This is a genomic window from Streptococcus sp. (assembly GCF_030825805.1).
In the GTDB taxonomy this organism is placed as follows: domain Bacteria; phylum Bacillota; class Bacilli; order Lactobacillales; family Streptococcaceae; genus Streptococcus.
The window spans coordinates 1-81,672 of sequence record NZ_JAPJPF010000002.1; the positions used below are offsets into that span (position 1 = coordinate 1).

Annotated in this window: 78 protein-coding genes and 3 pseudogenes; 71 read left to right on the forward strand and 10 right to left on the reverse strand. The window is 44.1% G+C overall.

Going from position 1 to position 81,672, the window contains the following annotated elements; genetic code table 11:
- Positions 1-217 precede the first annotated feature (217 nt).
- From truB (RCH62_RS00505) to RCH62_RS00605, 21 genes and pseudogenes are all read left to right on the forward strand, one after another.
- Positions 218-379: pseudogene (gene truB, locus RCH62_RS00505) on the forward strand (tRNA pseudouridine(55) synthase TruB); the annotation flags it as partial.
- Positions 357-644, forward strand: a complete 288-nt coding sequence (locus RCH62_RS00510; protein WP_306474370.1) for a hypothetical protein — start codon at positions 357-359, stop codon at positions 642-644. The pseudogene truB (RCH62_RS00505) and the gene RCH62_RS00510, both read left to right, overlap by 23 nt.
- Positions 644-757: a DUF4176 domain-containing protein gene (locus RCH62_RS00515; protein ID WP_306474371.1), complete on the forward strand. Its 114-nt coding sequence runs from the start codon at positions 644-646 to the stop codon at positions 755-757. Before RCH62_RS00510 ends, RCH62_RS00515 begins: the two co-directional genes overlap by 1 nt.
- A 44-nt stretch (positions 758-801) precedes the next feature.
- The gene (locus RCH62_RS00520) at positions 802-1,563 is read left to right on the forward strand and encodes a hypothetical protein (RefSeq protein WP_306474372.1); all 762 of its coding nucleotides are present in this window, start codon (positions 802-804) and stop codon (positions 1,561-1,563) included.
- A gap of 97 nt (positions 1,564-1,660) precedes the next feature.
- Positions 1,661-2,371, forward strand: coding sequence for a hypothetical protein (locus RCH62_RS00525; protein WP_306474373.1), 711 nt, complete (start codon positions 1,661-1,663; stop codon positions 2,369-2,371).
- Positions 2,372-2,401: 30 nt separating this feature from the next.
- Positions 2,402-2,935 (forward strand): hypothetical protein, encoded by a 534-nt coding sequence (locus RCH62_RS00530; protein WP_306474374.1) that lies wholly within the window; start codon positions 2,402-2,404, stop codon positions 2,933-2,935.
- 184 nt (positions 2,936-3,119) lie between these two features.
- The gene (locus RCH62_RS00535) at positions 3,120-3,548 is read left to right on the forward strand and encodes a hypothetical protein (protein ID WP_306474375.1); all 429 of its coding nucleotides are present in this window, start codon (positions 3,120-3,122) and stop codon (positions 3,546-3,548) included.
- A 1-nt stretch (position 3,549) separates the two neighbouring features.
- Entirely contained in the window at positions 3,550-4,026 is a 477-nt protein-coding gene (locus tag RCH62_RS00540; RefSeq protein WP_236128055.1) for a DUF5085 family protein, read from the forward strand.
- Between the two features lie 192 nt (positions 4,027-4,218).
- Positions 4,219-5,115 carry a tRNA pseudouridine(55) synthase TruB gene (truB, locus tag RCH62_RS00545; RefSeq protein WP_236128056.1) on the forward strand — a complete coding sequence of 299 codons (897 nt, stop codon included), beginning with the start codon at positions 4,219-4,221 and terminating at the stop codon, positions 5,113-5,115.
- 4 nt (positions 5,116-5,119) lie between these two features.
- A complete protein-coding gene (locus tag RCH62_RS00550; RefSeq protein WP_023022823.1) occupies positions 5,120-6,037 on the forward strand; it encodes a bifunctional riboflavin kinase/FAD synthetase in 918 nt (305 codons plus the stop codon).
- A gap of 127 nt (positions 6,038-6,164) precedes the next feature.
- A complete protein-coding gene (locus RCH62_RS00555) occupies positions 6,165-6,566 on the forward strand; it encodes a Spx/MgsR family RNA polymerase-binding regulatory protein (RefSeq protein ID WP_040803090.1) in 402 nt (133 codons plus the stop codon).
- 1 nt (position 6,567) lies between these two features.
- Positions 6,568-6,846, forward strand: a complete 279-nt coding sequence (locus RCH62_RS00560; protein ID WP_023026658.1) for a UPF0223 family protein — start codon at positions 6,568-6,570, stop codon at positions 6,844-6,846.
- Positions 6,836-7,609, forward strand: coding sequence for an inositol monophosphatase family protein (locus RCH62_RS00565; protein ID WP_023022828.1), 774 nt, complete (start codon positions 6,836-6,838; stop codon positions 7,607-7,609). The genes RCH62_RS00560 and RCH62_RS00565 overlap by 11 nt, the downstream gene beginning before the upstream one ends.
- Positions 7,606-8,910 (forward strand): RsmF rRNA methyltransferase first C-terminal domain-containing protein, encoded by a 1,305-nt coding sequence (locus tag RCH62_RS00570; RefSeq protein WP_129822186.1) that lies wholly within the window; start codon positions 7,606-7,608, stop codon positions 8,908-8,910. The genes RCH62_RS00565 and RCH62_RS00570 overlap by 4 nt, the downstream gene beginning before the upstream one ends.
- A 130-nt stretch (positions 8,911-9,040) precedes the next feature.
- Positions 9,041-9,907 carry a phosphate ABC transporter substrate-binding protein PstS family protein gene (locus RCH62_RS00575; protein ID WP_023022832.1) on the forward strand — a complete coding sequence of 289 codons (867 nt, stop codon included), beginning with the start codon at positions 9,041-9,043 and terminating at the stop codon, positions 9,905-9,907.
- Positions 9,908-9,924: 17 nt separating this feature from the next.
- Entirely contained in the window at positions 9,925-10,836 is a 912-nt protein-coding gene (gene pstC, locus RCH62_RS00580) for a phosphate ABC transporter permease subunit PstC (protein WP_048717261.1), read from the forward strand.
- Positions 10,826-11,710 carry a phosphate ABC transporter permease PstA gene (gene pstA, locus RCH62_RS00585; protein ID WP_233331654.1) on the forward strand — a complete coding sequence of 295 codons (885 nt, stop codon included), beginning with the start codon at positions 10,826-10,828 and terminating at the stop codon, positions 11,708-11,710. The genes pstC and pstA overlap by 11 nt, the downstream gene beginning before the upstream one ends.
- A gap of 11 nt (positions 11,711-11,721) precedes the next feature.
- On the forward strand, positions 11,722-12,525 hold the full coding sequence (gene pstB / locus RCH62_RS00590) for a phosphate ABC transporter ATP-binding protein PstB (RefSeq protein WP_048689960.1): 804 nt from the start codon (positions 11,722-11,724) through the stop codon (positions 12,523-12,525).
- Between the two features lie 36 nt (positions 12,526-12,561).
- On the forward strand, positions 12,562-13,320 hold the full coding sequence (gene pstB / locus RCH62_RS00595) for a phosphate ABC transporter ATP-binding protein PstB (protein WP_006597331.1): 759 nt from the start codon (positions 12,562-12,564) through the stop codon (positions 13,318-13,320).
- A 14-nt stretch (positions 13,321-13,334) separates the two neighbouring features.
- Entirely contained in the window at positions 13,335-13,988 is a 654-nt protein-coding gene (gene phoU, locus RCH62_RS00600; protein WP_006596567.1) for a phosphate signaling complex protein PhoU, read from the forward strand.
- A gap of 131 nt (positions 13,989-14,119) precedes the next feature.
- Complete coding sequence (locus tag RCH62_RS00605; protein ID WP_306474409.1) at positions 14,120-16,663, forward strand: M1 family metallopeptidase; 2,544 nt, start codon at positions 14,120-14,122, stop codon at positions 16,661-16,663.
- A 56-nt stretch (positions 16,664-16,719) separates the two neighbouring features.
- Here RCH62_RS00605 and RCH62_RS00610 read toward each other — a convergent pair whose 3' ends face one another.
- Positions 16,720-17,262: a biotin transporter BioY gene (locus tag RCH62_RS00610; protein ID WP_042361035.1), complete on the reverse strand. Its 543-nt coding sequence runs from the start codon at positions 17,260-17,262 to the stop codon at positions 16,720-16,722.
- A 205-nt stretch (positions 17,263-17,467) separates the two neighbouring features.
- On the opposite strand from RCH62_RS00610, the gene RCH62_RS00615 reads away from it, so the two are divergent.
- The 5 genes from RCH62_RS00615 (at position 17,468) to RCH62_RS00635 (ending at position 22,541) form a co-directional block, all read left to right on the forward strand.
- A complete protein-coding gene (locus RCH62_RS00615) occupies positions 17,468-18,058 on the forward strand; it encodes a hypothetical protein (protein WP_023022846.1) in 591 nt (196 codons plus the stop codon).
- Positions 18,059-18,171: 113 nt separating this feature from the next.
- Positions 18,172-18,846 carry a response regulator transcription factor gene (locus tag RCH62_RS00620; protein ID WP_023022847.1) on the forward strand — a complete coding sequence of 225 codons (675 nt, stop codon included), beginning with the start codon at positions 18,172-18,174 and terminating at the stop codon, positions 18,844-18,846.
- Positions 18,836-20,209 carry a cell wall metabolism sensor histidine kinase WalK gene (locus tag RCH62_RS00625; protein WP_154852490.1) on the forward strand — a complete coding sequence of 458 codons (1,374 nt, stop codon included), beginning with the start codon at positions 18,836-18,838 and terminating at the stop codon, positions 20,207-20,209. The genes RCH62_RS00620 and RCH62_RS00625 overlap by 11 nt, the downstream gene beginning before the upstream one ends.
- Before the next feature lie 365 nt (positions 20,210-20,574).
- Positions 20,575-20,961 carry a VOC family protein gene (locus tag RCH62_RS00630; RefSeq protein WP_023022851.1) on the forward strand — a complete coding sequence of 129 codons (387 nt, stop codon included), beginning with the start codon at positions 20,575-20,577 and terminating at the stop codon, positions 20,959-20,961.
- Positions 20,962-21,170: 209 nt separating this feature from the next.
- Positions 21,171-22,541: a polysaccharide deacetylase family protein gene (locus RCH62_RS00635; protein WP_306474377.1), complete on the forward strand. Its 1,371-nt coding sequence runs from the start codon at positions 21,171-21,173 to the stop codon at positions 22,539-22,541.
- A gap of 309 nt (positions 22,542-22,850) precedes the next feature.
- Here RCH62_RS00635 and RCH62_RS00640 read toward each other — a convergent pair whose 3' ends face one another.
- Together RCH62_RS00640 and RCH62_RS00645 are read right to left on the reverse strand one after the other, a co-directional pair.
- A complete protein-coding gene (locus RCH62_RS00640) occupies positions 22,851-23,939 on the reverse strand; it encodes a DEAD/DEAH box helicase (RefSeq protein ID WP_306474378.1) in 1,089 nt (362 codons plus the stop codon).
- A 1-nt stretch (position 23,940) separates the two neighbouring features.
- Complete coding sequence (locus RCH62_RS00645; RefSeq protein ID WP_306474379.1) at positions 23,941-24,918, reverse strand: Gfo/Idh/MocA family protein; 978 nt, start codon at positions 24,916-24,918, stop codon at positions 23,941-23,943.
- Positions 24,919-25,127: 209 nt separating this feature from the next.
- On the opposite strand from RCH62_RS00645, the gene udk reads away from it, so the two are divergent.
- The 5 genes from udk (at position 25,128) to RCH62_RS00670 (ending at position 29,238) form a co-directional block, all read left to right on the forward strand.
- Positions 25,128-25,763, forward strand: a complete 636-nt coding sequence (udk, locus tag RCH62_RS00650) for a uridine kinase (protein WP_048691384.1) — start codon at positions 25,128-25,130, stop codon at positions 25,761-25,763.
- Between the two features lie 66 nt (positions 25,764-25,829).
- Positions 25,830-26,501 (forward strand): YoaK family protein, encoded by a 672-nt coding sequence (locus RCH62_RS00655; protein WP_048788887.1) that lies wholly within the window; start codon positions 25,830-25,832, stop codon positions 26,499-26,501.
- A gap of 312 nt (positions 26,502-26,813) precedes the next feature.
- Positions 26,814-27,311: a GAF domain-containing protein gene (locus tag RCH62_RS00660; protein WP_306474380.1), complete on the forward strand. Its 498-nt coding sequence runs from the start codon at positions 26,814-26,816 to the stop codon at positions 27,309-27,311.
- Positions 27,311-28,987, forward strand: a complete 1,677-nt coding sequence (gene dnaX / locus RCH62_RS00665; protein WP_306474381.1) for a DNA polymerase III subunit gamma/tau — start codon at positions 27,311-27,313, stop codon at positions 28,985-28,987. Before RCH62_RS00660 ends, dnaX begins: the two co-directional genes overlap by 1 nt.
- 38 nt (positions 28,988-29,025) lie before the next feature.
- Positions 29,026-29,238, forward strand: coding sequence for a DUF3272 family protein (locus tag RCH62_RS00670; RefSeq protein ID WP_048690913.1), 213 nt, complete (start codon positions 29,026-29,028; stop codon positions 29,236-29,238).
- A gap of 40 nt (positions 29,239-29,278) precedes the next feature.
- On the opposite strand, the gene birA is transcribed toward RCH62_RS00670, so the two are convergent.
- A complete protein-coding gene (birA, locus tag RCH62_RS00675; RefSeq protein WP_129822176.1) occupies positions 29,279-30,220 on the reverse strand; it encodes a bifunctional biotin--[acetyl-CoA-carboxylase] ligase/biotin operon repressor BirA in 942 nt (313 codons plus the stop codon).
- Positions 30,221-30,249: 29 nt separating this feature from the next.
- Positions 30,250-31,251, reverse strand: a complete 1,002-nt coding sequence (locus tag RCH62_RS00680; RefSeq protein ID WP_129822175.1) for a LacI family DNA-binding transcriptional regulator — start codon at positions 31,249-31,251, stop codon at positions 30,250-30,252.
- 141 nt (positions 31,252-31,392) lie between these two features.
- Between RCH62_RS00680 and RCH62_RS00685 the strand changes: the two genes are divergently transcribed.
- The 11 genes and pseudogenes from RCH62_RS00685 to RCH62_RS00735 all read left to right on the forward strand — a co-directional run bounded on the left by RCH62_RS00685 (position 31,393) and on the right by RCH62_RS00735 (position 43,338).
- Positions 31,393-32,559, forward strand: coding sequence for a galactokinase (locus RCH62_RS00685; RefSeq protein WP_306474382.1), 1,167 nt, complete (start codon positions 31,393-31,395; stop codon positions 32,557-32,559).
- Positions 32,560-32,571: 12 nt separating this feature from the next.
- A complete protein-coding gene (galT, locus tag RCH62_RS00690; protein WP_306474383.1) occupies positions 32,572-34,044 on the forward strand; it encodes a UDP-glucose--hexose-1-phosphate uridylyltransferase in 1,473 nt (490 codons plus the stop codon).
- Between the two features lie 63 nt (positions 34,045-34,107).
- Positions 34,108-35,106 (forward strand): UDP-glucose 4-epimerase GalE, encoded by a 999-nt coding sequence (gene galE, locus RCH62_RS00695; protein ID WP_129268904.1) that lies wholly within the window; start codon positions 34,108-34,110, stop codon positions 35,104-35,106.
- Positions 35,107-35,234: 128 nt separating this feature from the next.
- Positions 35,235-35,819, forward strand: a complete 585-nt coding sequence (locus RCH62_RS00700; protein WP_129268906.1) for a DUF1307 domain-containing protein — start codon at positions 35,235-35,237, stop codon at positions 35,817-35,819.
- 112 nt (positions 35,820-35,931) lie between these two features.
- Complete coding sequence (locus tag RCH62_RS00705) at positions 35,932-36,225, forward strand: ABC transporter (RefSeq protein ID WP_306474384.1); 294 nt, start codon at positions 35,932-35,934, stop codon at positions 36,223-36,225.
- Between the two features lie 155 nt (positions 36,226-36,380).
- Positions 36,381-37,673, forward strand: a pseudogene (locus RCH62_RS00710) (PTS transporter subunit EIIC).
- Positions 37,660-38,520: an alpha/beta hydrolase gene (locus RCH62_RS00715; protein ID WP_306474385.1), complete on the forward strand. Its 861-nt coding sequence runs from the start codon at positions 37,660-37,662 to the stop codon at positions 38,518-38,520. Before RCH62_RS00710 ends, RCH62_RS00715 begins: the two are co-directional and overlap by 14 nt.
- 110 nt (positions 38,521-38,630) lie before the next feature.
- Entirely contained in the window at positions 38,631-39,776 is a 1,146-nt protein-coding gene (locus RCH62_RS00720) for a DUF4767 domain-containing protein (protein ID WP_306474386.1), read from the forward strand.
- A gap of 159 nt (positions 39,777-39,935) precedes the next feature.
- The gene (locus RCH62_RS00725) at positions 39,936-40,664 is read left to right on the forward strand and encodes an ABC transporter ATP-binding protein (RefSeq protein WP_306474387.1); all 729 of its coding nucleotides are present in this window, start codon (positions 39,936-39,938) and stop codon (positions 40,662-40,664) included.
- On the forward strand, positions 40,657-42,174 hold the full coding sequence (locus tag RCH62_RS00730) for an ABC transporter permease/substrate-binding protein (protein ID WP_129822168.1): 1,518 nt from the start codon (positions 40,657-40,659) through the stop codon (positions 42,172-42,174). The genes RCH62_RS00725 and RCH62_RS00730 overlap by 8 nt, the downstream gene beginning before the upstream one ends.
- 226 nt (positions 42,175-42,400) lie before the next feature.
- Positions 42,401-43,338: pseudogene (locus RCH62_RS00735) on the forward strand (AEC family transporter).
- A 48-nt stretch (positions 43,339-43,386) separates the two neighbouring features.
- Here RCH62_RS00735 and RCH62_RS00740 read toward each other — a convergent pair.
- Entirely contained in the window at positions 43,387-43,719 is a 333-nt protein-coding gene (locus tag RCH62_RS00740) for a glucuronide permease (RefSeq protein WP_287514823.1), read from the reverse strand.
- 31 nt (positions 43,720-43,750) lie between these two features.
- Complete coding sequence (locus RCH62_RS00745; RefSeq protein ID WP_287514825.1) at positions 43,751-44,296, reverse strand: TetR/AcrR family transcriptional regulator; 546 nt, start codon at positions 44,294-44,296, stop codon at positions 43,751-43,753.
- A 136-nt stretch (positions 44,297-44,432) separates the two neighbouring features.
- Between RCH62_RS00745 and RCH62_RS00750 the strand changes: the two genes are divergently transcribed.
- The 3 genes from RCH62_RS00750 to RCH62_RS00760 all read left to right on the forward strand — a co-directional run bounded on the left by RCH62_RS00750 (position 44,433) and on the right by RCH62_RS00760 (position 47,669).
- Positions 44,433-45,335, forward strand: a complete 903-nt coding sequence (locus RCH62_RS00750) for a cation diffusion facilitator family transporter (protein WP_129822166.1) — start codon at positions 44,433-44,435, stop codon at positions 45,333-45,335.
- A 112-nt stretch (positions 45,336-45,447) separates the two neighbouring features.
- Positions 45,448-46,542, forward strand: coding sequence for a ferrochelatase (gene hemH / locus RCH62_RS00755; RefSeq protein WP_129822165.1), 1,095 nt, complete (start codon positions 45,448-45,450; stop codon positions 46,540-46,542).
- An 89-nt stretch (positions 46,543-46,631) separates the two neighbouring features.
- Entirely contained in the window at positions 46,632-47,669 is a 1,038-nt protein-coding gene (locus RCH62_RS00760) for a zinc-binding dehydrogenase (RefSeq protein ID WP_306474388.1), read from the forward strand.
- 56 nt (positions 47,670-47,725) lie between these two features.
- On the opposite strand, the gene RCH62_RS00765 is transcribed toward RCH62_RS00760, so the two are convergent.
- The gene (locus RCH62_RS00765; protein ID WP_306474389.1) at positions 47,726-50,440 is read right to left on the reverse strand and encodes a DEAD/DEAH box helicase family protein; all 2,715 of its coding nucleotides are present in this window, start codon (positions 50,438-50,440) and stop codon (positions 47,726-47,728) included.
- Positions 50,441-50,597: 157 nt separating this feature from the next.
- Here RCH62_RS00765 and RCH62_RS00770 point away from each other — a divergent pair, with 157 nt between their 5' ends.
- From RCH62_RS00770 to RCH62_RS00805, 8 genes are all read left to right on the forward strand, one after another.
- A complete protein-coding gene (locus tag RCH62_RS00770; protein ID WP_306474390.1) occupies positions 50,598-51,362 on the forward strand; it encodes a nucleoside phosphorylase in 765 nt (254 codons plus the stop codon).
- Positions 51,363-51,393: 31 nt separating this feature from the next.
- Complete coding sequence (locus RCH62_RS00775; protein WP_306474391.1) at positions 51,394-52,776, forward strand: TrkH family potassium uptake protein; 1,383 nt, start codon at positions 51,394-51,396, stop codon at positions 52,774-52,776.
- 9 nt (positions 52,777-52,785) lie between these two features.
- Complete coding sequence (locus RCH62_RS00780) at positions 52,786-53,454, forward strand: TrkA family potassium uptake protein (RefSeq protein WP_120702035.1); 669 nt, start codon at positions 52,786-52,788, stop codon at positions 53,452-53,454.
- A gap of 137 nt (positions 53,455-53,591) precedes the next feature.
- Entirely contained in the window at positions 53,592-54,356 is a 765-nt protein-coding gene (locus tag RCH62_RS00785; RefSeq protein ID WP_306474410.1) for a CPBP family intramembrane glutamic endopeptidase, read from the forward strand.
- A 135-nt stretch (positions 54,357-54,491) separates the two neighbouring features.
- The gene (rexB, locus tag RCH62_RS00790; RefSeq protein WP_306474392.1) at positions 54,492-57,770 is read left to right on the forward strand and encodes an ATP-dependent nuclease subunit B; all 3,279 of its coding nucleotides are present in this window, start codon (positions 54,492-54,494) and stop codon (positions 57,768-57,770) included.
- Positions 57,767-61,447 (forward strand): helicase-exonuclease AddAB subunit AddA, encoded by a 3,681-nt coding sequence (gene addA, locus RCH62_RS00795; protein ID WP_306474393.1) that lies wholly within the window; start codon positions 57,767-57,769, stop codon positions 61,445-61,447. The genes rexB and addA overlap by 4 nt, the downstream gene beginning before the upstream one ends.
- Positions 61,444-61,749: a DUF4298 domain-containing protein gene (locus tag RCH62_RS00800; RefSeq protein WP_048717326.1), complete on the forward strand. Its 306-nt coding sequence runs from the start codon at positions 61,444-61,446 to the stop codon at positions 61,747-61,749. The genes addA and RCH62_RS00800 overlap by 4 nt, the downstream gene beginning before the upstream one ends.
- Before the next feature lie 504 nt (positions 61,750-62,253).
- On the forward strand, positions 62,254-64,179 hold the full coding sequence (locus tag RCH62_RS00805) for an LPXTG cell wall anchor domain-containing protein (protein ID WP_306474394.1): 1,926 nt from the start codon (positions 62,254-62,256) through the stop codon (positions 64,177-64,179).
- Between the two features lie 46 nt (positions 64,180-64,225).
- On the opposite strand, the gene RCH62_RS00810 is transcribed toward RCH62_RS00805, so the two are convergent.
- Positions 64,226-64,396 (reverse strand): DUF3042 family protein, encoded by a 171-nt coding sequence (locus tag RCH62_RS00810; protein ID WP_003002781.1) that lies wholly within the window; start codon positions 64,394-64,396, stop codon positions 64,226-64,228.
- Positions 64,397-64,479: 83 nt separating this feature from the next.
- Here RCH62_RS00810 and miaA point away from each other — a divergent pair, with 83 nt between their 5' ends.
- The 12 genes from miaA to RCH62_RS00870 all read left to right on the forward strand — a co-directional run bounded on the left by miaA (position 64,480) and on the right by RCH62_RS00870 (position 75,376).
- A complete protein-coding gene (miaA, locus tag RCH62_RS00815; protein WP_306474395.1) occupies positions 64,480-65,370 on the forward strand; it encodes a tRNA (adenosine(37)-N6)-dimethylallyltransferase MiaA in 891 nt (296 codons plus the stop codon).
- Complete coding sequence (gene hflX / locus RCH62_RS00820; RefSeq protein ID WP_048691349.1) at positions 65,357-66,607, forward strand: GTPase HflX; 1,251 nt, start codon at positions 65,357-65,359, stop codon at positions 66,605-66,607. The genes miaA and hflX overlap by 14 nt, the downstream gene beginning before the upstream one ends.
- On the forward strand, positions 66,591-67,211 hold the full coding sequence (locus tag RCH62_RS00825) for a cystathionine beta-lyase (protein ID WP_373689703.1): 621 nt from the start codon (positions 66,591-66,593) through the stop codon (positions 67,209-67,211). Before hflX ends, RCH62_RS00825 begins: the two co-directional genes overlap by 17 nt.
- Before the next feature lie 10 nt (positions 67,212-67,221).
- Positions 67,222-68,151, forward strand: a complete 930-nt coding sequence (rnz, locus tag RCH62_RS00830) for a ribonuclease Z (RefSeq protein ID WP_306474397.1) — start codon at positions 67,222-67,224, stop codon at positions 68,149-68,151.
- A gap of 1 nt (position 68,152) precedes the next feature.
- Positions 68,153-68,908: an SDR family oxidoreductase gene (locus tag RCH62_RS00835; RefSeq protein ID WP_306474398.1), complete on the forward strand. Its 756-nt coding sequence runs from the start codon at positions 68,153-68,155 to the stop codon at positions 68,906-68,908.
- A 10-nt stretch (positions 68,909-68,918) separates the two neighbouring features.
- Positions 68,919-69,629, forward strand: coding sequence for a class I SAM-dependent methyltransferase (locus tag RCH62_RS00840; RefSeq protein ID WP_306474399.1), 711 nt, complete (start codon positions 68,919-68,921; stop codon positions 69,627-69,629).
- A gap of 1 nt (position 69,630) precedes the next feature.
- The gene (locus RCH62_RS00845; RefSeq protein WP_306474400.1) at positions 69,631-70,035 is read left to right on the forward strand and encodes a GNAT family N-acetyltransferase; all 405 of its coding nucleotides are present in this window, start codon (positions 69,631-69,633) and stop codon (positions 70,033-70,035) included.
- A gap of 123 nt (positions 70,036-70,158) precedes the next feature.
- The gene (gene recJ / locus RCH62_RS00850) at positions 70,159-72,372 is read left to right on the forward strand and encodes a single-stranded-DNA-specific exonuclease RecJ (protein ID WP_306474411.1); all 2,214 of its coding nucleotides are present in this window, start codon (positions 70,159-70,161) and stop codon (positions 72,370-72,372) included.
- Positions 72,372-72,965, forward strand: a complete 594-nt coding sequence (locus RCH62_RS00855) for a TipC family immunity protein (RefSeq protein ID WP_306474401.1) — start codon at positions 72,372-72,374, stop codon at positions 72,963-72,965. Before recJ ends, RCH62_RS00855 begins: the two co-directional genes overlap by 1 nt.
- Positions 72,966-73,121: 156 nt before the next feature.
- A complete protein-coding gene (locus tag RCH62_RS00860; protein WP_003002788.1) occupies positions 73,122-73,634 on the forward strand; it encodes an adenine phosphoribosyltransferase in 513 nt (170 codons plus the stop codon).
- A 101-nt stretch (positions 73,635-73,735) separates the two neighbouring features.
- Positions 73,736-74,680 (forward strand): homoserine O-succinyltransferase, encoded by a 945-nt coding sequence (gene metA / locus RCH62_RS00865; protein WP_129268966.1) that lies wholly within the window; start codon positions 73,736-73,738, stop codon positions 74,678-74,680.
- Positions 74,681-74,689: 9 nt separating this feature from the next.
- Complete coding sequence (locus tag RCH62_RS00870) at positions 74,690-75,376, forward strand: DnaD domain-containing protein (RefSeq protein WP_129268968.1); 687 nt, start codon at positions 74,690-74,692, stop codon at positions 75,374-75,376.
- A gap of 35 nt (positions 75,377-75,411) precedes the next feature.
- Here the strand turns inward: RCH62_RS00870 and add are convergent, their stop codons facing one another.
- Entirely contained in the window at positions 75,412-76,431 is a 1,020-nt protein-coding gene (gene add / locus RCH62_RS00875; RefSeq protein WP_306474402.1) for an adenosine deaminase, read from the reverse strand.
- A 136-nt stretch (positions 76,432-76,567) separates the two neighbouring features.
- On the opposite strand from add, the gene yghU reads away from it, so the two are divergent.
- From yghU to RCH62_RS00905, 6 genes are all read left to right on the forward strand, one after another.
- Positions 76,568-77,359 carry a glutathione-dependent disulfide-bond oxidoreductase gene (gene yghU / locus RCH62_RS00880; protein WP_306474403.1) on the forward strand — a complete coding sequence of 264 codons (792 nt, stop codon included), beginning with the start codon at positions 76,568-76,570 and terminating at the stop codon, positions 77,357-77,359.
- Between the two features lie 81 nt (positions 77,360-77,440).
- On the forward strand, positions 77,441-78,130 hold the full coding sequence (locus RCH62_RS00885) for a tRNA (adenine(22)-N(1))-methyltransferase TrmK (protein ID WP_306474404.1): 690 nt from the start codon (positions 77,441-77,443) through the stop codon (positions 78,128-78,130).
- On the forward strand, positions 78,117-78,914 hold the full coding sequence (locus RCH62_RS00890; RefSeq protein ID WP_306474405.1) for a Nif3-like dinuclear metal center hexameric protein: 798 nt from the start codon (positions 78,117-78,119) through the stop codon (positions 78,912-78,914). The genes RCH62_RS00885 and RCH62_RS00890 overlap by 14 nt, the downstream gene beginning before the upstream one ends.
- A gap of 6 nt (positions 78,915-78,920) precedes the next feature.
- Entirely contained in the window at positions 78,921-80,030 is a 1,110-nt protein-coding gene (locus RCH62_RS00895; RefSeq protein WP_306474406.1) for an FAD-binding oxidoreductase, read from the forward strand.
- Between the two features lie 241 nt (positions 80,031-80,271).
- Complete coding sequence (gene rfbA / locus RCH62_RS00900) at positions 80,272-81,141, forward strand: glucose-1-phosphate thymidylyltransferase RfbA (RefSeq protein ID WP_306474407.1); 870 nt, start codon at positions 80,272-80,274, stop codon at positions 81,139-81,141.
- The coding region (locus RCH62_RS00905; RefSeq protein WP_306474408.1) for a dTDP-4-dehydrorhamnose 3,5-epimerase family protein at positions 81,141-81,672 on the forward strand (532 nt) is incomplete at its 3' end. The genes rfbA and RCH62_RS00905, both read left to right, overlap by 1 nt.

An 81,672-nucleotide genomic window follows, 5' to 3' on the forward strand; every position in this document is an offset into this window, starting at 1 on the left:
TACCAAATCCAATAACAATAACATCATACATTAACATATGTTACACCTTCTTTCGTTTTCTATTGTATCAAACCCATTTTAAAAAGTCTGAAATCTGCTACGGGTTTTTTTGGAAGCTCATGGGAAGTGGGAAAGAGGGACAAGAAGTCTCGTTTCATGGTATAATAAAGGGTCGGTGTCCCGGATGGTCACACATGAGTTAAAAAGAGTAAATCAGATGGACGGAATTACCAATGTAAAAAAAGAAACAGGCATGACTTCGCATGATGAGGTCTTTAAACTGCGAAAAATCCTAGGTACCAAGAAGATTGGCCATGGGGGAACGCTAGATCCTGATGTGGTGGGAGTTCTTCCGATTGCAGTTGTCCAAGGCGCCAGATGCGAAAGACGGTAAGGCAAAACTCGTTGCTCAAGCCCATGCCATAAAAGATATTTTGTTCAATAAAGAAGTGAATGACTACTTCGACACCACTGAACCAGAAAATAGGCTAGCTCGAATCATGTTTTCTTATTACGGGGCTCTCAATGCCCAATTAAAAGGAGATGAAGCTCGTACTCGCAGTTTGTTTGAAAGCATCTCCCATGAAAATCCAGAACTCTTTTATGTTCAGGAAGCGAAGAAATATTTAGAAGGAGAAAACTGATGTCAGAATGTACTACTTTACCGATTGGGAGTGTTGTTCGGGTGAGAGAAGGTGTGGAGCCTGTCATGATTGTTAATCATTGTCCAGATACTAAAAAGCAGAGGCAAAAATGAAACTAGGACCATTTGGATTGGGCTTATTAATAGGGGGATAAAACATGGAAATACAATTAAAATTACGTGGAAACTCAGAAGGATTTATCCTTGAGTCAAAATTACCTGATGATGAACATTGGACTGAAAGAATTGAAATCGTTCAAGAAGATGAAGGTTATCGTCTATATGCAAAAGATGTAGAAATTCTAGTCTTGAAAGTATCAGAATTCATTTCTAAGAAGAAAAGAATAGTCGCAAGAGGGTTAAATAAGGATTTGATTTATTATGAAGAAAAAAGATTTGAACATTTATGGGAACAAGCATACTGGCATGGAGTTTTTCAATTCAATTTAAATAACTATGAAATGACGAGTGTAGGTTCAGGTAGTAAAGGAGATATTTCACCTGTCACAAAAGATGGCATTCCGATTGCCGTTTATGCTGCAAGTAATATTGCAATTGCTGGAAAGAGAAACTTTTCTCTCTATACTGAAAATATTGACGAAATTGACAATTTACTGATGTTTTACGTAATTGATTATATTAGGGGATATGACTTTTTAGATATTGATTCTTTATCTGCAAGATATCGTTTCTTTTATCAATTCAATGATCGCTCAGCTATAACGAAGGAACATTTAGATATGCTTCCAGAGGCTAGAAGACCTTCTAAGTTAGAGGCGTTTATCGTCTATTTTTTATCAGCCTTCCTTGTTGTAGGTGTAAGCTTGGTATCATTACGCCCTTTGTTCGCATTTTTAGTAGCAATACTGATACATTTTATTTATACTATCATAAAGAATTGGAGAGATAGAGGTGAATAGTAGATTATTTACCTATTGATTTATTATTGATACTGCATTAAAAGAAATATTAAAAAGGTGCCAATAGCCTAATTAAAGGCATGAGAGGATGGTTTAAATGATTATTGAAAGAATCAAAAAATATTTTGACTTTCAAAGAAGTATAATAAAGGGGCCTGTTCCACTGTGGGGCGTATTAAACGGGATTTTTATTCTATATCCTATAGCCTTTTTTATATTTATGGCAGGAGGGTTAGAGGTTCTAAATAATGAGGACTTATATCAAGGGCTACTTATTACAGGGATTGTTGTTTGGGTTTTAAATCTAGTATTTTTACTGGATCTTAAGCGAGGGATTTTAACCAGTTTTGGAACCTATCTCATGTATTTGACTGGTCATGTTTATACCATTATTGGTTTTAGTAGTTTGAGTGGGGACCATAACTTTATTGTTCTAAAGTTATCTCTCCCCCTTATCTATGCCATTGTAATTATTATCGTCATGAGCTGTTTGGTTGACTTGGACTCTGAAGAAATTATCTCGGAGAAGACTGGAAAAATTATGCTTAATTTTGTAGTGGGACCGATAATACTTTTATCTCTTTGCTTTATTTTTCTAGCTATCATTGGATATGATTTTTTAATGGGATGGGGAGTATCCTTATTTTTAATGATTTTTGGCTCTGCTTTATATCAAACATGGTTTATAATTATCTATTCCTACCAACACCGCCATGATATAGAGAAAACAAGACCAATCAAGCATATAAAGGTAAACCCAGATATGATTTCAAATCGAGAATTTGACAGTGATAGATTTAAAAAGTAAAGTTCTCAAAGGCATGAGAGGATGGTTTAAATGATACTGGAACGAATTAAAAAAACGTTTGAATTTCAACGAAGCAAAATAAAAGGCCCTGTTCCACATTGGGGAGTGTTAAATGGGATTTTTATTTTATATCCTATAGCCTTTTTTATGTTTATGGCAGGAGGGTTAGAGGTTCTAAAAAATGAGGACTTATTTCAAGGGCTGCTTATTGCAGGGATTGTTGTTTGGGTTTTTAATCTAGTGTTTTTACTGGATCTTAAGCGAGGGATATTAACCAGTTTTGGAACCTATCTCATGTATCTGACTGGTCATATTTATATCATTATTGGTTTTGGTGCTATGAGTGGGGACCATAACTTTATTGGTCTAAAGCTATCCCTCCCTCTTATTCAATCCATTATTGTTATAGTCGTCATGAGCTGCTTGGTCAATTTGGACTCTGAAGAAATTATCTCGCAGAAAGCCAGCAAATTTATGCTTAACTTTGTATTCGCTCCCCCGCTTATTATATCGTGTGTCTGTATATTTTTAGCGATGATTGGATATGAATATTTTTGGGGATAGGGTGTATCCTTATTTTCGATGACCTTTGGACATTTGTTTTATGCTACGTGGTTTATAATTATCTATGCCTACCAACATCGTCATGATATTGAGGAAACAAGACCAATTAAGCATATAGAAGTTTCTTCGGATTTGATTCAAAATAAAGAATTTGATAAAAATAGATTTAAAAAGGAAAAGAAACATGATTAAAGAAATCCAGATTCATATGGAACATTTGATGACAGACCAGGTCCATATTCGTGGAGAAGAGTTATTGGAGTTGTTTGTCCATACAGAACTCTTACCCTATACCAATGGCATCTATAAAGATGGTCCGACCATTTTTGAAATGACTCCAACTCAGTTTGATGAAGAAGAACAGGACGTTACCATTTATATACCTGTCATTTCTGAAACAAATTCAACTAGCCAACTAAAATACCAAGCCAGTTTAAGTATTGAGGGTATCAGCAAACGTGTGCCATTTGAAGATGGTTTGGACCAGTCCATCTACGAGATGAAGGATTACATCAGAGACCACGGTTGGGAGTTGCAAGATAAGTTGTATCTGGTCTTGATACCTGTTTATGATGATTTGTTTGTAGATTTGATTATCCCAGTGGAGAAGTAAAATGGCAGAAATTACATATGGTATGAATCAATCATTAATGATGAGTAATGTCTTAAGTATCGATTACAACATTGCTGGTGATGAAATTGCAGTAGCCTTTCAAGATATGGTTCAAACAGCCGTAGCGGCTGGGTATACCCCAAAAAGCAATCCCTTTTACTCATGTCCTCATATCGGAGAGTTGGATGATGGGACATACAATATAACAGTCTATCTTCCCGTTCATGAGGATTATTTAGGAGAGAATGAATTACTTGAAGGGACTGCTTATAACAGTTATTTTTTAGTTCCTAGAATGGTAGGAACTAGAGTTACTGGGGAGGAAGCAGTTAACTTTGATAAGGCTATATACGGTTTAACCAATTTATTGATTGACAATGACTTAGAAGAATCTACACCCATATTTTATATTTCAAGTAAGATAAATGATGTTTTATATACAGATATCATGGTAGGGGTTCGAGATAAAATGAATTGAGTTTTGATAAATTAAATTCGGTTACATGGGAAATATGAAATAACAGAAATATAGTTAAAGCATTAAATGAAGCTTATTTCATTTTCAGTTTTGCTTATACTATTATTCATTATTTTGGTTTTTACTGGTATTTTAAAGAAATAATAATTACTTATTTACTACATGAGAAAAAGTGAAACTAGAAAGCAACACATGAACGGTATTATCAACTTAAAAAAAGAAGCAGGGATGACCTCGCATGATGCGGTTTTTAAACTGCGTAAGATATTAGGGACTAAGAAGATTGGCCATGGTGGGACCTTGGATCCAGATGTTGTGGGCGTTTTACCCATTGCTGTAGGGAAGGCGACTCGCATGGTAGAGTTTATGCAGGATGAGGGTAAGGTCTACGAGGGGGAAATCACTTTGGGATATTCTACAACGACCGAGGATGCTAGTGGGGAAGTCGTAGAGCGGACCCCAGTGGAAGCCCCTTTAGATGCAACAGAGGTGGACCGCATGATTGCCCAGATGGTGGGAGAAATGGAGCAGATACCGCCTATGTACTCAGCAGTCAAGGTCAACGGACGTAAGCTCTATGAATATGCGCGGGCAGGAGAAGTAGTGGAACGCCCTGTCCGACAGGTGACGATTTATGACTTTACGCGCATCGGTGAGATTAGCTACGAGGAAGGACTAGCCCGTTTTCGCTTCCGGGTCAAATGCAGCAAGGGGACCTATATCCGGACCTTGTCGGTGGATTTGGGCCAAAAGCTAGGCTATGCAGCCCATATGTCCCATCTGACCCGAACCAGTGCTGCCGGTTTGTCACTGGATGATGCCCTGACCCTGGAAGAAGTGGCTGAAAAAGTAGGGCAAGGAGATTTGAGCTTCCTTCATCCACTTGAGATTGGAACTGGGGATTTGGAAAAAGTAGAGCTGACAGCCCAAGAGGTTGGCGAAGTCCAAGTGGGACGCTTTATTCCAGTTGAGAGCGAAGCCAGAGAGTTAGCTGCGTTTTACCAAGGGAAATTGGTAGCCATTATGGAAAAAAGGGAAGAACTTTACAAACCTCGCAAGGTTTTTCTGACAGAAAGTGTGTTACAATAAATTTATGAACATTTGTTATGTAACTAGTGAAAAAGAAATAAAAGCTCAAGCAGATACCGTTCTTGTCTTGGGCTATTTTGACGGTCTTCACAGAGGGCATCAGGAGCTATTTCGGACAGCTCGCGCCATTGCGGATGAGCAAGGACTTCGAGTAGCTGTCTTGACCTTTCCAGAATCTCCAAAATTGGCCTTTGCCCGTTACCAACCAGAATTACTCCTCCACCTTCAAAATCCAGAGGAACGCTTTAAACGAATGGAAGAACTTGGAGTAGATGATCTTTATCTCATTGATTTTACCAGTGATTTTGCGGCTCATACTGCTGAAGAATTCGTTGCTACCTACCTAACATCACTTCGAGCGCGTGTCTTAGTGGCAGGATTTGATTATAGCTTTGGTAGTGACAAGAAAGTAGCTAGTGATTTGGAGACCTATTTTAAAGGCCAAGTCATAGTGGTTCCCCCTGTCCTAGACCAGGGAGAAAAAATCAGCTCGACCCGTATTCGGCAGGCTATTTCATCAGGCCAGGTCAAAGAAGCAGCCAATCTTTTAGGCTATCCCCTATCCAGTCGTGGTATTGTCGTTCATGGGGATGCAAGAGGTCGAACCATTGGTTTTCCAACAGCCAATCTTGCACCTATCGATCGGACACATCTTCCTCAAGATGGTGTTTATGTCGTCGAAGTAGAAGTGCTAGGGAAGCGTCATCGTGGGATGGCCTCTGTAGGTAAAAACTCGACCTTTGATGGGACGGAACTTCGCTTTGAAGCCAATATCTTTGATTTTTCAAAAGATATTTATGGACATACGATTCGGATTTTTTGGTTAGACAAGATTCGAGAAATGGTCAAATTTGACAGTGTAGAAGCGCTTGTGGAGCAACTGCGTCAGGATGAGATCATAGCTCGTCAATGGACCAGATAACTTTTGTTAGAAATTCTCCCTTAAGGGGAGAATTTTCTTTGTCTAAATTCAAAAATCACTATGCAAGCACCGAATAATTTTGTATAATAGAGTTAGCTAAGTGTGTCCAAAAAAAGAAGAGAAGAACATGATTACATTATTTTTGTCTCCGAGTTGTACATCCTGTCGGAAGGCCCGGGCTTGGTTAGAAAAACATGAGGTTCCTTTTAAGGAACACAATATTATGACGAGTCCTCTAACAACTGAGGAGTTGCGTAATATTTTAGCTCTAACTGAGAACGGTACAGACGATATTATTTCAACTCGTTCTAAAATTTTTCAGAAGTTAAATGTTGATGTAGAGGATTTATCGATTTCTGCTTTGATTAAGCTCATTGAGGAAAATCCTAGTCTTTTGCGTCGCCCAATTATTCTAGACAAGAAACGGATGCAAATTGGTTTCAATGAGGACGAAATCCGCGCATTTCTTCCTCGAGGATATCGTAAGGAAGAGTTAAGATCTGCTACATTAAGAGCGGAGATCCATTAATATGAATAAGAATTATAGTTACCCACTCGATTTATCGTGGAGCACTGAAGAGCTTGCTTCGGTGCTTTCTTTTTTTAATCAGGTTGAACAAGCCTATGAACAAAAGGCAGATGCCCGCATCTACCTAGAAGCCTATAAGGCCTTTAAGAAAGTTGTCCCAAGTATTGGCGAAGAAAAGCGTCTGGGCAAGGAATTTGAAGAGGTCAGTGGCTACTCACTTTACCGCGCAACCAAAGTTGCGAAAGAAAAAGGGGAAGGATGGTTTTCGATTGATCAATAAATTAGAATTTGCTAAGACCATTGTCAAAGAAGCAGGAAGCTATCTAAGAGAACACTTACATGACCAGCTAGCGATTACTGTCAAAACAAATCCGACGGATTTGGTGACTCAGATGGATCAGAAAGTGCAAGCAACCTTAGTCCATAAGATATTAGAAGCTTATCCAGAAGACCAAATTTTCGCTGAAGAAGATGAGCTTCGTGCGCCTATTCACTCCGGCAAGGTCTGGGTGATTGATCCCATTGATGGGACCAATAATTTTGTGACCCAAAAAGAAGATTTTGCTGTAATGGTTGCCTATTTTGAAGAAGGGATTGGCCAGTTTGGCTTGATCTATGATGTCATGCGCGACCATCTCTTTTTTGGTGGAAAGGATTTTGGAGTCTTTTGCAATGACAAAGAACTGAAACCATTTCAAAATCGGCCTCTTGGGGACTTATTAGTGGCTTCCAATGTTGGCATGCTCAAATCCAACGCTTGGGGCATGGCGGATCTGGGAGCAGAGTGCTTGGGGATTCGAGTCTATGGGAGCGCTGGTATCAGCTTTACCAAGATTCTATCTGGTGGTATTTTAGGCTACTTTAGCTATATCTGGCCTTGGGATTATGCTGCTGCTGCCATTATGGGCGAGTGTCTAGGTTACTCGGTCCTGACCTTGGAAGGGAAAGAACCCAACTATGAGACCTTGGAGCCCATTATGATGGTGCCGACTTGTAAACTAGATGAAATTCAACCTTTTTTGACGAAAGGAAAAAACGCATGACCTTTCCTCAAGGATTTAAAGAAAAGTATCGCCAATTACTTGGAGAAGAGGCTGAAGCCTTCTTTCAAACTTTTGATGAACCAGCCGTTTCTGCCTATCGAACCAATCCATTAAAGGAAGTGCAAATCAGAGGCGATGAGCCCATTCCAGGCATGCCTTGGAGTTACTATGGTAAGGTATCGGGGAAATCCATTGCCCATGTCACAGGTTTGGTCTACTCGCAAGAACCCGCTGCCCAAATGGTGGCTCAAGTAGCGCATCCCAGTCCGGGTATGAAGGTCTTGGATCTTGCGGCAGCCCCTGGTGGAAAGACGACTCACTTGCTCTCTTATTTAGGCAATCAAGGCCTCCTTATTTCTAATGAGATTCACAAGGGACGCTCCAAGATTCTGGTCGAGAATGTTGAACGCTTTGGTGCTCGTAACGTCGTGGTGACCAATGAATCAGCCGAACGTTTGGCAAAGGTTTTCCCAGCCTTTTTCGATCTGATTGTTTTGGATGCACCATGCTCTGGTGAAGGAATGTTCCGGAAGCAGCCAGATGCCATGGACTACTGGAATCCAGATTATCCAGCTCAATGCGCAAGTCTTCAAAGAGATATCTTAACAGATGCTATCAAGATGCTGGCACCAGGGGGGCAGCTAGTTTATTCGACTTGTACCTGGGCTCCGGAAGAGAACGAAGAGATTGTCTCTTGGCTTTTAGAAGAATATGAACTAGAATTGCTACCGATTGAAAAAATTAATGGTATGGTAGAAGGGATCGGACATCCTGAAACGGCCCGTATGTATCCTCATCATTTCAAGGGTGAAGGGCAATTTGTTGCTAAATTCCTTTATCACGGAGAGCCTGAAGTTAAGAAGTTCAAGGAAGGACGTTCCAATCTAACGGCTGAGCAGAAGAAGTTGTGGCAAGCTTTTGCCAAGGACCGCTTAGCCATCGACTTGGAGGGTCTCTACCAATGTTTTGGAGATCAGCTTTATTTCTTACCATCTGGACTTCCTGATTTGAAAAAGGTCAAGATTGCTCGCAATGGCTTGCACCTTGGCACCTTTAAGAAAAATCGCTTTGAACCTAGCTTTGCTCTGGGCCTAGCTCTGAAACCAGATCAAGTGAAAAAATCAGTCAGCTTGTCGGATCCAGACTTTAGTAAGTACGTGGCTGGAGAGACCATTCAGTTGGAGCAAGATTACGCAAATGGATGGTATCAGGTCCTGGCTGGAGGCAATGGTTTGGGCTTTGCAAAAGTAACGGGACGAACGTTAAAAAATTTCTTTCCAAAAGGCTTGAGATTTAGATAAATTATTAGGAAATGCGGTCTTTCTATGTTATAGTGGAAATAGAGTGATTCTTGCTAGAATACTAGAAGATGACCAAGTGTTTAGAGATAACATTTAAACGATATTTGATTTTGATTCAAGGAGACTTACATTGAATAAATGCAAAAAGCTAGTCCTTGGGCTAGCAACAGTAGCACTTGCAGCTTCTCTATCTGCCTGTGCATCTTGGATTGACCGTGGAGAAGCGATTACAGCTGTTGGATCGACAGCCCTACAACCGCTCGTTGAAGGGGTGGTAGATCGTTATGTGGAAGAACATCCCGGTAAGATTGTTAATGTCCAAGGAGGCGGATCTGGTACAGGTCTTTCTCAGGTCCAATCGGGAGCTGTGGATATTGGAAATAGTGACCTCTTTGCGGAGGAAAAAGATGGAATCGATGCTTCTAGCTTGGTAGACCATCAAGTGGCAGTAGCAGGAACAGCCATCATTGCCAATAAGACTATTTCCGTAGACGATTTGACAACTGAACAATTGCGTAAGATTTTTACTGGTGAATATACCAACTGGAAGCAATTGGGGGGTGAGGATCTCGAAATTACCATTGTGAACCGGGCAGTAGGATCCGGTAGCCGTGCCGTATTCGATGACATCATCATGAATGGGAAAGATCCTAAACAGGCTCAGGAACAGGATTCCAATGGAATGGTGAAGAACATTGTTTCCCAGACTCCAGGTGCCATTTCTTATTTGGCTTTTACCTACGTGGATGATAGTGTCAAAACTATGAAGTTAAATGGCTATGAACCAACTAAGGAAAACGTGGTGAATAATAACTGGCCAATTTGGTCCTACGAACACATGTATACCAAGGGAGAGCCAAGTAAATTGGCCAAGAAATTCTTGGATTATATGATGACAGATGAGGTCCAGCAGGAAATCGTTGGTAAGATGGGCTATATCCCAATCAATGATATGAAAGTCAGCCGTGATCTTGACGGTAACATTACGAAGAAATAAGAAGAATTAGGTAAAAAATGAACGAAGTAGCAAAAAAAATGCTCGCAAAGTCCAATAATTCTCGTTTGGAAAAATTTGGTAAAACCATTACCTTCTGTTGTATGAGTTTAATTGTCTTTGTTGTAGCTTTGATTTTGATTTTTGTAGCCCAAAAGGGATTATCGACCTTCTTTGTCAACAAGGTCAATGTCTTTAGTTTCCTTTTCGGATCCACATGGAATCCATCTGGAAAAGAATTTGGGGCTTTGCCAATGATCTTGGGGTCCTTCATTGTAACCCTTTTGTCTGCCTTGGTGGCGACACCTTTTGCCATCGGTGCGGCAGTCTTTATGACAGAAGTTTCTCCTAAGGGAGCTCGCCTCTTACAACCAGCTATTGAATTGTTGGTAGGGATTCCTTCTGTTGTATATGGATTTATTGGTTTGCAAGTGGTGGTTCCATTTGTTCGTTCCATCTTTGGTGGGACAGGGTTTGGGATTTTGTCAGGGGTCTTTGTCCTCTTTGTCATGATCCTTCCAACTGTGACCTTTATGACAACAGACAGCTTACGGGCAGTGCCTCGTCACTATCGGGAAGCGAGTATGGCTATGGGAGCGACTCGTTGGCAAACGATTTGGCATGTCACCTTAAAGGCGGCTCGCTCAGGTATTTTTACGGCAGTTGTCTTTGGAATGGCCCGTGCCTTCGGTGAAGCCTTGGCTATCCAGATGGTGGTCGGAAACTCAGCGGTTGTTCCAAATTCTTTAACAACGCCAGCTTCCACCTTGACCTCTATTTTGACCATGGGTATCGGAAATACGGTTATGGGAACTGTTAACAACAACGTTCTCTGGTCACTTGCCTTGGTGCTCTTGCTGATGAGTTTGGCATTCAACAGCGTTATCAAATTGATCACGAAAGAAAGAGGTAAGAAGAACTATGCACGCTAAAAAAATGGATAAGATAGCGACAGGGGTTCTCTATGCAATTGCTGGAATTATTGTCACTATTCTTGCTTCTTTGATTCTCTATATCCTGGTTAGAGGGTTGCCACATGTGTCTTGGACCTTCTTGACCAGCAAATCCTCTTCTTACCAAGCAGGTGGAGGGATTGGGATTCAGCTCTATAATTCCTTCTTCCTCTTAGTCATTACCTTGATTATTTCCTTCCCACTTTCATTAGGGGCAGGGATCTACTTGTCAGAGTATGCCAAGAAGGGCCCATTGACCAATTTGGTTCGGACCTGTATTGAGATCTTGTCTTCTCTCCCATCGGTCGTAGTTGGTCTCTTTGGTTATTTGGTCTTTGTAGTGCAGTTCCAATATGGTTTCTCGATTATTTCTGGAGCCTTGGCCTTGACGGTCTTTAACCTGCCACAGATGACACGAAACATTGAAGATAGTTTGCAAAATGTCCACCATACACAAAGGGAAGCCGGCCTTGCGCTTGGAATTTCTCGTTGGGAAACTGTGATTCACGTGGTGGTACCTGAAGCCTTGCCAAGTATTATTACGGGTGTCGTACTAGCTTCTGGGCGGATCTTTGGGGAAGCAGCGGCCTTGATTTATACTGCTGGTCAGTCTGCCCCAGCCTTGGATTGGAGCAACTGGAACCTCTTTAGTGTCACCAGTCCGATCTCTATTTTCCGTCAAGCAGAAACCCTAGCGGTCCACATTTGGAAGGTCAATAGTGAAGGAACCATTCCAGATGCGATTGAAGTATCTGCTGGATCGGCTGCAGTTTTGTTGATCTTCATTTTGATTTTCAACTTCGGAGCGCGTAAGCTCGGTACTTACCTCCATAAGAAATTAACCTCAGCATAAAAGGAGAAGAAATGTCAAAGTACAATTGGGATGAGAAACATATCATTACTTTTCCTGAAGAAAAAGTGGTCCTTTCGACCAAAGACTTGCATGTTTACTATGGTTCAAATGAATCCATCAAAGGCGTGGATATGCAATTTGAGAAGAATAAAATTACAGCTTTGATCGGTCCTTCTGGATCTGGGAAATCCACCTATCTCAGAAGTTTGAACCGGATGAACGATACCATTGATATTGCGCGTGTGACTGGGGAGATCTGGTACGAAGGGATTGACGTTAACCGTCCAGATATCAATGTCTATGAAATGAGAAAGCATATCGGAATGGTCTTTCAACGACCAAATCCCTTTGCCAAGTCTATCTACCGCAATATCACCTTCCCCCACGAGCGGGCAGGTGTCAAAGACAAGAAGGTCTTGGACGAAATCGTCGAAAAATCTTTGAAGCAAGCAGCCCTCTGGGATCAGGTCAAGGATGACTTGCACAAGTCCGCATTGACCCTCTCTGGTGGTCAACAGCAACGCCTTTGTATTGCCCGTGCAATCTCCGTTAAACCAGAGATTTTGCTCATGGATGAGCCAGCTTCAGCCTTGGACCCTATCGCGACTGCTCAGTTGGAAGAAACCATGCTAGAGTTGAAGAAGGACTATACTATTATCATCGTGACCCACAGCATGCAACAGGCAGCTCGGGCCAGCGATTATACAGGATTCTTCTATCTAGGCGATTTGATCGAGTATGATAAAACAGCCAATATCTTCCAAAATGCAAAACTGCAATCGACCAACGATTATGTGTCTGGTCACTTTGGATAGGAATTGGCAACATTGAAATAACATAAGGATGAAAACATGACAGAACCAATTTTGCAAGTCAAGGACTTGTCGGTTTATTACAATAAGAAAAAGGCACTGAATAGTGTGTCACTGGATTTCACCCCTAAAGAAATCACGGCTTTAATCGGTCCTTCTGGATCTGGGAAGTCTACCTTGCTCAAAGCCATCAACCGGATGGGAGATTTGAACCATGAGGTGACGACGACCGGAACCGTCCTCTACAATGGTCACAATATCTATAGTCCACGGACGGATACGGTGGAGCTTCGTAAGGAAATCGGGATGGTCTTTCAACAGCCCAACCCCTTCCCTATGTCTATCTATGACAATGTCACTTACGGACTCATGATCAATGGGGTCAAGGACAAGCAAGTCTTGGATGAAGCAGTCGAAACCTCTTTGAAAAATGCTTCTATTTGGGATGAGGTCAAGGATCGTCTCCATGATTCAGCGATTGGGCTTTCAGGGGGGCAGCAACAACGGGTTTGTGTGGCGCGTGTATTGGCAACCAGTCCAAAGATTATCCTCTTGGATGAGCCAACCTCAGCTTTGGACCCGATTTCTGCTGGAAAGATTGAAGAAACACTTTATGGTTTGAAGGATCGTTACACCATGCTCTTGGTGACGCGGTCTATGCAACAAGCCAGTCGGATCTCGGATAGGACGGCCTTTTTCTTGGATGGGGACCTCATCGAGTATGATGACACCTCAAAAATCTTCTTGAACCCTGCTCGTAAGGAAACAGAAGATTATGTATCAGGGAAGTTTGGATAAGAAAGGGAAAGTAAATGTTACGTGTACAATTTGAAGAAGATTTAGAAAAGCTTCATAACCAGTTTTATGCCATGGGAAATGAAGTCTTGACCCAGATCAACCGCACGGTTCGAGCTTTTGTCACTCATGACCGTGATCTGGCACGTCAGGTGATCGAAGATGATGCGGAGATTAATGAGTATGAAGTGAAGTTGGAGCGCAAATCCTTTGAGATGATTGCCCTTCAACAACCGGTTTCTCAGGACCTTCGGATGGTGATGACAGTCTTAAAAGCTGTATCTGACGTTGAGCGTATGGGAGACCATGCGGTATCTATCGCCCGTGCAACCATCCGTATGAAGGGAGAACTTCGTAGTAAGGTTGTAGAAGAAGAAATTAGCAAAATGGGTCGAGAAGTCAAAGACTTTGTTGAAGCAACCTTGGAGCTCTACTTAAAAGGGGATGTTGAAACGGCCTATGAAGTAGCGACTCGCGATGAAAAGATTAATGAGTATTATGATCGTATTCAAGAGTTGGCAACGGAAGAAATCAAGCATAATCCTGACTTGATTATCACTGGACGTGATTACTTCCAAGTCATCAACTACTTGGAGCGTATTGGTGATTACGCTAAAAATATCTGTGAGTGGGTTGTCTACTTCGAAACTGGAAAAATTGTGGAATTATAAGAAAAGAAAGTCTGAGGTCATGATCTCAGACTTTTGTCTTTTTGTAGATCTGGTTTTGCCCCCTCTTACCTTACAGTTAGTAGGATTTATGATAGAATAGAAGGTGAGAAAAAATGAAGAAGGAGTTACTCATGCAAGCAGTTGCACATTTTATTGATACATTTGTACCTGAGCACTACGATCTATTCTTAGATTTGAACCGCTCTAGTAAAACTTTCTCAGGGAAAGTGATCATTAGCGGAGAAGCAAAAGAGACTCGCATCTCTCTTCACCAAAAGGATTTGACCATCGAAACTGTACAAGTAGACGGGCAGGACTGTGCCTTTACAGTCAATGATGAGGAAGAGGCTGTCTTTATCGAAGTTCCTGCTACTGGAAAAGTAAACCTTACCCTCACTTATGCAGGGAAGATTACCGATAATATGACTGGGATTTATCCATCTTACTACACAGTAGATGGTGTGAAGAAGGAAGTGATCTCTACTCAGTTTGAGAGCCATTTTGCGCGTGAAGCCTTCCCAAGTGTGGATGAGCCAGAAGCCAAAGCGACCTTTGATTTGGCTGTGAAGTTTGACCAAGAAGAGGGAGAAATCGTTCTTTCTAACATGCCAGAAATCGATGTGGAAAACCGTAAAGAAACAGGGATTTGGAAGTTTGATACGACTCCACGTATGTCTTCTTATCTCTTGGCCTTTGCGGCTGGAGACCTTCAAGGAGTGACAGCTAAGACCAAGAATGGAACCCTAGTCGGTGTCTACTCTACCAAAGCTCACCCATTAGAAAACTTGGACTTCTCATTGGATATTGCCGTACGTGCTATTGAATTTTATGAAGACTACTATGGCGTGAAGTATCCAATCCCTCAATCTCTTCATATCGCCCTTCCAGACTTCTCTTCAGGTGCGATGGAAAACTGGGGCTTGGTAACCTACCGTGAAGTCTACCTTCTTGTTGATGAGAATTCGACTGCTCAAAGCCGTCAAACAGTAGCCTTAGTGGTGGCTCACGAGTTGGCTCACCAATGGTTCGGAAACCTCGTGACCATGAAATGGTGGGATGACCTCTGGTTGAATGAAAGCTTCGCCAATATGATGGAATATGTCAGCTTGGATGCCATCGAACCAAGCTGGAATATCTTTGAAGACTTCCAAACAACTGGTGTGCCTGCTGCCTTGAAACGCGATGCTACAGATGGCGTTCAATCCGTCCATGTGGAAGTCAAACACCCAGACGAGATCAACACCCTCTTTGACCCAGCCATCGTTTACGCTAAGGGTAGCCGTCTCATGCACATGCTTCGCCGTTGGTTAGGCGATGACGCCTTCCGTAAAGGGTTGAAGATTTACTTTGAAAAACACCAATACGGAAATACCATCGGTCGTGACCTTTGGGATGCTCTTGGGCAAGCTTCAGGTCGTGATGTCGCAGCCTTTATGGATTCTTGGTTGGAGCAACCAGGATACCCTGTTGTCTCAGCTGTTGTAGAGAACGATACCTTGATCATCCGTCAAGAGCAGTTCTTCATCGGAGAAAGAGAAGAAAAAGGCCGCAAGTGGGTTGTTCCTTTAAATAGTAACTGGACAGGTATTCCAGATACCTTGGATACAGAAGTCTTAGAGATTCCAAACTACAGTGCCTTGAAAGCAGCTAACAGCGGTGCTCTTCGCTTTAATACAGAAAATACAGCTCACTATATCAGTGACTACCGTGGGGAATTGTTGGAAGATATCCTTGCTGAACTGGCTAACTTGGATAGCACTTCGAAATTGCAAGTGGTTCAAGAACGTCGTCTCTTAGCGGAAAGTGGTCAAATTTCTTATGCAAGCCTCTTGCCAGTGATTGAACACTTGACAGAAGAAAGTTCCTACTTGGTTGTTTCAGCTGTTTCGAGCGTCTTAGCTGGAATCAGTCTCTTTGTGGATGAAGGAACTGAAACAGAAGCTGCCTTCCATGAGTTGTTGAAACGCTTGAACCGTTACAACTTTGAACGCTTGGGTCTAGAAGCTAAGCCTGGTGAAACAGAAGAAGACGAAAAAGTTCGTCAGCTAATGATTGCTAATATGATCAAGGCCAATGATGAAGCTGCACAAGCACAAGCGAGCGCTATCTTTGAAGCGCACGCAGCTGATCTAGAAAAACTTCCAGCTGCCATTCGCTTGCAAATCTTGGTCAACCAAATCAAACACCAGGAAACCAAGGCGCTTAGCCAACAATATCTGGATACCTATGTGAAGACAGTTGATGGAAACTTTAAACGCCAGTTGGCGGCTGCCCTTTCTTATACCAAGGATGAGGAAACTTTGGAAGCTCTATTGAAGGAGTGGAAGAACAAGGATGTGGTGAAACCTCAGGACTTGGCTATGAGCTGGTACTTCAATTTCTTGCACCATGACTTTACCCAAGGAAGAACCTGGACTTGGGCGCGTGAAAACTGGGATTGGATCAAGAAAGCACTCGGTGGTGATATGAGCTTTGATAAGTTTGTCATCTACCCAGCTAACTGTTTCAAGACCCGTGAACGGTTGAATGAATACAAGGCCTTCTTTGAGCCTCAATTGGATGATATGGCGATCAGCCGTAATATCAAGATGGGAATTAAAGAGATCGCGGCTCGTATCGATCTTATCGAGCGGGAGAAAGCAGCGGTTGAAACAGCCCTTCTAGCAACTAAATAAAGAAAAAAAAGCTCCTAGAGAGGAACCTACAGGTTTGTAGGCCTCTCTAAGAGTTTTTATTTTGCTTTTTTGAAATATGGGAGATGTTTGAGATTGCGATAGAGAATAACTGCGAAAACCGTTGTCAACGTGATCTTAATCAAATCTGGTAATACAAAAGGTAGGACGACCAGTTTTACGGTGAGATCCAAACTCTGGTGGGTAATGAGCATAAAACCTAAGGCACCCCCAATAAAGAGGACGACTTCCCCCAAGGCGTTAGCTAGGAAGATACGAATGGGCTGTCCCTTTTGGCCAGCGAGGCTAGAGGTAACCAAAGCACGAAGGGGAAAGAAGAAAAGGAATCCAGCAGTGGGACCGTAGAAGGAGCTGATGCCTCCGTGACCACCTGCAAAGACGGGGAGGCCAATGGCACCTAAGAGGAGGTAAATGAGAACAGAAAGGGTGGCTTCTTTTGGACGGTAGATGCTGGCGATCAATCCAATCGCTAAAGTCTGAAGCGTGATAGGAATGGGTCCAAGTGGGATTGTAAAAGGAGATAGGGCAGCAATCAGAGCTGCTCCAAGAGCAATTAATGTCATTGATTCTATTTTTTTCAAAACAGTAAACCTCGCTTTATTTTTATGGTAACTATTCTACAAAAAATAATGCAAGCCTGTCAAGTCCTCTATTCAGCTGTGACAATTGTCTCCATCCTCATTTTAGGAAAGTTTAAGAAAAAATTTAGTCACGATTAAGGAAGAATCGGTAAACTATCCCTATCTAAACAAAGGCCTTGTTTAAATAATTTAAGGAATGGAAAGAATGCAAGCTTCGAATGAACAAAAGCAAGAAAGAACTGAAAAAATGATTGTCGTTAAGAAAAGTCCTAAGTGGTGGGCAACTGCCGCAGCAACAGGAGGACTTGTCGTAGGAATGACTGGTGGATTTGGCTTGGGAATGTTGGCGACAGCCAATACGACTCCCCAACGCCAACAAGCAGCAGTAGCTACACAAAATAGTAACCAGCCTGCCCAAAACCATCAAGGACAAAATAGCCATGGGAACGATCAAAATGGACCTTCTAACTCACAAGGTTTTGATGGCCAAAATGGTGGTCCAGGGCAAGGAGAAATGAACGGTCAACCACCTCAAGGAGGGGGCTCGCAAGGTGGTCAAGGACAAGATGGATTTGGTGGAGGACCAGGCGGTATGCCACCGCAAGATGGCCAAAACGGTGGACCAGGACAAGGAGACATGAATGGCCAACCACCACAAAATGGAGGCCCTCAAGGTCAACAAGACAAGCAACAAAATAGTAAATCGAGTAAAAAGTCCTCCAAGAAATCCTCTTCGAAAAAATCGTCTAGCAATACAAACAATTCATCAAAGGATGAGACAGGGACAGCAGGCTAAGAAAAAAGTTGAAATCGCTATCTGAATGCTACTGAATGAAGCCTGGTCATGTTATAATAGAGTAGAAAATACTCGTCATCCCTGTATGGAAGAATGAGAAGGAGAAAGTACACATGATTAAGATTTTATTAGTAGAAGACGACCTCGGTTTGTCTAATTCAGTATTTGATTTTTTAGATGACTTTGCAGATGTCATGCAAGTCTTTGATGGAGACGAAGGTCTTTATGAGGCTGAAAGTGGCATCTATGACCTCATTTTGCTAGACCTCATGCTCCCTGAAAAAGATGGTTTCCAAGTTCTGAAAGAATTGAGAGATAAGGGTGTCTCCACTCCAGTATTGATTATGACAGCCAAAGAGAGTTTGGACGATAAGGGCCATGGGTTTGAGTTAGGGGCAGATGACTATCTGACCAAGCCATTCTACCTAGAAGAACTCAAGATGCGGATCCAAGCATTGTTGAAGCGCTCTGGTAAGGTCAATGAAAATACCCTTTCTTATGGGAATGTAACCGTTAATCTTTCGACAAATTCTACGCTTGTTGAAGGGAAAGAAGTGGAGCTATTAGGGAAAGAATTTGATCTTTTGGTCTATTTCCTTCAAAATCAAAATGTTATCCTGCCCAAGACACAAATCTTTGATCGACTTTGGGGATTTGATAGCGATACGACTATCTCGGTTGTTGAAGTGTATGTTTCTAAGATTCGTAAGAAGTTAAAAGGAACAGAATTTGCAAAAAATCTCCAAACATTGCGTAGCGTGGGGTACATTCTGAAAGATGCTCAATAAAATTAAAAAAACTGTCAATGCGGATGACTTTTCTTATTTCATCCGCTATTTCGGACTCTTTACCTTGATTTTCTCAACCATGACCTTGATTATTATTCAAGTAATGCGGTCAAGTCTGTATACAACGGTTGATGAAAATTTAAAGATACTGAGTAAAGATCGTTATTCCATCATTAGCTTGGCCAATCGTACCGGAAATGGGATGGGAAGAGACGAACCAGATGATGACCGACCAGAAGATAATGAACCTGATCCCGAGGATGGCCCTAGACCATCGGTCACTTCCAATAGTACAGCCATCCTCTTGAATGATAATTTTGAAAATGTGACGACGGACAATGGTTTTCTGGATTTAAAAACAGTGACCTTTAGTCGCAGCTATTTAAACAAGATCAAGCAGATTCAAATCACCAACCATTATAAGCAAAAAGAAAGCTACCGGGCTTATTTGGTGGATATTGACCCCGATGATTATATCGATGGGGTGAAATATGCCGTGATCATGACCAATATCAGCCAGTTGGAGCAGACCAGTGAAAAACACGAGAGCCAAATCGCCTTGGTCATGATTTGCTTCTGGGGCATTTCCCTCTTTGCAAGTATCTTCCTGGCTAAAATGAGTGTGAAACCTCTCTTAGAGAGCATGAACCGGCAGAAGGCTTTTGTCGAAAATGCTTCTCATGAATTGCGGACACCTTTAGCCGTTTTGCAAAATCGTTTGGAAACCCTGTTCCGAAAGCCAGAGGCAACAATTATGGAATCCAGTGAGAATATCGCCTCCTCTTTGGATGAGGTTCGCAATATGCGCTTACTGACGACCAATCTCTTAAACTTAGCCCGTCGAGATGATGGGATTAAACCTGAGTTTTGTGAAATCCCTCCTTCTTTTTTCGACCAAACCTTTGCCAATTATGAAATCATTGCCGAGGAAAATGATAAAATCTTCGAGTATGAGAATCAGGTCGAAAGGAGTCTGGTGTCTGACAAGGTCCTACTGAAACAGCTGATGACCATTTTGTATGACAATGCCCTCAAATACACAGAGGAAGAAGGAAAGATACGGTTTGTCGCCCAATTCAAGGATCGCTATCTCTATCTTCGGGTAGAGGATAATGGACCAGGGATTGCAGACGAAGATAAAAAGCGGATATTTGATCGATTCTACCGAGTGGATAAGGCGCGTACGCGTCAAAAGGGTGGTTTTGGTTTAGGACTGTCCTTAGCCAAGCAAATCGTAGAAGCCTTTAATGGCACCATTACTGTTCGAGATAACAAGCCGAAAGGTGCTATTTTCGAGGTCAAACTAGCAACCAAGTCAGATAGTAAAAAGAAATCAACTTCTAAATCAACGAAAAACAAGTAAAGCTGAGGAATCTTTAACTTAGATGAAGCAAAAGACTTCTAAAACTTTCCAAAGGTGAGAAGGGACGTCAGCGAACTTCTACGAAGTTCCATGACTTAGTTTTGAACCTAAGGTTTCAAAACTCCCTTGTGCTTGAAACATAACTGTTTCAAGCACTTTTCTCACGGCGGAAAGTTTCAGAACCTACATGGATGGCGCTCATAATAAGGAGTTGTTCTTATTTTTTAGAATAACTTGGCTTATTTTATATAACATAAGTTTTTCGATAATTTAGGCTGAGGAATCCTCAGCTTTTTCATCTATTTCAAATAATCGCTATTTTTGCCTGACTAGTGTATAATAGTAAAAAAAGAAAGAGGTGTCGTATGGCTTCAAAAATGTTACACACTTGTTTGCGAGTGGAGAATTTAGAAAAATCAATTGCTTTTTATGCAGATGCGTTTGGCTTTAAGGAATTGCGTCGCAAAGATTTTCCTGAATACAAATTTACGATTGTTTATCTTGGTTTAGAAGGGGATGACTATGAGTTGGAATTAACTTACAACTATGATCATGGTCCTTACGTCATTGGAGATGGCTTTGCCCATGTTGCCTTGAGTACGCCAGACCTTGAAGCCCTTCATGCGGAGCATAAGGAAAAAGGTTACCAAGTAACAGATCCTAAAGGCTTGCCAGGAACTCTTCCAAACTATTACTTTATTGTGGACCCAGATGGCTACAAAGTCGAAGTGATTCGTGAAAAGTCCTTATAATCAGCATCATATAACTTGTGACAAAGAGCAGATGTGACCACATCTGTTCTTTTTTTCTGCTTGAAAGTTGCCGGTTCAAAGTGACAGGAGATAGGACTGAGCTACTTTAATTTCCCTATCATATTTTAGGTTTTATTTTCTAGATTCTAGAGTTTTCTACTGTTTTTTGGTGATAAAATTGCTATAATAAGAGTATGAAGAAATCCTACTTGAAAATACTTATTCTCATCCTCCTCAACCTCCTTTTTATCGGAGGGATTTATCTTGCTTATCAGAAGATTGAGGAAGCACGCGCTATCAAAAATTATAATCAACAGTTTTCCAAAGCAATCCAGGAAGAAGAAGCAGTTGAAAAAGACAAAGATACCATTCTTCAAAAAGGAATGGTCGGTCAATCTTATGTTGCTGCCTACTACCCGAAAAATAACGAAGAACCTATCGCAGTGGTCAAAGAGAGAATTTTGGCTGACGTAGGCTCTCTTCCCCAAGAAGAGAAGAAGAATCAGCAAGCAAAAGAGCTATTGTTCTATCATACCGAACGCTCAGAGGACCCATTTGTCGGGGTTCACCCTTATCAGGTGAAGAAGACCCAGTACAAGTGGAAAAACGGTAAGTTCATCAAAGATGGGATTGACAAACTTCCCCTCCTTTATCTAACGGATGAGGGGACGGTCTTCCAATTCTCCCAATTGTTTACGGATGCTGATTTAGCCAAAGAACCCCTCTTAACAGAGTTGCGCTCTCAGCTGGTCTTCCTACAGTTAGGGGAAGATCGAATTGAAGAGCTGATGCAAGCTGTCTCAGCAAGTGATATAGCAAGTTGGCAGTTCACCTACAATCAAGGGGTTCTTTCTATCACACTTCCAGTTACTATTGAGGGCATGGAAACCTTCGATATGCCCCTTTCGAAGCTCTATGATGTGATTGATTCTGCTCGCCTGAATCCTGGAGATCGTGAAGCTTATGAGGCCTACCAAACCCAACGTCACGCTAAGATGGTTGCCTTGACTTTTGATGATGGTCCAGATCCAACGACGACTCCTCAAGCCCTGGATATCCTTAACAAGTACCATGTTAAAGCAACTTTCTTTATGCTTGGGAAGAATGTCTCAGCCTATCCTGAAGTGGCTAAACGGGTCCGTCAGGAAGGACATGAAATCGGGATCCATACTTGGAACCATCCTGTCTTAACTAAGTTGCCTTTGGAGTCAGCTCAAAAAGAAATCATGGATACCAAAGAAGTGATTCAAAAGGTGACTGGAGTGCAAACGAAGATTACTCGTCCTCCTTATGGTTCGATTAATAGTGCCATTCAATATGCAGTGGATCAAGCCTTTATCATGTGGGATGTGGATACCTTGGATTGGAAGAGTCATAACACCGAAGCAATCTTAGCAGAGGTGAAAAAACAAGTCAAACCAGGATCAATTATCCTGATGCATGATATTCACCAAACTTCTATTAATGCTCTCCCAGCTGTGATCCAATACCTTCAATCGCAAGGCTACACCATTGTGACGGTTGATGAACTCTTAAACCACCAAGTGGAAACTCATCGCCTTTATTACAATCGTAATTAAAAAAATCGTTCGTAATGTTACGAACGACTCAGATTGAAGATAAAGTAATTTTAAAAACTTTCCTTAGGTGAGTACGGACGTCAGCGAACTTCGTAGAAGTTCCATGACTAATTATTGAGCCTAAGGTCTCAATAATTCCGAGTGCCTGAAACGATTGTGTTTCAGGCACTTTTCTCACGGCGGAAAGTTTTTTTCATATTCTTAAATGACTAAAAATATAAGTTGTTTTTTGAAAATTATCCAGCTGTTTTATGTAAAACAATAGTTTGTCTACATTAAAAATCGTTCGTAATGTTACGAACGATTTTCTTATTCTTCCCCTATATAGAGTTGAGCTCCCTTAAGGATCAAAGGACGAACAGTGGTTAATTTTTTCAAGCTTTTTAATTCTTCTGGATGGCTGACCAAGGTGATGACATAGCCTTCTTTGCCCATGCGTCCGGTACGCCCAGATCGGTGGATGTAGGTTTCGGCATCTCTTGGAGCTTCATAGTTGACGACACATTCTAGTGAGTCGATATCGATTCCCCGCGCTACCAAATCTGTTGCCAGAAGGAGTGTCAGCTGATGATCCTTAAAGCGTTCCAGAATGACTTTCCGGAATTTGACGTTGACGTCACTAGCAAGTGAGACAGCGCTAACTTCTCGGTACTGGAGTTTTTCTTCAGCGCTCCCCAGGTCGGACAAGCTATTGAAGAAAACGAGGCCACGAAAGTCTTCGACATTGGAGAGTTTTCTGAGGAGTTCAACCTTTTCTCGCTTATCCACTTCCATATAGAAGTGCTGGATATTGTCCAAGTTTTGTCCTTTCACTTGAATGGTTAGAGTATTGGGTTTGATTTGTTCTGGATCAAACTTGGTCGTTGCACTCATATAGATAAATTGATGATCTCGGGGCGCGTAGTGGCAAATCTTATCGACAAAGTGATACTGAGAGTCGCTAAACAGTTGATCAAATTCATCCAGGATGATGGTATCAACATTCATCATCTTAATTTTCTTTAACTTGATCAATTCAAAAATACGGCCTGGAGTTCCAATGAGAATTTCGGGTCCTTTTTTGAGGCGTTCGATTTGCCGTTTTTGACTAGAGCCTGAAAGGAAGAGTTGGGCACTGAGTCCAAGAGGTTCTGCCCATTGTTTGGCAACATCAAAGATTTGTCCGGCCAATTCTGTATTGGGTGATAGGATCAACAATTGTTGTGCTTTTTTAGGTTTTAGCTTGAGAAGACTAGGGAAGAGATAGGCCAGGGTCTTTCCGGTTCCTGTTGGGCTGACTCCAAGCACGTTCTCCCCTTGGGTGATCGGCTCAAAGAGGCGTTCTTGGATTTCAGTCAGTTGCTCAAAGCCGAGGGTCTTGAGTTGCTCTTGCCAGAGCGGTGGAAATGCTAGTGTCATATTAATGTTCGTCCTTAAAGTGTATTCCAGCATCTTGGCGCATAGCGTAGAGGGTTTGGTGAACCATCTGTCCTGTTTGAAGCCAAGTCTGGTAAAGTGTCTGGTTGCCTTCTGTCATTATACTTGCAAAGGCCTGAGCTTCTTCCAGCATGTTATGAGAAGCAGGAGTAATCGGAAGTTGGTAACTAGTTCCAGAATGATCTTGAAAGAAAGCCTGACTAACGGCTTCGATTCCACTTAAGAAAAGGGTGCCGTCTGTTGTGTAGATTTCCGCAGGAAGATTGCTGGTCACATCTTTGCCGGCTTGAATGCCAATGACAAAGTCAGAATAAACCAAGCTACCATGTCCGTTCAAATCGATTGAATTAGGCAATTGTCGCGCTTGATAAGTTACTGATTCAGGTTGACCAAAGAGGCCGATTGCAAAGTAGAGAGGATAGACTCCCAAATCCATGAGGGCTCCCCCAGCAAACAGGTCGGAGAAAATATTGGGAGTATTTCCTTTCAAGAGCTCGGGCATTTTAGAAGAGTATTTGGCATAAGTCATGTGGCCACCCAAGATGGTCTTGTCTTTGAGAAAGTCTTGGATGATCGCAAAGGCTTTTTCATGATAGTTGCGAGCGGCTTCAAAGAGATAGACCTGGTGCTCCTGGGCTAATTTAACCAACTCTTTCCATTCCTTGGGAGTGGTGACAGCTGGTTTTTCAAGGATGACATGTTTCTTAGCCAAGAGGGATAACTTTGCCTGAGGATAGTGGAGTGAATTGGGACTAGCAATGTAGATGACATCCAGATCACTATCTAAAAAGGCAATCAGGTCATCATAGAGGGCCACTTGTCCATAAGGTTGGGTGAAACTACGAGCTTTCTCCAAGGTCCGTGAATAGACCGCTCTTAACTCATACTGGTCTGTTTCTTTAGCTGCAGCAAGGAAGGAATGGGAAATGGCACTGGTGCCGATGATACCGAGTTTCAGCATGGCAGCTCCTTTCAATCAGGTATTTACTGGTTTCATTATATCATGTTTCATCCTAAAAAGATGGAATGGGCCTTTCTAATTGGGATGGAGGATAGGAGGGAAGTTCTTCTTGGAAGGTTGATGAAAATCCTTAGAAAAAAGGTTTAAGTCGTGGTCAAGAGACCGCTTTTGTGATAGAATAAATAAGATTATAGAAAATGGAGAAGAAGATGCGAAACAGACCAATTATTATCGGTGTAACAGGTGGTTCTGGTGGGGGGAAAACCAGTGTTTCTCGTGCAATTTTGTCCCACTTTCCAGATGAAAAGATTGCTATGATTGAGCACGATTCTTATTACAAGGATCAAAGTCATCTAACCTTTGAAGAGCGGATTCAGACCAACTATGACCATCCTTTTGCCTTTGATACAGACCTCATGATTGAGCAAATCAATGAGTTGTTGGCTGGCCGTCCGGTTGATATTCCAACTTATGACTATGCAGCGCACACGCGTAGTGCTAAGACTTATCGCCAGGAGCCTCAGGATGTCTTTATCGTTGAGGGGATTTTAGTCTTGGAGGACAAGCGTCTTCGTGACTTGATGGATATCAAGATTTTCGTTGATACCGACGATGATGTGCGGATCATTCGCCGGATCAAGCGAGATATGGAAGAGCGCGGTCGGAGTTTGGACAGCGTCATCGAGCAGTACTTGGGAGTGGTGAAGCCGATGTACCATCAGTTTATCGAGCCAACCAAGCGTTATGCGGATGTTATCATTCCAGAAGGCGTGACCAATACTGTAGCCATTGATTTGATTACGACCAAGATTGAGAAGATTTTGAGCGAATCACGTGAAGGATAAGATAACAAGTGAGAGAGGTTAGGAAGTAGTGTCCCAGCCTCTTTTCCATGACAAATAGGGGGAAATATGAAAAAGTTAAGAAGGGAGTTTCACTCCAGAAGTAAGGCCTTTGCCTGCCTACTGACCATGTGTGCAGGTTTTTCAGATGCCTACACCTTTATCGAAAGAGGAGGGACCTTGGCCGCGGGCCAAACGGGAAACGTGGTCTTTCTATCTGTTGGTTTAATTGGCCATGAAATCGCGGATGTGGAGGTCAAACTAGCCACCATGTTGGCCTTTATGATCGGGATTTTCTTGATGACCGTCTTTCAACGCTTCTTTAGTCATTCGGTTTGGCGGCTCAGTACCTTGGTGCCCTTGGTTTTGACGACCTTGGTGGCAGGATTTCTTCCTAAAGAAGTGCCCAATGTTCTGATTGTGCCTTTCTTTGGACTGAGCTTGGGGATTGTAGCCACTTCCTTTGGAGAAGTAGATGATTACGCCTACAACCATTCTTTTATGACAGGGAATCTCAAGAAGACCATGGTCGCATATGGAAATTTTGTACGGGAGCGGAAGATGGAGTTTTTCTGGGAGTCTCTCTTTATGACTTCTTTGATTGGGAGCTTTGTGGGAGGAGCTATTCTTTCCACCTTCCTCATCCAATATTACGGCCTTCGGACCATCTGGTTTGTTTCCCTTGTTCTGACCCTCTTTCTCTCTTATCGGGCGATTCAATATGTTCGAAGGGATATCTAGTCACATTCAAATAGTTTGATCAATCGAGGCTGGGACAAAAGTCCTAGCCTCTAAATTTTCTTTGGATTATCGAGCAAGACGCAGTGGTTGAGTGGGCTCTACTAAGCTGATTTCATCAGCTTTTACAGCCCTACTCAACTGTGCGGAGGTGGGACGACGAAATCGAATTCTAACGAATTACCGATTTCTGTCCCACTCTCTTTTAATTGGGAATATTTGCTTGATAGTTCTGATGGCAAGCTGGGTTGTTATCAAAGGTTGCTCCGTTGTAAATACTTAATTTTCTAACTAAAGTTTGGTATAATAAAGGTTATGAATATACAGGAAAAAGAATCACGTTACCAACTCTTACTAGCCCAGTTAGAAGCTCTTTTAGAGGGTGAAAGCAATGCCTTGGCCAATTTATCCAATGCCAGTGCTTTGCTCAATCAAGCCCTACCACATTCGGTCTTTGCAGGTTTTTATCTTTATGATCAAAAAGAGCTGATTTTAGGCCCCTTTCAAGGTCAGGTTTCCTGTGTCCACATTGCCTTAGGAAAAGGCGTCTGTGGAGAAGCAGCAGAGAAAAGAGAGACGCTGGTAATTGAGGATGTGACCCAGCATGCCAATTATATCTCTTGTGACAGTCGCGCCATGAGTGAGATTGTGGTTCCCATGGTCTTGAAAGACCAGTTGCTGGGAGTGTTGGATCTAGATTCGGACCAAGTGGAAGATTATGACGACCTGGATCGCCTTTATTTGGAACGTTTTGTAGCTATCTTACTTGAAAAAACAAATTGGAATTTTAGGATGTTTGGAGTAGTAGATTAATGTATCAAGCCCTCTATCGTAAATACCGTAGCCAGACCTTTGGCCAACTTGTAGGGCAGGAGGTTATTGCGACGACCCTTCGACAAGCTGTCGAACAGGGGAAAATTAGCCATGCCTATCTCTTTTCTGGACCTCGTGGGACGGGGAAGACCAGTGTGGCAAAAATCTTTGCCAAGGCCATGAACTGCCCCAACCAAAAAGGGGGAGAGCCTTGTAATGATTGCTATATCTGTGAAGCCATTACCAATGGCAGTTTAGAGGATGTTATCGAGATTGACGCAGCCTCAAATAATGGGGTAGATGAGATCCGAGATATCCGCGATAAATCTACCTATGCGCCTAGTTTGGCTCCTCATAAGGTCTATATTATCGATGAGGTCCATATGCTCTCGACGGGAGCCTTTAATGCTCTTCTCAAAACCTTGGAAGAACCGACAGAAAATGTAGTCTTTATCCTAGCAACAACGGAATTGCACAAGATTCCAGCAACCATCCTTTCACGGGTTCAACGCTTTGAGTTCAAATCCATCAAGACGTCAGCCATTCAAGACCACCTAAAAGCTGTTTTGGATAAAGAAGGGATTGATTACGAAGAAGAAGCTGTAGCCATAATTGCCCGTCGGGCAGAAGGTGGGATGCGGGATGCCTTGTCCATTTTGGACCAAGCCCTCAGCCTGACAGCTGGTGCCCAATTGACCACTGCGACGGCTGAAGAAATCACAGGTTCCATCAGTCAAGAAGCTTTAGATCTCTATGTTGTAGCCTTGTCAGCACACGATGCAACAGCTGCCTTGGAGCAGTTGAACCTGATCTTTGATAATGGGAAAAACATGGCCCGCTTTGTGACGGACCTCTTGCAGTATTTACGGGATCTCTTGATCGTTCAGACAGGTGGGGAAAATCTCCATGTCAGTGAGAGATTTAACCAGAATCTAGCCATTCCACAAGCCACCCTCTTTGCTTGGATTGATCTTGCGACAAGGAGTTTAGCGGATATCAAAAACAGCCTGCAGCCGAAAATCTATACGGAGATGATGACCATTCGTTTGGCAGAATACAAGGGTGAGGGCCCTTCGGCTAGCCAAGCGGCTCTTCCAGCAGATTTCTTGGCACAAATGGACCAACTCAAAAGAGAAGTGGAGTTACTGAAAAGTCAATTAGCTCAAGTAGGGAGCGGGTCTCCTGTAGCCAAGTCAGCTCCAGCCCGTCCTCAGAAGTCTAGCAAGGACTATCGAGTGGATCGCAATAAGGTTCAAGCCATCTTACAAGAAGCAGTTGAAAATCCAGATTTAGCCCGTAACAATCTCATTCGCCTACAGAATGCTTGGGGGGAAATTATTGAAAGCCTAGCAGGGGCAGATAGGGCTTTACTGGTTGGTTCACAGCCGGTTGCGGCTAATGAACGCCATGCGATTTTAGCTTTTGAGTCTGCCTTTAATGCCGAACAGACCATGAAGCGAGATAACCTCAATACCATGTTTGGCAATATTTTAAGCAATGCGGCAGGTTTCTCTCCGGAGATTTTGGCTATTTCCATGGAGGAATGGACCCAGGTTCGGGCGGAATTCTCTAAGAAAGCTCGTGGTCACAAGGATGAAGTCGAGGTGGCAGAAGAGCCTGTCATTCCGGAAGGTTTTGATTTTCTCTCTGAGAAAATTACGATCCAAGAAGACTAGCCTGTGCTTTTTTCAGAAAATCGTGGTAGAATAACAATATGAATAAACGTCAATTTTGGACTATGGCTATCTTTACAGCCTTTGAAACCTATTTTTTCAATGATGCAGTAATGAGAGAAAGTTACCTGGCAGCTATCTTCTGGGCTCTCTTGATACTGAGAAATTTGCAAGTCAGCTATATCTTAGGGAAATTGGTCGAAAGTATCGATCAACAGCTCAATCAGAAAAAACGGGATAAGTATAAAAAATAAGCACCGAGAGGTGCTTATTTTTTTGAGCTGTTGGTCTGTTTTACAGGTCCCACTGTTTGAGGGAAATTTCGCCACTATTAAGCCAGCGTTCTTGGCCGTCCTCCAGTTGGACTAGTAGTTGTCCACTATCTGAGATATCCTTGGCCAGACCTTGGTAGCTGGTTTGATTTTGTTCGAAGCGGACTTCCTTACCTAGGACCAGTGAACGTTGCTTGTAGAGGTAGATCAGCTCCTCTTCTGGAGTGGTGAAAAATTCCTTCCAAATCTCAGCAATCAGTTCATTGCGGGAAATGGGAGGCTGGGCACCAAAGAGGGACCCTGCCTTGTCTTTCAGTTCCTTTGGAAAATCAGTGATGGAAAAATTGAGCCCCACACCAATAATGACATCTGTGATGAGGCCTGTTTCGATAGAACTGATGGCTTCAGTCAGAATGCCTCCAACTTTTTTCCCCTTGTAGTAGATGTCATTGACCCACTTGATATCGACATCCAGTAAGGCTAGACTTTTCAGAGCCTTATAGATAGCAGCTGCGACCATGAGGGTATAGGCAGGTGCTTGATCGAAAGGGAGGTTGGGCTTGAGGTGGAGAGACATGTAGATTCCCCCTTGAGAAGGACAGAAGTAGTCGCGCCCAAAACGCCCCTTACCAGCTGTTTGGAAAGGAGCTAGATACAGAGTAGCAGATTGGCCACCCGCTTCCATGGCATTCTTAGCGTCTAACTGGGTGGATTGGCACTGGGGATTATAGGAGACTGTCAATGGACAAAGGTCTTCGATGACTTGGGGGATTAGGAGGTCTCCAGAAAGGATCTTGTAGCCTCGATTTTTAACAGACTCAATCTCGATGCCTTCTTTTTCTAGACGCTGGATGGCCTTCCAGATAGAGGTGCGAGACAGGCCCATTTCCTGGGCTAGTTGCTCGCCGTTGACATAATCCTGGGCTTGGGCCAAAGTTTGGTATAAAATTTCGTGTGTTTTCATAGTATCTTATTTTCGAAGAGGATGGAAGATCATCCATTCTTGGTACTTTCTCTTAAGGTGAGTTTGGTTCCTAGCATGGTGAGGGTTGGTATTTCTCTTGGAGCTAGGACTTGTTTATTAAGGACGTCCATAGCAGTACGTCCCATTTCTTCTGTAAAAACAGTGATGGTCGAGAGGGGAGGAAAGACTTGTTTGGCTAAACTGGTATCATTAAAGGAGATGAGTTGGATGTTATCAGGGACCTTGATGCCGGCTTCTTGAAAGGCGCGAAGAGCCCCAATTGCCAAACTATCACTGGCAGCAAAATAGGCATCTGGTAAGGGTGAGCCAGACTGAAGTTGAGAGGAAATGAGGTCATAGCCTGATTGAGCTGTAAAACTACTTGTGAGGATGAGTTCAGGGTGATACATGTTTCTTTCAATACAGTAGTTTCGATAAGCTCTACGCCGGGGATCGGGAATACTTTCCAATAGGTCGGTCGTTTTTTCCTCACCGGTTAAGAGACCAATTGTTTGACACCCTTGTTTTCTTAAATAGTGAAGAGCAGTCTGAACAGCATTTTCAAATTCAGTAGTGACACAAGGATGCCCTTGGTTGAGAGTGTTACTATCAACAAAAACCAGAGGCTTGGCTAGCTTTTCTAGTTCGATAATCTGTACCCTACTAAACTTTCCGATACAAAGGACCCCAACAATTTCCTCCCCTAATCGAAAAGGAATATCATTGAAATAGCGGAGGATGCCATAGTCGAGGTCCTGTGCTCTTTTTTCAATGCCTAAACGGATGTTGTAGTAGTAAAGGTCGTCCAGCTCTCCCTCTTCACTTTTCCATTGGATGATGACAATTTGTTGTTTTTCTTTCTTAAAGTTCCCACTTTTCTGATGTCTGGTGTAGCCTAGTTCGTCAGCAACGGTCAAAATTCTGTGGCGGGTTTCCTCTGTTACAGAAAGACTAGTATCTTGATTCAGCACACGTGAGACAGTGGCGATGGATACGTTAGCGAGACTGGCAATATCCTTTAATGTAGCCATAAGTTTTCTCCTTCTGTCTTCTAGTATATCATAGCTTTGGCCTGGTTAGTGTAGTTTACTAAAATTTTAGTAAACTAATTGATTTGCTTTATGAAAAGGGTTACACTAAAGATAAATAACTATATAAGTGAGGTAATCGCAATGAATACTCAAGAACTTCGGAACGCTTTTCAAACAGTCTTTGGAGCAGAAGCGGATCATACCTTCTTCTCACCAGGTCGGATCAATCTAATCGGTGAGCACACAGACTATAACGGGGGTCATGTCTTCCCTGCAGCTATCACCCTTGGTACCTACGGAGCAGCTCGCAAACGCGAGGATAAGCTTCTTCGTTTCTTCTCTGCTAACTTTGAAGACAAGGGCATCATTGAAGTTCCTCTTGAAAACCTTCAGTTTGAAGAGGAGCACAACTGGACCAACTATCCAAAAGGCGTTCTTCATTTCTTGCAAGAAGCTGGTCACACCATTGATGTGGGGATGGATGTCTATGTCTACGGTAATATTCCAAATGGATCTGGTCTCTCTTCTTCAGCCTCACTAGAGATGCTGACGGGCGTCATTGCGGAAACCATCTATGGTCTTAAAGTGGATCGGGTAGAACTGGTTAAGATCGGAAAACAAACGGAAAATCATTTTATCGGGGTCAACTCTGGCATCATGGACCAGTTTGCCATCGGTATGGGGGCTGACCAACGGGTCATTTATCTGGATACCAACACTTTGGAATATGATTTGGTGCCCCTTGATTTGAAAGACAATGTCGTCGTGATTATGAATACCAATAAACGCCGTGAATTGATTGATTCAAAATACAATGAACGCCGTGCGGAATGTGAAACAGCTGTTTCAGAATTGCAAGCTAAACTAGACATCCAAACCTTGGGTGAATTGGATGTCTGGGATTTTGATACCTATAGCTACTTGATCAAGGATGAAAATCGCATCAAACGAGCTCGCCATGCGGTACTTGAAAACCAACGGACCCTCCAAGCTCGCAAGGCTCTGGAAGAAGGAGACTTGGAAGCCTTTGGACGATTCATGAATGCTTCCCACGTATCCTTAGAACACGATTATGAGGTAACTGGACTTGAATTGGATACCTTGGTGCATACAGCCTGGGAACAAGAAGGAGTGCTTGGTGCTCGTATGACGGGAGCAGGCTTTGGTGGTTGCGCCATCGCCCTTGTTAACAAAGATAAGGTTGAGGCTTTTGAAGAAGCTGTCGGCAAACGCTATGAGGAAATCGTTGGCTATGCGCCAAGTTTCTACATTGCAGAGGTTGCGGCAGGGACACGGGTGCTTGATTAAAAAGGAGATAGGATGACAGAACTGGTATTAGATGCATTTGTCACAGCCGTCATTGTGGCAAGTGACTATGAAGAGATGGATCGGATTTATCTAAAAAACCGCGTCATGAGTCGCGTTGGAGAAGAGGGGCTAGACGCCCCAGCCCAAAAAGAAGACTTGATTGCGCTCAAAGATCAGCTGGTGGAGATTGCGGTTGCGAATAATATGATTCAAGATAGCATGGCCGCCAAGGACAGCTTGGGTGCAGAGTTGATGGATTGGATCACACCTAGCTCTAGTCAGGTCAACCATCGTTTCTGGGAGACCTACCGTCAGTCTAAAGAAGATGCGATTGCTGATTTCTATGCCCTTTCTAAGCGCAATGATTACATCAAAGTCAAAGCGATTGCACAAAACATTGCCTTTGAGGCAGAAACTCCCTACGGTTCTCTTGAAATCACCATCAATCTGTCAAAACCTGAAAAAGATCCTAAAGACATTGCAGCGGCCAAACTTGCCAAAACCAGTCATTATCCAGCCTGCCAATTATGCTTTGAAAATGAAGGCTATCAAGGTCGCCTAGACCATCCAGCTCGGGCCAATCACCGGATTATTCGCTTTGATATGGACGGTCATGACTGGGGCTTCCAGTATTCCCCTTATGCCTACTTCAATGAACACTGCATTTTCCTTGATAGCCAGCATGTGCCCATGGCCATTAGTCGCAAGACCTTTGAGCGACTTTTGACCATTGTTGAGACTTTTCCAGGCTATTTTGCGGGGTCTAATGCAGATCTGCCTATTGTAGGGGGATCCATCCTGACTCATGACCACTACCAAGGCGGACGGCACACCTTCCCTATGGAGCTAGCTCCTGTTGAGGAAAGTTTTACCATTGAGGGCTTTGAGGCTGTATCGCTAGGGATTGTCAACTGGCCCATGTCGGTTCTCCGTTTGCAATCAGACGACAAGGAACAATTGATTGCTCTGGCAGACCATATCCTTACAGCCTGGCGTGGCTACTCGGATCCAGTCGTTCAAGTCTTAGCGGCATCCGACGGTCAGCCCCACCATACCATTACACCCATTGCACGGATTCGTGATGGGCATTATGAACTGGACTTGGTGCTCCGTGATAACCAAACCTCACCAGAGCATCCAGATGGTATCTATCACCCGCATGCAGATGTGCAACACATCAAAAAAGAAAATATCGGCCTGATCGAAGTCATGGGGCTAGCGATTTTGCCACCTCGTCTTAAGGAAGAACTCAAGCAGGTCCAAGACTATCTACTTGGACGTGAGAGCACGGTAGCGGCCTACCACCAGCCTTGGGCAGATGATTTGAAAGCCACTCACCCAGCTATCACAGAAGAAGCAGAGGCAGAGGCTCTTGTCCGTGAATCAGTCGGCCAGATCTTTGCGCGCGTGCTTGAAGATGCTGGTGTCTACAAGCGAACAGCAGAAGGCCAATCTGCCTTCAGACGCTTTGTTGCGACACTTTAAGTGTGGAGAAGAGGCAGAAATTTGGTACAATAAGAGAGAAAACAAGAAGCGAAAGGAAAACAAATGGCAATACTCGTACTCGGAGGAGCTGGCTATATCGGTTCCCACATGGTGGACCGCTTGGTTAATGAAGGACAGGATAAAGTCGTCGTGGTCGATAGCCTGGTCACAGGCCACCGTGCAGCGGTGCATCCAGATGCCGTCTTTTACCAAGGAGACCTGGCGGATCAAGACTTTATGCGCACTGTTTTTAAGGAACATGCAGATATCGATGCGGTCATCCACTTTGCGGCCTACTCACTGGTCGCTGAGTCCATGGCAGATCCATTGAAATATTTTGACAACAATACAGCAGGCATGGTCAAACTCTTGGAAGTCATGCATGAATGTGGGGTGCACTACATCGTCTTTTCTTCAACTGCTGCAACCTACGGCATTCCAGAAGAAATTCCGATTCTTGAAACCACTCCGCAAAAACCAATCAACCCTTATGGCGAAAGCAAGCTCATGATGGAAACCATCATGCGTTGGGCTGATCAAGCCTACGGCATCAAGTATGTGCCCCTTCGTTACTTTAATGTAGCAGGTGCTAAGCCTGACGGATCTATCGGAGAAGACCATGGACCAGAGACCCATCTCTTGCCAATCGTCTTGCAAGTAGCCCAAGGCAAACGCGAGAAAATCTCTATTTTTGGAGATGACTACCAGACACCAGATGGCACCAATGTTCGGGACTATGTCCATCCATTTGACTTGGCGGATGCCCATCTTTTAGCGGTGGAGTATCTTCGAAATGGAAACCCATCGACTGCTTTTAACTTAGGATCTTCAACCGGATTCTCCAATCTTCAAATCGTTGAAGCAGCTCGCAAGGTGACCGGACATCCGATCCCACTTGAGCTGGCTGATCGTAGACCAGGAGATCCTGATACCTTGATCGCATCATCTGAGAAGGCGCGTGCCATCCTCGGCTGGCAACCAAAATTTGACAATATCGAAACCATCATCCAAACAGCCTGGGCTTGGCATTCCAGCCACCCAGATGGCTACAATGATCGATAAGGAGGGACTGCGAACATCATTTTTGAGGCTTTTCTAATAACATCTAAAACGACAGTTGATCTTGCTAAATGACTCGTTTCAGACATCAGTCATTTCCCTAACCATCATAAAAAAGTGAGGTATTCAAAATGAATAAAACCACAAAAATGTTAGCCGTCTTCTTGACAGCGGGTCTTCTTTTAGCTGGTTGCGCACAAAAAGAGAGTACAAAATCTACTAGTCCATCGTCCACTAAGGCGACTAGTAAAGCAACAAGCAAATCATCCGCTAAAGAGAAGACAAAAGAGTCATCAACGGATGAAAGCCAAAAAGAGGATGCACTAGCAGGTGCTCAAAAAACGGTTCTTGAATCGAGTGATGAAGCAGGTAAGTCCACTGTAACCTTGTATTACAAGGGAGATACCTTGTTAGTACAAGAAAAAGTTGATGATTACGACGTCTCAAAAGTTCCTGGTGAAAACCCTCTTGAATCCATGAAAGAAGCCGTTGCTAAGAGCCAAGAAATGTTCAAAGATTTGATGGGACAAGGATTTGAACTGACATCAGAATACAAAGATGGAATATTTTATATCCGCAATACCATTGATTACACAAAAATCGATTTTAAAAAATTAAAAGAAATCGTCCCAGGCTTTAATCCCCTAGATGACAAAACAGTTAGTTATTCAGTAACCAAAGACAGTCTTATCAAAGGCGGTATGGTCGAAAAATAAACTAAATGGAGAGTAGCTCAGTTTGCTGCTCTTTTTTGGTTTGGCATGAATTCAGGGCCATATTTTGGTAGAATAGGATTTAAGGAAAATAGTGAAATGGATGAACAGTAGTATGAAAGAAACTTTTTTAGAAGCAATCGATCATTTGTTGTCTATCATTGACAAATATAATATTAAAAATATTGGTCCACAAGTGGATGAGCTACATATTTTGAAAGAATATGTAAATACTAATAAAGAAATGAGTTTAAGAGATAAATTGACAATTTATCAAGCCCTTTTTCCACCACAGGGTGGTCTATCAGATATTTATTATTGGGATAATGACTTTGAAAAAAGAAACCAGATTAACAATATCCTATCCTCTTCTAACAAGATAATTTCTGATTATTTATTGAATCAATAAAGAGAGGTTTAAAATACCTCTCTTTTACTTTAACTACTCTATATAAGAAATTTAGGTAAACCTGAGAAGGGTAAGGATATGCTATAATGAAGAAAACAGAAGGGTGTGCACGAGTAATGTCACCTAACGTGTCAACAAGGATAGTAGGAGCAAGAATGATAAAATATTTGGTGCAAAAATTTCTCTGGTTTCGAGAGCGTGGATTTGTACAAATCACCCAGAAAACCTTGGTATCTCTCTTTCCATTTTTACTTTTCTCAGCAATTGTTCGCGTGATTTCCCAGTCCTTCTTTTCAGATAGAGGCTATATAAATATGCTCTTTTCTGTTTCGGACTGGTTCCCGGGCTTTCAGCTTACGGGTCAAGTCTTGTCCAATCTTTCTAATTTTACAAGTGGTTTGGCTGGACCTTTAGCAACCTATTTTGCAGGGAAATATACAGCTGGACATTATGGGAGAAGTACAGGAACGGCTGGTGTGACAGCTCTTATGGTCAGTTTTCTTGTTAGCTCACAGGGATTATTGATGGGGCCTCTTCGCGATGGGCAACTATCTCACATCAATCTACCTGCGACGACCAATATTTTCTTGGCGATTTTTTTAGGTTACCTAATTGGCCAGATTTTTCGTCTTTCCAAAGCCAGTGACGACCAAATCGTCAATAAAGACTTTATTTATCAACCCAAGACTGTACGTCCGATTTTCTTGTCTCTGCTCTTAGGAGTCAGTTTAAATGGCCTCTTAGTCCTGGGCAATCAGTACCGTGTCTTTTAGACCATCGGTCAATTTTTCAGTTCACTGACCGTGACCAGTCATCACCTCCTATCCACTTTTGTCATGGGACTCTTGAATGGCTTATCGGGTTGGGTAGGAAACAGTCAGGTTTTTGCCTTGAACTCGATAGCGGATGATAGTTTTGCCTTGGAAAATCTGACTTATGCCGTCACCAATCATACGACGACTGGTATTCCTTATCTATACACCTTGACCAATTTGTACCGCAGTTATGGCATGGTGGCAGGAGTTGGTGCCGTCCTAGCGCTTTTGGTTGCAATCTTACTGGTTTCACGAAGTCAAAAGGACAAGAAAGTTAGTTTCCTTAGTATCTTTCCAAGCCTCTTTAACAATGGCGCTCCTTTTATGGTAGGAATCCCAGTCCTCCTCAACCTGCTATATGTGATTCCCTTCTTATTGATCCCCTTGGTCAATATGGGAATTGCAGCTCTGGCTTTGTGCTTCAAACTGATGCCAGCAGCTGTCTATCCAGTGCCAGATGGGACACCAAGCATCCTTTATGCTTTTATTGGGACGGGAGGAAGCCTGAGAGCTTTAGCTGTGAGTCTCCTCTGCTTTGCCCTAGACGTAGCCCTTTATATTCCCTTTGTCCGTATGGGCAACCAAGTTCGGAAAGATTTGCTAGAAGAAGGAGGAAACCATGAAAATCTCTAAAAAAACAGCGCTGGTCTTCACCTTGGTCTGCCTTTTCTTGATTGGCTTGGCTGTGCCTTCTTATAGCTGGACTCGAAAAAATGTCCAGAAAATCGAAAAATTCTATAATTCAAAACTATCGCCTATTATCATGATCCCGGGAAGTTCCGCTACGGAAAATCGCTTTGATGGCTTGGTGACCAAGCTCAACCAAGACCGGCAAGGAACCAAACACAGCCTGCTCAAGGTCAAGGTTTGGAATGATGGGACCATTACTTATAGTGGGAGTATTGATGCCAAGGACAATGAACCGATTATCATCATTGGTTTTGAAAACAACAAGGATGGCTACAGCAATATCAAAAAGCAAGCCAAGATGGTTAACCAAGCTTTTGAAGCCTTGCAAGAAAAATATAACTTCAATAACTTTAAGGGACTGTCCCACTCTAATGGAGGCTTGATTTATACTGCCTTTATTGAAAATTATCTAGGGGATTATGATGTAGATCTCAAGACCCTCATGACCATTGGGACCCCTTATAACTTTACCGAGACCAACATCAAAAATAAATCAGAGATGTTGGCGGACTTTATCAAGAACAGAGAAGCTATACCGACAACTCTCCATATGTATTCAGTAGCAGGGACCATTACCTATGACTCAGATGAGTTGGTTCCGGATGCTAGTGTATCGGCTGGTAAGTATATCTATCAAAATCAAGCAGCTAGTTATACAGAGATTACGGTGACAGGAGAGGATGCGCAACACTCAGACCTTCCGACCAATGATGAAGTGGTCGCCTTGATCAAGCAACACATTGAGAGTCAGGATCATCAAAATCGGCAGGAGCAGAAAAATCCGAATTAAATCATATATACTAAGAAGGTTTTACACAAATTATTAGGTGTAGCCTTCTTTTTGGGTATAATATAAAGAGAAAAGTACAGCTATCAAGGATGACACAAAAGGAGAAACTTATGAAACGAAAAGAGAAATTAGGAGCAGTCATTCTCCTAGCAGCAGGACTTGTTACGGTTGGTTGTAGCAAACGAACTCCTCGACATTCTAGTCAGTTGAATAACAGTTCGGAAACAACGTCTTTATCATCTTCTAGTAAAAAGGTCACTAAAAAAGAAGTAAAAAAAGATTACAAGAAGTTGTACCAGCCTGTATTTGAGGATTATCAAAAGATTTTGACCTCGCCAAAGGATACAGCAAGTATTGCAAGTCTCTATCAAAGTTTACAAGCAACTGGGCGTCCAATCAATAGTTGGGCAGTCGAGAATGCGGTCAACCAAGCGGATGAAATGCGCTATGCCTTTGCGGATTTGAATAATGATGGGATAGAGGAACTGTTGATTGCAGACCTAAATGTGAGTGGCAAATATTTCTTAACCGGTCTTTACTATTTGCAAGCTGGGAAACCAGTCCTTTTAGCAGAAGGGTTCGTGGCAGGTCATGGTGGAGCAAGAAATGCTGCGCTTGTCTATAAAGAAGGAGAAGTCCTAGAGCTTAGCTGGTCCTCAGGAACGGGGCAAGGTTATGGGACTCTTTATCGACTTAATGCCAAGCAAGAGCAAGCGACTATCCTCCAAGAAAAAGAGATTCAAATACAAGCGAATGATCTTGGAGCTGATTTTGGAAAAAATGCATCTGATCAAATTGATTTAAGAGGTCTCGATTGGCAGGAATTTGAAGTTTCTGGTCGTACAACTAAATCAGAAACACAACTAAAAGCTCCTTGGAATGCCAACAAATCGGCGAAACTCGAAACTTTTATAAAGGACTGGGGGGGAAGACTAGGACAACCCAATTATCAAAAGGGAATCGCAGGAGGAGACGTTGGGGCTGACCATCTCTATATCCTTGGGGATGGACCAAGTGAGAAAATGAATGCCGAGTATACGGATACAGGTCTAGGAAATGCCCAGTACCGAATTGTAGAGCGTTATAGCAATTGGGATAAATACCCGGATGTTCATAGTTACTTTTTCGCTATCACCAATACGGGAGAACCGATCGTCTTTCATTCAGATACAACTAATGGAGGACAAATGTATCTTAAACCGACAGAAAATGCTGAACTCCAGGCAGAGTTCAAACGCTTGGTGGAAGAAGAATAATTTTCATTATCCAGAGTTTGGTCTTGGTCAAGCTCTTTTTCTTCAGCATTTGAAATCAAATCAATTGACAGATGTAATGGCGAGTATTACAATTTCATGTATAAGTTAAAGACTAGGAACTTCAGTTGAGATTAATGAAGAAAGTAAAGAGTAATCTGAATGATTGAATACAAAAATGTAGTCCTGCGCTACACGGATAAAAACATTTTAAAAGACGTCAATCTCCGTATTGAAGATGGAGAATTTATGGTTCTTGTGGGACCTTCAGGATCTGGAAAAACCACCATGCTCAAGATGATCAATCGTCTTTTGGAGCCGACAGATGGCAATATTTATATGGACGGAAAACGCATCAAGGACTATGATGAACGAGAGTTACGTCTTTCTACTGGTTATGTTTTGCAGGCCATTGCTCTCTTTCCAAATCTAACTGTTGCGGAAAATATTGCTCTGATTCCTGAGATGAAGGGCTGGAGCAAGGAGCAAATCACCTCTAAAACCGAAGGACTTTTGGACAAGGTTGGTCTGCCTGCTGCAGAGTATGCAAATCGCAAGCTAAGCGAGTTATCGGGTGGGGAACAACAACGGATTGGCATTGTGCGGGCCATCATTGCAGAGCCAAAGATTCTATTGATGGATGAGCCCTTTTCAGCCTTGGATGCTATTTCACGCAAGCAGTTGCAGGCTCTCACCAAAGACTTGCACAAAGAATTTGGTATGACGACTATCTTCGTAACACATGATACAGATGAAGCCTTGAAATTAGGTGATCGGATTGCGGTGCTACAAGAAGGAGAGATTGTGCAGGTGGCGGATTCTGATACCATTCTAGCCCAACCAGCCAACGACTTTGTTGCGGATTTATTTGGAGGTGCTCACCATGTCTAAACTAGTTGCAACCTTTCAAGAACGCTTTGGAGACTGGCTCACTGCACTGGGGCAACATTTGCAACTGTCATTACTGACCTTGCTCCTTGCGATTTTTCTAGCTGTTCCACTGGCTATTTATTTAAGTAGTCGCAAGAGAGCCAGCAACTGGGTTTTACAGCTAGCTGGGATCTTCCAGACCATTCCTTCCATGGCCCTTTTGGGGCTCTTCATTCCCATCATGGGAATTGGAACACTTCCTGCCTTGACAGCTCTCGTTATCTATGCCATTTTCCCCATCCTTCAAAATACCATCACCGGTTTACAAGGGATTGACCCAAGCCTTGAAGAAGCGGGAATCGCCTTTGGGATGACCAAGTGGGAGCGACTCAAGAAGTTTGAGATTCCCTTGGCCATGCCCGTCATCATGTCTGGGATTCGGACAGCAGCTGTGATGATTATCGGGACGGCTACCCTAGCTGCCTTGATTGGAGCAGGGGGACTCGGTTCCTTTATCCTTCTGGGGATTGACCGCAATAATGCCAGTCTGATTTTGATCGGTGCCCTGTCTTCTGCCTTCTTAGCTATCGCCTTTAACCTTCTTCTTAAATGGATGGAAAAGGCCAAACTGCGGACCATCTTTGCGGCCTTTGCGGTCATGATCCTGGGATTGGGAGCTAGCTATACACCAAGTCTTCTTCCCAAACCGGAAAAAGAGAACCTAGTCATTGCTGGGAAGTTAGGACCAGAACCCGAAATTCTAGCTAACATGTATAAGATATTGATCGAGAAAAATACGGATATGACAGTGACGGTCAAACCGAATTTTGGAAAGACTACCTTCCTCTATGAAGCCCTGAAAAAAGGGGACATCGCTATCTATCCAGAGTTTACAGGGACCGTGACCGAAAGTCTCCTCAAGCCAGCACCACAAGTCGGTCATGATCCAGAAGCAGTCTACAAAGCTGCCCGAGATGGGATCAAGCGACAAGACGACCTAGCCTTGCTCAAACCCATGGCTTATCAGAATACCTATGCTGTCGCAGTGCCTAAGAAAATTGCCCAAGAGTATGGCCTCAAGACCATTTCCGACTTGAAAAAGGTGGAAGGGCAACTAAAGGCGGGCTTTACGCTAGAGTTTAACGACCGAGAGGATGGAAACAAGGGCTTGCAGAAGGTCTACGGTCTTCATCTACAAGTCTCCACCATGGAACCAGCCCTTCGCTACCAAGCTATCCAGTCTGGCGATATCCAGATAACAGATGCTTACTCAACAGATGCCGAGCTGGCTCGCTATGACCTGGTGGTCCTTGAAGATGACAAGCAACTCTTCCCACCTTATCAAGGGGCGCCCCTCATGAAAACTGCATTGCTCGAAAAACACCCTGAGTTGGAAGCTGTTCTCAATAAGTTGGCTGGTAAAATCACAGAGAAACAAATGAGCCAGATGAATTACCAAGTCGGAGTAGAAGGCAAGTCAGCTAATCAAGTGGCACGTGATTTTTTGATTCAGGAAGGGATCATCAAGTAATAATGCGAATTTTAAATTGAAAAAAACTTTATTTAAGTTACTTACCTAGGATTTCTCTATGAACCTGATCTATTTAATGCTTAAAGGTTACTAAGAAGGAGAAAAACGGATTACCAAAAACTCATTAGAGGTGGGGCATTTTGTCCCACCTCTTTTTGTGATATACTAGAATAGTTTTTGAGACTTGTAGAAAAACTGTCATTTCAAAAAAGTAAGAGGAGAGAACATGGACATCTTTTTGAGGAGCATATCAGGGATTCTCGTTATCCTGGGCATGATTTTAGTGGGCTTTGTCATCGGTGAAAAGGTTGGTTTGATGACAAGTCACGTGGCCTACTCGCTAAACTGGTCACTCAAGTTGCTCTTCCCTGCTATATGCTCTACACCATCACGCAGCGCTTCACAGCAGCAGATCTACTTAAAATGTTGCCAGCCTTGCGGTTTCCTGCCCTGTCTATGGTTATTTTGCTTGGCATCGCGACAGGAGTAGCTAGGATCTTTGCGGTGAAACAGGACCGTCGTGGCCTCTTTATTTCCATGTTTTTTAACTCCAATACCATTTTCGTTGGGCTCCCTATTAACCAAGCCCTCTTTGGAGATGCCAGCATTCCCTATGTTTTAATCTATTACATGTGTAATACGACCTTTTTCTGGACTTTGGGAACATACCTCATACAGCGCGATGGTGAGGGAGAAGCACAGTTTGATCTCAAAACTAGTCTGAAAAAAGTCTTTTCTCCGCCCCTGATGGGATTTATCTTGGGGCTAGTCATGGTGATGCTGCATATCAAGCTGCCAGCCTTTATAGCCAGTGATTTGCAGTATCTGGGTAATTTAACGACCCCCTTGTCTATGATATTCATCGGTTTGTCAGTGTCTCATATAGGTGTGAAGCAGTTTGTTCTGGGAAAAGATCATCTATTGATTCTACTAGGTCGCTTCCTGGTTGCCCCTCTCTTGATGGCGACCATCGTCTACTGGGCCCCTCTTCCAAGCTTGATGAAGCAAGTCTTTATCATCCAGTCTGCCATGCCTGTGATGACCAATGCGCCAGTTGTTGCCAGACTCTACGGAGCTGATAGTGATTATGCAGCAGTCATGGTGACAGAGACGACCCTTGCAACCATGGTGGTGATCCCTATTCTCATGCTGTTGATGGGCTAATAAATAGAAAATACAAAAGCTCAAGTTTTCAAAAAACTTGAGCTTTTCTTATATGAGAGCTAATAAAAGCGTAATCACCAGAGCGATGCTCATCCGAATCAGGTGGTAGGCTGGGTGGAAGTTTCCTTTGTGTTTTCCATTCCAATAGGCCCCGTAGCAAATCAAACCACAGCCGATCAGCCAAAGGAATAAAGCAACAATCGATAAAAAAAAGTAGAGAATGAGAGAAAAGGTCGCAAGGCAACTACCAATGAACAGAAGCTGATTTCCTAGAGTATTCTTGCCCTTTCTTAATTCTGAAAGGCTGGCCAATAAATGAAGGACAGGAAAGGCAAGGGCTAAGAAGGCTGTAAAAATACCAAGAAGAATAAGGAGGTTCATAAGATTTCCTTTCTAGCTAGAAAAATGATGTTTATTCTTGTTTAGCTGTCATTTCCATAACATCTAAATAAAAGCTAACAACTTCTTGCTCGTTATAAGCTTTCCCTTTCCTCAACCACCAGGTCAGGGTTTCGATGAAGTTAGTAACGACAAAGTGCTTGAGGTAAGAAGTTGGAATTCTAGGATGAGCTGTTTTTAAATCATCTGCCACCATAGGAAAGACATGGGCTTCTAATTCCTTATGAAGTTGACGGAGAAAGTAATCATTTTTGGAGAGAAGGAGGCTGGTTACGTGGTCTTGATTTTCTCGGAAATGGAGAAAGATGTGAGCCAGGTAGTCTTCTGCAGCTAGGTGTGCCTCTCTCTCAAACAAGTGATGGAATAGGTAGTGGCAGAGTTCGTCAAGCAAGAGTTCCTTGCTTTCATAATGACTGTAAAAGGTAGATCGCCCAACATCTGCCCGATCAATAATATCTTGAACAGTCGTCGCTTGATAACCTTTACTATTTAACAGTTCTAAGAAGGCTGTATAGATCGCTTTTTTTGTTTTAGCAATCCGCCGGTCGGTTTGACTCATATAGACAATTCGAACAAACTGTTCAATAACTTACACAAAGAACGGTTTGTTTCTATCCTTTCTTAGTAGAGTGGGAGATAATACTAGTGAGTAAATCATCTATTCCCATTATACCATATATTAAAGGAGGTCAAAAATGAGTTCTAAATTTGCTGTTTGGCTGGCTTTTGTCTTAAATTTTAGCTTTGCCATCATCGAATTTATCTTTGGCGGTCTCTTTGGCTCCAGTGCAATCTTAGCGGATGCTGTCCATGACTTGGGAGATGCCTTGGCTATTGGTATCTCAGCTTTTCTCGAAAGTATTTCCAATCGAGAGGAGGACAGCCACTATACCCTGGGCTACAAGCGCTTTAGCCTCTTGGGGGCCATCCTGACAGCAGTCATCCTCATAACAGGCTCTAGTCTAGTCATTCTAGAAAATATCAGCAAGCTTATCGAGCCTCAGCCGGTGGATCATGAGGGGATGCTTTGGTTGGGAGTCATTGCGATTGCCATAAATCTAACAGCCAGTCTCATCGTCCGTAAGGGGCAGACTAAGAATGAATCCATCCTGAGTCTCCATTTCCTTGAGGATACACTAGGTTGGTTGGCAGTGATTGTCGTCGCCATCATCTTGCGCTACACTGATTGGTACTTCCTCGATCCCCTCTTATCTCTTTTAATTTCTGCGTTCATCTTGTCCAAAGCCCTTCCACGTTTTTGGAGTACGCTCAAGATTTTCCTCGATGCTGTGCCAGAAGGAGTGGATATCCAGAAGATCAAGAGTGATTTGGAGCAGTTGGACCATGTGACTAGTATCAATCAGCTCAATCTCTGGACCATGGATGGCCTGGAAAAAAACGCCATTGTCCATGTTTGTTTAGAGCATGTCAAGCATATGGAAGGCTGTAAAGAGTCTATCCGCACCTTGCTTAAAGACTGTGGCTTTCAAAACGTCACCATTGAGGTAGATGAAGACTTGGCAACCCACCGTGCTCACAAGCGCAAGATCGAAGAGCTGGAAGCCAGTCAAAGTCATGGACATAATCATCATCATTAAGAATCGTTATGCAAACTCTTAGAGCTCAGAGCTAAGAGTTTTTTTGATACCAAGTCCCCTAAAGTAAGCCTTTTCATGGTAAAATAGAACAAACATGGAACAAGGAGTAGTTATGAGTAAAAGAGCTGTGTTGATGATGACCTTTGGGTCGCCAGAAGAGATTACCTACGAAGGAGTAGCAGAGTTTTTCACGAATATACGCCGTGGGGTTCGTCCTGAACCACATGAAATTCAGACTTTATATGACAATTACGTCCGAATCGGTGGAACGCCGCTCCAAAGGATAACTAGAGAAGAAGTGGACTTGGTTGCTACTGCTCTTGGAAATCAAGCGTCGGTATACTTTGCCAACAAATTTTCCCGCCCTTTCATCACAGATGTGATCAAAGAAATGGAGTTAGATGGAATTAAAGAGTGTTTGTGTTTGATTCTAGAGCCCCATTATTCCTACTATTCTGTCATGGGTTATGAAAAATTTCTAGAAAGTGAGCAGATAAAGTTCCAAATCATCAAGGACTGGTACCGCGAACCTGACCTACTCCACTATTGGGCTGATGAGATCCAAAAGATTGTAGATCAAATTGGAGACGACAGTTATAAGGTGATTTTTTCAGCCCACAGTGTCCCAGTTTTGGCACTAGATTTTGGTGACCCTTATATCGACCAGATTTATGACAATAGTCGCATGATTGCAGAGATTTTAGGGCTTGAAGAGGAGCAGTACACCAATACTTGGCAGAGTGAGAGTGATATAGGTATTCCTTGGATTAAGCCAGATGTCTTAGAATACCTGCGAGATGAGAGGGAGCATCCTGACCACTATATTTTTGTTCCGATTGCCTTTATTAGTGAGCATATTGAAGTTCTTTTTGATAATGATGTGGAGTGTCAGGAGCTATGTCAGGAGCTCGGAGTGGCTTATCATCGACCTCCTATGCCAAATAGCGATTCACGACTGATTAAAGCCCTTCTGTCAACCATTCAGTCTCATATAGATGGTGACTATAGTGACTATCAACCTCAGCTAGAGACTTTTGATGAGTTGGAAGCTCCTTCAAGTACAGGTCAGATTTTGGAAGCAGAAAAAGATATTCAAATGCCCGATTTTGTCAGAAAATTGATTGATAAGAAAGGCCGCGATAATGTCAAAATGCCCTATTTGATTAAGAAAATGCTAGAAAAGAAGTATGGAAAAAAATATGATTAAAAGATGGAGTTTTAAATCAGGAAGTGGGCTAGAGCTCGATAAAAAGTGTATACTATAGGTAGGTAAGCAATAGAAAGTAGGTTGTTCCTATGAAGAAAACAGTCTATACAAAAGCTGGGCAAGTGGGTCTAGTAGAAGTAGAACGTCCACACATCGAAGAACCGGATGATGTTATTCTCCGCATCGTCCGAACATGTGTCTGTGGATCCGATCTCTGGAGCTACCGCAATCCAGATATTGAAGCGGGGCACCAAAATAGTGGCCACGAGGCTATTGGGGTTGTCGAAGAAATCGGTGAGGCCATTACCACGGTCAAACCAGGAGACTTTGTCATCGCGCCTTTCACCCATGGCTGTGGGGAGTGTGATGCCTGTCGTGCAGGCTATGATGGGACGTGTGACCGCCATATCGGCACTAACTGGTCTGATGGGGTTCAAGCAGAGTACATGCGCTTCGAGTATGCTAACTGGGCTCTTGTCAAGATTCCTGGGCAACCATCAGATTATACAGAAGCCATGCTCAAATCCTTCTTGACGTTAGCGGATGTCATGCCAACCGGTTACCATGCGGCGCGTGTAGCAGACGTGAAGCCTGGTGACAAAGTAGTGGTCATCGGGGACGGTGCCGTTGGTCAATGTGCAGTGATCGCAGCCAAGATGCGGGGAGCGTCACAAATTGTCCTCATGAGTCGCCACGAAGACCGCCAACAAATGGCTTTGGAATTTGGTGCGACAGCAGTCGTAGCGGAGCGTGGCGAAGAAGGCATTGCCAAGGTCCGTGAAATCCTCGGAGGAGGAGCAGATGCGGCTCTTGAATGTGTCGGTACCGCAGCAGCTGTTGATCAGGCCCTTGGGGTTCTTCACAATGGTGGACGTTTAGGTTTTGTCGGTGTTCCTCACTACAATAACCGTGCTCTTGGTTCGACCTTTGCGCAAAATATTTCTGTTGCAGGAGGCGCTGCTTCCGTGACAACTTATGACAAACAGTTCTTGCTGAAAGCAGTGCTTGACGGCGATATCAATCCAGGACGCGTCTTTACCCATAGCTATAGCTTGGACGAGATTGATCAAGCTTATAAAGACATGGATGAACGCAAGACCATTAAGGCTATGATTGTCATTGAGTAATGAAAAAATTCTAGTAGAGGTTGTCTACTAGAATTTTTTTGTAGTGAAATCAGTTCTTATTTCAAATCCGACATCACTTGTTTCTTGGTGAAGGTGCGCTCTTGTTTGTTAGCCAAGGCCTTGATGCGTGCATCTAAAAGAACAGCACGGCCTTCGGCGCTTCTGGTATAGACGAGGTCATACTTACCTAGGCTCTTTCGGATTTGCTCGACAAAGGCTTGGGCCTCCTCTTTTCGCTTATCAAAGAGGCTTGGCACGGCGAAGTATTCTGTCTGGTCGGATACTTTTTCCTGAGCTTTTAGGATGTAACGCTGGTTTTCAATCGGTGCGAAAAATTCGATCATGGTTTGCGAGAAGAGTTCTTTCTCTCGCATGGTTCCGCCCTTCATATAGATCAGCGTGTTGATGGCATCCTTCCTATCTCGGACCACTTGGATGCGGGTCTCCTGGGTTTGAATCTGGCCAGAAGCTAATAAGGCTTGACGGACAGCTTCTCCAAATACTTCCATGCGTTTATAAGGACTCTTATAGAGGTAGTAGCGTAGCCAAGCAAGGAGTGCGAGAACAGCTAAGACGAATAGAAGAATAAGAGAAACAGTGTTCCTTCCACCTCTATGTGAGTAGTAAATAAGGTTGGCGAAAGCATCGGTCAAAGCAGCAGCCGTCAGCCAGCGAGCTAGCTTTCTGGCATCAAAAAATAGGGCCAGAGGCAGGAAGTGTTTATCCACTTGGACCTCGTTTGCAATCTCCATATTCTCAAGAATCGGAAGAGCTTTTTGCCAGTCATCCCGAAGTTCTTGACGATGAGTGGAGCGCTCTAAGGACTCTTCGTTGAGTTTCTGTAACTGTTTTTTAGTATAGCGGATATTGTCAAAGGATAGACGTTCGATTCCGGATTCGATAAAGGGTTCCTTGTAGTGGAGGCCTAAAAATTGCTTCATCCGTCTCTCTAAAAGCTCTAGATCAGGACTGTATTCTTTCAGTTGATCAGTGATGGCTTCGATCTCTTCCTTTTCAAGATCTGACTTTTCATACCATTTCTTTGAGGAAAGATTGATGGAGACCAGATGCCAGATGTTACTGGTCTTGTCTGGATCCTCAGGCCACACTCGGATGGCACGGCCTCGCATTTGGTTGCTGAGCATAAAGCTACCGACAAAGCTCGCTAGGATCAGGGAGTTGACACAAGGAGCATCCCAGCCTTCTCCTAGAAGAGACTTGGTTCCAATCACGACTTGGATGAGTCCCTCTTGAAAGAGCTGAGTCACAGCTGTCACCAAATCATGTTGAGAACCAACCAAGCGAATCTTGAGAAAGTCATCAGGAGATAATTGGCCGACATTTTGGTAAGTCAGTCGATTCGCTCCTAGAAGCTCTTCTAGTTTTGGCTTAGCAACTGTTGGGATGATGACGATAGTACCTGTTAAGACAGCGATGGCAGGAGGGGTCGTTAGCTCTATGCTTTCCCTGCGAATGGATTCAAAATACGAGAGAACTCCCAACTGAGTGAATTGGGCGTCCGTGTCCCCTAGATGAACTTCAAAGTCTTGGCGAATATAGTCTGTTAAAACCAGTTGGCGCAGTTGGCTTCCAAGAGCCTGGTATTCCGCCTTGAAAATCTCTCGAACCGCATTGAGTTTTCCAAGGGATTGGTTCAGCAGGAGGTCTTGTTTTTTGTTGCGGACCAGTTTGACTTGTTTTCGATCGATCAAGCTGGCTGCTTTTAATTCATGAAGCAGTTGCTTCTCGTATTCCTCAGGTAGATTGTACCAGTGAGGCACCTGAAAGAGCAGACCTTGCAGGAGAATTTCAAGCCAGTCCAGGGTGAAAGCAGGTAGTTTCTTGGCTCCTAAAAGGTCCTGGAAACGTTTGGGAAAGTCAATTCCCTTGCTTCGAAGAAAGATCAGGGTAGCAGAGAGATACTTGGGCTCATTGAGCAATTCATCATCACTAATCTGACCAGATAAGGCCTGACAGGATTGCAGGTGTTGGCAAAAGAGGGGATCGGAAGTCAATTGTTGTAAGAGAGCATTCTTTTGTTGGCTAAAGGCGTCCAACTGAGCCTGCTCTTCCTTGGTTGGAAAGGCAAAGTAGACATAGTCTTGGTGGGGACAAAGGGTCTCTTCCTTTACCAATTCGGGAACCGTGATTTCCTCATCAATCTCCCCACACATGCGGATATAGCGTTCCCAAAGAGTAGGGTCCCCTTCATAGGGAGGGGTAGCAGTGAGGGAGATCATCTTTAAGTCAGGGAAGGCTTGGCGAAAGGCTTCCAAACTCTTCCACCATTCATTGCGCAGGTGGTGACACTCATCTAAACAGAGGGTTCCAAGTGAGATTTCTTTGAAAGTAGAAAAGATGTCAAAGCCTTTGAAATCAAATGTTTCAATCTCTGCCTGGTCATCGGTATCTTCAGCTTGCGATTGACCGACGATTTGGTTCATGGCACTGTGTAGGGCTTGATAGGTAGCCACTGTAATCAGCTTAGGATGTTTAAGATTCTGAGAGATCAATTGCTCCGCTTGGCTTTCATCTTTCAAGAATGCTTGGATAATCCGGTCGACCCATTGTTGACGAATGGTGACCGTAGGTGCCAAGATCAGGGTTGGTTGCCCAAAGCGTCGGATGAATTCAATTCCTAGGGTTGTTTTTCCAGAGCCAGGAGCTGCTACCAAATGCAGGTGGCCATCCGCCATAAAAGCCTCACTCTTATCGAGAACGCGTTTTTGATAGTGTCTCCATTGTCCTGTAAAAGCTAGTTCTTGTAACATTGTTTTCCTCCCTTGTACTGTCCCCATTATATCATAGTTCATAGTATTCAGTTATATGGGGAGTTGCTGTGGAAGGAAAATTGTCCTTTTCGCTATCTCTCCTTGACACAGGATAGATGGGCTTATATAATGTTACAAACGAGTTTGGAGGAAAAAGATGATCCATAAGCATGAAATTCCTATTTTAGAGTTTGACGACAACCCACAAGCAGTCATTATGCCGACCCATGAGGGGCTTGATCTACACCTGCCTGAAAAATGCATCTATGCTTTCTTGGAGGATGAGATTGATCGCTTTGCGAAAGTTGTAGGAGCCAAACAAGTAGCTAGCTTTGTCTCAGCTACCAAGACTTATCCGGTCTATGTCATGGACCACCAAGGAGAGGAAATCTGCTTGGCCCAAGCGCCAGTCGGATCAGCGCCTGCTGCTCAATTCATGGATTGGTTGATTGGCTATGGGGTGAAGAAGATGATTTCGGCAGGTAGCTGTGGCGTCTTGGTGGATATGGAGGAAAATGCCTTTATAATCCCGACCAAGGCCTTGCGAGATGAGGGGGCTAGTTACCATTATGTGGCTCCTTCTCGTTATATAGAAGTGGATCGTCGGGCACTGACTGCCATTGAAAGGGTTCTAAAACAAGCGTCCATTCCCTATCAAGAAGTGATGACTTGGTCGACGGACGGCTTTTATAGAGAAACGCCCGACAAGGTGGCCTATCGCATTGAAGAAGGGTGTAGCGTTGTGGAGATGGAGTGTGCCTCACTTGCAGCAGTAGCCCAGCTTCGTGATGCGGTTTGGGGCTTGCTCCTCTTTACCGCAGATTCTCTTGCAGACCTGGAAAATTATGACCAGCGTGACTGGGGATCTGAAGCATTCGATAAAGCCTTAGAATTGTGCCTAGAAATGGTTCTTCACTTGTAGGTCTATACTCTTTTTATGATACAATGAAGCTATGTTAGTCAAATTATTTTTTAAACAATGGAAGGCCAAGCTGACTGGCCTGTCTCCGGCAAGGCGAATCTTTCTTAGCTTTGCCTTGGTTATCTTGATTGGCTCCCTCCTATTGAGTCTGCCTTTTGTTCAGCAAGCAAGCTCAAAAGCAGGCTATATCGACCACCTTTTTACAGCAGTCTCCATGGTCTGTGTGACAGGGCTCTTTACCCAATCAGTAGCTTCGACCTACAATGCCTGGGGGCAGTTGGTCTGTATGCTCTTGATTCAGATTGGTGGCCTGGGGATTTTGACCTTTATCGGTCTCTTCTTTATGGAAAGTCGTCAAAAGCTTAGCTACAAGGACCGACAGACCATCCGGGACAGCTTTAGTTTTAGCAATAACCAGAGCTTGGCCCGTTTTGTCCGTTCTATTTTCATAACCACCTTTACCATCGAAGGACTGGGGGCCTTGCTCCTCATGATTCGCTTCATTCCTCGCTTCGGCTGGGGGCATGGAATCTTTAACTCCATCTTTGTCGCGATTTCAGCTTTTTGTAATGCGGGCTTCGATAATTTTGGGGGCGATAGTATGATGAGTTTCCAGACCGATTGGCTGGTGAACCTGACCTTGTCTGCCCTTATTATTACTGGTGGATTGGGCTTTATGGTTTGGTTTGACCTCGCTACCAAGGCCCGCAATCAATCAGGACGGCGGACTCTTCGCTTCCATACCAAGGTGGTTCTCTGGTTAACAGCTGCGATCCTCCTCTTTGGGACAGTAACCAGTCTCTTGACCGAGTTTGATAATCCGGCATCCATTGGGTCCCTCCCCTTAGGAGAGAAAATTTTAGTCAGCTTTTTCCAAACCGTCAGCATGCGGACAGCTGGTTTTGCTTCCTTAGATTATACAGCAGTCCGGCCAGTGACGCTCTTCGTCTATCTCTTGCAGATGTTTTTAGGTGGAGCACCAGGTGGGACAGCAGGGGGCATGAAGATCACAACCTTCCTGGTCCTCTTGCTCCTGGCTCGGAAGGAACTATTGGGGCTACCACATACCAATTTAGGAAAACGTACGATTTCACCAGACATTGTTCAACGTTCCTTTGGGACAGCGGTGATTTTCCAGTTGACCTTCTTAGTGGGGCTATTAGGAATCTGTTTGGTGACGCCGGATGGCCAACGCTTTATTTATTTGGTCTTTGAGGTGGTATCCGCTCTAGCGACAGTGGGAGTGACCGCCAATGTAACCTCAACCTTAAATGGAGCTGGACTAGGCATTATCATGGTCCTCATGTTTATCGGACGGATTGGTCCTTTGACCCTCATGGTTAGCTTGAACAATTACCAAGCCAAGAAAGCAGATACCTTGCAGTATGCCAAGGCAGACATCATTATCGGATAGGAGAAACTTATGGAGAATCGAACCATTGGAATTTTAGGATTAGGAATTTTTGGACAGAGTGTCCTGAAAACCCTACAGGACCAGGATGTGGATATTATTGCAATTGATGATCACGAAGATGTGATTAATCAGTATGAATCCATGATTACAACTGGAATTGTTGGAGACATTACGGAGTTGGACCTCTTGGATGCAGCAGATATTGGGAACTGTGACACAGTCGTGATCGCGACGGGTGAAAACCTGGAGTCCAGTGTGCTGGCTGTTATGCACTGTAAGTCACTTGGCGTCGAGCATGTCATTGCCAAGGTCAAGAATGAAGTGACCAAGGAAGTCCTTGAGAAGATTGGGGCTGATTTGGTCATCCTACCAGAGGTGGAAGCGGGAATGTCCCTAGCCAAGATGATTCTCTTCCAACATGGGATTGAAGTTTTCCAGTTGGATGAAGAAGTGGTGGTGGTCGAGTTTACGGTTCCAGCTAGCTGGGTAGGAAAAAGCATCCAAGACTTGGAAATCAGAGACCAATATCAACTCAATATTATTGGCTATCGAGATGCGGAAGACCAGCCTTTGCGAAGTCAGATTGGTCCCGACTTTATCTGGCCAGAAGGGGTGCGCGTGATGGCGGTGACAGACAACCAATATCTGGATAGAATCCAAGACCTCTTAGAAGAATAGAAATATAGAAACGGCCAAATGGTCGTTTTTTACTGATATGATTTTATTACTAACTAAGAATTAAAGTTTCTTTAAGCATATTCTACTATAGTAGAACTATCAAAAACACTTCCATTATGGGAATAGAAGGATGAATGATGAAAATTTTAAAGTTGATAGGACCTGAAAAGCCTTTAAAAGAGCTTAAGTGGTTTGATATCGCTATTGTGACTGCGATCATGTTTGGGCAGTTTATTGTATGGTCTACAGAACTCTTCCTTGCCAGTCTTCAACCAGTTGCTCAAACGGTGACCAGTGTAGCAGAAACGACGACTGAAACAGCTAGGGATGGGGCAGCATACTCGAGCAACTTTACCCTGCAGATCATCTTATTAACTCTCGCCTTTGCCTACTTACTTCTCCGGAATTTTGATTTTAAACAGCTACCGATTCGTTTTAAATGGTCCGTCCTCTTTTGGGTACCTTTGATCTTTGCCATTGTTGGGCTATTTGGGGATATCGTGACAACGGTGAGTGGAGAGTATGATTACTTCAATATCAATCTCCTCCCATTTATCGATCCCATGCAGATTATTCACAAGTTCTTAGCGCTTAGTCCCATGGCGATTGCTTATGCCTTGCTGAATGGTTTCTACGAAGAGTTCTTCTTCTTGGGAGTCATGACATCTGTTAATGACAAGTACAAGTGGTGGGCACTGGCTTATTCGACCTTGATTCGGATTTCCTTCCATACCTACCAAGGTTTGCTTTGGGCAGTGGTCATCGGAGTGATTTATGGACTCTTCTACTATGTCCTCTACAAGAAGGTGATCAAAAACCTCTTGCCATTCTTCCTCATGCATGCTTTGGCCGATATGTTTGGCTCTAGCATCCTCTATCTTTTAATCAACTGGGGAAGTTAAAAAAATAGTTGAAAAACTGGACATGTTGTCCGGTTTTTTTAACTGCTCTGAATCACCTGAATGATGGGAAAATCCCTGTAGAAAAGGCGCAAAGATGGTATAATAGAACTATCATTTTACAGGAATCATAACATTATGAAATTAGTCTATACAGATATTCGAACCCCTTTAACCCAGGTCTTGGTGGATGAGGCCAATCGATTGGTTGAAGAAGGGAAGCGGGTCTTTTATATCGCACCCAACTCTCTATCTTTTGAGAAGGAGCGCAAAGTTTTGCAACTCCTAGACCAGAAGGCTTCTTTTGCCATCACCATTACGCGCTTTGCTCAGATGGCACGCTATTTTACACTTAATGAAAGCCACCAGCAGCAAGCGCTAGATGATATCGGTCTTGGCATGCTCTTTTTTAAGGTGCTTTCTCAGATGCCGGATGAAGAGCTCAAGGTTTATGCCCGTCTTAAGAAGGATCCCCAGTTTATCCAACAATTGATCCAGCTCTTTCATGAGTTGCAGACAGCCCAGATGACAGCATCCGACTTGGATGCCTTGCCAGATCAGGAGAAGAGAGAAGACTTGGTCCATATCTTGAAGGCTGTTCAAGACCAGTTAGTTGCAGGTTCTTTTGAGTCTGAGTCTAAGTTGGCTAGTTTTGCCTCTCATCTTATCAAGGGAGATTTGGATGAGGAGTTAAAGGATTTGGCCTTAGTGATTGATGGCTTTACCCGTTTCTCAGCCGAGGAGGACTACCTGGTTCATTTACTGCACGACAAGGGCGTAGAGATCATTATTGGGGCATACGCCAGTGAGAAAGCCTATCGCTCGACCTTTCGTGAAGGAAACCTCTACCAGGCCAGTGTGGACTTCCTGCTAGACTTGGCTAGGACCTACCAGGTCACGCCAAGCTATGTCGGTCAAGGAAAAGAGGATGCCTTTAGTCGTATAACGCGGATCTTGGAAGCTCGTTATGACTTTACAGAGGTAGAAGGTGAGCTGTCTGATCAAGACAGAGAAGCAGTAGAGATTTGGACCTGTAACCATCAAAAGGAAGAACTTGAGGCTGTAGCCCGCTCCATTCGTCAGCACCTGTATGAGGGCGCTCGTTACAAAGATATTCGAGTCCTCTTGGGGGATGTGGATGCTTATCAGCTCCAGCTCAAGACCATCTTTGACCAGTACCAGATTCCCTTTTATCTTGGAAAGAGTGAGTCCATGTCCCAGCATCCCCTGGTCCAATGGGTGGAATCCTTGGACCGTCTTCGTCGCTATCGGTTTTTGACCGAGGATGTGGTCAATCTCTTGAAGACGGGGCTCTATGGGACGCTAACACGAGAGGACATTGACCATTTCGAACAATATGTTCGCTTTGCGGAGATCAAGGGCCTGGCTGCCTTTTCTCGTGACTTTACAGCCAACCACCAGGACAAATTTGATCTAGAGCGTCTCAACCAGATTCGCCAGCAAGTCATCAATCCCCTGCAGGATTTTTACAAGACCAAGAGCCAGACCAGCCAGGGCCTAGTGAAAAAGTTTGCCCAGTTTTGTCAAGATGCCCAGTTGGCGCAAAACATGCAACAGTTAGCCAGTCGTGGCTCTGAACAGGAAATGGAACGCTATGACCAGGTCTGGAAGTCCTTTAGCCATGTGCTAGAACAATTTGCCCAGGTCTTTGATCAAATCAAGGTGACCTTAGATGATTTTCTTAGCCTTCTCTTGTCAGGGATCTTGTTGGCAAGTTATCGAACGGTCCCAGCGACTGTGGATGTAGTGACAGTCCAGTCCTATGATTTGATTGAGCCCTTATCAGCTCCTTATGTCTATGCCATTGGCTTGACCCAGGAGCGTTTCCCTAAGATTGCCAAGGACCAATCCTTGCTGACGGATGAGGAGCGTCAGGTCCTGAACCGAGCTTCAGACCAACAGGCTAATCTCCAAATTGCCAGTCAGGACAACTTACGGAAGAATCGCTTCGTCGCCCTATCTCTCTTCAATGCGGCCACCAAACAGCTGGTCTTGTCCAGCCCTATTCTTGTCAATGAGGTGGACGATAAGATGTCCTCTTACTTGCTTGAGCTGACCAAGGCACCGCTTGCTCTACCCGTCATTGAGAAGAAGGCAAGGGCCTCTAGTGAAGATATGGGGTCTTACCAGGCCCTCTTAGCTCGACTGATTGAATTGCACCAGGGAGAAATTGACCAGGAGTTGAGCAAGGAAGAAGCGACCTTCTGGGCAGTTGCCATTCGCGTTCTTCGGAAGAAATTGGCTTCAGAAGGCTTGCATATCCCACAAATCAGCCACAGCTTGACGACCAAGGTCTTAGAGGATGAGACGCTGGAAGTCCTTTATCCAAAAGGGCAGGCTCTGTCTTTATCTGCCTCAGCTCTCAACACCTACTACCAAAACCAATACAGCTATTATCTCCACTATGTCCTAGGTTTGCAGGAGGAGTGGCACTTGCGCCCAGACGCGAGAAGCCATGGGAATTTCTTGCACCGTATTTTTGAACGGGTGCTGAAAGATCCTTCAGAAGGGGATTTTGATGAGCGTTTGACCAAGGCCATTCGCGAAACCAGCCAGGAGACAGAGTTTGCTCTCCTTTATCAGGAGAATGCTATGGCCGCTTTTTCAAAAGAATTGCTCCTGGATACAGCTCGGGCGACTGGTCGTGTCCTCGCTCACAATGACAGTATTGAAACCATTGGAGAAGAAGCTCTCTTCGGCCGAGAAGATCGTCCCTTCTTAACCTTAGAAGATGGTCGTCCGCTCTTGGTCAAGGGCAAGGTCGATCGGATTGATCGGCTGTCTGACACAGGGGCCTTGGGAGTGGTGGACTACAAGTCCAGTGAGACCAAGTTTAACTTTGAGAAGTTCTATAATGGCCTCAACTCCCAGCTGCCAACCTATCTGTCTGCTATCAAAGACTTTCAGGTTTTTGATCCTGACAAGGGAATTTTCGGCGCCATGTACTTGCAGATGACGGATCCTTTGGTGCCTCTCAAGGATACCAAGGCGGTCGAAGATGCTGTCCAAGCCGTCCTAAAATCCCAGCAGTATAAGGGGCTCTTCTTGGCAGACCAAGCCAGTCAATTAGGGGAGAGCTATGAGAAAAACAAGGCCATGTTGCTGAGTCAAGAGGAGCTAGATCTGCTCTTACTCTACAATGCCCATCTCTATCAACAAGCAACCCAGGGCATCTTATCGGGTGACTTTGCTATCAACCCTTATACTGAAAATGGTCGAAGCATTGCTCCATATGTAGAACAATACAAATCGATTACGGGATTTGAAGCCAATCTCCACTTGGGACAAGCCCGTTTCTTGGAGAAACTGGATCCAAGACAGTACGAGAAACGCCCAGTTGGTGACAAGCTCCGCCAGGCCTGGATAGAAAAAATGAAGGAGGAATTGAATCAATGAAACCAATTGAATTTTTAAGTCCCGTTCAGATTCAAGACCTCAAAATCCAGGAGGCCCAGTCTAACAAGGAACAAAAACGGACCCCTGAGCAGATAGAAGCCATCTATTCGTCAGGGACCAATATCCTGGTCTCGGCTTCGGCTGGTTCTGGGAAGACCTTCGTCATGGTTCAACGGATCCTGGATCAGTTGCATCGGGGGATTTCTATCCAGCAATTGTTCATCTCGACCTTTACCGTCAAGGCAGCGACTGAGCTCAAGGAACGCTTAGAAAAAGAGTTAGAGAAGAGCCTCAAGTCTACCAAGGATGAGGAGCTCAAGCGCCACTTGGCTCAACAAATCGCAGAATTACCAACTAGTGATATCGGAACCATGGATGCCTTCACGCAGCGACTGGTCTCCAAATACGGCTATTTATTGGGCCTCTCGCCGACCTTCCGCATCCTTCAAAGTGCAAGCGAGCTGTACCTGCTTAAGAATGACTGTTTTGAACAAGTTTTTGAGCGCTTTTATGAGGAGCAAGGGCTTGACCGCCTCTTTAGTCGTCTAGTTAAGAACTTTACAGGAAAGGGCAAGTCGCTAGCAGGCTTTAAGGACCAGGTTTATGCCCTGGTAGATTTTCTCCAATCCACTGCGGATCCTCTCACCTGGTTGGAGGAGTCCTTTCTCAAAGGTTATCGGGATCTGGACTATGATGAAGCCTTGAACCAGTTAGCCCAAGAGGTAAAAGAGCAACTCTTTGAATTGGAATCTTTCTTTGCCTTCCATCTGGCTAATGAAGGACAAGCCTTTTCAGGAGCCAAGTACCAAGAAAATGTCACCGCTATTCAAGACTTGATTTCTAGTCTCAATGAGAAATCTAGTCAGGAAGCGATTTTTGAGGTCTTGGAGCGGGTGGTCTTGATCTCCCGTGCCAGTGGAGGACGAAGCCTGACCATCACGACACGAAAGGAAGACCTGAAAGAGTTAGCTACTACCTTTAATGACGAACGTAAAGAACGCATCGAAGCCTTGCGGGCAGCAGCTTCCCAGCACTACCAATTGACCTATCAGATTCGCTTCAAGGATGAGCCCTTGCCTTTGCTAGTCTTGCTCAGGGACTTTGTCCAAGCTTTCTCGATTGCATATTTGGAGCGCAAGAAGCAGGAAAATGCCTTTGAATTTGGCGACATCAGCCATTTTGCCATCCAGATTCTAGAAGAATTTCCTCAAATCCGCAAGCTCTATCAGGAGCGCTACCACGAGGTCATGGTCGATGAGTACCAGGATACCAACCATACTCAAGAGCGGATGTTGGAGCTCTTGTCCAATGGACACAACCGCTTCATGGTGGGAGATATTAAGCAGTCTATCTACCGCTTCCGTCAGGCGGATCCCCAGATTTTTAATGACAAGTTTAAGGCCTACCAAGAAGAAGGGGCAGATGGCAAGTTGATTCTGCTCAAGGAGAATTTCCGAAGCCATGTAGAGGTTTTAGAAGCGACCAACCATGTCTTTGAACGCCTCATGGATGAGGAAGTTGGAGAAATTCTCTATGACCAGAGCCATCGCTTGATTGCAGGCAATCCAGAGAAGAAAGAGCCGACACCGGCCTATGAGACAGAGTTCCTGCTCTATGATGGCAGTCAGGAAGCGGATGAAACAGGTGAAGAAGAGCAAGAAGGGGATAGTCTATCCTCAGGTGAAGTCCTTTTGGTCATCAAGGAGATCATCCGACTCCACAACGAAGAGGGGGTACCTTTCAAGGATATGACGCTTTTAACGGCTTCTCGGACCCGTAACGACAAGGTTCTTTCAGCCTTTGAAGCCTATCAGATTCCTATCGTTGCGGACGGGGGAGAGGAAAACTACCTCCAGTCTGTTGAGGTCATGGTCCTCTTGGATACCCTCCGCACCATTAACAATCCCTTACAGGACTATCCTTTGGTGGCCCTCATGAAATCAGCCATGTTTGAATTTGACGAGGACCAGTTGGCCCGTTTAGCCTTACAGAGAGGTGAAGGCAAAAAAGCAGAAAATCTCTATGAGAAACTGCAACTTGCCTTAGACCAGACTGGAAGTGCTCCTCAGTTGATCGATGCGAGCTTAAAAGAGAAACTCACTCGCTTTATGGAGACACTGGATGCCTGGCGTGACTATGCCCAGACGCACTCCCTTTACGATCTGCTTTGGAAGATTTACCAAGATCGCCACTATTATGATTATGTAGGTGCCTTACCAAATGGTGCCCAACGGCAGGCCAATCTCTATGCCTTGACCCTTCGGGCAAATGACTTCGAAAGCTCTAGCTTCAAGGGGTTGCCTCGCTTTATTTCCATGATTGATAAGATTTTGGAAAATCAGCACGACTTGGCCAATGTGGCCCAGGCAGTTCCTAAGGATGCTGTCCAGCTTATGACCATTCATAAGAGCAAAGGACTTGAGTTCCCCTATGTCTTTATCCTCAACACCGATAAAAAGTTTGTCGGCAAGGAACTGTCTACCAATGCTGTCATCAGTCGGAAAAACGGAGTCGGCATCAAGTATGTGGCTAGTCTTCCCGTTGAAAATGACCAGCCTGGCCTCCCAGAAGATATTCGATTGGTCATTGAGACTCTGCCTTACCAGCGAAATGTTGAGGAAATTCGTCTGGCAGCCTTGTCTGAGCAGATGCGCCTCCTCTATGTCGCTATGACCCGAGCAGAGCGCAAGCTCTATCTGGTGGGCAAGGGCCGGCAGGATAAGTTGGAAGAGAAAAAATGGGGAGCCAGTGTAAATGGACGCTTAAGTCCAGCTCTTCGCAAGGAGATCAATTGTTTCCAAGACTGGCTCTATGCCATCCAGGCAGTCTTTGCCCAGCAACACTTGTCCTATCAGACCCGCTTTGTGACCGACCAAGACTTGACGCCGGAGCAAATCGGTCACTTGGAGTTGAAGTCTTCTCTCCCAGTCGATGACCTCAAGGACAACCGGCAATCAGAAGAGATTCGCCGGGCCTTAGATGTCATAGAATCAGTGGACCGGCTCAACACCCAGTACCAAGCAGCCATCCAACTCCCTAGCGTACGGACTCCAAGTCAAATCAAAAAATTCTATGAACCCATTCAAGATATTGACGGAGTGGACTTCATGGAAAAAGCGGATCTTGCCTTACCAAGCTTTGACTTTCCAACCTTTGGCAAGGAAGAAGCTGTGACAGGGGCGGCAGTCGGTAGTGCCCTGCACGAACTGATGCAACGAATTCCATTGACGACGGTTCCAACCATGGAGAGCCTAGCAATGGTTCTCCAAGAAGTCAATGCCAGCCTAGCTGTCAAGAAGCGAATCGACCTCAAGAAGGTTTTGGCCTTCTTCCAGACCGACTTGGGCCAACTCTTGCTCAAAGAGTCCGACAAGGTCCATCGTGAAGCGCCCTTTGCCATGCTCAAGACAGATCCAGCTAGTGGCCAGGACTTTGTGGTCCGGGGGATCTTAGACGGCTACCTACTGTTGGAAGATCGGATTCTTCTCTTTGACTACAAGACAGACCGTTACCGGAACCCTCAAGAATTGCTGGATCGCTACCAAGCCCAACTGAAACTCTACGCAGAAGCCCTCCGCCGCTCATATGCTGTGGACCAGGTTGAATCCTATTTGATTTTACTGGGTGGCGAGCAGTTGCAAGTCGTTTCTCTAGCAGATAGAAAGGACAACTCATGACTCCAATTGAACGAATCCAAGAGATGGAAGGCCATCTCAACACCTACCAAGGTTTAATCGAAGAGCTCGAAGCATGTTTGAAACGGGTAGAAGCTGGCCAGTCTAGCTATATCGCCCTTCGTGATTACTACACTAGCCAGGTCTACATGGACGATGTCGAATTGTCCAACCAGCCAGACTTCCCTGAAGAGGTCTACTGTGGAGTCTTATCGGAAGATGCCGTCTACGATTTGTTGGACGAGCACTACCAAAAGGCGGTAGAGATGCTAGACCTTGCCACCAAGATGTTGAAAGAACGATAAGAACACAAAAAAACTCCGGTTTTCCGGAGTTTTTAGATTAAAGATAAATTCTTCTGAAAAACTTTCCTTAGGTGAGTACGGACGTCAGCGAACTTCTACGAAGTTCCATGACTAAATCAAGATACAAAGGGCGTCCGCGGATAAAGTCAAAATAGGAAATTTGACGCAGAATCTTTAGATTCTAGGAAGACTTATCTTTTTGACACGATTCTTAGCCCGTGTTCAATTCGTTTTGAGCCCCTTCGCTCTTTCATTTCTGGGCTCAGGCTAAAACAGTTTCCTAAACTGTTTTACTCTCAATAATTCTGAGTACCTGAAACAGATTCTGTTTCAGGTACTTTTGTCACTGCGGAAAGAAAAATATTATTAAAAGATAGTGAAGAAAACAGTAATATAGTTGCGAAGTGCTAACTTTATATATTAAGCGTTTACAATTACAACTATATAGTGTAGAATATAATTATTAAAAACACTACTTGTAGTAGTATTATTTGGGAGGTTCTTATGAACAAAAAAGTTAAAAAGGTTTTAGGTTATGGACTGGTGAGCTTAATGCTATGTGGTCCAGTGTTAGTTAGTAAAGTTGGCGCGGAAGAATCTGGATCTATCCAAACCACAGTTCAATTTAAAAATCATAAAGATGGTAGCCAGTCAGTTATAGGTAAGACAACGCCAAATACTAGATTAAGAATTGGTTATGATGGTACGGTAGAGACTGTATCCGATGGAGAAGGAAATTATGAATTGAAGATCCCAAGTGAGAGTGCTTTTAAGAATTATGAAAGGTTTACAATTTATAAAATTAATTCTGATGGAAACTCACGTTATGATACGGATGGTGTTGCAGATACTGAAGCTCCAAGTATTCCAGATTTTCATCTTATTGCAGGAGATAAAGTTATCAATGGAGAAGCAAATTACAATGATAGAGATGGAAATGCAACATTTAAAATAATTTTACCAAATGGAGATACTAAGGAGACTTCTACTGATTCTGAAGGAAGATGGGAATTCGAACTACCTGATGTCGGTCCAGGAGAAAAGATTAAAATCATATCAAGTGATAATGCAGGTAATACTTTAGAAAAAGAAATTATAGCATCAGAAGTTGAAGCGCCAGAAGTTGAAAAAAATATTCAGTTTAGCCCCAATTATCAACAATTATCAGGACGTACCTATCCAAATTCTACAGTATATGTTTTATTACCAGATGGTACTAAATTATCTGCGGAAACAGGGGATAATAGTTATTATTCGATAAATATTCCTGAAGAACACTATTTTTATAAAGGTGAAGGAAAAGCAGAGGTCTGGGTTTCAAAAAATAATAAATTTGAATCAAAAAAAATAGAAGTTGAAGGCTTTTCTGATGATGAGTCTAATTCGAATAGTGGTGTAAAGGAATTAAGTGGTACTTTATTTGTAAGGAATGATAAAAGCCAAAAATTTATGGGGTTCTCAACTACTTTTCCAAAAAATGTGTATTCATTACTTGAACTACCTGATGGATATGTAATAGAAGGTAGAACAGACGAAGCTGGATGGATAAACTTTAATATCCCAGCGGAACATGCACTTAAGAATGGTGAAAAAGGTGTTATTACTTTTAAATCACCAGGTGGAGTTTTTAAAAACGAATTTACTGCTTATATTGTTCCACCAAAAATTGGAGAGGTAAATAATGTCATAGAAGGAAACAATACAATTGGAGGATTAGTTAATCATAATATAACGGATGAAAATGCACTAAATGAAAAATCAAAAGTTTTAATCATTCATGTAATACTTCCTAATGGGACAGAACGTTTAGTTGAACCTGATAGTAAAGGAAATTGGATTTTATCAACCCAAGTATTAAAAAAAGGAGATGTCTTTAAAGTATTCACAGAAGATACAGTAGGTAATTTATCAGACTCCTATATTATTAAAGTTGGAGAGACTCCATCAGTGGTGAAACCAGAAAATAATAATAAAGAAGAACAAAAAGTAAATAGCGAACAAGGTACAAATAACGAAACTGAGAAGAAAAGTGAAAGTAAAGAAAAAGGAAAAACGGAAGTTAAACCTATTGAAGAAAAAGTAACATCAAGTTCTCAGACTAGTCAAAAAGGAACAAGTAAAGAGACTGATTTGAATAACACATCCAGTGATAAAACTTTAAACTCAAACTCTAATGTTTCAAAAGATAAGCAAACTACTTCTAATAGTGATCGTAAAGAGAACAATGGTACAGTAGTAGGTGAGAAATCTAAAACTGGATATCCTAATAATACGAATTCAGGCTTAACTTCTTCTGTTCAGAAAGTCCAAGGTAAGCAAAACAAGTCATTACCAAATACTGGTACAGTAAATCATTTATTTGCTATGATTTCAGGCCTTGTTTCATTTATAGTTGGATCAGTCATTTTTAGACTGAAAAGAAGCAACTAACAAGCACACAAAAAAAACTCCGGTTTCCCGGAGTTTTTTCTTTTGATTAGTGTGATACACGACGACGTGCTGCTTTTTTGCGGTTTTCTTCGATGAAAGCTGCTTTTTGTTCTTCAGGCTCGATTACTTTTTTCTTGAATGTGTAAACTGCACCTGCTACAGCAGCAACTGTACCAGCAACACCAGTAACAAAACCTTTACCAAATCCTTTAGCCATGAGAATTTCTCCTTTTTAGAACTTTAAATTTTTATGTTATAATATATGGTAACGAAAAAATGCGATTTTTGCAAGGAAAAACGATGAAAAACAAGATAATTGTGATAGTGGGACCGACCGCTGTTGGGAAAACAGCCCTCGCTATCGAGGTGGCCCAGCGCTTTCAGGGGGAGGTCATCAGCGGAGATAGCCAGCAGGTCTACCGCACTCTAGATATTGGAACGGCCAAGGCTAGTCCAGAAGAGCAGGCAGCAGCTCCCCATCATCTGATCGATGTCCGCGAGGTGACAGAGACTTACTCAGCCTACGATTTTGTGACAGAAGCCAGCCAAGCCATCGAGGAGATTCAAGGACGGGGGCACCTTCCTATTATTGCTGGAGGGACAGGCCTCTATGTTCAAAGTCTCTTAGAAGGTTATCACCTAGGAGGGGATGTTGCCCACGAGGACATTCTAACCTATCGGGAGTCCTTGTCCCCCCTCACTGATGAAGAACTGTTTGATCGAGTAGCAAAAGAGGGAATTGAAATTCCGCAAATCAATCGTAGACGAGCAATGCGGGCCTTGGAAATCTCCCATTTCGGTCAGGACTTGGAAAATCAAGCTCCAGCCTATGAACCCTATATCATCTGTCTAGACGATGATCGCCAAGCCTTGTATGACCGCATCAATCGACGGGTGGATCTCATGGTTGAGCAGGGCTTGTTAGAAGAAGCCCAGTGGCTCTATGACAACCATCCTGAGGTTCAGGCTGCGAAAGGGATTGGCTACAAGGAGCTCTTTCCTTATTTCAAGGGGGAGCAAAGTTTAGAAGAGGCTCTTGGACAGCTCAAGCAAAATACGCGCCGTTTTGCCAAGCGCCAGTTGACCTGGTTCCGCAATCGGATGACAGTTCATTTTTACCAGATTGGAGAAGAAGGCTTCAAGGAGCGGGTTCTTCAAGATATAGAAAGATTTTTAAATGATAGAAACTGAGAAAAAACAGGAGCGGGTCCTCATTGTCGGTGTGGAGCTCCAAGGCATGGAGAACTTTGACATGTCCATGGAGGAGTTGGCCAGTCTAGCCAAGACAGCCGGAGCAGAAGTCGTAGGGGTCTACACCCAAAAGAGAGAAAAGTACGATAGCAAGACTTTTGTCGGCTCTGGAAAGCTAGAAGAAATTGCCCAAATGGTCGATGCGGATGAGGTTTCGACAGTTGTCGTTAACAACCGTTTGACCCCTCGCCAGAATGTGAATTTAGAAGAAATCTTAGGTGTAAAGGTCATTGACCGGATGCAACTGATCTTAGATATCTTTGCCATGCGGGCACGAAGCCACGAAGGAAAGCTCCAGGTTCATCTGGCCCAGCTCAAGTACCTCTTGCCCCGTCTCGTGGGTCAAGGGATCATGCTCAGCCGTCAGGCTGGAGGGATTGGTTCCCGTGGCCCAGGGGAAAGTCAGCTGGAGTTGAACCGCCGGAGTGTCCGCAATCAAATCACCGATATCGAGCGTCAACTCAAGGTGGTCGAGAAGAACCGTGAAGTGGTACGGGAAAAACGCCTAGAATCCCCCATCTTTAAGATTGGCTTGATCGGCTATACCAACGCTGGCAAATCAACCATTATGAATGCCTTGACCAGTAAGACCCAATACGAGGCAGATGAACTCTTTGCGACCTTGGATGCCACCACCAAGAGCATTCATCTAACAGGCAATCTACAAGTAACTCTGACAGATACAGTCGGCTTTATTCAGGACTTACCGACAGAGTTGGTGACCAGTTTTAAGTCAACCCTGGAAGAAAGCAAGAATGTGGATCTCTTGGTCCATGTCATCGATGCCTCTGATCCCAACCATGAAGAGCATGAAAAAACAGTTCTTCAGATTATGAAGGATTTGGAGATGTTGGAGATTCCACGCTTGACTCTCTACAATAAAGCTGATAAAGTCGCGGACTTTACTCCGACCCAGACACCTTATCGTCTGGTTTCGGCCAAGGATCCCGATAGTCGGACTAAACTGCAGGACATTCTACTTGAAAAGATGCAGGAGCTCTTCCATCCCTTTACGATTCAGGTTCCTTTTGATCAAGCCTACCGCATCCATGAATTGGAGACCATTGCCATCTTGGCTGAGCGTTCCTATGAGGAAACTGGTGAGGTCATAACAGGCTACATCGCCCCTAAAAATGCATGGAGACTAGAGGAGTTTTACCATCATGGATTATCTTAATATCGCCCTCAGCTATGGAGGCTATACCAGTCTCGACAAGGTCTATTTGGAGCGGATCTTAGAGGGATTGACAGAAGAGCAAAAGCTCCAGTTTATCACGCCACCGCCCAGTGTGATCAATGCCTACTTCGCTGAGCTTTACCAAAAGAAGAGCCCCGAAGCAGCAACAGACTACTTTGAACAAGTCACTGAGGCCTTTGATCTCTATCAGACCAGTCCTAGCTTTGAGGAGGACAAACCCTTTGTCCGTCTCAATCTGTCTGGCAAGGCCTATGGATTTTGCTACCGAGAAAAGGGGCTGGCTCAAGTCTTTGCCCAGCAAGCAGAAGCCGTCAGCATGGATCTCTTGTTTGAGATTGCGCAAATCTTTCCTCACTACCTCGTCTATGAAGAGGAAGGCTTGATCTTGATGCGTCTGGTTAGGGATGAAGAGGTAGTCGAGACCAAGGAGTTATCAGCTTTGTCTAATCTTGAAGAGCTGGCAGATGGTAGCATCCGTCTATCTGGTTACAACCAGGACGAATTGGTTCAATTAGCCACTGCCTACCCTGGAAAAATCGCTGTTCGATCTAAGAATCGGACCGCTATGATCTATATTAGTTAGAAAGTATACAATGGAAATTCAATTTTTAGGAACGGGTGCGGGACAACCGTCCAAATCTCGTAATGTCTCTAGTCTAGCTCTCAAACTCCTGGATGAAATCAATGAAGTCTGGCTCTTTGACTGTGGGGAAGGGACGCAGAACCGAATCTTAGAAACCAGCATCCGTCCTCGAAAGGTCAGCAAAATTTTTATCACCCATTTACACGGGGACCATATCTTTGGCTTGCCAGGTTTCCTCTCTAGCCGGGCTTTTCAAGCCAATGAAGAGCAGACGGATCTAGAGATTTATGGCCCAGTCGGAATCAAGTCTTTTGTCTTGACCAGCCTGCGAGTTTCCGGTTCCCGCCTACCCTATCAGATCCATTTTCATGAGTTTGATGAAGGTTCACTTGGGAAAATCATGGAGACAGATAAGTTTACGGTCTATGCTGAGGCCTTAGACCATACCATTTTCTGTGTGGGCTATCGCATCATGCAAAAAGACCTCGAAGGAACGCTCGATGCAGACAAGCTCAAGGCAGCAGGAGTGCCATTTGGACCGCTCTTTGGCCAGGTCAAAAATGGCCAAGATGTCACTCTGGAAGATGGCACCAAGATCATTGCGGCGGACTATATCTCAGCCCCTCGACCTGGTAAGGTCATCACTATCCTGGGAGATACACGTAAGACCAATGCCAGCGTCAGACTTGCCGTCAATGCCGATGTCCTCGTACATGAGTCCACTTATGGCAAGGGCGATGAGAAGATGGCTCGTAAGCACGGACACTCGACCAATATGCAGGCGGCAGAAGTGGCGCGTGAAGCAGGGGCCAAACGCCTTCTTCTCAACCATATCAGTGCCCGCTTCCTCTCCAAGGACGTCAGCCAATTGCGAAAAGATGCAGCGACTATTTTTGAGAAGGTCCATGTGGTCAAGGACTTAGAAGAAGTGGAGATCTAAGATGCGAACCATTATCATTACAGGAGCGAGTGGAGGCTTAGCTCAGGAAATGGTCAAGCATCTCCCTGAGGACCGCCTCATTCTCCTAGGGAGAAATCAAGAAAAACTGGAAGACCTCTATGCTAGCCATCCTCAGGCCGTATGCATCGGACTTGATATTACTAATTCACATGCCCTTGAACAACTTGTAGAGGACCTGACTCACCGCTATGGCGGAATTGATGTCTTGGTCAACAATGCTGGGTATGGGATCTTTGAAGAGTTTGACCAGATCACCAATGAGCAGATTCATTCCATGTTTGAAGTCAATACCTTTGCCCTGATGAACCTCTCGCGCATCGTCGCTAAGAGAATGAAGGAAGCAGGCAAGGGGCACATCGTCAATATCGTCAGCATGGCGGGTCTCGTTGCAACTGCCAAATCCAGCCTTTATTCGGCCACTAAGTTTGCCGCCATTGGTTTTTCTAATGCCTTGCGTTTGGAACTCATGCCTTTTGGTGTCCATGTGACGACGGTCAATCCAGGCCCCATTCGGACTAGTTTCTTTGATCAGCCAGATCCTGACGGAAGCTATGTCAAGGCTGTGGACCGCTACATTTTGGAACCAGATTTTGTAGCCAAGAAGATCGTTAAAAACTTTGGAAAAGCAAAACGCGAGCTCAATCTTCCTTGGCTCTTGAACCTGACCCACAAGCTCTATACCCTATTCCCACGCATCTCGGACAAGCTCGCCAGCAAGATGTTCAATTACAAATAGGAGGAGCCAGATGGCCGCAAATATTCAAGCTTATTTAGAAAATCTCCAGCAACCCTGGGGACAGATCTATTATGATATCCTTTTTGACCAATTACAGGACATCAAGGGAAAGCGAGTGCTTGATTTTGGCAGTGGCTTTGGCCTGGTGGCCAACCACCTAGCAAAAGAAAATCAAGTCCTTGCTGTGGAGCCTAATGAAGAAATGGTAGCCTTGCGGGCCCAAGAACATTCCTACCAGCAACTGGTAGGAAGTCTGGACCAGTTAGCAAGCCTTGAAGATGCCAGCTTTGATGTCATCCTTTGCCATAATGTCTTGGAGTATGTAGAGGATCGCAAGCTAGTTCTTGAAGAATTTACCCGTCTCTTGAAACCAGATGGTCTCCTATCCATCGTCAAGCACAATGAGGTTGGACGCGTCCTGCAGACCGTCGTCTTTGAAAATGATACTCAGAAAGCGCTCGATCTCCTAGCAGGTCAGGATCTGGAAACCCACTCCATGGGCTTGGCCCAGGCCTATGATCTAGATAGAGCAGTAGAAGACCTAGCCCTCGAAGTTCAGGACTACCAAGGAATTCGTGTCTTTTACGCCTTGCAGGACAATCGCTTCAAGAGCGAAGAAGGCTGGAGACAGTCTATGCTCAAAATGGAGCTGGCCGTTTGCCAAGAGTCCCCTTACAGAGATATCGCCTTCTTCAAGCACTATAGCTTAAAAAGGAGTTAAGATGTTACATTATAAAAAAGAAATTCCAGCGATGACAGACCTACTCGCACTCTACAGCTCGGTCGGCTGGACCAATTATACCAATAACCCAACCATGCTAGAAGAAGCTGTCAAAGCCAGTCTATGGCAGTTGGCGGTTTATGATAAGGAAGAGTTAGTAGCCTACATTCGCTTAGTAGGAGATAGGCACTCAGTTCTGTTAGTGCAAGATCTCTTGGTGCGACCAGATTACCAGCGCCAAGGCATCGGAAAGAAACTCCTAGAAGAGGCTTTAGCGACCTTTCCTAATGTCTATCAACGGCTTCTTGTCACTGAACGGAGCGAGAAAAATCTTTCCTTTTACCAATCCCTTGGCTTTGTCGAATTGTCAGAGCAAGCCTGTACAGGGATGATTTATAGTAATTGACGGAGAGGGTTTCCAGATAGGGAATCCTTTCTTCATTTTCTTCTGTAAAATCTTTTATCACATTTGAAAAAAAGATTCATGATATAATAAGTAGACTAGATGACAGGGAGAAAAGATAAACAGATGATCACGTCAAAATATGAATGGCAGTTTGCTGCGCCCTTTTCAGATGATACTTTTTTGGCGCAAGCAAAGAAAAGAGGATTGGAAGTATCCGCAGCCAAGTTACTGGGAGAACGAGGGATCCAGACGGAAGACGCGCTGGATCGTTTTCTAGAACCGCGGCTAGAAGATCTGCATGATCCCTACCTGCTACACGATATGGACAAGGCTGTGGATCGGATCCGCCAAGCTATTGAAGATTATGAACAGATCCTAGTTTATGGAGATTATGACGCAGACGGTATGACGGCCGCTTCTATCATGAAGGAAACCCTGGAGCAGATGGGGGCGGAAGTAGCGGTCTATCTACCTAATCGTTTTACAGATGGGTATGGTCCCAATGACAGTGTCTACAAGTACTTTATCGAACAGCAGGGGATTTCCCTCATCATCACGGTGGACAATGGAGTAGCTGGACACGAAGCCATTGACTTGGCCCAAAGCATGGGGGTAGATGTCATTGTGACCGACCACCATGCCATGCCCGAAGTCTTGCCCGATGCTTATGCTGTCATTCACCCCGAGCATCCAAATGCCGATTACCCTTTCAAACACTTAGCGGGCTGTGGAGTTGCCTTTAAATTAGCGACTGCTCTCTTAGAAGAGGTGCCTCTAGATTTTCTAGATTTGGTAGCCATTGGGACCATTGCGGATATGGTCAGTTTGACAGACGAAAACCGCATCCTGGTCAAGTACGGCCTAGCTGTCCTTCGTCAAACCCAACGGATCGGCCTTCAGGAAATGCTCAAGCTGGCCTCCATCGCCCCTCAAGATGTAAATGAAGAAACGGTTGGTTTTCAGATTGCCCCTCGTCTCAATGCGCTAGGTCGCTTGGATGATCCAAATCCAGCGGTTGAGCTCTTGACAGGCTTTGACGACGAAGAGGCGTTGGAGATTGCGCTGATGATTCAAGCCAAGAATGAAGAGCGCAAGGAGATCGTCCAAGCCATCTATGATGAGGCCAAAGCTATGGTCGATCCAAGTCTTCCCGTTCAAATCTTGGCAAAAGAAGGCTGGAATCCTGGTGTCTTAGGAATTGTGGCCGGTCGTCTACTAGAAGAACTTCATCAGCCCATCATCGTCCTCACCATAGACCAAGGCAAGGCTAAGGGAAGCGCGCGAAGTCCCGAAAGTGTCCATATTTTTGAAGCCCTAGATCCCCATCGTGATCTCTTTATCGCCTTTGGAGGTCATGCGGGTGCAGCTGGTATGACTTTGGAAGTGGACAAGCTCCCTCATCTGACCGAGATTTTTTCCGATTATATTCGTGAAAAAGGGATTGACCTGACGGCCAAATCTACCCTCTTTGTTGATGAGGAATTGGACCTAGAAGAGCTGACCTTGGATACCTTGAAGAGTTTTGATCGTCTAGCACCTTTTGGGATGGACCATAAGAAGCCAGTCTTTTACATTCGTGATTTCCAAGTGGAGTCTAGTCGGACCATGGGGGCTGGCAATAGCCATCTGAAGTTGAAGATTCAAAAAGGCGATGCCCGCTTTGATGTCGTGGCTTTTGGCCAGGGTCATTTGGAATTGGAATTCTCTCAAGCGAAAAACCTGGAGTTGGTGGTATCCTTGTCCGTCAATCAGTGGAATGGACAGACCACCCTGCAACTGATGGTAGTGGATGCCCGTGTAGAAGGAGTCCAGCTCTACAATATCCGAGGAAAGAATGCTCCACTCCCACAAGCTATTCCCCTCTTTAGTCAGTTGGAAGAAGGGGAAGATTCTCCTGCCATTGTCATCGATCGCATACCGGATGACCTGGCTGACTTAAAAGCCCTCTTCCAAGAACAGAGCTTCCAAGCGGTCTATTTTAAAAATCACCTAGACAAGGCCTATTATTTGACTGGCTATGGTAGTCGGGATCAGTATGCCAAACTCTACAAAACGCTGTATCAGTTCCCTGAGTTTGATATTCGCCATAAGCTCAGCCAACTATCTGACTACCTCAAGATTCCACAAGTTTTGTTGATTAAGATGATCCAAATCTTCCAAGAGTTGGGCTTTGTCCAGATTGAAAATGGCATCATGACGGTCAACAAGGACGCGGAGAAGAAGGAGATTGCCTCTAGTTCCATCTATCAGGACTTGGTGCAGACGGTCAAAGACCAGGAACTCATGGCTTTAGGATCTGTGCAAGAAATTTATGACTATTTAACGGAATCGATTTAATGAACAAAAAGAAAATATTTCTCTGGCTCAGCCCTTTCCTCCTTTTTGCCCTCTATTGGCTGGGGATCTACTGGAGTTTGAGAAATCCCATGGAGGAGATCAACTACGCTGAAAATGGCAGCTGGATGCGCTATGTGATGTTTAGGCCCTTTACAGAGACAATCGGTAGTGATCGCATCTGGAAGGAGGATGAAGGATTTCAAATGTATCCCTATTCAGATGACATCGTTGGTGGTCAAGAAGAGCTATCCGTCATGATGTTTCGAGATAGTTCTGAATGGGTTTACTGGTATGAATACCATCTAAACGAAAATGCATACGTTTGGATGACCTTCAAATACAATTCTAAAAAAAGAGCATTGATTCAAGAAAAAGTGTATCTTTACGAGGATAATCAAACAGTTGAAGGAAGTGATTTTTTACAGAAACTTGCCACCTATGGCAAAGACCGTGCTTGGCTTCGAGACCAAAGTAAGAAAGTCGCTGAACAATACATCCTTGGTACCTGGTTCAAAAGGGGAAGCTCGCGTTACTCTTTGAAAAACTTGGGCGATATGACAATCGAGTACAATGAATTGTTAGAAGAGAAGTAAGACATTTTTTCGAATCCAATCCCACATCTTTTTTGGATGTGGGATTTTGTTTTCTTTGCAGGAGGGTAGGAAAATGATTTAGTAAAAAATGATGCACGTTAGTAGAATTCATGGTATAATGGAATGTAAAAATTTTTTTATGAAAGAAAGTTAACCATGAATTTAAAAGATTACATTGCAAGCATTGAGAACTATCCACAAGAAGGAATTACCTTCCGTGATATCAGCCCTTTGATGGCAGATGGCAATGCTTATAGTTATGCGATTCGTGAAATCGTTCAATACGCGACGGATAAGAAGATCGATATGATCGTCGGCCCTGAAGCGCGTGGATTCATCGTTGGATGTCCGGTCGCTTTCGAGCTCGGTATTGGTTTTGCGCCTGTTCGTAAACCTGGCAAATTGCCTCGTGAAGTCATCTCAGCTGACTACGAAAAAGAATACGGTGTGGATACCTTGACCATGCACGCCGATGCTATCAAACCTGGTCAACGCGTTCTCATCGTCGATGACCTCTTGGCAACAGGTGGTACCGTTAAAGCAACCATCGAAATGATCGAAAAACTCGGTGGAGTGGTTGCTGGTTGTGCCTTCTTGATCGAGCTCGATGATCTCAAAGGCCGCGAAGCTATCGGTGACTACGATTACAAGGTCTTGATGCATTACTAATATAGTTTCGAGCTATATCTAGATAGAGAAAAACCATAATTGAAAACTATATGCTCCTGTCTTATAATAAGAGGTAACAACTTGTAAGATGGGAGCTTTTTATGCCAATTACCTTAGATAAGAAATTACCAGCAGTTGATATTCTTCGCTCAGAAAATATTTTTGTCATGGATGATATTCGGGCAACGCACCAAGATATTCGTCCGATGAATGTTCTGATTTTGAATCTCATGCCGACTAAGGTAGCCACTGAGACTCAACTGTTACGCCTCTTGGCCAATACTCCCTTGCAGATCAATGTGGATTTCCTCTATATGACCAGCCATGAGTCTAAGACGACAGCGGCAGAACATATGGAAGTCTTCTACAAATCCTTCGATGATATTAAAGAGAACTATTATGACGGCTTGATTATTACGGGAGCTCCCGTAGAGAAACTAGCCTTTGAGGAAGTAGATTACTGGGAGGAGCTAACAAAGGTCTTTGCTTGGTCCAAGCGCCATGTTTTTTCAACCCTGCATCTTTGTTGGGGTGCTCAAGCTGGTCTCTATTACCGCTATGGGATTGAAAAAGTAGCCCTCTGCGACAAGCTATCTGGGATCTATGAGCAAACAGTCATGAATCCTCAGAATCGCTTGATGCGTGGCTTTGACGATGCTTTTTTGGCCCCTCACTCACGTTATACAGATGTCCCCCTCAAGGAAGTGCTAGAGAAGAGTAACTTGCAAGTCCTGGCTCAGGGGGGTGAAGTAGGACTATCCATCCTGGCCAGTCCAGACCTTCGAGAGGTCTATAGTTTTGGCCATTTGGAATATGACCGTGATACCTTGGCTAAGGAATACCAGCGGGATGTCAAAGCGGGCTTGAATCCAGATCTTCCGAAGAATTATTATGATCAGGATGACAGTAGTCGGGACCCACGGATGCGGTGGAACTTAGCGGCAGCCAACTTCTTTAGTAATTGGATCAATTATGCAGTTTACCAAGAGACTCCTTATCGTTTGGAGGAGTTAGAAAAAGATATTTCATTTTATGGTTACCTATAAAGGGGTAGTATGACATATTCACAAGCATTTAAGTCAGGCAATTTGGTTTTACCAAGTGCCTTACTTTTCCATTATCACCATTTATTTAAAGACGCAGAGGATTTTCTGGTTTGGCAGTTCTTTTATTTGCAAAACACGACCAACCAATCCAGCCTCACACCTAATCAAATTGCAGATGCGATTGGCAAGTCGGTCACAGAAGTCAACCAGTCCATGTCTCGCCTGACTAACCAAGGTTTGCTCCAATATCGGACCATTGAGTTAGATGGCGAGATTGAAGTTCTTTTTGATGCGACCATTGCCCTCGAACGCTTGGATGACTTGCTTCAAAGTAAGACAGATAACGCACAGCGTGGGCAAGACAAGCAGGCAGAAAATGAGCTGGCTGATTTGGTCAAAACCTTTGAGCAGGAATTAGGCCGTTTATTGACTCCCTTTGAAATTGAAGACTTGACGCAGACAGTCAAACAGGACCAAACAGACCCTGATATTGTGAAGGCTGCCTTGAGAGAAGCAGTCTTTAACGGCAAGCCTCACTGGAAATACATACAGGCTATCCTGCGCAATTGGCGACGGGAGGGCATTACCAGTTTGACACAATTAAAAATCAAACAGCAAGAGCGGGAGGCCCTTCAGCCTGAAAATGTTACGGTTTCAGATGATTTCTTACAGGCCATGGATTTATGGAAAGATTAAAAAACTAGCACTCATAAAGTGCTAGTTTTTTTCGTTTATAAATAGTCTACGTAGGCTTCTTCTAGTTTGGTCAGGAGTTTTTGTTTTTCCTCGTCGCTAGCAAAGGAAGCTTGGATGGCATCGACATTGTGCTGGTAAAAGTCGACTGGCGTCGTATTGAAGTGGCGGTGGTAGAGGGTATATTCCTTGGTCAGGTCGGTATCAGAGACGGTCCGGTTATCGGTGTTGATACTGATATGGGCCTGAGCTTTCTTCATCTTGAGGTATGGGAAGTCCGCCACAGTGGCAGCAGCCTTGGTTTGAAGGTTACTAGTCAAACAGAGCTCACCGGTGACTCCGTTTTTCACAAACTCTTTTAGAAGCTCTGGTTCATCCGCTAGTAAGGTCACATGACCGTTTCGTTTGATGCCATAGGCCATGGATTGAACAACGTTGGCTGGACAGTGGCACTCACCAGCATGCAGGGTCATGGGACGGTTGTAACTGTTGACCTGTTGGATGAGGGCATCAATGGCTTGTGGTGAGTAGTGGTGCTCATCGCCAGCAAAGTCAAAACCAACAAAATCCTGATCGCTAACTTGGTTGGCTTCAGCAAGGATACGAGAGGTGAGTTCTTGATCCGACTGGCGCATGCCACAAACGAGGGCTTTGGCTGTAATGCCAAATTCATCCTGGGCTTGGCGCAATCCTTCACAGACAGCATGGATAGTTTCTGGGACAGTGAGTCCTTGGTCCATGGACAATTCTGGGGCAAAACGAACCTCGATATAGAGGACATTTTCCAGAGCCGCTTGCTTAGCGACATCGTAAGCAGCAAGGGTCAGGGCTTTCTTGGTCTGAAGGAGAGGGCGAATGTAGTCAAAGGCCTCCAAATAGTCCAAAAGATTCTCACAGTGGGCAGGGGCAGTGACATGGTGCTTGAGCTCTTCATCGCTAGCAGGAAGGTCAATATTGGCCATTGCTGCCAATTGGCGAATAGTCGGAAGAGACAAGGAACCGTCTAAGTGGCAGTGGAGTTCTGTCTTTGGCAAACTATGAAAGTCAATTGTGGACATATTTTTCTCCTTAAAATGTATTTTTTCTATACTATCATTTTGCCAAGAAAAGTCAAGTAAAGCTAGCGTAGTAGATTTTTGAAACTAGAGGCAGGATTTGATATGCTAGTAGTAACATAGACAAAGGAGAAAAGAGATGTCAGATTATCAATTACCGGAAGTATGGGAAGCGCCAAATCAAATGGGTGGAGCCTGGGGTAGCTTGAACCAACCAACAGCAGGTGCCCGCTTTGAACAAAGCCTTCCAAAAGGCGACCAGCCTTTCCAACTCTATACTCTTCCAACCCCAAATGGGATCAAGGTGACTATTATGCTGGAAGAACTAAAAGAGTTGGGTGTAGATGCGGGCTATGACGCTTATCGCATCAAGATTGGTGATGGGGCTCAATTCGGCAGTGACTTTGTAGCCATCAATCCAAACTCGAAAATTCCAGCCATGTTGGATCAATCAGGTGACCAAGCCATTCGGGTCTTTGAATCAGCCAATATTCTCTTGTATCTAGCAGAGAAATTTGGACAATTGATTCCAGCAGATCCTGCTAAACGAACAGAAGTGCTCAACTGGCTCTTCTGGCAGACAGGGGCTGCGCCATTTTTAGGTGGGGGCTTTGGTCATTTTTTCCACTACGCTCCTGAAAAAATCGAGTATGCCATCAATCGCTTTGCCATGGAAGCTAAACGTCAATTGGACCTACTGGACAAAGAATTGGCGACCAAACCTTATATCGCAGGGGAGGACTATACCATTGCAGATATTGCCATCTGGTCTTGGTATGGCCGTCTAGCTCAAGACAAGGTCTGGGATCGTGCTGGAATTTTCCTAGACGTGAAAGAATACAAGCATTTGCAAGCTTGGACAGAAAAAATTGCTAATCGCCCAGCAGTGCAACGAGGTTTGGAAGTGGAATATAAGGAAATTGATGCATAAGGAAAAGGCGCCGTCGCGCCTTTTTTTAATGTTGCAAACATGGTATACTTAAGGATGGAATAAAAGTATAGAAAGAAGCACATGGAATTTACAAAATTATCAAATCGCTTGGACTTGGTGGCTAGCTTCGTACCAGAAGGAGCGCGTCTGTTAGATGTGGGAAGTGACCATGCTTATCTCCCAATCGCCCTCTTACAAGAAGGTAAGATTGAGGCTGCCATTGCAGGGGAAGTGGTAGAGGGACCCTATCAGTCTGCCCTCCAAAATGTTACCGATAATGGCTTAGATGACAAGATTGAAGTTCGCCTAGCTAATGGCTTGGCTGCGTTTGAACCAACAGATAGTATTTCCTGCATCACCATCGCAGGAATGGGCGGGCGCTTGATTGCAGATATCTTAGCAGCTGGACTTGAGAAATTAGCCGGTGTCTCTCGCTTGGTCTTGCAACCCAATAATCGGGAGGATGAATTGCGGACTTGGTTAGTAGACCATGATTTCCGCCTTGTCGATGAAGCTATCTTAGAGGAAAACGAGAAGTTCTATGAGATCCTTGTGGTCGAACAGGGTTCTCAAGAGTTGACAGCTAAGGAATTGCGCTTTGGTCCGTATTTGATGCTGGAACAAGCACCAGCCTTTGTCCAAAAGTGGTCCAGGGAAGTGGAAAAATTAGCCTTTGCCTTGGAGCAGGTCCCAGTTGAGAATCAGTCCGCCAGAGCTTCGTTAGAAGACCGCATCGCCCAAATCAAGGAGGTCCTAAATGCTAGCAAGTGAAGTTATCAAACGCTATGAAGTCTACTGTCCCCAGGAACTTTCCATGGAGGGAGATGTCCGTGGGCTACAGGTCGGGACACTGCAAAAAGACATCAAGAGGGTCATGGTAGCCTTGGATATCCGGGAGCAGACGGTGGCAGAAGCCATTGACCATGGAGTGGACTTGATTATCGTCAAGCATGCGCCCATTTTTCGTCCGATTAAGGATCTGGTTGCCGATCGAGCTCAAAATCAGATCTACATTGACTTGATTAAGCACGATATCGCGGTCTACGTCAGCCATACCAATATTGATATTGTCCCAGATGGATTGAACGATTGGTTCTGCCAACTTTTAGAAATTGAAAATACAGAGCCCCTCAGCATGACAGGAGAAGGTCTAGGAATCGGCCGTATCGGTCAAGTACTAGCTCAAACCTTTGGCCAGTTGGCTCATAAGGTAAAAGAAACTTTTGGCTTAGATGCTTTGCGCTTGGTTGGTTATGACCAGACGGACCTGGATCGGGTGATTGAGCGCGTCGCTATCTGTGGCGGAAGTGGCCAATCCTTTTACAAGGATGCTCTTGCTAAGGGGGCAGAGGTCTATATCACAGGAGATATCTACTACCACACGGCTCAAGACATGCTGAGCGATGGTCTCCTGGCCTTGGATCCAGGTCACCATATCGAAGTTCTCTTTGTCTCGAAACTAGTAGAAAAGCTCAATCAGTGGAAGGCTGAGGAAGCGTGGGAGATTGAAGTGATTGGCAGTCAAGCTAGCACCAATCCTTTTTACCATATCTAAGGGGTCATGATGAAAGTAGCCATTATCGGTGCAGGGATCGTAGGATCCACTGCAGCCTATTATTTATCCAAAGAAGCACAAGTGGATGTGACTGTCTATGACCATGGAGTCGGCCAAGCAACTAAGGCAGCGGCAGGCATTATTAGCCCTTGGTTTTCCAAACGGCGGAACAAGGCCTGGTATCGCCTCGCTCGTCTGGGAGCTGATTTTTACCAAGAATTGGTAGAAGACCTGGCCAAGGACGGAATTAAAACAGATTTTTACCAGCAGACCGGTGTCTATCTCCTCAAGAAAAAGGAGGACAAATTAGACGAACTCTATCAGTTGGCGCTGAGCCGTCGGGAAGAATCTCCCTTGATTGGAGACTTGGCGATTTTAAACAAAGAAGAGGTGGCCCAGCAATTCCCAGGTCTAAATGGTTTTGAACAGCTCCTTTATGCCTCAGGTGGAGCTCATGTTGAAGGAGCGCTTCTCACGGAAACTCTCCTTAAAGCCAGTGGGGCAAGAGTGATTAAGGAAGAGGTTGCTCTCTCAGTCTCGGATCATGGCTATCAGATTGCAGGAGAAAACTATGACCAAGTCATCCTAGCAACAGGAGCCTGGCTGGGACAAATGCTCGAGCCACTTGGCTACCAAGTCGATGTCCGTCCCCAAAAAGGACAGTTGCGGGATTATCAGCTAGACCTAGATACTGATGACTATCCTGTGGTCATGCCAGAAGGAGAGCTGGATATCATTCCCTTCCAAAAGGGCAAGATCAGTATGGGAGCCACTCATGAGAATGAGATGGGCTTTGACCTGACGGTGGATCAAGCTCTGCTAAATCAGATGGAAACAGAAGCCTTGGCCTACTATCCAGAACTAGCTCAAGCGACAGTTGTCAGCGAGCGCGTGGGTACTCGGGCCTACACCAGTGACTTTTCACCATTTTGGGGAGCGGTTCCTGATCAAGCAGGCCTCTATGTCGCTAGTGGACTAGGTTCGTCCGGCCTCACAACAGGTCCCCTCATTGGGTGGCATCTAGCCCAACTAGTGGCAGGAGGAACGGTGCGCTTAGATCCAGCAGATTATCCAGTTGAACAATATGTGAAGAAGAGAGTGGGACAAAAGTCCTAGCCTCTCAATTGTCTTTGGATTGTCGAGCAAGACGCAGTGGTTGAGTGGGCTCTACTACAAGGTAAGGTTTTCAGACGGCTCAGTCAAGGAGCAGTAATCTATTTGAATTATGAGTAAGACCAATGCTAACAATTCTACAACTCTCATCTCCGGTCATCACCTTGCAACACAAATGCAAGGTGACTTTTTTATATAAACATGATAAAATAGGGGTAATGAATACGTAGAAAGGCCTAACATTATGAAAGGTATTATTTTAGCCGGTGGTTCGGGTACTCGTTTGTATCCTTTGACTCGTGCCGCTTCCAAACAGTTGATGCCCATTTACGACAAGCCAATGATTTACTACCCATTGTCAACTCTTATGTTAGCAGGGATCAAAGAAATCTTGATCATCTCAACTCCGCAAGATCTTCCTCGTTTTGAAGAGCTTCTTGGAGATGGTTCTGAACTTGGTATTTCCCTCTCTTATGCAGAGCAACCAAGCCCAGACGGCTTAGCACAAGCCTTTATCATTGGTGAAGAGTTCATTGGTGACGATCATGTTGCCCTCGTTCTTGGAGATAATATCTTCCATGGAAATGGCCTAACCAAGATGTTGCAACGGGCTGAAGCAAAAGAAAAAGGGGCGACTGTCTTTGGTTACCAAGTTAAAGATCCAGAACGTTTTGGTGTGGTAGAGTTTGATGCAGATATGAATGCTATCTCTATCGAAGAAAAACCAGAACATCCAAAATCCAACTTTGCGGTGACCGGACTTTACTTCTATGACAATGATGTGGTAGAAATTGCCAAAAACATCAAACCAAGTCCTCGTGGAGAGCTTGAAATCACCGATGTCAACAAGGCTTATTTGGAGCGTGGAGATCTCTTTGTTGAGCTCATGGGTCGTGGTTTTGCTTGGTTGGATACAGGAACTCACGAAAGTCTCTTGCAGGCTTCTCAATATATCGAAACTGTTCAACGCTTGCAAAACGTCCAAGTTGCCAACCTTGAAGAAATCGCCTATCGCATGGGTTATATCACCAAAGAACAAGTCCATGAATTGGCGCAACCTCTTAAGAAAAATGAATACGGACAATACTTGCTCCGTTTGATTGGAGAAGCTTAATGACAGAACAATTTTTCGGAAAAGAATTAGCAGCCCGCAAGATTGAAACGATTCCAGGTTTGATGGAGTTTGATATTCCAGTTCATGGGGACAACCGTGGTTGGTTCAAGGAGAACTTCCAAAAGGAAAAAATGCTTCCTCTTGGATTTCCTGAAAGCTTCTTTGCCGAAGGCAAGTTGCAAAATAACGTTTCTTTCTCGCGCAAGCATGTCTTACGTGGTCTGCATGCAGAACCTTGGGACAAGTACATCTCTGTGGCAGATGAAGGAAAGGTTCTTGGAACTTGGGTAGACCTTCGTGAAGGTGAGACCTTCGGGAATACCTACCAAACTGTGATCGATGCCTCTAAAGGGATTTTTGTTCCTCGTGGCGTAGCCAATGGTTTCCAAGTCTTGTCTGATAAAGTAGCCTACAGCTATTTGGTCAATGACTACTGGGCATTGGAGCTCAAGCCAAAATATGCTTTTGTCAACTATGCAGACCCAAGCCTAGACATCCAATGGGAAAACTTGGAAGAAGCAGAAGTCTCAG

Excerpts from the sequence above, each read along its gene's own strand:
- RCH62_RS00515 (WP_306474371.1), top strand. The coding sequence starts at position 644 with ATGTCAGAATGTACTACTTTACCGATTGGGAGTGTTGTTCGGGTGAGA.
- RCH62_RS00520 (WP_306474372.1), top strand. The coding sequence starts at position 802 with ATGGAAATACAATTAAAATTACGTGGAAACTCAGAAGGATTTATCCTT.
- RCH62_RS00525 (WP_306474373.1), top strand. The coding sequence starts at position 1,661 with ATGATTATTGAAAGAATCAAAAAATATTTTGACTTTCAAAGAAGTATA.
- RCH62_RS00530 (WP_306474374.1), top strand. The coding sequence starts at position 2,402 with ATGATACTGGAACGAATTAAAAAAACGTTTGAATTTCAACGAAGCAAA.
- RCH62_RS00535 (WP_306474375.1), top strand. The coding sequence starts at position 3,120 with ATGATTAAAGAAATCCAGATTCATATGGAACATTTGATGACAGACCAG.
- RCH62_RS00540 (WP_236128055.1), top strand. The coding sequence starts at position 3,550 with ATGGCAGAAATTACATATGGTATGAATCAATCATTAATGATGAGTAAT.
- truB (WP_236128056.1), top strand. The coding sequence starts at position 4,219 with ATGAACGGTATTATCAACTTAAAAAAAGAAGCAGGGATGACCTCGCAT.
- RCH62_RS00550 (WP_023022823.1), top strand. The coding sequence starts at position 5,120 with ATGAACATTTGTTATGTAACTAGTGAAAAAGAAATAAAAGCTCAAGCA.
- RCH62_RS00555 (WP_040803090.1), top strand. The coding sequence starts at position 6,165 with ATGATTACATTATTTTTGTCTCCGAGTTGTACATCCTGTCGGAAGGCC.
- RCH62_RS00560 (WP_023026658.1), top strand. The coding sequence starts at position 6,568 with ATGAATAAGAATTATAGTTACCCACTCGATTTATCGTGGAGCACTGAA.
- RCH62_RS00570 (WP_129822186.1), top strand. The coding sequence starts at position 7,606 with ATGACCTTTCCTCAAGGATTTAAAGAAAAGTATCGCCAATTACTTGGA.
- pstC (WP_048717261.1), top strand. The coding sequence starts at position 9,925 with ATGAACGAAGTAGCAAAAAAAATGCTCGCAAAGTCCAATAATTCTCGT.
- pstA (WP_233331654.1), top strand. The coding sequence starts at position 10,826 with ATGCACGCTAAAAAAATGGATAAGATAGCGACAGGGGTTCTCTATGCA.
- pstB (WP_048689960.1), top strand. The coding sequence starts at position 11,722 with ATGTCAAAGTACAATTGGGATGAGAAACATATCATTACTTTTCCTGAA.
- pstB (WP_006597331.1), top strand. The coding sequence starts at position 12,562 with ATGACAGAACCAATTTTGCAAGTCAAGGACTTGTCGGTTTATTACAAT.
- phoU (WP_006596567.1), top strand. The coding sequence starts at position 13,335 with ATGTTACGTGTACAATTTGAAGAAGATTTAGAAAAGCTTCATAACCAG.
- RCH62_RS00605 (WP_306474409.1), top strand. The coding sequence starts at position 14,120 with ATGCAAGCAGTTGCACATTTTATTGATACATTTGTACCTGAGCACTAC.
- RCH62_RS00615 (WP_023022846.1), top strand. The coding sequence starts at position 17,468 with ATGCAAGCTTCGAATGAACAAAAGCAAGAAAGAACTGAAAAAATGATT.
- RCH62_RS00620 (WP_023022847.1), top strand. The coding sequence starts at position 18,172 with ATGATTAAGATTTTATTAGTAGAAGACGACCTCGGTTTGTCTAATTCA.
- RCH62_RS00625 (WP_154852490.1), top strand. The coding sequence starts at position 18,836 with ATGCTCAATAAAATTAAAAAAACTGTCAATGCGGATGACTTTTCTTAT.
- RCH62_RS00630 (WP_023022851.1), top strand. The coding sequence starts at position 20,575 with ATGGCTTCAAAAATGTTACACACTTGTTTGCGAGTGGAGAATTTAGAA.
- RCH62_RS00640 (WP_306474378.1), bottom strand. The coding sequence starts at position 23,939 with ATGACACTAGCATTTCCACCGCTCTGGCAAGAGCAACTCAAGACCCTC.
- RCH62_RS00645 (WP_306474379.1), bottom strand. The coding sequence starts at position 24,918 with ATGCTGAAACTCGGTATCATCGGCACCAGTGCCATTTCCCATTCCTTC.
- udk (WP_048691384.1), top strand. The coding sequence starts at position 25,128 with ATGCGAAACAGACCAATTATTATCGGTGTAACAGGTGGTTCTGGTGGG.
- RCH62_RS00655 (WP_048788887.1), top strand. The coding sequence starts at position 25,830 with ATGAAAAAGTTAAGAAGGGAGTTTCACTCCAGAAGTAAGGCCTTTGCC.
- RCH62_RS00660 (WP_306474380.1), top strand. The coding sequence starts at position 26,814 with ATGAATATACAGGAAAAAGAATCACGTTACCAACTCTTACTAGCCCAG.
- dnaX (WP_306474381.1), top strand. The coding sequence starts at position 27,311 with ATGTATCAAGCCCTCTATCGTAAATACCGTAGCCAGACCTTTGGCCAA.
- RCH62_RS00670 (WP_048690913.1), top strand. The coding sequence starts at position 29,026 with ATGAATAAACGTCAATTTTGGACTATGGCTATCTTTACAGCCTTTGAA.
- birA (WP_129822176.1), bottom strand. The coding sequence starts at position 30,220 with ATGAAAACACACGAAATTTTATACCAAACTTTGGCCCAAGCCCAGGAT.
- RCH62_RS00680 (WP_129822175.1), bottom strand. The coding sequence starts at position 31,251 with ATGGCTACATTAAAGGATATTGCCAGTCTCGCTAACGTATCCATCGCC.
- RCH62_RS00685 (WP_306474382.1), top strand. The coding sequence starts at position 31,393 with ATGAATACTCAAGAACTTCGGAACGCTTTTCAAACAGTCTTTGGAGCA.
- galT (WP_306474383.1), top strand. The coding sequence starts at position 32,572 with ATGACAGAACTGGTATTAGATGCATTTGTCACAGCCGTCATTGTGGCA.
- galE (WP_129268904.1), top strand. The coding sequence starts at position 34,108 with ATGGCAATACTCGTACTCGGAGGAGCTGGCTATATCGGTTCCCACATG.
- RCH62_RS00700 (WP_129268906.1), top strand. The coding sequence starts at position 35,235 with ATGAATAAAACCACAAAAATGTTAGCCGTCTTCTTGACAGCGGGTCTT.
- RCH62_RS00705 (WP_306474384.1), top strand. The coding sequence starts at position 35,932 with ATGAAAGAAACTTTTTTAGAAGCAATCGATCATTTGTTGTCTATCATT.
- RCH62_RS00715 (WP_306474385.1), top strand. The coding sequence starts at position 37,660 with ATGAAAATCTCTAAAAAAACAGCGCTGGTCTTCACCTTGGTCTGCCTT.
- RCH62_RS00720 (WP_306474386.1), top strand. The coding sequence starts at position 38,631 with ATGAAACGAAAAGAGAAATTAGGAGCAGTCATTCTCCTAGCAGCAGGA.
- RCH62_RS00725 (WP_306474387.1), top strand. The coding sequence starts at position 39,936 with ATGATTGAATACAAAAATGTAGTCCTGCGCTACACGGATAAAAACATT.
- RCH62_RS00730 (WP_129822168.1), top strand. The coding sequence starts at position 40,657 with ATGTCTAAACTAGTTGCAACCTTTCAAGAACGCTTTGGAGACTGGCTC.
- RCH62_RS00740 (WP_287514823.1), bottom strand. The coding sequence starts at position 43,719 with ATGAACCTCCTTATTCTTCTTGGTATTTTTACAGCCTTCTTAGCCCTT.
- RCH62_RS00745 (WP_287514825.1), bottom strand. The coding sequence starts at position 44,296 with ATGAGTCAAACCGACCGGCGGATTGCTAAAACAAAAAAAGCGATCTAT.
- RCH62_RS00750 (WP_129822166.1), top strand. The coding sequence starts at position 44,433 with ATGAGTTCTAAATTTGCTGTTTGGCTGGCTTTTGTCTTAAATTTTAGC.
- hemH (WP_129822165.1), top strand. The coding sequence starts at position 45,448 with ATGAGTAAAAGAGCTGTGTTGATGATGACCTTTGGGTCGCCAGAAGAG.
- RCH62_RS00760 (WP_306474388.1), top strand. The coding sequence starts at position 46,632 with ATGAAGAAAACAGTCTATACAAAAGCTGGGCAAGTGGGTCTAGTAGAA.
- RCH62_RS00765 (WP_306474389.1), bottom strand. The coding sequence starts at position 50,440 with ATGTTACAAGAACTAGCTTTTACAGGACAATGGAGACACTATCAAAAA.
- RCH62_RS00770 (WP_306474390.1), top strand. The coding sequence starts at position 50,598 with ATGATCCATAAGCATGAAATTCCTATTTTAGAGTTTGACGACAACCCA.
- RCH62_RS00775 (WP_306474391.1), top strand. The coding sequence starts at position 51,394 with ATGTTAGTCAAATTATTTTTTAAACAATGGAAGGCCAAGCTGACTGGC.
- RCH62_RS00780 (WP_120702035.1), top strand. The coding sequence starts at position 52,786 with ATGGAGAATCGAACCATTGGAATTTTAGGATTAGGAATTTTTGGACAG.
- RCH62_RS00785 (WP_306474410.1), top strand. The coding sequence starts at position 53,592 with ATGAAAATTTTAAAGTTGATAGGACCTGAAAAGCCTTTAAAAGAGCTT.
- rexB (WP_306474392.1), top strand. The coding sequence starts at position 54,492 with ATGAAATTAGTCTATACAGATATTCGAACCCCTTTAACCCAGGTCTTG.
- addA (WP_306474393.1), top strand. The coding sequence starts at position 57,767 with ATGAAACCAATTGAATTTTTAAGTCCCGTTCAGATTCAAGACCTCAAA.
- RCH62_RS00800 (WP_048717326.1), top strand. The coding sequence starts at position 61,444 with ATGACTCCAATTGAACGAATCCAAGAGATGGAAGGCCATCTCAACACC.
- RCH62_RS00805 (WP_306474394.1), top strand. The coding sequence starts at position 62,254 with ATGAACAAAAAAGTTAAAAAGGTTTTAGGTTATGGACTGGTGAGCTTA.
- RCH62_RS00810 (WP_003002781.1), bottom strand. The coding sequence starts at position 64,396 with ATGGCTAAAGGATTTGGTAAAGGTTTTGTTACTGGTGTTGCTGGTACA.
- miaA (WP_306474395.1), top strand. The coding sequence starts at position 64,480 with ATGAAAAACAAGATAATTGTGATAGTGGGACCGACCGCTGTTGGGAAA.
- hflX (WP_048691349.1), top strand. The coding sequence starts at position 65,357 with ATGATAGAAACTGAGAAAAAACAGGAGCGGGTCCTCATTGTCGGTGTG.
- rnz (WP_306474397.1), top strand. The coding sequence starts at position 67,222 with ATGGAAATTCAATTTTTAGGAACGGGTGCGGGACAACCGTCCAAATCT.
- RCH62_RS00835 (WP_306474398.1), top strand. The coding sequence starts at position 68,153 with ATGCGAACCATTATCATTACAGGAGCGAGTGGAGGCTTAGCTCAGGAA.
- RCH62_RS00840 (WP_306474399.1), top strand. The coding sequence starts at position 68,919 with ATGGCCGCAAATATTCAAGCTTATTTAGAAAATCTCCAGCAACCCTGG.
- RCH62_RS00845 (WP_306474400.1), top strand. The coding sequence starts at position 69,631 with ATGTTACATTATAAAAAAGAAATTCCAGCGATGACAGACCTACTCGCA.
- recJ (WP_306474411.1), top strand. The coding sequence starts at position 70,159 with ATGATCACGTCAAAATATGAATGGCAGTTTGCTGCGCCCTTTTCAGAT.
- RCH62_RS00855 (WP_306474401.1), top strand. The coding sequence starts at position 72,372 with ATGAACAAAAAGAAAATATTTCTCTGGCTCAGCCCTTTCCTCCTTTTT.
- RCH62_RS00860 (WP_003002788.1), top strand. The coding sequence starts at position 73,122 with ATGAATTTAAAAGATTACATTGCAAGCATTGAGAACTATCCACAAGAA.
- metA (WP_129268966.1), top strand. The coding sequence starts at position 73,736 with ATGCCAATTACCTTAGATAAGAAATTACCAGCAGTTGATATTCTTCGC.
- RCH62_RS00870 (WP_129268968.1), top strand. The coding sequence starts at position 74,690 with ATGACATATTCACAAGCATTTAAGTCAGGCAATTTGGTTTTACCAAGT.
- add (WP_306474402.1), bottom strand. The coding sequence starts at position 76,431 with ATGTCCACAATTGACTTTCATAGTTTGCCAAAGACAGAACTCCACTGC.
- yghU (WP_306474403.1), top strand. The coding sequence starts at position 76,568 with ATGTCAGATTATCAATTACCGGAAGTATGGGAAGCGCCAAATCAAATG.
- RCH62_RS00885 (WP_306474404.1), top strand. The coding sequence starts at position 77,441 with ATGGAATTTACAAAATTATCAAATCGCTTGGACTTGGTGGCTAGCTTC.
- RCH62_RS00890 (WP_306474405.1), top strand. The coding sequence starts at position 78,117 with ATGCTAGCAAGTGAAGTTATCAAACGCTATGAAGTCTACTGTCCCCAG.
- RCH62_RS00895 (WP_306474406.1), top strand. The coding sequence starts at position 78,921 with ATGATGAAAGTAGCCATTATCGGTGCAGGGATCGTAGGATCCACTGCA.
- rfbA (WP_306474407.1), top strand. The coding sequence starts at position 80,272 with ATGAAAGGTATTATTTTAGCCGGTGGTTCGGGTACTCGTTTGTATCCT.